We start from the raw sequence: 115343 nt of genomic DNA, 5'->3' as shown, positions 1-115343 counted from the left end.
GTCGACCAGGACGGGAATATTTACTGCAGCTGCGAAACGGGGATTTTGATTTTCTCCGCCGCAGGCGAATTACTGGACACCATTGCGGTCCCCGAGCGCGTCTCTAACTGCACCTTTGGTGGCCCCGACGGGAATGCGCTTTTTATTACGGCGACGACATCGCTGTACCGGGTGACCTTCACCCCGTCCCGCCTTCAGGGATAAACCAGAATCACACCGACACGCACCGGTCCTGCCGGCGTGTTTTTGCAACCCGACACTATTTAGTGGAATCACATTCCACTATGTGAAACATAAGATGTAATGGAGAAAACGTATGTTATTGAGTTTTTCTGACCTTAAAAATGAGTTTACCCGTGTCCTGCTGGCACGCGGCGTGGCGGCTGAAACTGCCGATGCCTGTGCAGAAATGTTCGCTCGCACCACCGAGTCAGGGGTCTATTCACACGGCGTAAACCGTTTCCCGCGCTTTATTCAGCAGCTGGAAAACGGCGATATCATCCCGGAGGCCCTGCCAAAACGTACCGCTTCATTGGGGGCAATTGAGCAGTGGGATGCCCAGCGTTCAATCGGTAACCTGACGGCGAAAAAAATGATGGATCGGGCTATTGAACTGGCTTCTGACCACGGTATTGGTCTGGTTGCGGTACGCAACGCCAACCACTGGATGCGCGGCGGCAGCTACGGCTGGCAGGCGGCGGAAAAAGGCTACATCGGTATCTGCTGGACCAACTCCATTGCCGTGATGCCGCCGTGGGGCGCCAAAGAGTGCCGCATCGGGACGAACCCACTGATCGTCGCTATTCCGTCGACGCCGATCACCATGGTGGACATGTCAATGTCGATGTTCTCCTACGGCATGCTGGAAGTGAACCGTCTGGCGGGCCGCCAGCTGCCGGTTGACGGCGGCTTCGATGACGAAGGCAACCTGACCAAAGACCCGGCACCCATCGAGAAAAACCGCCGTATTCTGCCGATGGGCTACTGGAAAGGTTCAGGCCTCTCCATTGTGCTGGACATGATCGCCACCCTGCTCTCCGATGGCGCTTCCGTTGCTGCAGTAACTGAAGACAACAGTGACGAATTCAACATTTCGCAAGTCTTTATCGCTATCGAAGTGGACAAGCTGATCGACGGAGCCACTCGCGACGCCAAGCTGCAACGCATCATGGATTACATCACCAGCGCCGAACGTGCCGACGAAAACGTGCCGGTCCGTCTGCCCGGTCATGAGTTTTCCCGTCTGCTGGAAGAGAACCGCCGCAACGGCATCACCGTTGATGACAGCGTGTGGGCAAAAATCAAAGCGCTGTAAGGAATATCATCATGATTTATGGACATATTTCCCAACCCAACGCCTGCCGGTACCCGGCGGCGATTGAAAAAGCACTGGATTTTTTGCGCACCACGGACTTCAGCAAGCTGGAGACCGGGGTGGTCGAAATCGAGGGGCGCACGATCTTCGCGCAGATCCTCGACCTGACCACCCGCCCGCACGATGAATTGCGCCCGGAAGTACACCGCCGCTACCTGGATATCCAGTTTTTATATTCCGGTGAAGAGCAGATCGGTGTTGCTATCGATACCGGCAATAATGTCGTCAGTGAAGAATTACTTGAGCAGCGGGATATTATTTTCTATCACCACAGCGAAAATGAATCGTTAATAGAAATGAGGCCGGGGAACTACGCCATATTTTTCCCGCAGGATGTTCACCGACCAGCCTGTAATAAACACCGGGCAACGGCAATCAGGAAAATAGTGGTTAAAGTTGCTATTTCCGCTTTAGATTAATCCGTAATTTATTTGTCGCACGACGATAAATAAAAGGAGTGAAAAATGGAAAGAAATGACGCCGGTTATATCATCGGCGCATATCCTTGTGCGCCCTCATTTCACCAAAAGAGCGAACAAGAAGAGACGGAATTCTGGCGCTTACTCGCGGACACGCCCCACATCCGTGGGCTCGAGCAGCCATGCCATGAGAATTTTCACCCCTATGGCGATGAGTGGTTGCTCCAGCATACGCCGCAGGAGTGGCAGATGGTGGTGACTGCCATCCCGGAAACCATGCGTCGCCGTGGCGGCGGCAACACGGCTTTCGGCCTGGCCTCCAGCGATGAAGAACAGCGCCTGGCATGCATCGAATTCCATCGTCATTTACACAACAAAATCAATGCGCTAAACAAACGTTTTGCTGGCAAGGTGATCGCCCTGGAACTGCAGGCGGCACCGCTTGCAGGCAATGCGAACGTAGAACAGGCAACCGATGCTTTCGCCCGCTCAATCAAAGAGATTGCGGCCTGGGACTGGTCATGCTCACTCGTACTGGAACATTGTGATGCCATGAACCAGCCGGCGCCACGCAAAGGCTTTTTGCCGCTGGAAAACGTGCTGGAGGTCCTGGCAGGTTACCGCATTGATATCTGTATCAACTGGGCGCGGTCGGCGATTGAAGGGCGTAACGCCGCCCTGCCGCTGACGCACGCTCAGGCGGTACATGCCGCAGGAAAACTGGGGGCGCTGATGTTCTCTGGCACCGCGACCGAAGGGCCGTATGGCGAATGGACTGACCTGCACACACCGTTCGCCCCGTTCTGCCCGCACAGCCTGTTAACGGCGGCGCACGCCAAAGAATTATTTAATGTGGCTGATTCAGCAAAATTACAGTTTGCCGGTATTAAGTTACTGGAAATTGATGAGAATGCTGATGCGAATCATCGCATAGCCATATTACGCGATGGCATTAACGCGTTAAACATAGCCCAACAATAAATATAAAGCGTCAATTTAATCGCAACGTCAGTTACTTTAAACACGAGATTAATATGAACACTTCCTCTTACGCTACAACCGCGGATATTCCGCGCCAACGCTGGTTAAGAATTATTCCCCCTATTCTTATCGCGTGTATTATTTCTTATATGGACCGGGTCAACATTGCCTTTGCTATGCCCGGCGGGATGGATGCCGAACTCGGTATTTCCGCCACCATGGCAGGGCTTGCGGGCGGGATATTCTTTATCGGCTATCTGTTTTTACAGGTGCCGGGCGGGAAAATCGCGGTCCACGGCAGCGGCAAGAAGTTTATTGGTTGGTCGCTGGTCGCCTGGGCGGTCATTTCGGTCCTGACCGGGTTAATCACCAACCAGTATCAGCTGCTGGTCCTGCGTTTCTTACTGGGTGTCGCCGAAGGGGGCATGCTGCCCGTGGTGCTGACGATGATCAGCAACTGGTTCCCGGATGCTGAACGTGGCCGCGCCAACGCGATTGTGATTATGTTTGTCCCGATTGCCGGCATTATCACCGCCCCGCTCTCCGGATGGATCATTACCATCCTCGACTGGCGCTGGCTGTTCATTATTGAAGGCTTGCTCTCAGTGGTGGTATTAGCCCTGTGGGCCTATACCGTCTACGACCGTCCGCAGGAAGCCCGGTGGATTTCTGAAGCCGAAAAGCGCTACCTGGTCGATACCCTCGCCGCCGAACAACGCGCCATCGCCGGAACCACCGTCAAAAATGCGTCTCTCAGCGCTGTACTGGCCGACAGAACCATGTGGCAACTGATCGCCCTGAATTTCTTCTATCAGACCGGTATTTACGGCTACACCCTGTGGCTCCCCACCATTCTCAAAGAGCTGACGCACAGCAGCATGGGGCAGGTTGGGATGCTCGCTATCCTGCCGTACGTCGGGGCGATTGCCGGGATGTTCCTGTTCTCTTCCCTCTCTGACCGTACCGGAAAACGCAAACTGTTCGTCTGCCTGCCGCTGGTTGGCTTTGCCCTGTGCATGTTCCTGTCGGTGGCGTTGAAAAACAACGTCTGGCTGGCCTATGCCGCGCTGGTGGGTTGTGGCTTCTTCCTGCAGTCCGCGGCGGGGGTGTTCTGGACCATTCCGGCCCGCTTGTTCAGCGCTGAAATGGCCGGCGGCGCCCGTGGCGTCATCAACGCCCTCGGCAACCTCGGTGGCTTCTGCGGTCCCTACGCGGTGGGCGTACTGATCACCCTTTACAGCAAAGACGCCGGCGTTTACTGCCTAGCGATCTCCCTGGCGCTGGCTGCGCTGATGGCCCTTCTGCTGCCGTCGAAATGCGATACCGGCGCAGCCCCGGTAAAGACGATGAGCCCACGTAAACACGCGGCGTAACCCCTGCCGGGGGGTCTGCGCCTCCCGGCAACAAAGAGAATGCAAAGATGAGTGAGAAAAAGACCTTCTGGCTCGGTATCGACTGCGGTGGTACCTATCTGAAAGCCGGTTTATATGACGCCAAAGGTCATGAGCATGGCATTCATCGGCAATCGCTGCAGACGGCGTCGCCCCTGCCGGGCTATGCCGAACGCGACATGCACCAGCTCTGGCAACAGTGCGTGGCGACCATTGCCGGGCTACTACAACGCACCGGCGTCGTGGGCGAACAGATTACCGGGATCGGTATTTCGGCGCAGGGCAAGGGGCTGTTTCTCCTGGATAAACAGGATCGGCCACTGGGCAATGCCATGCTCTCCTCCGATCGCCGGGCGCTGGATATCGTCCAGCGCTGGCAGCAGGACGGCATCCCTGAGCAGCTGTATCCGGTCACCCGCCAGACGTTGTGGACCGGGCATCCGGCCTCGCTGCTGCGCTGGGTAAAAGAGCATGAACCTCAGCGTTACGCGCAAATCGGCAGCGTCATGATGGGCCACGACTACCTGCGCTGGTGCTTAACCGGCGTTAAAGGCTGCGAGGAGAGCAACATCTCCGAGTCCAACCTCTACAACATGGCAACCGGCCAGTACGACCCACAGCTGACCCGCTGGCTGGGCATCAGTGAAATCGATAACGCCTTACCGCCCATCGTCGGTTCAGCAGAAATATGCGGGGAAATCACCGCTCAGGCAGCCGCTATCACCGGTCTGGCGGCGGGAACTCCCGTCGTCGGCGGTCTGTTTGATGTGGTTTCCACCGCACTCTGCGCGGGTATCGAAGATGAGTTTACCCTCAATGCGGTAATGGGGACCTGGGCGGTGACCAGTGGAATAACCCACGGCCTGCGCAATCACGAGGCCCACCCTTACGTCTACGGTCGCTACGTCAATGACGGGCAGTACATCGTTCATGAAGCCAGCCCAACCTCTTCCGGCAATCTTGAATGGTTCACGGCCCAATGGGGCGACCTCTCTTTCGATGAGATCAACCGGGCCGTCGCCGGGCTGCCGAAAGCCGACGGCCAGCTCTTTTTCCTGCCGTTTCTCTATGGCAGCAACGCCGGGCTGGAGATGACCTGCGGGTTTTACGGCCTGCAGGCGCTGCACACCCGCGCCCATCTGCTGCAGGCGGTCTACGAAGGAGTGGTCTTCAGCCATATGACCCACCTGAACCGCATGCGTGAACGCTTTACCGATGTTCACGCCCTGCGCGTCACCGGCGGCCCGGCGCACTCTGACGTCTGGATGCAGATGCTGGCCGACGTCAGCGGTCTGTGCATCGAATTGCCGCAGGTCGAGGAGACCGGGTGCTTCGGCGCGGCGCTTGCCGCCCGCGTCGGGACCGGCGTCTACCGCACCTTCCAAGACGCCCAGCACGATTTACAACATCCGGTACGCACGCTGCAGCCCGATATGGCCGCGCACGCGCGTTACCAGCACAAATACCAGCAATACCAACATTTGATTCAGGCACTGCAGGGCTATCACGCCCGCATTAAGGAGCACGCACTATGAGCCGTCCATTACTGCAACTGGCGCTCGACCATACCCATCTTCAGGCGGCACAGCACGATGTCGCCCTGTTACAGGACCACGTCGATATCGTCGAAGCCGGCACGATCCTGTGCCTTGCCGAAGGGCTGCGCGCGGTGACCGCCCTGCGCGCCCAGTGTCCGGACAAAATTATTGTCGCCGACTGGAAGGTGGCCGATGCCGGCGAAACCCTCGCACAGCACGCGTTTAACGCCGGCGCCAACTGGATGACTATCATCTGCGCCGCCCCGCTCGCCACGGTAGAGAAAGGCCACGCCGTGGCGCAGGCCTGCGGCGGAGAAATTCAGATGGAGCTGTTCGGCAACTGGACGCTGGAGGATGCCCGTGGCTGGTATCGCACCGGGGTTCGTCAGGCGATCTACCACCGCGGACGCGACGCCCAGGCCAGCGGGCAACAGTGGGGTGACGCCGATCTGACGCGCATGAAGGCGCTGTCGGATATTGGCCTCGAACTGTCGATTACCGGCGGGATCACCCCCGCTGACCTGGCGCTGTTCCGTGATATTAACGTTAAAGCGTTTATTGCCGGACGTGCATTATCAGGCGCCGCCCACCCGGCACAGGTTGCCGCCGAATTCCACGCACAGATTGACGCCATCTGGGGAGAACAGCATGCGTAATCATCCGTTAGGTATCTATGAGAAAGCGCTGGCCAAAGATCTCAGCTGGCCGGAGCGGCTGGTGCTGGCAAAAAGCTGCGGGTTTGATTTTGTCGAAATGTCGGTAGATGAGACTGACGAACGCCTGTCACGCCTCGACTGGAGCCCCGCTCAGCGCGCCTCGCTGGTGACCGCCATGCTGGAGACCGGAGTAGCCATTCCGTCGATGTGCCTCTCCGCCCACCGCCGCTTCCCCTTTGGCAGCCGCGATGAGTCCATCCGCCAGCGGGCGCGGGAGATCATGACCAAAGCCATCCGTCTGGCGCGCGATCTGGGCATCCGCACCATTCAACTGGCGGGCTATGACGTCTACTACGAGGAGCACGATGAAGGCACCCGCCAGCGCTTTGCCGAAGGGCTGGCGTGGGCGGTGGAACAGGCCGCAGCTGCGCAGGTGATGCTGGCGGTGGAGATCATGGATACCGCCTTTATGAACTCCATCAGCAAGTGGAAAGCGTGGGATGAGATGCTCTCTTCCCCATGGTTCACCGTTTATCCGGACGTCGGCAACCTCAGCGCCTGGGGCAACGACGTGGCCGCCGAACTCAAACTGGGTATCGATCGCATCGCCGCCATCCACCTGAAAGATACCCAGCCGGTCACCGCGCACAGTCCCGGACAGTTTCGTGACGTGCCGTTTGGCGAAGGTTGTGTCGATTTTGTTGGCATTTTCAAAACCCTGCACGAACTGAACTATCGCGGATCGTTTCTGATTGAAATGTGGACGGAGAAAGCCAGCGAACCGGTGCTGGAAATTATCCAGGCACGTCGCTGGATTGAATCACGGATGCAGGAAGGAGGATTTACATGTTAGAACAACTCAAAGCCGAGGTCCTGGCTGCCAACCTGGCGCTGCCGGCCCACCAGCTGGTGACGTTTACCTGGGGCAACGTCAGCGCGGTCGATGACACGCGCACGCTGATGGTCATCAAACCTTCCGGTGTCGAATATACGGTAATGACCGCCGACGATATGGTGGTGGTGGAGTTAGCCAGCGGCAAGGTCGTTGAAGGCAGCAAAAAACCGTCGTCCGATACCCCGACCCATCTGGCGCTCTATCGCCGCTATCCGCAGATCGGCGGGATCGTGCACACCCATTCCCGCCACGCGACGATCTGGTCGCAGGCGGGCATTGACCTGCCGGCATGGGGCACCACCCATGCCGACTATTTCTACGGCGCCATTCCCTGTACCCGTCTGATGACCGTGGACGAAATTAACGGCGAATACGAATATCAGACCGGCGAAGTGATCATTAAAACCTTTGAAGAGCGCGGGCTGGATCCGGCGCAAATTCCGGCGGTCCTCGTCCACTCACACGGCCCGTTTGCCTGGGGCAAAGATGCCGCCGATGCCGTGCATAACGCGGTGGTGCTGGAGGAGTGCGCTTACATGGGGCTGTTCTCGCGCCAGCTGGCCCCGCAACTGCCTGATATGCAGTCTGAACTGCTCGATAAACACTATTTGCGTAAACACGGCGCCAATGCCTATTACGGGCAAAACTGACCACCCTACCACCGCGCCTTCTCCGCCCGGAGGAGGCCGTTCCTACGCCGAATTCACGTGCTCCTTACAGTAGCGACGCTTCCATGCCGCCGGGGTCAGACCGGTGTGCTTGCGGAAAATTTTGCGGAAATAGCCCACATCATTAAACCCGCATTTCGACGCCACGTCGGTCAATGACAGCGAATCGCTGATCAGCAGCTTTTCCGCCGCCCTCACCCGCTGGCGATGCAGCGCTTCGGTTAGCGTCAGCCTGAAAGCATGGCGATAGACGCGCCCGAGGTAGTCCGCGTTGCAGTGCAGCTCCTTCGCCAGCGTGGAGGCAGAAATGGGCAGATGAAACCGGGTGAGGATGATTTGCTGCGCTTTCCAGGCCAGCGCGGTGCCGGGACTATCGGCAGGCTGTTCGCTGGCCGCCGCCGCAATCTTCTGCAAAATCAGCAGCAGGATCAGCTCCAGCGCGACGCTACGATGAATATTTTCCTGTTCGTGCAAGAATTGCCTGAACAGGGAGATAATATATTGCGGCTCACTCACCCGCGTGTGCTGGGGCACCGCCAGCAGCGCTTCGGGCGGCGAGGCGGCCTCGTCTGCTACCACTTCGAAATGCAGCCAGTAGAATTTTAAATCCGCCGGAAATTGCCCTACCCCGACATGCAAGCGCTCTGGCCACAGCAGCAAACTTTCCCCGGCATTCACGCTAAATACCTCGTTATCTTCGCGAATCGTTAATGTCCCTTTTTCAACGAAGATAATTTCCCAGGAACGAAGCTGTCGTGCCGGATGGCTACCAATACCGCGAGAAATAAATAACCCGCCATTTTGGACTTTAATCGGTAAAGACATGGATAATTCAAGCATAGATATGAAAATCCCCGCTATTTGCATCACCAGATATTCGCTTTACCTTTGATTATTCACGATAAAACAGCATGATTCAGGATCGCAATCACACTTTTATCATGAAGTCGGAATCGTCACCTTTTTATACTTTTCCCTTCCCTTGTTAGCCCAGGTATTTAGTGCAGAATAAATAACGTACTTTGCAAATGACAAATAAAAGCCCGCACTTCAGCGGGATATTATTCCGCACATCATCTCCGGGAGTTATTTATGACTTCGGCTCCGATTACCACAAGTGATTTAGCACAACGCACTCAGGACGATTCCCTCACGCTCCGTGAAAAAATCGGTTACGGCCTGGGCGATGCGGGCGGGACGGTCATTACCTGCCTGATCATGAACTTTTTAACTTTCTTCTATACCGACGTGTTTGGACTGACGCCGGCGCTGGTCGGGACGCTATTCCTGGCGCTGCGCGTGTTTGACGCCATCTCCGACCCGATCATGGGCGTGCTGGCCGACCGCACCCAAAGCCGCTGGGGACGCTTTCGCCCGTGGCAGCTATGGATAGCGTTGCCCATCGGCATTATCGGCGTACTGACCTTTACCGTGCCGGATGCCGGTATGGGCGTAAAAATCGCCTGGGCTTTCGGCACGTATCTGCTGCTGTCGGTGAGCTATACCGCGATTAACGTGCCCTACTGCGCGCTGATTAACACTATGACCACGCGCCACAGCGAAGTGATCTCGTGCCAGGCGTGGCGTTTTGTCTTGTGCGGCGTGGCAGGATTCCTTGTATCCGTTGGGCTGCCGTGGCTGGTGAAGGCGCTCGGTCAGGGCAACACCGCACAGGGCTATCAGTATGGCGTCGGCGTACTCTGCGCCATTGCGGTGGTGATGTTCCTGTGCTGCTTCTTCTGGGTTCGCGAACGCGTCTCGTTGGACATGATGGGGAAATTCACCCTGCGCGAACATATCGCCGGACTGCGCCAGAATGACCAGCTGCTGCTGATGCTGGTGATGTCGTTCCTGCTGATCAACGTCTTTAATATCCGCGGCGGCGGCTACATGTACTTCATCACCTACGTGTTGGGCGGCTCGACCGGCTATACCTCGCTGTTCTTCACCATGGTGACCTTCGCCTCGATTGGCGGCTCGGTGATTATCAACCTGCTGTCGCGCCGCTTTGATACCGTCAAACTCTATTACTACACCAACCTGGTGTTAGCCGCGATCGCCTTCGCGATGTGGTTTTTACCGACCGGCCCGGCCTACCAGACCTTATGGCTGGTGGTGATCCTCAGTAACGGCATCATTCTCGGCTTCACCCTGCCGCTGCACTTCTCGCTGATGGCCTTCTCCGACGATTACGGTGAATGGAAAACCGGCGTGCGCTCTTCCGGCATGAACTTCGCCTTTAACCTGTTCTTCATCAAGCTGGCATGGGCCTCCAGCGCCGGCATTATCAGCCTGGTGTTTATCTATGTGGCCTATCAGCCGGGCGCGGAAAACCAAACCGCATCATCGCTGGCCGGCATCTCCAGCATGGAGACCCTGTTGCCGGCCCTGTTCCACCTGCTGCTGGCCTTCACCATTCGCGCCTGCAAGCTTAATAATCCTATGATGGCGCGCATTGCCAGCGACCTGCGCACGCGTCACGTCCAGTCTTAAGGAGTCCGTTATGTCTGTTATGGAAGTCGATCTGCACAAACTGAAAATCAACGACCCGTTCCTCGGCCAGTACCAGCAGCTGGTGCGCGATGTGGTGATCCCGTATCAATGGGATGCGCTAAACGACCGTATTGCCGAGGCGGATCCGAGCCATGCAATCGAAAACTTCCGGATTGCCGCAGGGCAGCAGGAAGGAGAATTTTACGGCATGGTCTTTCAGGACAGCGACGTGGCTAAATGGCTGGAAGCCGTTGCCTGGTCGCTATGTCAGAAGCCGGACGCCGAACTGGAAAAAACCGCTGACGAGGTGATTGAACTGGTGGCGGCCGCCCAGTGCGAAGATGGCTACCTGAACACCTACTTCACGGTCAAAGCCCCGGCGGAACGCTGGACTAACCTTGCAGAATGTCATGAGCTGTACTGCGCGGGCCACATGATTGAAGCGGGCGTCGCCTTCTTCCAGGCCACCGGCAAACGCCGCCTTCTGGAGGTCGTTTGCCGTCTTGCCGATCATATCGACAACGTGTTCGGCCCCGGCGACAACCAGCTGCACGGCTACCCTGGCCACCCGGAGATCGAGCTGGCGTTAATGCGCCTGTACGACATTACCCAGGAGCCGCGTTATCTGGCGCTGGTGAACTATTTCGTTGAAGAGCGCGGCACGCAGCCGCACTTTTACGATATCGAATATGAAAAGCGTGGCAAAACCTCCTACTGGAATACCTACGGCCCGGCCTGGATGGTGATGGATAAGCCCTACAGCCAGGCGCACCAGCCGATTTCCGAACAGCCTGTCGCCATCGGCCATGCGGTACGTTTTGTCTACCTGATGACCGGCGTCGCCCATCTCGCCCGCTTAAGTCAGGACGAGGGCAAACGTCAGGACTGCCTGCGCCTGTGGAACAATATGGCTCAGCGCCAGCTGTATATTACCGGCGGCATTGGTTCGCAGAGCAGCGGCGAAGCCTTCAGCAGCGACTATGACCTACCAAACGACACGGTCTACGCGGAAAGCTGCGCGTCTATCGGACTGATGATGTTTGCCCGTCGGATGCTGGAGATGGAAGCCGACAGCCAGTATGCCGATGTGATGGAGCGTGCGCTGTATAACACCGTGCTGGGCGGGATGGCGCTGGATGGTAAACACTTCTTTTACGTTAACCCGCTGGAAGTGCACCCGACATCGTTAAAATTCAACCATATCTATGACCACGTGAAGCCGGTGCGTCAACGCTGGTTTGGCTGCGCCTGCTGCCCGCCAAACATAGCCCGCGTACTGACCTCGCTGGGGCACTATATCTACACGCCGCATCAGGATGCGCTGTACATCAACCTGTACGTGGGTAACAGCGCGGAGATCCCGGTGGGTGATGAAACCCTGCGCCTGCGGATCAGCGGTAACTATCCGTGGCAGGAGCAGGTGAAGATAGCTGTCGACTCACCGACGCCGATCAATCACACCCTGGCGCTGCGCCTGCCGGACTGGTGCGATAACCCGCAGGTGACGCTCAACGGCAAGCCAGTGGCCCAGGATGTACGCAAGGGGTATCTGCATATTAGCCATCGCTGGCAGGAAGGCGACACGCTTCTGTTAACGCTGCCGATGCCGGTGCGCCGCCTTTACGGTAATCCGCTGGTGCGTCATCAGGCCGGCCAGGTCGCTGTCCAGCGCGGTCCGCTAGTGTACTGCCTGGAGCAGGCGGATAACGGCGAGCAATTGCATAACCTGCAGCTGCCGCGCAACGCCGGGTTCAGCGCCTTTGAAGGGAAAGGGATTTTTGCCCACAAGGTGATCCTGCAGGCGCCAGGTTATAAGCAGACAGCGGAAGACGCCGGCCAGCAGGCGCTATGGCATTATGATCGTGCGCCGACAACCCGCCAGCCGCAGACCCTGACCTTTATTCCGTGGTTTAGCTGGGCCAACCGTGGCGAAGGCGAGATGCGCATTTGGGTAAAAGAAGCAGAGGAATAAGCGCGAAGGTTGTCGCTGAACCACTGGCGGATTCAGATTTCCCGGTAGCGCTGCGCTGAGCGGGCTACCGGGTCGGTCTGGTAGCCCGGACAGGCGGGTCAAGCACCGCCTCCGGGATTTCCCTGGCTACAGGAACAGTGCCTTATCACGCAGGATATGGTCGTTGCCACGTCGGCGGGTAAAGCCAATCCGGTCGAAATATTCAAGAATCTGAATCGCCAGCTTGCGCCCGACGTTCAGGGTATCGCGGAAATCGGCCGCACAGGTGGATCCACGAGCCAGATCCAGTTCGCGGATCATTCTGGCAAAGGCCACGATCCGATCGTTGCGGTAATAACGATCTTTGACGATCGCGGTAATCATCCCCTGCTGCGCCGCCTGACGCAGCACCGCGCGCATCAGCGCCTCTTCAACGCCCGCCTCTTTCGCCAGGTCACGTACCCACCAGGGCTCGTCGGCAAACAGGTCGGCAACCCGCAGCCAGATGCTCTGCTGTTCTTCGGTAAAGCCCGCTTTGTGTTCCGGCAGATGTAACCATCCGTGATGGCTATCGATAGTCCCGCTGGCGCGCATCTGCTCAATCAGCAGCAGTACCAGCGCTTCGTCCTCCATCGGCAGCGCAATACGCCGCAGACGTTCGCGGCCCGGTCCAGGCTCGTCGCGATGCTGATCGTGGTAGCGCGCCAGGGCATCAAGCAGCTTGCGCTGCCAGCGCGCGGCCAGCGGGGCGCTGAGCAGACTGTTGCCCGCCTGCAGGTAATCCGGGCGGTTAATCAACACGTTCAGGCCTTCATCGCTGAGCTGGCGCGCCCAGGCAAAATCATCGAGACGGACGGCATCGCGTTGCAGATGAATATCCAGCGCCTGAGCATCATCCCCCTGCGACGCGGCTAACGTCGCCAGCCATTGTAAATATTCAGGCTTACGCTTGCCGCGCCGCGGCGGATTTAGCGTCACCACGCGGGCACCCGCCAGGGTAACGCGAGCGGAGATATCGCGCAGCACCAGGCGGTCGTTATCTGCCAGCCACAGCGGAGTATCGAGTACCAGTTCGGCGAGATCCCCCTCCAGCAGCGATACGCGTCCGGTAATATGGCTGGCGGCATGATGGATATGCAAAGATTGCCATTGCGTCAACGGCGTGTGGCACTGCAACTCAACGATCACCCGTTCAGAAGCCTCCGGCGGCCGCACCGAGAGCAGCCAGTCGCCGCGATTCAGCGCCTCTTTTTGCGCATCGCCAACAATATTCAGGGCGATACGCTGGCCTGCCCAGGCCTGCCCGACGGCCTGGTTCTGGGCGTGCAGACCGCGCACGCGCATCGGTTTATCGACCCCGGTCAGCCACAGCGTATCACCCACATTGACCTCGCCCGACAGCGCCGTTCCGGTCACCACCAGCCCGGCACCTTTAACCGTAAAGGCTCGGTCGATCGCCAGGCGAAAACGCTGGTGCTGCGGGTGCGCACGGGCGGACAGCTGCAGTAAATGCTCGCGCAGTTCGGCGATCCCCTGGTTTTCAGTAGCCGCGGTGGCAAACAACGTGGCGTCGGTAAAACCAAATTCTGCCAGCACCGCCGTCACGTCGCCACGCACCTCTTCAACGCGCTGCGCCTCGACGCGGTCCGCTTTGGTCAACGCCACCGTCAGCGACGGCTTTCCCGTCAGCTGCAGGATGGCCAGATGCTCGCGGGTCTGCGCCATCACGCCATCATCGCAGGCCACCACCAGCAGCGCGTGGTCAATGCCACCTACGCCCGCCAACATGTTAGACAAAAACTTTTCGTGGCCAGGCACATCGATAAACCCCAGCACGCGACCGTCGGGCTGTGGCCAGTAGGCGTACCCCAGATCGATCGTCATCCCGCGTGATTTCTCTTCCGGCAGGCGGTCAGCATTAACGCCGGTAATCGCCTGCAGCAGCGTTGTTTTACCGTGGTCAACATGTCCGGCGGTGGCAATAATCATTGTAATAGCATCTCCATAAACCGGGGTTCATCTTCAAGACAGCGCAAGTCCAGCCACAGACGCCCATCGTAAATCCGTCCGATAACCGGGATCGTCAGCCCGCGCCAACGGGCCGCCAGCGCCTCCAGCTGACTGCCACGACCATCGCGCGGCGCAAAGGTCAGCGCCGCCCCAGGCAGACGGTCTACCGGTAGCGAACCGCTGCCAATTTGCGACTGACATGGCTCCACCCGCACCTCAAACTGCGTGTAGTGCGCGGCCAGCAACGGCTGCAGGCGCAACGCCTGCGCCTGAATCGCCTCCGCCGTGCGGGTCAGCAGGCGCAGGGTGGGCAGCCGATCGGCCAGCGTTTCCGGATGCAGATAGAGCCGCAGAGTGGCTTCCAGCGCGGCAAGGGTCATTTTATCCGCTCGCAGCGCGCGCTTAAGCGGGTGCTGCTGCAGACGGGCAATCATCGCCTTCTCACCAACGATAATCCCCGCCTGCGGACCACCCAGCAGCTTATCGCCGGAGAAGCTCACCAGACTGACTCCCGCCGCGATCATCTCCTGCGGCATCGGCTCTTTCGGCAGACCATACTGGCTCAGGTCAACCAGCGAACCACTGCCCAAATCAGCCACCACCGGAATCCCCGTTTCGCGGCCAATCGCCGCCAGTCCGGCCTCATCGACGGCCGTCGTGAAGCCCTCGATGCTGTAATTGCTGGTATGGACCTTCATCAACAGCCCGGTATTCTCATTCACGGCCTGACGATAATCTTTCGCATGGGTGCGGTTGGTGGTGCCGACTTCATGCAGGATACAACCCGCCTGGCGCATCACATCGGGAATACGGAATGCACCGCCGATCTCCACCAGCTCGCCGCGCGAGAGCACCACTTCTTTACCGCCGGCGGTGGCCGCCAGCATCAGCAGCACCGCCGCAGCATTATTGTTGACGATGCAGGCATCTTCCGCGCCGGTTATGCGGCACAGCAGCTCCGCCAGCGCCCGATCGCGGTGGCCGCGCCCGGCATCATCCAGGCTGTACTCCAGCGTGACCGGCGCACGCATCGCCTGTGCAACTGCGTCAACCGCCGCTTCTGCCTGAATTGCGCGCCCCAGGTTGGTATGCAGCACCGTGCCGGTGAGATTGAACACCGGGCGCAGCGCGCTTTGCAGCGTTTGCGCCAGCCGTCGCCCGGTTTCCTGCGGCCAGTCATCGCACCAGGCCGGCAGCGCCTGCTGCTGACGAATGTATTCCCGCGCCTCCTCCAGCATCTGGCGCAACAGCGCCACCACCTGAGCATGGCCATAGCGGGCCAGCACAGCAGAAAAAGCGGGATCGCGAAGCAAACGGTCGGTGGCCGGCAGCCGGGTGTAAAGCGCACGAATATCGGTAGTCATGAATGGACCTGGCGGTAAGTTATTTACCCCCCTCCCGACGGGAGAGGGAGTCAACAAATCAGCGGTGATTGTAACGTCTCCGGGAGGAAACTGTTACCTGCCTGGGTCAAGTCCTTGGCGGTTCGGTACGGGCAAAACTGGCGCGCTGGAAAAGCGCATCGACCAGCTTAATCAGCTGAGGCCGCGTCGCGCACCAGCCGGGCGCAACCCGCCGAAAGTTGAGATAGGCAATCGCGCACGCCGCTGAAATCGTGGCCAGATTGACCTCGTCGATACGCAGACTGCCATCGGCGACATAGGCTTCCAGCGCATCGAGTCCCCGGGTCACTTTCTCCCGCTGGCGCAGCAGCTCGCTTTCTGACTGCTGCGCAGCCGGACGGCTCTTTTCGCGCACCAGCGCCTGCGCCGCCTCCATTACGCCGTCGGCCAGCGCCTCCAGCTGACGCATTTTCAACGCCGCTTTCGGGTCCGCTGGCACCATTGCCGGCGCAGCGCCGAGTTGATCAAGGTATTGCGCGATAATGGGGGAGTCATACCAGCATTCGCCGCCGTCCGTGACCAGCACCGGCACCTTACCCAAGGGATTGTATTTCCCGACGCCGTTCACGTCCTGGTAGGGAAATTCATTGACGAATTCGAAGGGGAGGTTTTTCTCCAGCAGAATGACGGAGATTTTACGCACAAAGGGACTGGTGTAGCTGCCGATCAGTTTCATTACCTGCTCCTTTCGCCAACAAAAAAGTAGAAGCCTGATGGGACAGGCTCTATAGCCAAAATAGTTCGAGTTGCAGGACCACAACGCTTTCGACGTTGTTGAACAGCGTTTACGCTGCCCCCACAGGGGCGAGGCCGAAGGCCGAGTAACGCGGCGACGCAGAGAATCCCCAGTCACTTACTCAAGTAAGTGACTGGGGTGAACGAGGACAAATTCGTCAGGAACGAATTTGAACGCTGTTCGCAACGCCCGTAGGGCAAGGCCCAGGGATGGGCCGAGTATTGCCAACGACCATGCAACTTGAAGTATGACGGGTATAAGTATGGTTCAGGCGCAGGCAAAAGGCAGGTCAGACTTAACGTCAGCCTGCCTTCATCGCAATTAATGATCCAGGTAGAGGTAGTGCATCCAGCTGGTCATGCGCAGCAGGACCTTTCTCATGACCGATACATGGCTGAAGTGGTCGGAATAGACCGCCACCTGAGCATAAATACCGTCCGGCAGCGAGTCGACATCCGCGTTGGGATCCAGCTCAATTGTCGCCAGTACGCCATCGGTTCCCGGTAAGACCGTCAGCGACTGTAATGCCCCTTGAGCCTGGTAAGATCCACCCGGGACCACCGGAAGAATATTGGTCAGCTTGCCATGGAATACCTGGCCCGGCAGCGCGTTAAAGACCACTTCGGCATCATCGCCTGGCTTCAGTCGCAGCAGCGAGTTTTGGCGGAACTGAGCAACAATCTGCCGTTTTTGTTCCGGGATAAAGACCATCACCGGGCGCAGCGGCAGCGCTGCCGCATAGGTGCCGGGACGGATCAGCACCTGGGTAACATAGCCGTTGCTTGGCGCGCGAATAACGGTCTGGTCGAGGTTATATTTCGCCTCCGCTAACTGCGCGCGCAGACTGACAACCTGCGACTGCTCACCGCCCACCATGCTGTCCAGTTGACTCTGAATCTGTGCCTGCTCGGCAACCGATGCTTTTACTAACGCATCCTGCGCCAGATAGTTTTGCCGGGCATTATCGATATCGCTTTCTGAGAACGGGTTGACCCGCGCCTGGCTGCCTTTCAGGTAGCGTTGGTAGTCTTTGTAGAGCCGATCGCGCTCGGCGGAAACACGCACCGTGTTTGCCTGCGCTTCTGAAAGCTGCGCCTTCAGAGTGTTGATGCTGTGCAGCGCGGTCACCAGATCGGCCTGCAGTCTATCTACCCGGGCCTGATAGCGCACGGGATCAATCGTAAACAGGACATCACCCTTATTAACACGTTGATTCGTTTTATCCGTCACGGTACTGACGATACCGGTCACCTGTGGCGTAATGGGAATCGAAATAACCGCCTTTTGTGCAGTAAATGTATAAGGATGGTTATAGTTCATTAATAAAATAAGGGCGCTGACGAGAAATATACCGCCTAATGCCGCCGTGGCGAGAGTCCACTGGTTAACCGGAATACGAAATATCTTAAAAACCGCCCATGCAATCGCCACATAGGTCAATACAATTAACAGATCCATGATTAGCGCTCCGGGGTCTCTTTATCTGCGGATGAGGGCACCGCACCCAGTCTTTTTTCCAGCTCGGCAACACGTTGTGAAAGCCGATCGATATCGGGATCGCGTTCAGATGGAGGAAGATGAGATTTCATTCCCCACCCGCGCTCAGGCTGGTAGAGAGTGGCCCAGATCCACAGGAATGGCCAGATAACATGCAGCGTAAACAGGCTCACCCACCCGGCGGTATGGATGGCATCAGCGTGGGGATGATTACGTTTTTTAGCCATTAAATAGGGAATATCATGAATCGCGATAATTCCATAAAAGAGAACCAGAAAAACGAAGATCAATACACCCAGCGCAAAATAGTTGAGAAACATATGTGCCTCACTAAACACGACGTCAGCTCATCAATGATATAAAATGGTAAGCAACCAAATTAATTAATGAAATTTAAGTAAAAGGAAAATGCACTTATAATTTAAGGCCGGGGAGTATTGTTTTTAGTTATTCTCCTTGCAAGTTTTTAAGCGTGACAAAATATATCCTGAAGAACTATAGACTTATCTTTACATGTTGAGCTTAAGCCACATTCTGACTTTTTTCCATACGGTACGCCGATGATGTTTTTTCATTCTGCAGCCTGTTTACCGACGCCGGCCACAGTGCGAGCGAGCAGAGTTTGCCGGCGATCACATCCGCAAAATTCAGCGAATTATTTTTTGTGAACAAAGTCACAATATCGAGACAAACTGAAAACAATATTATGTGATGTAATTCACATTAATTAGCCTAATCAGGCGAATTTTGACCCATTGTCTTTTTTTTGCACACCCATTTTGTGATGCACGTCACTACAAATACCTGCCAGATACCTATATTCATGTGATCAGAATCACACTAAAACCCACCGACTGGACAGTTTAACGATTCAGTGCCAGATTCGCTTTATCAATCAGGGTCCGGCGACCTCTGCCGCCATATTCACAACAAGCCTCGGGCTTTTAGCCTACGCGATAAGCAAAACAGAAGAAGGGGTGTTTTATGTCATCCGATATCAAGATCAAGGTGCAAAGCTTTGGTCGTTTCCTCAGCAATATGGTGATGCCAAACATCGGCGCGTTTATCGCGTGGGGTATCATCACCGCATTATTCATACCGACAGGGTGGTTACCGAATGAGACGCTGGCGAAGTTAGTCGGCCCGATGATCACCTACCTGCTGCCGCTGCTTATCGGCTATACCGGCGGTAAGTTAATTGGCGGTGAGCGTGGCGGCGTCGTCGGTGCCATTACCACCATGGGCGTCATCGTCGGCGCGGACATGCCGATGTTCCTCGGCGCCATGATCGCAGGTCCACTGGGCGGCTGGGCGATTAAACATTTTGATAGCTGGGTAGACGGTAAGATTAAGTCCGGTTTCGAGATGCTGGTGAACAACTTCTCCGCCGGTATTATCGGGATGATCCTCGCCATTCTGGCATTCCTCGGCATTGGCCCGGCGGTTGAAGTCCTGTCCAAAATTCTGGCGGCGGGCGTTAACTTCATGGTTGTCCATGACATGCTGCCGCTGGCATCTATCTTCGTTGAACCGGCGAAAATCCTGTTCCTGAACAATGCTATCAACCACGGTATCTTCTCGCCGCTGGGTATTCAGCAGTCTCATGAGCTGGGCAAATCAATCTTCTTCCTGATTGAAGCCAACCCGGGCCCGGGGATGGGCGTACTGCTGGCATACATGTTCTTTGGTCGCGGTAACGCGAAGCAGTCTGCAGGCGGTGCGGCAATCATCCACTTCCTGGGCGGTATCCACGAAATCTACTTCCCGTACGTACTGATGAACCCGCGTCTGATCCTTGCCGTTATTCTCGGCGGTATGACCGGCGTGTTCACCCTGACTATCCTCAACGGCGGTCTGGTTTCTCCTGCTTCCCCAGGTTCTATCCTTGCGGTGCTGGCGATGACGCCGAAAGGGGCGTACTTCGCTAACATCGCGGCCATTATTGCCGCAATGGCCGTCTCCTTTGTGGTCTCCGCCATTCTGCTGAAAACCAGCAAAGTGAAAGAAGAAGATGATATCGATGCTGCGACCCGTCGCATGCAGGATATGAAAGCTGAATCCAAAGGCGCGGCTACTCCGCTGTCTGCAGGTGCCGTGGCTAACGATCTGAGCCACGTGCGCAAAATCATCGTGGCCTGCGATGCCGGCATGGGTTCCAGCGCCATGGGTGCCGGGGTGCTGCGTAAAAAAGTGCAGGATGCGGGGCTGGGCAATATCTCCGTCACCAACTGCGCCATTAACAACCTGCCGCCGGATGTCGACCTGGTGATTACCCACCGCGATCTGACCGAGCGGGCGATGCGCCAGGTGCCGCAGGCCCAGCACATTTCGCTGACCAACTTCCTCGACAGCGGCCTGTACACCAGCCTGACCGAGCGTCTGGTTGCGGCGCAGCGCCATACTGACAACGAAGAGAAAGTCCGCGGCAGTCTGAAAGACAGCTTCGAGGCCGCCGATACAAATCTGTTTAAGCTTGGCGCAGAGAATATCTTCCTCGGTCGCAAAGCGGCGACCAAAGAAGAGGCGATCCGCTTTGCGGGCGAGCAGCTGGTGAAAGGCGGCTACGTTGAGCCTGAATATGTCCAGGCGATGCTGGATCGTGAAAAACTGACCTCCACCTATCTGGGCGAGTCCATCGCGGTACCACACGGCACGATTGAAGCTAAAGATCGCGTCCTGAAGACCGGCGTAGTGTTCTGCCAGTATCCGGAAGGGGTTCGCTTTGGCGAAGACGAAGATGACGTAGCCCGTCTGGTTATCGGTATCGCGGCACGCAATAACGAGCACATTCACGTGATTACCAGCCTGACTAACGCGCTGGATGATGAGTCGGTGATTGAGCGCCTGACCCGCACCACCAGCGTTGAAGAAGTGCTGGCGCTGCTGAAAGGCACCAAAGCGTAAACGGTCCCGGCCACGCCGGGAGACGAATCACCCTCTCTCTCTGACTGGAGAGAGAGGGTTCGGGTGAGGGGCAAGCCTCACCCGAACCCTCTCAGGTAAAAACATTAATGAAGGTTAATACTATGAATGCATTACATTTTGGCGCAGGTAATATCGGACGTGGCTTCATCGGCAAATTGCTGGCTGACGCGGGGATCGCGTTAACATTCGCCGATGTGAATCAGGTGGTACTTGACGCCCTGAATGCCCGTCATAGCTATCAGGTTCACGTCGTCGGTGAAAACGAGCAGGTCGATACCGTTTCCGGCGTCAATGCCGTCAGCAGCATCGGCGATGAAGTGATTGACCTGATTGCCCGCGTTGACCTGATCACCACCGCCGTCGGCCCGGTTGTGCTGGAGCGCATTGCGCCGGCTATAGCGCAGGGGCTGGCGAAGCGTAAAGCGCAGGGACTTACCGCCCCGCTAAACATCATTGCCTGTGAAAACATGGTGCGCGGAACCACACAGCTTAAAGGCCACGTGTTTAACGCTCTGGCGGAAGAAGACAAAGCCTGGGTAGAGGCCAACGTCGGCTTTGTCGATTCCGCCGTTGACCGTATTGTTCCCCCGTCCGCCTCTGCGACGCATGACCCGCTGGAAGTGACCGTGGAAACCTTCAGCGAGTGGATCGTCGATAAAACTCAGTTTAAAGGCACTTTGCCGGCGATCCCTGGCATGGAATTAACCGACAACCTGATGGCATTTGTCGAACGTAAGCTATTCACCTTAAACACCGGACATGCTATAACCGCCTACCTCGGAAAACTGGCCGGGCACCAGACGATCCGCGACGCGATTCTCGATGAGAACATTCGCGCCGTGGTGAAAGGGGCGATGGAAGAGAGCGGCGCGGTACTGATCAAGCGCTACGGCTTTGATGCACAGAAGCACGCCGCCTACATCCAGAAAATCCTCGGCCGTTTCGAGAATCCGTACCTGAAAGATGACGTTGAGCGCGTAGGTCGTCAGCCGCTGCGTAAACTGAGCGCGGGCGATCGTCTGATTAAGCCGCTGCTTGGTACGCTGGAATATGCTCTGCCGCACGTCAATCTGGTCAAAGGGATCGCTGCGGCAATGCACTTCCGCAGCGAAGAAGACCCGCAGGCGCAGGAGCTGGCAGCCTTGATTAACGAGAAGGGCCCCCAGGCTGCGCTGGCACAGATTTCTGGTCTGGATGCAGCAAGTGCCGTGGTGACCGAGGCCGTTAACGACTACAACGCCACCAAATGAGGCAAGACCTGGCGCGGTACGAACCGCGCCCATTACTACTCCTGTCAGATATGCAGGCAATAATGGAAGAAACACAGGCATTTGAAAACCGCGTGCTTGAGCGTCTGAATGCTGGCAAAACCGTACGAAGCTTCCTGATCGCCACCGTCGAGCTACTCACGGAAGCGGTCAATATTCTGGTGCTTCAGGTGTTCCGTAAAGACGACTACGCGGTGAAATACGCAGTGGAGCCATTGCTGGATGGCGATGGGCCGCTGGGGGACCTTTCTGTACGCCTGAAGCTGATTTACGGCCTTGGGGTGATTAGCCGCGCCGAATACGAAGACGCCGAGCTGCTGATGGCCCTGCGTGAAGAGTTGAATCACGACGGAAATGAGTACAGTTTTACCGATGATGAGATTCTTGGGCCTTTTGGCGAACTGCATTGTGTGACCGCCCTGCCGCCGACGCCGCTGTTTGATGACAGCGACGAAGAACTGCTGGCAATGCAGAAGCTGCGCTACCAGCAGGTTGTACGTTCAACAATGATGCTGTCTCTGACCGAGCTGATTTCCCGAATCAGCTTGAAAAAAGCCTTTCAGAAATCAACGCTCTGACCCGGATTCCACCTGGTCACAAGCCGGCCGGTAAAGCTGCCTGTAATACTCCAGACGACTCAGATACAGCGCCTCTTTGTTCTGCGGAATTTCCCGCGGCACGTTCTGCAAACGCGGGGATTTTTTCAGATACTCCATAAAAGCCTGGCTTGAAGCCATAAAATCAACTGTCTTGTCGATAATACGCGGTACGCCGTCACCGATTTTTGCCATCTCGCCCTCCAGTTTTCAGGGATCATCCTGTAAAGGATTAGCGAAAAGCGAGGTCAGGGTTGAGGAAAACGTGCGGTATAGACGACAGACTTCACAGAGATGAAAAACAGGCCACTCTTAGTCATAATATTATTAACATTCATATAATTAGAAATCATTACCTCTGAGACTTCCGCGGAAAAAACGCCGGATTGTGGATAAATGACTACCCACAACAGAAGTCACAGCACATACTATATGTTGTCGAAATCCCTTTATTAATAGATTAAGTCATCATGAAAGAAGTCGAAAAGAATGAAATCAAGCGTTTGAGCGACCGCCTCGACGCCATCCGCCACCAGCAGGCAGACCTGTCTCTGGTGGAAGCTGCGGACAAATACGCCGAGCTGGAAAAAGAAAAAATGACCCTCGAAGCCGAAATTATTCGCCTGCGCGAAGTTCAGGGCCAGAAACTGAGCAAAGAAGCGCAGAAGCTGATGAGCCTGCCGCATCGCCGCGCGATTACGAAAAAAGAGCAGGCCGATATGGGCAAGCTGAAGAAAAGCGTTCGCGGACTGGTGATTGTTCATCCGATGACCGCCCTCGGTCGCGAGATGAACCTCAAAGAAATGACCGGCTTCGCTAAAACCGAGTTCTAATCTTTTAGTCCCGAGGCCTCCCCGGTGGCGCTGCGCTGACCGGGGCTACGGAAACACATTCGCTGCCAGTCGCTGGCCGGACAGGCGTATCAGGCGCCGTGTCCGGGAATCCCCCTCCCTCCCGTGTAGTGCTACGCTAACCATGGCTACGGGAACACATACGCTGCCAGCCGCTGGCCGGACAGGCGTATCAGGCGCCGTGTCCGGGAATCCCCTTCCCTCCCGTGTAGTGCTACGCTCACCGGGGCTACGGGAATACATTCGCTGCCAGCCGCTGGCCGGACAGGCGTATCAGGCGCCGTGTCCGGGAATCCCCCTCCCTCCCGTGTAGTGCTACGCTCACCGGGGCTACGGAAACACATTCGCTGCCAGTCACTGGCCGGACAGGCGCTGATTCACCTGTCATTCACATCCATGATCTTTCTCTCTGCCCTATTGGCCCTACCAATTATTTCTTAAACCACTCAACGGTTCACATATCCATCATTTTTAGTCACAGATATATTGCCTGCCAATAACATTTGGTTAACCATTCGTTGTCGTTAACCCTACAACTCAATTTTGGCTGGGCCAGTTTTACAAAAGATGTGATCTGCAAGGAGCGCAGACTCAGCACCACATCTTTGCGGCCCGATGGAGACCTGCATGAACCTCTGGCAACAAAATTACGATCCGGCCGGTAATATCTGGCTCTCAAGTCTTATCGCCTCGTTACCGATTCTGTTTTTCTTTTTTGCCCTGATAAAGCTCAAGCTCAAAGGGTACCTGGCGGCGACATGGACCGTGGCCATTGCGCTGTCGGTCGCGCTGCTGTTCTATAAGATGCCCGTTGACCGCGCGCTGACTTCCGTGGTCTACGGCTTCTTTTACGGCCTGTGGCCCATCGCATGGATTATTATCGCCGCGGTTTTCGTCTATAAAATTTCGGTCAAGACCGGACAGTTCGACATTATTCGCTCGTCGATTCTCTCGATTACCCCTGACCAGCGCCTGCAGATGCTGATTGTCGGCTTCTCCTTCGGGGCTTTCCTCGAAGGTGCGGCCGGCTTTGGCGCTCCGGTGGCGATTACCGCCGCGCTGCTGGTCGGCCTGGGCTTTAACCCGCTGTATGCGGCGGGGCTGTGTCTGATTGTCAACACCGCGCCGGTGGCCTTTGGTGCGATGGGCATTCCGATTCTGGTCGCCGGCCAGGTCACCGGTATCGACAGCTTTGCCATCGGCCAGATGGTCGGTCGTCAACTGCCGTTCCTGACCATCATCGTCCTGTTCTGGATTATGGCGATTATGGACGGCTGGCGCGGTATCAAAGAGACCTGGCCGGCGGTCATGGTCGCCGGTGGCTCGTTCGCCATCGCGCAGTACCTCAGCTCTAACTTCCTTGGCCCGGAACTGCCGGATATCATCTCCTCTCTGGTGTCGCTGGTTTGCCTGACCCTGTTCCTCAAACGCTGGCAGCCGGTCCGTATCTTCCGCTTCGGCGATATGGGCGCCGCCCAGGTCGATCAAACGCTGGCGCGCACCCATTACAGCGCCGGGCAGGTCGTCCGCGCCTGGTCGCCGTTCCTGTTCCTGACCGCCACCGTGACTTTGTGGAGCATCCCGCCGTTTAAGGCCCTGTTTGCTCCCGGCGGGGCGATGTATGACTTCGTCATCAATATCTCCGTGCCATTCCTCGATAAAATGGTGGCCCGCATGCCGCCGGTTGTCAGCGCAGCCACCCCTTACGCTGCGGTGTATAAGTTCGACTGGCTGTCTGCCACCGGCACCGCCATCCTGTTTGCGGCTATACTTTCCATCGTCTGGCTGCGTATGAAGCCAAAAGATGCGCTGGTCACCTTTGGCAGCACGTTAAAAGAACTGGCTCTGCCGATTTACTCCATCGGCATGGTGCTGGCGTTCGCCTTTATCTCAAACTATTCCGGGCTATCGTCGACGCTGGCCCTCGCGCTGGCGCACACCGGCCACGCGTTTACCTTCTTCTCGCCGTTCCTCGGCTGGCTGGGGGTGTTCCTGACCGGTTCAGACACTTCGTCTAACGCGCTGTTCGCCGCGCTGCAGGCAACCGCGGCACAGCAGATCGGCGTCTCCGATATTCTGCTGGTCGCGGCCAACACCACCGGCGGCGTCACCGGCAAAATGATTTCGCCGCAGTCCATTGCCATCGCCTGTGCGGCGGTAGGCCTGGTGGGGAAAGAGTCGGACCTGTTCCGCTTTACCGTAAAACACAGCCTGATCTTTACCTGCATGGTTGGCGTTATTACCACGCTACAGGCCTATGTCTTAACCTGGATGATCCCATGATAGTGATGCCCCGGCGCCTTGCAGACGATGTAGCCCGTCGTGTGCGGGCGCTGATTGAAGAACAGAAGCTGGAGGCGGGCATGCGACTGCCCGCCGAGCGCCAGCTGGCCGCCCTGCTTGGCGTATCGCGCAACTCGCTGCGCGAAGCGCTGGCGATGCTGGTGAACGAAGGCCTGCTGGTCAGCCGCCGCGGCGGCGGGACTTTCGTGCGCTGGCAGCACGAAGCGTGGTCGGAACAGAATATCGTTCAGCCGCTAAAAACGCTGCTCGCCGACGATCCCGATTACAGCTTTGATATTCTGGAAGCCCGCCACGCCATCGAAGCCAGCACGGCCTGGCATGCGGCGATGCGCGCCACCGACGCCGAAAAAGAGCGCATTCGCCTGTGCTTTGAAGCGACCCAGAGCGAAGACCCGGACCTGGCCTCGCAGGCTGACGTTCGCTTTCATCTGGCGATTGCCGAAGCCTCGCATAATGTGGTGCTGCTACAAACCATGCGCGGCTTTTTCGATCTCCTGCAATCCTCGGTCAAACAGAGCCGCCAGCGGATGTACCTTGTCCCGCCGGTATTCGCCCGTCTGACTGAGCAGCACCAGGCCGTGATGGAGGCCATTTTCGCCGGTGACGCCGAAGGCGCGCGTCAGGCGATGATGGCGCATTTAGGCTTTGTCCACGCCACGATTAAACACTTTGATGAAGACCAGGCCCGCCAGGCGCGAATTACCCGCCTGCCCGGTGACCACAATGAAAATGCCAGGGAGAACCCGTGATGATTATTTCAGCCGCCAGCGACTATCGCGCAGCCGCACAGCGAATCCTGCCACCGTTCCTGTTCCACTATATCGACGGCGGCGCCTATGCCGAGCACACGCTGCGCCGCAACGTTGAAGACCTGTCTGATGTGGCGCTCCGCCAGCGGGTGCTGAAGAATATGTCGGACCTGAGCCTGGAGACGACGCTGTTCAAAGAAAAGCTCTCCATGCCGGTGGCGCTGGCACCGGTCGGGCTATGCGGGATGTACGCTCGCCGCGGTGAAGTACAGGCGGCAGGCGCCGCGGATGATAAAGGCATTCCGTTTACCCTCTCCACCGTTTCCGTGTGCCCGATTGAAGAGGTCGCTCCGACCATCAAGCGCCCGATGTGGTTCCAGCTGTATGTCCTGCGCGATCGCGGCTTTATGCGCAATGCGCTGGAGCGCGCCAAGGCTGCGGGCTGTTCAACTCTGGTCTTTACCGTTGATATGCCGACGCCGGGCGCCCGCTATCGCGATGCCCATTCCGGCATGAGCGGCCCGAATGCGGCGATGCGCCGCTACTGGCAGGCGATGACCCACCCGCAGTGGGCATGGGACGTTGGCTTAAACGGCCGCCCGCATGACCTCGGCAATATTTCCGCCTATCTGGGTAAGCCGACCGGACTTGAGGACTACATTGGCTGGCTGGCCAACAACTTCGATCCGTCCATTTCCTGGAAAGACCTTGAGTGGATCCGCGAATTCTGGGACGGCCCGATGGTGATCAAGGGGATCCTCGATCCGCAGGATGCGCGGGATGCGGTGCGCTTCGGCGCCGACGGGATCGTGGTCTCCAACCACGGCGGCCGCCAGCTCGACGGCGTTCTCTCCTCAGCCCGTGCGCTGCCGGCCATCGCCGATGCGGTAAAAGGCGATATCACCATCCTCGCCGACAGTGGTATTCGTAACGGTCTCGATGTGGTGCGCATGATCGCGCTGGGCGCCGATAGCGTGCTGCTGGGCCGCGCCTATCTGTACGCGCTGGCTACCCACGGTAAGCAGGGCGTAGCCAACCTGCTGAATCTGATCGAGAAAGAGATGAAGGTGGCGATGACCCTGACCGGAACCAAAACCATTGGTGAAATCAGCCGCGACTCTCTGGTTCAGAACGCCGACGCGCTGCAAACCTTCAATGCGATTAAGCAGGGTAACGCTGCGTAATCCCCCCGCCCGGCGCTCACCCACAGGGATGAGGGCCGGGCAAATATCTGCTATTCTGCCCGCGCGATTAAGAGCCTAATGAGACAGGGCAGCATGCTGAACATTGTACTATTCGAACCTGAGATCCCGCCAAATACCGGGAACATCATCCGCCTGTGCGCCAACACCGGCTTCAATCTGCATATTATTGAGCCGATGGGTTTCACCTGGGACGATAAACGCCTGCGTCGCGCCGGGCTGGATTACCATGAATTTACCGCCGTTCAGCGCCATCGTGATTATGCTGCCTTCGTGGAAAGCGCCAGGCCGCAGCGCCTGTTCGCCCTGACCACGAAAGGCACACCGGCTCACAGCGCGGTCAGCTATCAGGATGGCGATTTTTTGATGTTTGGCCCGGAAACGCGCGGCCTGCCGGCCAGCATTCTTGATGCCCTGCCGGCACAGCAGAAAATCCGTATTCCGATGATGCCGGACAGCCGCAGTATGAACCTGTCAAATGCGGTGTCGGTGGTGGTGTACGAGGCCTGGCGCCAGCTGGGGTATCCGGGCGCGCTATTGCGCAGTTAGCCTGAGTCATTCCCGGATTGCGGCGCGCTGCGCCTTATCCGGGCGACCCGATGTCACGGGTCCGTAGCCCGGCTAAGCGCCAGCCGGGGGAAAGCAGTAGGGCAGCGGATTCCGCGATAGCGGCGCAGGCGTCCGATCCTCGCTACGCAGGCAGCGCGTTATCGGGATAGCCCGCTTCTAGATACCATCGCCGTACTCAAAGGTATGGTGAATACCATTAAAGTGCTGATCCATATCCATCGCCGGCTTGTCGCTCTCTGGTTTACCGACGATACGCGCCGGTACGCCTGCAGCGGTGGTGTGCGGCGGTACGGGCTGTAGCACCACGGAACCGGCGCCAATTTTCGCCCCCCGACCCACTTCGATATTGCCGAGGATCTTCGCGCCGGCGCCAATCATCACGCCTTCACGGATTTTCGGGTGACGATCGCCGCTGGTTTTACCGGTACCGCCGAGGGTCACGGACTGCAGAATCGACACGTCGTCCTCAATCACCGCCGTTTCGCCAACCACAATACCGGTAGCGTGATCGAGCATAATCCCGCGGCCAATTTTCGCCGCCGGATGGATATCCACCTGGAAAGAAACGGAAACCTGATTTTGCAGGAAAATCGCCAGCGCCCGGCGCCCCTGATTCCACAGCCAGTGGCCAATGCGATAGGCCTGCAGCGCGTGGAAACCTTTCAGGTACAGCAGCGGCGTGGAGTACTTATCGACCGCCGGGTCGCGGGTGCGCACGGCCTGAATATCGCAGGCGGCGGAGGCGATCATCTCCGGATCGGCGGCATAGGCCTCTTCCACCACCTCACGAATGGCGATGGCGGGCATAATCGGCGACGCCAGCTTATTCGCCAGCATATAGCTCAGGGCGCTGCCCAGATTTTCGTGCTTGAGGAGCGTTGCGTGGTAAAAACTGGCGAGCATAGGCTCACAGTCGGCCAGAGCCCGGGCTTCGGCTTTAATATTGTTCCAGACGATATCCAGTTCTTCACACGGCATTGCTGACTCCAGGCGATAGCAGAATGACCGGCCAGTTCTACGCTGACCGGGTCATCGAGGTGACAAAGGTTCCTTTAAGCTTAATTGCTGCGCTCGTCCTTGCGTGCGCGGCCTAATAAAGTCAATGCTGCCTCGCGCGCAATTTTTCCGCAATACAATACCTGATAAATTTCCTCGGTTATTGGCATTTCGACACCTAAACGCTGTGCCAGAACGCGAACTTCCTTGGTATTGCGATAGCCTTCAACCACCTGTCCAATCTTATCCTGCGCGCTTTGCACATCCATACCCTGGCCGAGCATCATGCCAAAGCGGCGGTTACGCGATTGGTTATCGGTACAGGTCAGCACCAGATCGCCCAGCCCCGCCATCCCCATAAAGGTTTCCGGATCGGCGCCCAGCGCGGTACCGAGACGCGACATTTCAACCAGACCACGGGTTATCAGGGCCGTACGCGCATTGGCGCCAAAGCCGATGCCGTCAGACATCCCGGCGCCAATGGCGATGACGTTTTTCACCGCCCCGCCAAGCTGCACGCCGATAAAATCCGGGTTGATATAGACGCGGAAGCTTTTACCGCAGTGCAGCAAGCGCTGCAGGTCGTCGGCAAATTGCGGCTCCGTGGATGCCAGCGAAATGGCCGTCGGCAGCCCTGCCGCCAGCTCTTTGGCGAAGGTCGGGCCGGAAATAACCGCCAGCGGGATCGTGTCGCCCAGCGCTTCGCGCGCGACATCCTGCAGCAGGCGACCGGTTTCAGCCTCAAGGCCTTTCGTCGCCCAGACCAGGCGCGCATCCGGACGCATCAGCGGTTTAATCTGTCGCAGAACCTCACCAAAGACGTGGCTTGGCACCACAACCAGAATGTCGCGGCTGGCAGCCAGCGCGGCAGACAGATCGCTTTCAAGATGAAGCGTGTCAGGGAAAGGGACGTCAGGAAGGAAAGCGGCATTGCAGCGGTCATGTTGCAGCGTCGCGATATGTTTCGGGTCATGGCCCCAGAGCACAACATCGTGGCCATTTCTTGCCAGTGTGATGGCAAGAGCGGTGCCGTATGAGCCGGCACCGATCACAGTCATTGCAGCATTAAGTGCGTTCATCAGGCATCCTGATGTTGTTCGGCACCTTCGCCAGCTTGCTGCTGCAGATAGTTCATGAACAGCGCATCGAAGTTCACTGGCGCAAGGTTCAGTTGCGGGAAGGTACCGCGAGACACCAGGCTGGTAATGCACTCACGAGCATACGGGAACAGAATGTTCGGGCAGTATGCGCCGAGGCAATGCGCCATCTGGTTGCCGTCAATGCCGTCGATAGAGAAGATGCCGCCCTGCTGTACTTCACACAGGAACGCGGTTTCTTCGCCCAGCGCAGCGGTTACGGTTACGCGCAGCACCACTTCGTAGACGCCTTCAGCCAGCTGGCTGGAAGCGGTGTCCAGATCAAGTTTAACTTCCGGCTGCCAGTCTTTCTGGAAAACTTGCGGCGCATTTGGCGCTTCAAAGGAAATATCCTTGGTATAGATACGCTGGATCTGGAAAGTCATTTCGGTGCTGTTTTGTTCTGACATAGTAAAACCCTTTCGTGTTGTCCTTAAATACGCCTACCCGGCCTGGGTGGACGCAAAATTAGCGCAGCAGGGGATCAAGTCCACCACGTGAATCAAGCGCATACAAGTCGTCACAGCCGCCAATGTGCTGCTCATCAATAAAAATCTGCGGAACCGTCGTGCGACCGCTGCGTTGAATCATCTCTTCACGCTTCGCGGCATTGCCATCAATCGGCAGTTCATTGAACGTTACGCCTTTGCTGTTCAGCAGTGCTTTCGCACGGATACAGAACGGACAGGTCGCTTTGGTGTAGATATCAATATTGGCCATGACTTCACTCCTGTTTTTACCCGCAGGATGTTACGCCGCAGACAAGGCTGCCCCCAACGGATCGCCGCAGCGGGGGAAACCTGACTACGTCATAAAGACGTGGGTAAATTTATTTGCCGCGTACCAGCGGAAGGTTTTCGCCGCTCCAGCCAGCGATGCCTTCTTTCAGTACAAAGACCTTTTCGAATCCGGCTTTATTCAGCGCGCTGGCAGGCTCTTGCGCCTGCATACCGGAACCGTCTACCACTATAATGGGTTGTGCTTTGTGTTTTTCCAACTCACCAACGTTATTTGCCTTGATTTCGGTCGGCAGCAGGTTGATGGAGCCCGCGATATGGCCTTTACGGAAGTCGTCACGCTGACGCAGGTCGACAACCACGGCATCTTCTTTGTTGATCAGACGCGTCGCTTCACCACGGGTAATGACTTTAACTTTCGACATCAGCCCCTTAAAGGTGGTGAACAGCACCGCCACCAGCAGCGCGATCCACGCGATGCTCAGGACGGGGTGACGGCCGACGAATTGCATAATTTCTTGCATGGGGGGTTACAACTCCCGACTAAGTGATAAAAAAACCAGGGAAGGAGTATACCTGTGCATTGCGGCAAATACAGCCAGTGAGCGCGATGTAATGTATTTTCTGCGGCCCGTCACGAAAAAATCCCCTTCCGACGACTTTCGTGCGGGCCCGACGCTCTCTTTCTTTGATCTTTTACGGTGCTTTGAACGATTCAGCTGTAGTAAAATTACGCAAATTTTCTGTCTTTGAGCATGAGGTTGTCGCAATGTCGAATTCTAAAAAGCCGATGGTACTGGTCATTCTTGATGGCTATGGCTATCGTGAAGACCAGCAGGATAACGCGATTTATAGCGCGAAAACGCCAGTCATGGACGCATTGTGGGCGAAACGTCCCCATACGCTGATTGATGCTTCTGGCCTGGAGGTTGGTCTGCCGGATCGCCAGATGGGCAACTCTGAAGTGGGTCACGTTAACCTCGGCGCCGGTCGTATCGTTTACCAGGATCTGACCCGTCTTGATGTCGAAATCAAAGAACGCACGTTCTTTGCAAATCCGGTGCTGACCGCCGCGGTCGACAAAGCCGTTGCTGCGGGTAAAGCAGTGCACATTATGGGCCTGATGTCCCCTGGCGGCGTTCACAGCCACGAAGACCACATTATGGCGATGGTAGAGCTGGCCGCCGAGCGCGGAGCAGAAAAAATCTACCTGCACGCTTTCCTCGATGGCCGCGACACGCCGCCGCGCAGCGCTGAAAACTCCCTGGCGAAATTTGAAGAAAAATTTGCCGCTCTAGGTAAAGGCCGCGTGGCTTCCATTATTGGCCGCTACTACGCCATGGACCGCGACAATCGCTGGGACCGCGTTGAGCAGGCATATGATCTGATGACCCTGGCGAAGGGCGAGTTCCAGGCCGACACCGCCGTTGCCGGTCTGCAGGCCGCTTACGCTCGCGATGAAAACGATGAATTCGTGAAGGCGACCGTGATCCGTGCCGAAGGCCAGGCCGATGCCGCGATGGAAGACGGCGACGCGCTGATTTTCATGAACTTCCGTGCTGACCGCGCCCGTGAAATCACCCGCGCCTTCGTCAACGCCGATTTCGACGGTTTCGCCCGTAAGAAAGAGGTCAAACTCGACTTCGTGATGCTGACCGAATATGCCGCCGACATTAAAGTCGCCTGCGCATACCCGCCGGCGTCCCTGGCCAATACCTTCGGCGAGTGGATGGCAAAGAACGACAAGACTCAGCTGCGCATCTCCGAAACCGAGAAATACGCGCACGTGACCTTCTTCTTTAACGGCGGCGTTGAAGAGCCGTTCAAAGGCGAAGATCGTATTCTGATTAACTCGCCGAAAGTCGCAACCTACGACCTGCAGCCGGAAATGAGCTCCGCCGAGCTGACCGAAAAACTGGTTGCTGCTATCAAGGGCGGTCAGTACGACACCATCATCTGTAACTATCCGAACGGCGATATGGTCGGTCATACCGGCGTCATGGAAGCGGCAATTAAAGCCGTTGAAACGCTGGACAACTGCATCGATCAGGTTGCCAAAGCGGTAGAATCCGTCGGCGGCCAGCTGCTGATTACCGCCGATCACGGTAACGCTGAACAGATGCGCGATCCGGCAACCGGCCAGGCCCACACGGCCCATACCAACCTGCCGGTACCGCTGATCTACGTTGGCGATAAAGCCGTGAAAGTCGCCGAAGGTGGCAAGCTTTCCGATATCGCGCCAACCATGTTGTCGCTGATGGGAATGGAAATCCCGCAAGAGATGACTGGCAAGCCGCTGTTCATCGTGGAATAATCCTTCCCCATGAGGGGAAAGGCGACTTATTCAAATACATGGATCGCAACGGCTGTTCGATCCGTCCTTTACGCCAGCGCACTCAGCGCTGGCGTATTGCTGTGCGCCGCACCTGCTCAGGCGGATGACCGCGACCAGCTCAAATCTATTCAGGCCGATATCGCCGCAAAGCAGCGGGCGATCAAGCAACAGCAACAGCAACGCGCCTCCCTGCTTGCCCAGCTCAAAGCACAGGAAGAGGCCATCTCTGCCGCCGCCCGCAAACTGCGTGAAACCCAGGATACCCTGAACCAGCTGAATAAGCAGATTGACGAAATGAACGCTTCAATCGCAAAGCTGGAACGTCAGCGCGCCACTCAGGAGCGTAACCTGTCGGCGCAGCTTGATGCCGCGTTCCGTCAGGGGCCGCATACCGGGATGCAAATGATCCTCAGCGGTGAAGAGGGTCAGCGTAACCAGCGCATGCAGGTTTACTACGGTTATCTTAACCAGGCCCGCCAGGAGACCATCGCCCAGCTGAAACAGACGCGTGAAGAGGTCGCCGCGCAAAAGGCGGAGCTGGAAGAAAAGCAGAGCCAACAGCAGACGCTGGTTTACGAGCAGCGCGCACAGCAGGCAAAACTGGAACAGGCGCGGAACGAACGTAAGAAAACCCTTTCAGGCCTTGAATCGTCTATTCAGCAAGGTCAGCAGCAGCTGGGCGAAATGCGGGCCAACGAATCGCGCCTGCGCGGTCGGATCGCGCAAGCAGAAGCCGCAGCGAAGGCCCGCGCAGAGCGAGAAGCTCGCGAGGCTCAGGCCGTGCGCGATCGTCAGCAGGATGCATCCCGTAAAGGTACCACCTACAAACCGACCGAAAGCGAGCGTTCGCTGATGTCCCGCACCGGCGGTCTGGGCTCTCCGCGCGGTCAGGCCTACTGGCCGGTTCGCGGAACGTTGCTTCATCGTTATGGCGAACAGCTGCAAGGTGAACTACGTTGGAAAGGGATGGTTATCGCTGCGTCTGAAGGTACCGAGGTCAAGGCAATTGCCGATGGCCGGGTGATTCTCGCCGACTGGCTACAGGGCTACGGCCTGGTTGTGGTCGTTGAACACGGTAAAGGCGATATGAGCCTTTACGGCTATAACCAAAGCGCGCTGGTCAGCGTCGGCACTCAGGTCCGGGCGGGCCAGCCGATTGCTCTCGTAGGCAGCAGCGGCGGTCAGGGCCGTCCGTCGCTCTATTTCGAAATTCGTCGCCAGGGTCAGGCGGTCAATCCACAGCCGTGGTTGGGAAGATAAGTTTTGCTTCAATTTCGCAGAATTGCATTCGCGGTAGCCGGTACGCTGGCTATGGCATCGCCGGCATTTGCCGGTAAACTCTCCATTGTTATTGACGACTTTGGCTATCGTCCACAGACTGAAAATCAGGTACTGGCGCTGCCAGCAACCATCTCCGTCGCCGTCTTACCCAACGCGCCACACGCCCGTGAAATGGCGACTAAAGCGCACAATCTCGGCCACGAGGTGCTTATTCACCTGCCGATGGCGCCGCTCAGCAAGCAACCGCTGGAAAAAGATACGCTGCGCCCGGATATGAGCAGCGACGAGATCGAGCGCATCATCCGCGACGCCTATGGCAAAGTGCCGTACGCCGTGGGCCTGAACAATCATATGGGCAGCGCGATGACCTCCAGCCTGTTCGGAATGCAAAAGGTGATGCAGGCGCTGGAGCGCTACAATCTCTATTTCCTCGACAGCGTTACCATCGGCAACACCCAGGCCATGCGCGCGGCGCAGGGTACCGGTGTGAAGGTGATCAAGCGTAAGGTGTTCCTCGATGACACGCAGAATGAGGCCGATATTCGCGTGCAGTTCAACCGTGCCATCGCGCTGGCGCGCCGCAACGGTTCCGCCATTGCTATTGGTCATCCGCACCCCACCACGGTGCGCGTCCTGCAGCAAATGGTCTATAACCTGCCGCCGGATATCACCCTGGTGCGTCCGAGCAACCTGCTGAACGAGCCGCAGGTCGATACCTCAAGGCCCGACAGCGGGCTACCGCCGTCGAAAACGACGCCGCCAACATCGCCGCGTAACCCGTTCCGCGGCGTGAAGTTCTGTAAACCGAAGCATCCGCCGGAGCCGGTATACGCCAGCCGCTTCTTCAGCATCCTGAGCGAAAGTATCCGCCAGAGCCCTCTGGTGCAGTACTACCAGCTGAAATGGCAGGGCTGGGACAACCCAACGAACTAAGCGGATCGGGAATCTGTTCGTTTTTCAGCGGCAGATTCCCGTTTATCTTCAAAGGCATACCAGGCTTTAAAATACTTCATAAAACTGTACAGGGTTGCATATAGCCCGGTCACGGCCCCCACCTTCCCATTCCGCCATGCCCCGCTAAACAGATACCACTTAAAAAAGGCGCCAATCGCGCTGATGATCCCGCGGCCCAGAGAGGGCCTGATCTTCTGATGTTTCACCAGCCGGGTGGTATAACTATTGAGCTTACTAAAGACTTCGTGCAGCGAATAAAAGGTATCGTGACGCACCCGACCCGGGAGTTTGAGGGATCGGGCGTGACCAACCACCTGATCGTCAACCGCGCGGTTGTTAAAGGCCGCCGTAGTACGATTGAATAAGCGAACCGGATAATCCGGCGATGAGACGGGATAAATAGTCCTGACGGGTTCGCCAAGCACATACCAGTAGCGCGGCAGGCGCCAGGCACAGGCGGGGTCGAGATCCTCGCCGGCTTTAAGCCTCAGAATCTCAGCGACAACCTCATTATCGAGAATTTCATCGCTATCCATGCACAGCACCCAGTCATGGCTGGCCAGCGTCGTCGCGTAGTTCATCTGCGCCCCGTGAGCGGTATAGGGGTGATGATGTACCGTCAGCCCAAACTGGCGACAGATATCCAGCGTCGCATCGGTGCTGCCTGAATCCACAACAATGCACTCATCCGCCACCTTCAGGAGCGGAGGTAAAACCTGGCCTAGCAGGCGGGCAGAATTACAGGTCAGTAAGCATACAGAGAGTTTAAGCATGGTGTTTATAAAATTAAACGGTAGTTAAACGAACTGTATAAACGAATAGGCCAAAAATCGATTTAGAAAAAGTGCGTTCACGATGAAGGATCTGTGAAATGTTATCCAAATCTAAATAAAAAAAAGCGCCCGCAGGCGCTCAGCGTATCTCAGCATAAAACCCGGCCGCAGCCGGGCTGCCGTTTTATCAGATTTAATCCCAGCTCAGCACCACTTTTCCGGACTGGCCGGAGCGCATCGCATCAAAGCCCTGCTGGAACTCATCGATGCCAAAACGGTGGGTAATGATCGGTGACAAATCCAGCCCGGACTGGATCAGTGCGGCCATCTTGTACCAGGTCTCGAACATTTCCCGGCCATAAATCCCTTTGATAAACAGCCCCTTGAAAATAACTTTTGTCCAGTCGATGGACATATCCGACGGCGGAATACCGAGCATCGCAATACGACCGCCGTGGTTCATGGTATCCAGCATGGTGCGGAATGCCGGCGGCGCGCCGGACATTTCCAGGCCCACGTCGAACCCTTCGGTCATCCCCAGTTCGGCCATCACATCGGTCAGGCTCTCTTGCGCAACATTCACAGCACGCGTCACGCCCATTTTACGCGCCAGACCCAGTCGATATTCGTTCACGTCAGTAATAACCACATTACGTGCGCCGACGTGTTTCGCGACCGCAGCCGCCATGATCCCAATCGGGCCTGCGCCGGATACCAGTACATCTTCGCCAACCAGATCGAACGAGAGCGCCGTGTGGACCGCGTTGCCAAACGGGTCAAAAATCGACGCCAGATCGTCAGAAATATTGTCCGGGATTTTGAAGGCATTGAAAGCCGGAATGACCAGATATTCCGCGAAACAGCCCGGACGGTTCACGCCTACGCCGATCGTGTTACGACACAGATGTGTACGGCCAGCACGGCAGTTGCGGCAGTGGCCGCAGGTAATATGCCCTTCGCCGGAAACGCGATCGCCAATCTTAAAGCCGCGTACTTCCTGGCCGATACCCACGACTTCACCCACGTACTCATGCCCTACTACCATCGGCACCGGGATGGTTTTTTGCGACCATTCATCCCAGTTATAAATGTGTACGTCGGTACCGCAAATCGCGGTCTTGCGGATTTTGATCAGCAGATCGTTATGGCCGACTTCCGGTTCCGGTACGTCGGTCATCCAGATGCCTTCTTCCGCTTTCAGTTTGGATAACGCTTTCATCTCACGCCCTCAGGCAATCACGCCCAGTTGTTTACCGATGCGGGTAAAGGCTTCTACCGCACGTTCAATTTGTTCAGGGGTATGCGCCGCAGACATCTGGGTGCGAATACGCGCCTGGCCTTTTGGTACCACCGGATAGAAGAACCCGGTGACGTAAATCCCTTCTTTTTGCAGCTCGCGCGCAAAGTTTTGCGCAATCACGGCTTCGCCCAGCATAACCGGGATAATCGCGTGGTCGGCACCGGCCAACGTAAAGCCCGCGGCGGTCATTTTTTCGCGGAACAGGCGCGCGTTGGACCACAGGCGATCGCGCAGTTCAGCACCGGATTCCACCATCTCCAGCACTTTGATAGAGGCAGCAACAATCGCCGGGGCCAGCGAGTTGGAGAACAGATACGGACGCGAACGCTGACGCAGCCATTCAACGACCTCTTTACGTGCAGCGGTATAGCCGCCGGACGCGCCGCCCAGCGCTTTACCTAATGTCCCGGTGATGATATCGACACGGCCCATCACATCGCAGTATTCATGAGAGCCGCGACCGTTTTCACCGACAAAGCCGACGGCGTGGGAATCGTCGACCATCACCAGCGCATCGAACTGGTCCGCCAGATCGCAGACGCCTTTCAGGTTGGCGATCACGCCGTCCATGGAGAATACGCCGTCGGTGGCGATCAGCACGTGGCGTGCGCCGGCTTCACGGGCCTCTTTCAGACGTGCTTCCAGCTCCTGCATATCGTTGTTGGCATAACGGTAGCGTTTTGCTTTGCACAAACGCACGCCATCAATGATGGAAGCGTGGTTCAGGGCATCAGAAATAATGGCATCTTCCGGGCCCAACAAGGTTTCAAACAGGCCGCCGTTGGCATCGAAACAGGAGGAGTAAAGAATCGCATCTTCCATGCCGAGGAACTCAGCCAGCTTCTTCTCAAGCGCTTTGTGGCTATCCTGCGTACCGCAAATAAAGCGCACGGAAGCCATACCAAAACCGTGGCTGTCCATCCCCGCTTTCGCGGCGGCAATCAGCTCCGGATGGTTAGCCAGACCCAGATAGTTATTGGCGCAGAAGTTAATCACGTTGCTGCCGCCGACGGTAATATCCGCCTGCTGCGCCGACGTAATAATGCGTTCTTCTTTAAATAACCCTTCCGCGCGAGCGGTCTCGAGGCTATTGGTCAACTGTTCGTAAAAATCACCACGCATTGCAACTCTCCAGATTTGGCAAAATTTGGCACATATTACCCAAAGCTATACGCTGATACGAGATGATGCATGCCTGGATGAATTATTTGCAGCATAAATCACGCTCGCCAACCGCTTTTCGGCGAATGGCTGAAGCCTGCTCCATGTGGTGATATGATATGAGTATTCATGTCCGGATTGTCTCTGGACTCCATACTTCAAAGGTTACAGTTATGATCATCGTTACCGGCGGCGCAGGTTTTATCGGCAGCAACATCGTTAAAGCCCTGAATGACAAAGGCATTACCGACATTTTGGTCGTAGATAATCTGAAAGACGGCACCAAGTTTGCTAACCTGGTAGACCTGGATATCGCTGATTACATGGATAAAGAAGACTTCCTGATTCAGGTGATGGCCGGGGAAGAGTTCGGCGAAATTGAAGCCATATTCCACGAAGGCGCCTGCTCCTCCACCACGGAGTGGGACGGCAAGTACATGATGGATAACAACTATCAGTACTCCAAAGAGGTGCTGCATTACTGCCTGGAGCGTCAGATTCCGTTCCTGTACGCCTCGTCGGCGGCAACCTACGGCGGCCGCACCAGCGACTTTATCGAATCCCGTGAATATGAGCAGCCGCTGAACGTTTATGGCTACTCCAAATTCCTGTTCGACGAATACGTCCGCCAGATCCTGCCGGAAGCCGACTCGCAGATCGTTGGCTTCCGCTATTTCAACGTCTACGGGCCGCGCGAAGGGCACAAAGGCAGCATGGCGAGCGTGGCTTTCCACCTCAACACCCAGTTGAATAACGGCGAAAGCCCGAAACTGTTCGAAGGCAGCGATGGCTTCAAACGCGATTTCGTCTACGTAGGCGACGTGGCCGCGGTAAACCTGTGGTTCTGGGAAAACGGCGTATCCGGCATTTTCAACCTCGGCACCGGCCGTGCGGAATCTTTCCAGGCGGTAGCCGATGCCACGCTGGCATACCATAAGAAAGGCAGCATCGAATACATCCCGTTCCCGGAAAAGCTGAAAGGCCGCTACCAGGCATTTACCCAGGCGGATCTGACCAACCTGCGCGCTGCGGGCTACGACAAGCCGTTCAAGACCGTTGCCGAAGGCGTAACGGAATATATGGCCTGGCTCAATCGCGAAACTGACGCCGGTTCACAAAATCATTCAAGCGATAGCAAGGCGGCAACGAAGTAAATCTCCGGGGGCTTACTAAAGTCAGTGACCGGGATGAACGCAGGCAGCCAACGCAGAGATGGCTTGAAGGATGAAGTGAATGAAAATATTGGTGGTTGGCCCGTCATGGGTGGGCGACATGATGATGTCGCAAAGTCTCTATCGCACGCTCAGAGCGCGCTATCCCCAGGCAATCATCGACGTGATGGCACCCGCATGGTGCCGTCCGTTGCTGTCACGAATGCCGGAAGTCAACGAAGCCATCCCGATGCCGCTCGGCCATGGCGCGCTGGCGATAGGCGAGCGCCGTAAGCTCGGACACAGTCTGCGCGAACGACGCTACGACCGCGCCTACGTGCTGCCGAACTCATTTAAATCGGCGCTGGTTCCCTTCTTCGCCAACATCCCGCACCGCACCGGCTGGCGCGGTGAGATGCGCTACGGTCTGCTGAACGACGCGCGGGTGCTGGATAAAGACGCCTGGCCGCTGATGGTTGAACGCTATGTCGCGCTGGCCTATGACAAAGGGGTCATGCTCAGCGCCAAAGACCTGCCGCAGCCGCTGCTGTGGCCGCAGCTGCAGGTTTTTGACGGGGAAAAATCGCAGGTCTGCAATGCATTCAACATCTCTGCCGACCGTCCGATCATCGGCTTCTGCCCCGGAGCGGAGTTTGGCCCGGCAAAACGCTGGCCGCACTACCACTACGCCGAGCTGGCAAAGCAGCTTATCGACGAGGGGTATCAGGTGGTTCTGTTCGGTTCGGCCAAAGACCATGACGCCGGCAACGATATCTTGGCCGCGCTGAATACCCGGCAGCAGGCATGGTGTCGTAATCTGGCCGGAGAAACCCAGCTTGAACAGGCGGTCGTCCTGATTGCCGCCTGTACGGCCGTCGTCAGTAACGATTCCGGTCTGATGCATGTTGCCGCGGCATTGAACCGCCCGCTGGTGGCGCTGTATGGCCCAAGCAGCCCCGACTTCACCCCGCCGCTGTCCCACAAAGCGCGGGTGATTCGCCTGATTAGCGGCTACCACAAAGTCCGTAAGGGCGATGCCGCGGAAGGTTATCATCAGAGCCTGATCGATATTACGCCGCAGCGCGTACAGGAAGAGCTAAACGCGCTCCTGCAGGAAAAAACCGATAAAGAGGAAGCGTAGCGGATGCGGGTATTGATCGTAAAAACCTCGTCCATGGGCGACGTCCTGCATACGCTGCCCGCGCTGACCGATGCTGTGCAAGCTTTTCCCGGCATTCGCTTTGACTGGGTCGTCGAGGAGGGGTTCGCACAGATCCCGTCCTGGCATGAAGCGGTCGATCGGGTGATTCCCGTCGCCATTCGTCGCTGGCGTAAAGCCTGGTTTTCTGCCCCCATCAGGGGCGAACGCCAGGCCTTTCGCGATGCCGTACGGGCACAGAAATATGACGCGATTATCGATGCTCAGGGTCTGGTCAAAAGCGCCGCGCTGGTCACCCGGCTGGCGCACGGCGTGAAGCACGGTATGGACTGGCAAACCGCCCGCGAGCCGCTGGCCAGCTTGTTCTACAATCGCCGTCACCATATCGCGAAGCAGCAGCATGCCGTTGAGCGCACCCGCGAACTGTTCGCCAAAAGCCTGGGCTACACCCGGCCGGAGAGTCAGGGAGATTATGCCATCGCCCGCCACTTTACCCGCCAGGATGCCGCCTCTGCGGTGCCGTATCTCGTCTTCCTCCATGCCACGACCCGCGATGACAAACACTGGCCAGAAAGCCACTGGCAGGCGCTTATCGCTCTGCTGGCCGACAGCGGCCTGCAGATTAAGTTGCCGTGGGGCGCCCCGCATGAAGAAGCGCGGGCCAAACGGCTGGCGGATGGCCACGACTTTGTCGAAGTACTGCCGCGCATGAGTCTGGAGCAGGTCGCTCAGGTTCTGGCGGGCGCCAGAGGCGTGGTTTCCGTTGATACCGGCCTGAGCCATCTGACCGCCGCGCTCGATAAAGCCAATTTTACGTTATATGGTCCCACCGACCCGGGGTTGATTGGCGGTTACGGTAAAAATCAGTATGTCGTACGTCCGGAAAGCGGCAACAGTACCGGGGATATTTCCGCCGCCCGCATCGCGCAGCTGCTGCAATCTCAGGGGCTGATTTAATGGGTTCACTGTACAAGCAAATTTACCGCTACACGCGTCCGCGGGCTTTTCGCCATAACGAAAATCTCTGGCCGTATACCAAAATCACCCGTGCCGAAAGCGGTGAAATCCGCACGCTGCAGTACAAAGGTCAACACGTTCCGCTGGTCAGCCTGAGCGCGTTAAAAAACAGCGCGCATGGCGAGGTTTTGTTGACGGCGACCGGCCCCTCCACCCGCCGTATTGATTTTTCACGGCTGCCGGAGAGCGTGCCGGTGATGGGTGTCAACGGCGCCTGGTTTCTCTCTGATACGCTCAGGTTTTCGTTCTACACCATTGTCGATATGGAGTTTTACGACAAGCAACCCGACATTATTCGCTCGGTGATCGGCCAGCCCGATCTTGTGCTGTTTACCACCATGCACGGGATCGCCAAAATCTACGATCGCTATCCGGCCGATCTGCGCTGCCGCCTGGCGCTGATTGAAGACGGCTGCTATAAAATTTACCAGCCTAAAGTCGCCAGCAGCATGATGCGGCAAACCTATCAGCATATCGAAGCGCTGCGCTTCCACCCTGAGCGCCAGGATATCTGCTTTAGCACCGATATCCGCCACGGGGTCTTTGATGCCGGCACCGTGGTCTACTGGTCCTTACAGATCCTCGCCTGGCTGGGGTTCGACACTATTCTTATCAGCGGGCTGGACATGAATAATTTCCACGAACCGCGGTTCTACGAAACACAACAGAATAAACTGCCTTCCTACCTGGCAAACAAAGTGGATGACCTGGTCATGCCGTCCTTTTCGCACGCCGCTTGTGTGCTACAACAAAACCATATTCGGGTCATCAATTTCTCCCAGGAGAGCGCGGTGCCGGAATCGATTTTTGCAAAGGTTTCTTTTGATGCGTACTTTAAAAATAAGTAACTATGCCATTCAGGGTTACTCCATTTTCTTTCCCTTATTTTTATTTTTCAGCGCTATTTTTTGCATCTCCACCCGGACGAATAACCTGCTCCACCTGTCGATTCTGCTGTTCCTGCTGTCTTTACTGAACAAAGACCATCGCCAGGCGCTGGCGGAGAGCACCCGCCAGCAATGGCTGACCTATGCGCTGCTGGTGGTCTTCTTTGTCTACTATGCGCTCAGCAATCTCTGGGGGCATACGCCGCAACATATTGACTCGCCGCTGACTCACGGCACCTACCTCATCTTCTACCTGCTGCTGCTCACCACCCTGATGGGCCATCCCCTCACCCGGCATCTGGCGCTGCTCAGCGTGGTTGCCGGAGTCACCGTGCTGTCTGTCTGGACGCTGGCGATAGACCATACGCTGGTTCTGACCTTACGCGAAGTCTCAGCGGAAAACCCAGGCCCGACCAACGTTATCGACCTGGCAGGATACTGTGGCATCGCCATCTTAATTTGCTGCCTGCTGTTGCAAGAGAAAGCCAGCCATTATCTCTATGTGCCGATTGCTATCCTGCTGGTGATGATGGTCTTTACCCAGAGTCGCGGGCCGATTATCGCCCTGGCGCTGGCCTTCTGCTGCACGCTGCATCTGCAGGTGTTTACGCGCCGTAATTTAGCGATCGTCGCCACGCTGGCGGTGGTGCTCGGGCTGGTCTTCTTCCTGACGCCGGTTGGCGACCTGCTGTTAGCCCGCTTTGAGGAGATGGGGACACAGAGTGGTCTACGTTTCAGTATCTGGCGCCATACGCTGGCGGAAATCGCGGACCATCCCTGGCTGGGTCGGGGGTTCGATTATGGACTCGAATTCATTAACTACAGCGGTGAACACATCACCACCACCCACAGCGTCTATCTCGGCTCGCTGCTGAAAGGCGGCATCATTGGCCTGCTGCTGCTGCTGGCGGTCATCGCCAGCGGATTATGGCGGGCATGGTGCAAACGCCGCGGCGACAGCCGATACAGCCTGGCGATTTTCATGTATGCATTGATTTTTATGGCGTCGCAGGGGATGTTTATCGTCAGCAACCCGCGAGAAACCTGGGTGCTGTTCTGGCTACCGCTCGGGATTGCGTTGAGCAACAGCCTGACGGCGAAACGGCCGTAAGGCCGTCGTGAAAGCGTAACCGAAAAGGGCCCGTCCGGGCCCTTTTTTATTACCGCAAACGCGTGGCAACCAGACTATCAGCCTGCTCCTGGATCATCGGCCATATGGCGTCAATCGGGACATCCGCCACGTTCTCTTCCTCGCAGACAATCTGCCTGGCCTTAGCATAACCCGGAGCCCAAATGGTATAACCCGGCAAGCCAGTATCCTTGAGCTTGCGCTTGTTATAGACCGCCACCATCGGCTTATCAAACACCCTGGCAATATGCACAATGGAAGTGTCAGCGGTAATCACCAGATCGCAGCAGCGGATAACTTCTACCGCCGAGTTGATATTGCTGTCAGCCAGATACAGGGCCATATCCAGCCCAAGCTGACGGATTTTCTCGCTGCGACCGACCATCACCACGCTCACTTTATAGGGGAGCTGACGGAGCCGTTCAATGAGCACGGCGACCTGATGACGGCAGAAATCCTTATCTGTTGAGGCGGTAAAAGGATTGATGGCCACGCATAGCTGTCTGTCACTTTCTGTCGCCAGTAACTTTTCCACTCGCTGGCGCTCGCGTATATCGCCGGGAACGTGATAATGATAGTGCTCATCTCTCACGCCAAAAAGCTTAACCACCTGTTTATAGCGGGCGGAAATATGGCTTTTGCTATCATAAAAGGTGATTGACTGGTCATACAGCTTATATTTCTCTTTATTAAAACCAATGACGCAGGGCGCGCGTAAATCAGAGAGAAACTTAAACCGTTCATAGGTTTTCACGTCATCAAAATCTATAACCGCATCAAAATTAAGTGCGCGTAACGCCGCGAGTGACATGCGCGGTTTATACAAATATACATTCTCAAGAAATATTGAGCCTGCTAATATTTGCATGCATACAGGACCGGTGAGGACAGAAACTTTATAGCCGTGCTCGGCGAGAAGTCTGGCACAGCCGGTGGTTACCACCATGTCGCCGACTTTATCATCCAGACGCAGTAATAAAATGCGCTTCACCTGAGCGGGATTGAACGGCTGGCGCTCAGCTTTATTTCTATAACGAAAATTAATTAAATTAAATTTAATGTCGCGGAAAAAAGCATTTTTCTTCCGCGTCAGTTGTTTAAGGATACGCATACGGTACCTTAGGGTGCCTTTTATCGCTGTGTGTGTTTCCGCTGGTAATATTCTGCCAACGTCATCCCCTTCACCTGCGGCGCCAGCCAGTTAAAAAATGCTTCCAGGTCGACATATAACTGCTCGATATCCTGTTTATTTTTAAATGTTGGGCTGCCGCCAGGCATATACTCAGAAGAGTGCAGCATATATTCGACGTAATCATTACCCTGAGTCAATGTCTGCTGCACCACTTTCTTCATGGTGTCGACATTTCCCCCCATCGGGCGCAGCCAGTGAACGGAAGGCGAACGCACTTTGCCGCGCAAGCGATCGTAGCCCTGCTTCACGCTGTTCATCCAGCCGGAGTGCTTATATTGAATGCTCATCGGCACTTCCAGCAGCGAAGAGCCGCCTTCGCGACTGATATCGTTCTCGTCAAGGAAATAGGCATGCTGCGGGAAACGACGGTAATCGGTACCACCGTCCCCCTGCGGGGCGCCTTTCGCCGTCTTCCAGTTGACCCGCGGCGTGACCGAGCAGTCAACCAGATAGCCATGCTCCACCAGCAGGCGGGCGTAGCGCTCATCAAACGCCCAGCGTCCGGCGCGATGGCTGACCATTTTCGTCTGGAAAGTGTCTTCCAGCAGATGCGTCATGTAAGCGACTTTTTCGCGCATCGCCGCATCGGAATATTCAATCAGATAGGGTTTATGACGCCAGTCGTCATCGGTCAACGGGTCCGTCGGCGGGCTGTTCCAGGCATGGAGGTGCATGCCGATTTCCGCCGTCCCGCGGGCAATCACATCTTTGGCGAATTCGATATAAAAGGGATCGATCGCCATTTCATAGTTGGTCAAATAGACCGGTTTAAAACCATACTTTTCGCAAAGCTGCTGAAAACGCGGTAAATAGCGCGCATTCTCGGTGGTAATGCTGTCATGTTTTTGCCAGAGGTTATCGCCCTCTGTATCAATCGTGATGAGAAATGCGGGATTGTGCACGAAAACGTCCTCAGAGCATACGTATCGGGTCATGGTAGAGCAATACAACGCTTCTCTCAATCAGTCTGATCCCCTAGAATCGGAAACCTGATATTGAATGAAGAACAGAGAATGACGCCTGAAACCCGCTCTTCCGGCCCTGTGACCCCGACGCGAATCCTGGTTATTAAGCTGCGCCATCATGGCGATATGCTGCTGATCACGCCGCTCATTCACGCCCTCAAACAGCAATATCCCGCGGCCAGCGTTGATGTCCTGCTGTATGAAGAAACCCGGGATATGCTCGCCGCCAATCCTGATATCAATCAGATTTTCGCCATTGATCGGCGTTGGAAAAAACAGGGCACCGGCCACCAGCTCAAGATGGAGTGGCAGCTGATTCGTGCGCTGCGCCAGCAGCGCTACGATATGGTGCTCAATCTTGCCGATCAGTGGCCAAGCGCAATTATCACGAAACTGACCGGCGCGCCAATCCGCATCGGCTTTGACTTCCCGAAGCGTCGTCACCCGGCATGGCGTTTTTGTCATACCGCTCTCGCCTCAACACAGCAGCATAACCAGCAGCACACCGTGCAGCAGCATCTGTCGATTCTGGCGCCGCTTGGGCTGGAGATGAATGACGCGCCGGCGAAAATGGGCTACAGCGAGCAGGACTGGCACGTCAGCCGCGCGCTGCTGCCGGAAGGGTTTCAGGACAACTATATCGTCATTCAACCGACCTCCCGCTGGTTCTTTAAGTGCTGGCGCGAAGAGCGAATGAGCGCCCTGATTAACGCCCTCTCTGACGCAGGCTACCCGGTCGTGCTGACCTCCGGTCCCGATGCCAAAGAGAAGCAGATGATCGACACCATTATGGCGGGCTGCCCCAATGCTCGTTTGCACTCCCTCGCCGGTCAGCTGACTCTGCGCCAGCTGGCATCCGTCATCGATCATGGCCGCCTGTTTATCGGCGTCGACTCCGTACCGATGCATATGGCCGCCGCGCTGGGTACGCCGCTGGTGGCGCTGTTCGGCCCCTCCAAACTCACCTTCTGGCGTCCATGGCAGGCTAAAGGTGAGGTGATCTGGGCAGGTGATTTCGGCGCTATTCCCGACCCGGATGATATCGACACCGGCACAGACGAACGTTATCTCGATTTAATTCCCACCGACGCGGTTATCGCGGCGGCGAAAAAGGTACTGGCATGAGCAAATTCAGGCTGGCCCTGGTGCGACAGAAATATCGCCCGGACGGCGGCGCGGAGCGCTTTGTCTCCCGCGCGCTGGAAGCCCTTGATAGCAGCAATCTTGAACTGAACGTCATTACTCGCGAATGGCAAGGGCCGGTGAAACCCGACTGGAATATTCATATCTGCAACCCGCGTAAGTGGGGGCGGATCAGCCGCGAACGCGGTTTCGCCGACGCCGCCCGCCGGCTGTGGCAGAGCGAACATTTCGATCTGGTGCAGAGCCACGAACGCATTCCCGGCTGCGACCTGTACCGCGCCGGGGACGGCGTGCACCGCCGCTGGCTACAGCAGCGCTCGCGCATTTTGCCCGGCTGGAAAAGCCGCCTGCTGTTTGCCGACCGCTACCATCGCTATGTCATGCAGGCTGAGCGCGAAATGTACCAGGACTCGCACCTGCGCGGCGTCATCTGCAACGCGGAGATGATAAAACGCGAGATTATTGAAGACTTCGGCCTGCCGGCGGAGAAAATCCACGTTATCTATAACGCCATTGATAACCAGCGTTTTCTGCCGCCTACGGAAGCGGCCTTTGTTGCGCTACGTCACCAATGGAATCTGCCGCTGCAGGCGACCTGCCTGATCTACGTCGGCTCCGGCTTTGAGCGCAAGGGGCTGGATGCGGCGATCCGCGCCATCGCCCCCACCGATCGCTATCTGCTGGTCGTCGGTAAAGACAAAGATCAGAATCGCTATCAGTCGCTGGCGAAAACCCTCAACTGCGAGGAGCGGGTCCGCTTTTTCGGCATGCAGTCGGAAACCCTGCCGTTCTATCAGATGGCCGACGGCCTGCTGCTGCCGACGCTGTACGATCCGTTCCCCAACGTTATTCTCGAAGCGATGGCCTGCGGCCTGCCGGTCATTACCACCACCGGCTGCGGCGGCGCGGAGTTTATCGTTCAGGGCAGCAATGGCTACGTTTGCGATGCGCTGGATATCCCGGCCCTGCAGGAGTCGGTTAGCGCCCTGCCCGCCCGGGCGTTAGGCTCTGCGGAAGGGGAACGCGCCCGCGAGCGCATCATGTCCTGCACCAGCGAACGACTCTCGACGCAGCTGCTCTCCCTCTATCAGGATCTGGTGAAATAACGATGCGTATACTGTTTGTGATCGACGGCCTGCCCGGCGGCGGGGCGGAGAAGGTCGTGCTGACCCTGGCTGAGCATTTTCTGCGCCAGGGCGAACGGGTCTCACTGTTTTCTCTGCGCGATGTCTGCGATTATGCGCTGCCGGAAGGGCTGGATTATCAGGTTGTGAGTGACCGCAGCCGGACACCCTGGCGCAAAATCACCGAACTTTCGCGCCGCGCCCGCCAGCTGGATGCCGCCATCGTCACAGCCGAGCAGCAGGGTGAATTCGATCTGGTGCTCTCCAACCTGCATAAAACCGATCGCATTGTCGCCCGCAGCCGGTCGCTGAAAAACCGGAACGTCTGGTTCTGCCTGCATGGCGTCTTTTCCACATCATATCTGGGCCATCGCACCGGATTTGATCGCTGGATGAAACAGCAGAAGATTAAGCGTGTCTATCAGGGACGCAACGTCATTACCGTCTCCGATGCGGTAGGTCAGGATCTGGTCGAACAGTTCGCCATCCGCCCGGCACAGTTAAAAACCATTTATAACCCGTTCGATATTCCCGCTCTGCGCGCCGCCGCCGATGCGCCTGGCGAGCAGCCTGCGGGGGATTATATTATTCACGTCGGTCGGTTCCACCCGGGGAAACGTCACGATCGCCTGATCGAAGCCTATGCGCAAAGCGGAATCACCGCGCCGCTGGTGCTGCTGGGTCAGGGTAAACCGGAGCAGGAACAGCGCCTGCGCCAGCTGGCGCAGCAGCTACAGGTTGCCGATCGTGTTCTGTTTAAAGGCTTTCAGAAAAACCCGCTGCCGTGGATTAAGCATGCGCGGATGCTGGTGCTCAGCTCCGACAGCGAAGGCTTTGGTAACGTGGTGGTTGAGGCGCTGCTGCTAAATACCCCGGTCGCCAGCACCCGCTGTCCTGGCGGGGTGACGGAAATTCTCACCGGCGAATTAGCCCGCGGCCTGACCGATCTGAACAGCCCGGCGCTGGCCCGGACGATGCAAAGCATTTACCATAACCCACCAGCTATCGAACCTTCCGCACTGGAAAAATTCAGCGTGGATACGATTTGTCAGCAGTACCGTCAGCTGCGTCGCGGCTGACGCCGCTATTTAACCAGGATCGAATGATTTATGAGTCAAACGCCTTTACTGAGCATTGTGGCTGCCGTTTATAACGGCGAAAAATTCCTTGCGCAATTCTTTGAGTGCATTGAACAACAGCAGCTGGAAAGCTATGAGCTGATCCTGGTCAACGACGGTTCGACGGACGGTAGCCTGGCGGTTATCGACGAATGGAAAGCGCGCTTACCTCATATTATCGTGCTGGAACAGGAAAACCAGGGCGTCTCGGTCGCGCGTAATACCGGCCTGGCGGTGGCAACCGGCAAGTACCTGGCCTTCCCGGATATTGACGATAAGCTTTATCCCGGGATGTACCGTACGCTGCTGGAGATGGCCGAAAAGGGCCGCCTTGATGTCGCCACCTGTAACGGCCGCTACGTTTACGAAACCCGCAAAGATATCCACCCTATTCTTCCACCGGACCGTCTGCCGTCGACCGGCATCCTGCCAGGCCACGTCTGGCTTAAACAGGCGCTGGATTCGCGCAAGTTCCTGCACGTGACCTGGCTGAATATCTATCGCCGCGAATTTATCATGCAGCACAAGTTCCACTTCGAGCCCGGATTACGTCATCAGGACATTCCGTGGACCACCGAAGCGCTGCTGGCGGCTGAACGCGTGCAGTACACCAGCGAACAGTTCTACGATTACTATATTCACTCGGAATCGGTGTCGCACAAACCGGACAATGACGATACGTTGATGCGCTCGGCGCGCCACTACATGAAAATTCTGGAGATGCTGGAGGCCATCAACCAACGCTATCCTGATAAGGTGCGTCATATTTCCGCCTGCCGCTGGCAAATTGCCAAAGAGGGGCTGGGAATTATTCATACCTTTGATAGCATGAAAGATGAGTCAAAAAAGCATATTATCATTAAAGAATTCTTTGACCGCGGCATCTGGCGTCTGATCTGGAAAAATGCGCGTACCTTCCGTTTACGCTGGCGCCTTGGCCGACGCTATTTGCGCATTAAACGCTATCGCGACGCGACCTGACTCTGAATCCCGTTGTTTCCGCCAAAGAGATAGCTTTACGCGGGCTAAATGCTTAGAATTTGCCCGCTAAAACATAAATCGGATAAATCGCTTGGAATTGCTTTATACCACCCTACTCTATCTTATTCAGCCGCTGGTATGGCTGCGACTGCTGCTGCGCAGCCGTAAGGCCCCTGCCTACCGAAAGCGCTGGGCTGAACGTTATGGCTTCTGTCAGAACAAGGTAGCGCCGGATGGGATTCTGCTGCATTCCGTTTCCGTGGGTGAGACGCTTGCTGCTATCCCGCTCGTGCGCGCGCTGCGCCACCGCTACCCCTCGCTGCCTATCACCGTCACCACCATGACGCCGACCGGCTCAGAACGCGCCATGTCCGCCTTCGGCAAAGATGTTCATCATGTCTATCTGCCTTACGATTTGCCCTGCGCAATGAACCGCTTCCTCAACACGGTGCAACCGAAGCTGGTTATCGTGATGGAAACCGAGCTGTGGCCAAATATGGTCGCCGCGCTGCACAAACGTAAAATCCCGCTGGTCATCGCCAACGCCCGTCTGTCGGAGCGTTCCGCCAAAGGCTACGCGAAACTGGGGAAATTTATGCGTCGGCTGCTCAGTCGCATCACGCTGATTGCGGCGCAGAATGAAGAAGACGGCAATCGCTTTCTGGCTCTGGGCCTGAAGCGCAACCAGCTGGCGGTCACCGGCAGCCTCAAATTTGATATTTCCGTGACGCCAGAGCTGGCCGCGCGCGCAATTACCCTCCGCCGCCAGTGGGCGCCGCACCGCAAAGTCTGGATCGCCACCAGCACCCACGACGGTGAAGAACAAATTATCCTGCAGGCGCACAGGAAGCTGCTCGATACTTTCCCGGATCTGCTGTTGATTCTCGTCCCTCGTCACCCGGAGCGCTTCGCAGATGCACGAGAAATGGTGCAGAAAGCGGGGATGAGCTTCACGCTACGCAGCACCGGCGAAATCCCGTCGAACAGTACCCAGGTGGTGATCGGCGATACCATGGGCGAGCTGATGCTGCTGTACGGTATTGCCGACCTCGCCTTCGTCGGCGGCAGCCTGGTCGAACGCGGCGGTCACAACCCGCTGGAGCCGGCGGCACACGCCATCCCGGTACTGATGGGCCCGCACACGTTCAACTTCAAAGATATTTGCGCCAAGTTGCAGCAGGACGATGGCCTGATTACGGTCACCGACGTCAGTTCGCTGGTCACCCAGGTCTCCAATCTGCTCACCGATGAAGACTATCGTCTGTGGTACGGCCGCCACGCGGTAGAAGTGTTGCATCAAAACCAGGGCGCGCTCTCGCGTCTGCTACATTTACTGCAACCCTATCTGCCGCAGCGGAGCCACTAATGTCGACCCGACTGTCCGTCGTAATGATCGCCAAAAATGCGGCGGATCTGCTGGCTGATTGCCTGGCCTCGGTAGCGTGGGCCGATGAAATCGTGCTGCTGGACTCCGGCAGTAGCGATAACACCGTCGAACTGGCCCGTCGCCTCGGCGCAACGGTCTACATCAACAGCGACTGGCAAGGCTACGGTATTCAGCGTCAGCGCGCCCAGGACTACGCGACCGGCGACTATGTGTTGATGATTGATACCGATGAACGCGTGACGCCGGAGCTGGCCTGCTCACTTCGCCGTGTACTGGAGGCGCCCCAAAAAGGTGCCGTCTACAGCATCGCCCGGCGTAACTATTTCCTTGGCCGCTTTATGCGCCATAGCGGCTGGTATCCCGACCGCGTCATGCGTTTGTACGAACGCAGCCGTTTCCGCTATAACAATAATCTGGTGCACGAATCGCTCGATGCCAAAGGCGCGCAGGTTATCGAACTGTCGGGCGATTTACTGCATCTGACCTGCCGCGACTTCTCCGGCTTCCAGCAAAAGCAGCTGGCCTATGCCTCTGCCTGGGCACGGGAGCGCCACCAGAAGGGGAAGAAGACCTCTTTGGCGAGCATTTTCGGCCATACGCTGGGGGCTTTTGTGAAAACGCTGCTGCTACGCGGCGGCGTGCTGGATGGTAAACAGGGCTGGCTACTTGCCGTGGTCAACGCGCAGTATACGTTTAATAAATACACCGAGCTGTGGGCGCTGAGCCGCGGCTACTCAGAGAAAGTGTAATTATGAGCACAAAAGCGATCTATCCGGGCACCTTCGACCCCATTACCAACGGGCATATCGATATCGTCACGCGTGCCGCCAGCATGTTTGACAAGGTGCTGCTGGCCATTGCCGCCAGCCCGAGCAAAAAACCGATGTTCACCCTCGACGAGCGTATTGCGCTGGCGGAGCAGGCAACGGCGCATCTGGTCAACGTCGAGGTGGTTGGTTTCAGCGATCTGATGGCGAATTTTGCCCGCGCGCAGCAGGCGAATATCCTCATTCGCGGTTTACGTGCGGTGGCGGACTTCGAATATGAGATGCAGCTGGCACATATGAACCGCCACCTGATGCCAACCCTGGAAAGCGTCTTCCTGATGCCCTGCAAAGAGTGGTCGTTTATCTCTTCATCGCTGGTGAAGGAAGTGGCGCGCCACCAGGGCGATGTTTCCCACTTCCTGCCGGCCAACGTACACCAGGCGCTGCTGAAAAAGCTGTAATCTTGCGCCGTCCGGGCTACCCGCCAGCAATCGCGTGAACCCGTACCCGGCTGGCGAGGCGTCACCGGGATCGTGGCGACATCAGCACCTTACTTCTGACACTGGCGGCAATAAAATGTTGCCCGCTGAGCATGTTTGCTGGCTGTAATCGGCGTGCCGCAAACGCGACAAAGCTCGCCCTTGCGGCCATAAACCTGCAGCTCCTGGGCGAAGTAGCCCGGCTTGCCATCACTTTGCAGGAAATCCTTCAGCGTCGTGCCCCCCTGCTCAATCGAGCGTAGCAGCACCGCTTTAATCACTTTTACCAGCCGTTCACACTCTTCGCGTGAAAGCGAAGACGCCAGCCGATCGGGATGGATCCCGGCCGAAAACAGCGATTCGCTGGCGTAGATATTGCCGACCCCGACCACCAGTTTGTTATCCATCAGCCAGGGCTTAATAGCGGTTTTCTTTTTCGCGCACTTCTGCTGCAAATAGTCGGCATTAAAATCATCGCTCAAGGGCTCTGGGCCAAGATGTGCCAGCGCAGGATGCCCTTCCAGCGAGCGGGTCCACAGCCAGGCGCCAAAGCGGCGTGGGTCGGTGTAGCGCAGGACCTTGCCATTACTCATCACGAGGTCAACATGATCGTGCTTTTCTGCGGGCAGCTCTTCACTCAGAATTCGCAGACTTCCCGACATCCCAAGGTGGACGATAATCCAGCCGCCGGGCAGCTCGAGCAGCAGATATTTGGCACGGCGCTGCACGCTCAGCACCGGTATGTCGCTCAAACGATAGATTTCTTCACTGACCGGCCAGCGCAGACGCCCGTTGCGAATAACGGCGTGCAGAATGGTTGCGCCCACCAGGTATGGTTCGATGCCACGCCGGCTGGTTTCTACCTCAGGTAATTCAGGCATTCGTTTTCCTCCGTTAACCCAGAGTATTGTGCTGCAGCAACAGACGACAGGGAAGCAAATTCCCGGCAGGGTTTATCCGACGGGTTCTGCCGGACAAAAAACAAAAAACCCCGCCGGAGCGGGGTTTTCTTTACAAGGAAACTAAAATTATTTGATTTTAGCTTCTTTGTATAAAACGTGCTGACGGACAACTGGATCGAATTTTTTCAGTTCCAGTTTTTCCGGCTTAGTACGTTTGTTCTTCGTGGTGGTATAGAAGTGACCAGTACCAGCAGAAGAAACCAGCTTGATTTTCTCACGAATACCTTTAGCCATGATTTATTTCCTCTTAGTACTTAGTACTTTTCGCCACGGGCACGCAGTTCAGACAGAACTGTATCGATGCCTTTCTTATCAATAACACGCATACCTTTAGCAGATACACGCAGGGTGACAAAACGCTTTTCGCTCTCAACCCAGAAACGGTGAGAGTGCAGGTTCGGCAGGAAACGGCGTTTGGTCGCGTTCAGTGCGTGGGAACGGTTGTTACCGGTCACCGGACGCTTGCCAGTAACTTGGCAGACTCGGGACATGTCTATTCTCCAAAAATCAAATTAGCTCGAGCTTCGTATGGGGTATCGGCGCCTCGTCAGGCTTTACAGCCCGGTCATCGCAGTTCTAAGTGAACCATCGATTGCCAGGCCCAAATGCCAAACCCGAGATTCTCAAAGGTGGCGTAGTATACGCTGACTCGGCGATGTGCTCAAGTCCCGAACAGACAAAGATCCCGCTGGATCGCGTGATCGGGGCTAAATCCAGCCGCGTTCGGCAAAAGATACGTACGCACCGCGGCCGATTACAAGATGATCGAGTACTCGTATATCCATGAAACCACAACACTTTACCACACGTTCGGTCATCAGTCTGTCGGCCTTACTCGGCTCGGGACTACCGGACGGATGATTATGTGCAAGGATCACCGCAGCGGCGTTCACTTTGATGGCTTCGCGTACAATTTCTCGCGGATGCACCTCTACGTGGCTAAGAGTACCAGAAAAAAGCCGGCTATGTTTCAATACCCGGTTCTGATTATCTAAAAAGATCACGATGAAGATCTCCCGCTCTTCATCGGAGAGATGGCTTTGCAAAAACTCCAGCGTCATCATCGGCGTGACCAGAGAGGGCTCTTCAACCAGCCGCAGGCTAAAATAACGCCGCGCCAGCTCGGCCACTCCTTTTAGCTGGGCATATTTCGCCAGGCCAATCCCGTCGACCGTCTCAAACTGTGCTTTATTCGCTGACAGCAGGCCATACAGCGAACCAAAACGCTGTAACAGGTCATGCGAGTACGCCATGACATCTTTGTCCCGCGTCCCGGTGCGTAAAAACAGCGCCAGCAGCTCAACGTCCGACAACGTTTCAATGCCGTAAAGCCACATTTTTTCCCGTGGCATCAGGGGTTCCGGTGCATCCATAGGGCCTCTCCTTTCTCGTGCCCCTATCCTGGCACAGCCCGACGGTGCTGCCGACTGCCGTATCTACCTGTTGCGTAGCGCCTCGCAAAGTGAATGCCTGGCAGTCACGCGACGGCGACGGGATTGTGGTAATATGCGCGGATTCTGGTGTACTGCAACAGGAAAGAATCATGATGAGTCTGGCTGGTAAAAAGATCGTTCTTGGCGTGAGCGGCGGCATTGCTGCTTATAAAACGCCGGAACTGGTGCGCCGCCTGCGTGACCGTGGCGCGGATGTGCGTGTTGCCATGACGGAAGCCGCCAAAGCCTTCATTACGCCACTGAGCCTGCAGGCGGTGTCTGGCTATCCGGTCTCCGATAGTCTGCTCGATCCGGCAGCGGAAGCGGCGATGGGTCACATAGAGCTGGGCAAATGGGCGGACCTGGTTATCCTCGCCCCGGCAACCGCCGATCTGATTGCCCGCGTTGCGGCCGGTATGGCCAACGATCTGGTTTCTACTATCTGCCTCGCGACCCCCTCTCCGGTTGCCGTTGTCCCGGCGATGAATCAGCAAATGTACCGCGCAGCGGCCACGCAGCATAACCTCGAGGTACTCGCCTCACGCGGCCTGCTGCTCTGGGGGCCGGACAGCGGTAGCCAGGCCTGTGGCGACATTGGCCCTGGCCGCATGCTGGATCCGATGACGATTGTTGATTTAGCCGCTGCGCATTTTTCGCCTGTCAAAGATTTGCAACATCTCAACATCATGATTACCGCGGGCCCCACGCGTGAACCTCTGGATCCGGTGCGTTATATTACTAACCACAGCTCCGGCAAGATGGGGTTTGCCATTGCCGCCGCGGCCGCAAGCCGCGGGGCAAACGTCACGCTGGTGAGCGGGCCGGTTGCATTGCCGACGCCGCCGTTTGTACAGCGAATCGATGTAACGACCGCGCTGGAAATGGAAGCTGCGGTCCAGCAAAACGCCCAGCAGCAGCAGATTTTTATTGGTTGTGCCGCCGTAGCAGACTATCGTGCCGTCGCCATCGCTGAAGAAAAAATTAAAAAGCAAGGTGATGAACTCACCCTCAAAATGGTCAAAAATCCGGATATTGTTGCCGGGGTGGCGGCACTCGCGGCTAATCGGCCTTTTGTCGTAGGGTTTGCCGCCGAAACGAATAATGTGGAAGAATACGCGAAGCAAAAACGCGCGCGCAAAAATCTCGACCTGATTTGCGCTAACGATGTTTCGCAGCCTGATCAAGGCTTTAACAGCGACAGCAACGCATTACACCTTTTCTGGCAGGATGGAGATAAGCGCTTGCCACTTGAGCGTAAAGAACTCCTTGGCCAATTATTACTCGACGAGATCGTGACCCGTTATGATGAAAAAAATCGACGTTAAGATTCTGGACCCGCGCGTTGGCCAGCAATTTCCGCTGCCGACCTATGCCACCTCCGGCTCCGCCGGACTTGACCTGCGAGCCTGTCTCGACGACGCCGTAGAGCTGGCGCCGGGTGCAACCACGCTGTTGCCGACCGGTCTGGCTATTCATATCGCCGATCCCTCTCTGGCGGCGGTGATTTTGCCGCGCTCCGGGCTGGGCCATAAGCACGGCGTGGTTCTGGGCAACCTGGTTGGTCTTATCGACTCCGACTATCAGGGGCAGCTGATGGTTTCCGTCTGGAACCGCGGCCAGCAGAGCTTTACGATTGAACCTGGCGAGCGCATCGCTCAAATGGTCTTTGTACCCGTCGTACAGGCGGAATTTAACCTGGTGGAAGATTTTGACGCCACCGAACGTGGCGAAGGTGGCTTTGGTCACTCAGGGCGCGCATAAGCCCGACCACATCGAATCCGCATCCCAAAGTGCACTAATGCAATAACATCGCCGCAAACGACCGTTTGCGGTCACTTTGTGGATGTCTGCCTGACAAGTGCTTATTTTCAGGGGTATTTTAAAACATGGCAGAAAAACAAACTGCGAAAAGGAATCGTCGCGAAGAAATACTTCAGTCTCTGGCCCTGATGCTTGAATCCAGCGATGGAAGTCAGCGCATTACCACAGCGAAACTGGCGGCGTCTGTCGGGGTATCCGAAGCGGCGTTGTACCGCCATTTCCCCAGTAAAACCCGCATGTTCGATAGCCTGATCGAGTTTATCGAAGACAGTCTGATTACGCGCATCAATTTGATTTTAAAAGATGAAAAAGACACGTCGGCGCGCCTGCGTCTGATTGTGCTGCTGATTCTTGGGTTTGGTGAGCGTAATCCTGGGCTGACGCGAATTCTGACCGGCCATGCGCTGATGTTCGAACAGGATCGTCTCCAGGGGCGGATTAACCAGCTGTTTGAGCGTATCGAGGTTCAGCTGCGCCAGGTCATGCGTGAGAAGAAAATGCGGGAAGGTGAAGGTTACACCATCGATGAGGCGCTGCTGGCCAGCCAGCTGCTGGCATTTTGCGAAGGCATGCTGTCGCGTTTTGTTCGCAGCGAGTTTAAATATCGTCCGACGGATGATTTTGACGCCCGCTGGCCGCTGGTCGCCGCTCAGTTGCAGTAGCGGAAATCCCGGAGGCATATCGCCTCCGGGGCTTTCGACTTATACACCAAACTCTTCGCGGTAAGCACGTACCGTCGCCAGATGCTCAGCCATCTCCGGCTTCTCTTCCAGATAGGCAATCAGGTCTTTCAGCGTCACGATAGAAATCACTTTGCAGCCGTAGTCACGCTCGACCTCCTGAATCGCCGAGATTTCGCCGCGACCGCGCTCCTGACGGTCCAGAGAGATCAGCACGCCGGCCAGTTCCGCGCCGTGCGCCTGGATAATTTCCATCGACTCGCGAATCGCGGTACCTGCGGTAATGACATCATCAACCAGCATGACGCGCCCCTGCAGCGGGCTGCCGACCAGATTGCCCCCCTCACCGTGGGTTTTTGCTTCTTTGCGGTTAAAGCAGTAAGGCAAATCCAGGTCATGGTGCTCCGCCAGCGCAACCGCGGTAGTCGTCGCGATAGGAATCCCTTTATAAGCCGGCCCAAACAGCAGATCGAAATCAATTCCGGAATCGACCAGCGCTTCGGCGTAGAAACGGCCTAACAGTGCCAGATCGCGCCCGGTATTAAACAGGCCGGCGTTGAAGAAATAGGGGCTCTTACGCCCGGATTTCAGCGTAAATTCGCCAAACTTAAGTACCTGCTTGTTAAGCGCAAACTCAATAAACTGGCGCTGATACGGTTTCATGGATTCGCTCCTTATCTTACTTTTCATCATTTAGGTTTACGCCAAATTCTTCACGCGTCATCAGGCGGCACAGATACGTCGATAACGCTGTGAGCCGGTCGCGTGCGGCAGCCGAGAAAGGCCGCATGAAGAATAAAACGTAAAAAAAGGGCGACTCATCAGCCGCCCTTAAAATTAATTTTCTAATGCCGCTTTCTGCGTCGCGACAATGGATTCGATACCCCCGCGGGCCAGCGCCAGCAAGGTGAGTAGCTCTTCGTGGGTAAACGGCTCGCCTTCCGCGGTGCCCTGTACCTCAATGATGCGACCATCTTCGGTCATCACCACGTTCATATCGGTTTCCGCCGCTGAATCCTCGACATATTCCAGATCGCACAGCGCTTCGCCATTGACGATACCAACGGAAACCGCGGCGACCATCCCTTTCATTGGATTGCTTTTCAGCTTGCCGGCCGCCACCAGCTTATTCAGCGCATCGGCCAGCGCCACGCAGGCGCCGGTAATGGATGCGGTACGGGTGCCACCGTCAGCCTGCAAAACATCACAATCGAGAGTAATGGTGAATTCGCCCAACGCTTTCAGATCGACCGCCGCACGCAGCGCACGGGCAATCAGACGCTGGATTTCCATAGTACGGCCGCCCTGTTTCCCTTTCGCGGCTTCACGCGCGTTACGGGTATGCGTTGCACGCGGCAGCATGCCATATTCTGCCGTGATCCAACCCTGGCCCTGGCCTTTCAGGAAGCGCGGCACGCCTTCATCGATCGATGCGGTGCACAACACTTTAGTGTCACCAAATTCGACCAGCACGGAGCCTTCTGCGTGTATTGTATAGTTACGGGTCAGGGTGACGGGACGCACCTGATTAGCGCTACGACCTGCTGGACGCATAATGATCTCTCCGGCTTGAAACGAATGTGGCGCGCATTATACACAAAATCATGCGGGATGCATGAGGTGACGCGCCTCTGACGGCGTAGATAACTGGCGCTCAGGGCTGAGCGATGCCGCCAACAGAGGGGCTGCCAGAAGGATAACGTGTATATACGGATAATGCTCGCTTATTCCTATCCTGATAAGGCCCTGAAAGCTATAATCCACCTCACTCTCCTTTAAAAACAGGAACGTCTATGATCCGCAGTATGACCGCCTATGCCCGGCGTGAAATCAAGGGTGAATGGGGCAGCGCCGCATGGGAACTGCGCTCGGTAAACCAACGATATCTGGAAACTTATTTCCGTCTGCCGGAGCAGTTCCGTAGCCTGGAGCCTGTCGTGCGCGAGCGCATCCGTTCTCGCCTGACCCGTGGCAAAGTTGAATGTACCTTACGTTTTGATCAGGATCCCAGCGCCCAGGGCGAGCTGATTCTGAACGAAAGCCTTGCAAAACAGCTGGTCAATGCCGCCAACTGGGTCAAGATGCAGAGCGACGAAGGCGAAATCAACCCGGTTGATATTCTGCGCTGGCCTGGCGTAATGGCTGCTCAGGAACAGGATCTCGATGCGATTGCCGCCGATATTCTGTCGGCCCTGAACGGTGCGCTGGATGATTTTATCGTTGCCCGCGAGACCGAAGGTCAGGCGCTGAAAGCGCTTATTGAGCAGCGTCTGGAAGGCGTCACCGCCGAAGTCGCCAAAGTGCGCGCCCATATGCCGGAAATCTTACAGTGGCAGCGCGAGCGCCTGGTTTCCCGACTGGAAGATGCGGAAGTGCAGCTGGAAAACAACCGTCTCGAACAAGAGCTGGTGCTGATGGCGCAGCGTATCGACGTCGCCGAAGAGCTGGATCGTCTGGAAGCGCACGTAAAAGAGACCTGGAACATCCTGAAGAAGAAAGAAGCCGTTGGCCGCCGTCTTGACTTTATGATGCAGGAATTTAACCGCGAGTCGAACACGCTGGCATCGAAATCCATTAATGCCGAAGTGACCAATTCCGCCATCGAACTGAAAGTCCTGATCGAGCAAATGCGCGAGCAGATCCAGAACATCGAGTAATCTCTTTTGCTGGCTCCTCTTGTTGTGAGCCAGCATTACTTTTACTTATCTGTTTTTATCATCCGTCGATCAATACCTCCCTGCACCACTGCTCATAAAACACCTCTCACATTAGTTTTTCCTGGGGAAAGTGATTCACCTTAGAAAATCTCAATCGTGATCTTACGCACAAATCGCTAATCTGCCCGACATCATTGTGGGGGATTTATGCTGCTTCATATTCTGTATTTAATCGGTATTACTGCGGAAGCGATGACCGGCGCTCTGGCGGCCGGTCGCCGCCGGATGGACACTTTTGGAGTCATCATCATTGCTACCGCCACCGCGCTGGGCGGCGGCTCAGTCCGGGATATTCTGCTGGGCCACTACCCGCTGGGGTGGGTAAAACATCCGGAATACGTCATTATCGTCGCCGTCGCGGCAGTGTTAACGACTATTGCTGCGCCGGTCATGCCCCATCTACGCCGTCTGTTTCTGGTTCTGGATGCCCTGGGGCTGGTGGTGTTCTCAATTATCGGCGCGCAAATCGCGCTGGATATGGGAGAAGGACCGGTGATCGCCTCTATCGCCGCCGTGATTACCGGCGTATTTGGCGGCGTACTGCGGGACATGTTCTGCAAGCGCATTCCGCTGGTTTTCCAGAAGGAGCTGTATGCCGGCATCTCGTTTGCGGCCGCAATTCTCTATATTGCCCTGCAGCATTACGTCAGCAGCCACGACGTGGTGGTGATCTCCACCTTGCTGTTTGGCTTCACCGCTCGCATGCTGGCGCTGCGCTGGAAGCTGGGGCTGCCCGTCTTCCACTACAACCATAACGCCCACTGATCCTCTCAAAACCCGGGTATATGTTGCCCGCTGAGCCACTGCGCCAGCGCGGCAACATCCGGGTGCTGGAGAAAGGCAACCAGCTGCCTCGCTCTCCCTGCCCCCATGCCCGGCAGACGCTGCCACTGTTCTTCAGAACGTTCTCGTAGCTGCTGCCAGTTTTCCCTCGCCAGACCGGCAAGCGCCGCCCGGGGAATCGGTACGCCAATCGCCTGGACCCAGCGCAGAAAGGGCTGCTCGCGCGCCAGGTTAAACTGGTGCCAAAGCCGCTGCCCGCGCCCGGAGGTTATCCCCGGAATCCCCTGCAGCTGCGCTGGCGTCAATGCCAGCCACGAGAACAGATGCGCCAGCGGGCGCGCATGTTGCACCGTGCGCCATACTGATTCACCCACGCCATCAAGATTCAGAACCGGTTTTGACGATAACCAGATAAGCCTTGAGAGAAACTGCGCATCACACCCCGGCGTGGTGAAATAGCAGGTCAACGGGGTAAACCGTTCCGGGGGAGGCTGCGGTTTCGTACGCTGCGCCGATCGCCATACTACGCTGTCGAGGCGCGGAATGCCCTGGCCCGCCAGACTGATTTGCAGCTGATCGCCGAGGCCAATATCCAGGCGCTTCCAGCGAGAAAGCGAGCCAATACTGACTTGCTTAACCCGTTTGTCGTCAAGGCGCTGCGGCTCCAGCAGAGCGACGACGGAAATTTTGCCGCTGCGCCCGACCCGAAAGCGAATGCCGCGCACTTCCATTAACCGCGATGCCGGCGGATATTTCCACGCAACGACCCACTCACCCTGTCCTGGCGACCACAATCGCCCGCCGGGTTCGTGGCCGCGGCGCACGACCACGCCGTCGGTAGTAAAAGGCAGAGGCGAGGTTAACCAGCGCTCTCGCCACCGTGCCACCTGCCGCGCATCAGTAACGGGCTGCGTAAAAGAGGCGCTGTGGAGAAATCCACTCTTGCGCAACAGAGCCAGACGCTGGCGCATGTCCTGAGGGCCATCTGGCCATGCCCAGATAAAGATCCCCAGTTCCGCAAGCTGCGCCGGGGTATCGAGGCGCATCAGAGTACCGGCCACTTTCGCCCGGGCATTCATTCCCCCCATTTGCTTCTGCACATGCCCGTCGCGCTGCAGGAAAATCTCTCCCTGCAGCACGCTGTTCGCCAGCTCGCCCTCCGTCATCTTCGGCACGGCCGGAATCAGCCTCACCCTGGCGGTCCAATCCTCCCCGGCTCGACCATCGCCACGGCTAATGGCCTGTGCCAGCCGCCCGTGGCGATACACTAGCGTCACGGCGACACCGTCCACTTTCGGCTGCACCCAGAGATCCGTTTTATCGCGCATCCACCGCGCAACATCCGATTTATCGGCCAGTTTACGCACGCCGGTATGGGCAACCGGATGCCTGACCTCTCCGGTAGCGGGCGGCACATCATCGTTATCCGCAGGCGATAGCAGCGAAAAACAGCGCCGCCACTGCATAAGTCGCGCCGAAAGCTGGTCGTATACTTCATCACTGACCCCACTGCTCCCCTGTCGCCAGTACGCATTGTTCCAGGCCGTCACCTGTTGATTGAGACGATGTACCTCCTGCCGGGCCTGTGCCGGCGGCCATTCAGGACAGGTAGCCTGTCCGTATCCAGCCACCGCCCACGCGCCAATCATCCAGATCCATTTATGCATGACTCCACCTCCTGTTTACCCGCAAACATTCTGCAGGAGAGCGGTTTTATTCGGCGACGAGGGATTTATCACGCTGCGATCGGACATCCAGACTTTGTTTGCCTGCTGCGCAATACACGGCGAAATCAGGGAAACGGCTGGCAAAATGAAAGAAACAGAAGCAAAAAGTGTGACAGGGACTGCGTCACGGTGCGGCGCCGTGTATAATAGGCTCGTATGTAGTATCTCTTTCGACAATCACATACAAAAGACTCTCATGGCTCAAGGCACGCTTTATATTGTTTCCGCCCCAAGTGGCGCGGGTAAATCCAGCCTGATTCAGGCTTTATTGAAAACCCAACCGCTGTACGACACCCAGGTCTCTGTTTCACATACCACGCGCGCGCCGCGTCCGGGTGAAGTGCACGGCGAACACTATTTCTTCGTTAATCACGACGATTTCAGGGCGATGATTAGCAGAGACGCATTTCTTGAGCACGCGGAAGTTTTTGGCAACTATTACGGCACCTCGCGCGAAACCATCGAGCAGGTACTGGCAACCGGCGTCGACGTCTTCCTGGATATCGACTGGCAGGGCGCTCAGCAAATCCGTCAAAAAATGGCTGGCGCGCGCAGCATCTTTATTCTGCCGCCGTCAAAAGATGAGCTTGACCGTCGCCTGCGTGGCCGCGGCCAGGACAGCGAAGAGGTGATCGCAAAACGTATGGCTCAGGCTGTTGCAGAAATGAGTCATTACGCGGAATATGATTACCTTATTGTGAATGATGATTTTGATACCGCCCTGAGCGATCTGAAAAACATTATTCGCGCCGAACGTCTGCGCATGAGCCGCCAAAAGCAGCGACATGGCGCTTTAATCACCAAACTGTTGGCAGACTGAACCCACATTCAGTATCATGCCCAGTCATTTCTTCATCTGTGGAGCATTTTAAGTATGGCACGCGTAACTGTTCAGGACGCTGTAGAGAAAATTGGTAACCGTTTTGACCTGGTACTGGTCGCCGCGCGTCGCGCTCGTCAGATGCAGGTTGGCGGAAAAGATCCGCTGGTACCGGAAGAAAACGATAAAACTACCGTTATTGCACTGCGCGAAATCGAAGAAGGTCTGATCAACAATCAGATCCTCGACGTCCGCGATCGTCAAGAGCAGCAAGAGCAGGAAGCCGCTGAATTACAAGCCGTTACCGCTATTGCCGAAGGCCGTCGTTAATCACGCAGTGGGTAGCCCTTGTATCTGTTTGAAAGCCTGAATCAGCTGATTCAAAATTACCTGCCGGAAGAGCAAATCAAGCGTCTTCGGCAGGCATATCTCGTTGCACGTGACGCTCACGAGGGCCAGACACGTTCAAGCGGTGAACCTTATATCACGCACCCGGTAGCGGTAGCCTGCATTCTGGCCGAGATGAAACTCGACCATGAAACGCTGATGGCTGCGCTACTGCATGACGTGATTGAAGATACCCCTGCCACCTACCAGGATATGGAGCAGCTCTTTGGCAAAAGCGTTGCTGAGCTGGTAGAGGGGGTATCGAAACTTGATAAACTCAAGTTCCGCGATAAGAAAGAGGCGCAGGCCGAAAACTTTCGCAAAATGATTATGGCGATGGTGCAGGATATCCGCGTCATCCTGATCAAACTTGCCGACCGCACGCACAACATGCGCACCCTGGGCTCACTCCGCCCGGATAAACGCCGCCGCATTGCCCGCGAAACGCTGGAGATCTACAGCCCGCTGGCCCACCGTTTAGGTATCCACCACATCAAAACCGAGCTCGAAGAGCTGGGCTTTGAAGCGCTGTATCCCAACCGCTATCGCGTCATCAAAGAAGTCGTCAAAGCAGCGCGCGGCAACCGTAAAGAGATGATTCAAAAGATCCTCTCTGAAATCGAAGGGCGTTTACAGGAAGCGGGAATCCCCTGTCGCGTCAGCGGTCGCGAGAAGCATCTGTACTCCATCTACTGCAAAATGGTGCTGAAAGAGCAGCGTTTTCACTCGATTATGGATATCTACGCCTTCCGCGTGATTGTGCATGATGCTGACACCTGCTACCGCGTGCTTGGCCAGATGCATAGCCTTTACAAGCCTCGTCCTGGCAGGATGAAAGATTACATCGCCATTCCCAAGGCGAACGGCTATCAATCTTTGCACACCTCGATGATCGGCCCTCACGGCGTCCCGGTTGAAGTACAAATTCGTACCGAAGACATGGACCAGATGGCAGAAATGGGGGTTGCGGCGCACTGGGCCTATAAAGAGCACGGCGGCGAAAGCAGCACCACCGCACAAATCCGCGCCCAGCGCTGGATGCAGAGCCTGCTGGAGCTGCAGCAAAGCGCAGGCAGCTCGTTTGAATTTATCGAGAGCGTCAAATCCGATCTGTTCCCGGATGAGATTTACGTTTTCACCCCGGAAGGGCGCATTGTCGAACTCCCCGCTGGCGCCACGCCGGTGGACTTCGCCTACGCGGTACATACCGATATCGGCCATGCCTGCGTTGGCGCACGCGTCGACCGCCAGCCGTATCCATTGTCCCAGTCGCTTTCCAGCGGCCAGACGGTGGAAATCATCACCGCACCGGGCGCACGTCCGAATGCCGCGTGGCTGAACTTTGTCGTCAGCTCAAAAGCGCGCGCCAAAATTCGCCAGCTGTTGAAAAACCTTAAGCGCGATGACTCCGTCAGCCTGGGTCGCCGTCTGCTCAACCACGCCCTCGGCGGCAGCCGTAAACTGGCTGAAATCCCGCAGGAGAGCATTCAGCGTGAGCTGGAACGCATGAAGCTGGCCAGCCTTGACGATCTGCTGGCGGAAATTGGCCTCGGCAACGCAATGAGCGTGGTGGTAGCCAAAAACCTGCAACAGGGCGAAACCGTCACCGCACCGGCGCAAGGCGCCTCTTCAGGCCATGGTCATCTGCCGATTAAAGGCGCTGACGGCGTTCTGATTACCTTTGCGAAGTGCTGCCGTCCGATTCCCGGCGACCCGATTATCGCCCATGTCAGCCCTGGCAAAGGCCTGGTCATTCACCATGAGTCCTGCCGTAACATTCGTGGCTATCAGAAAGAGCCAGAGAAGTTTATGGCCGTCGAGTGGGATAAAGAGACCGCGCAGGAATTTATCACCGAAATTAAGGTGGATATGTTTAACCACCAGGGTGCACTGGCGAACCTCACCGCGGCCATTAATACCGCCTCTTCTAATATTCAGAGTCTGAATACCGAAGAAAAAGATGGTCGCGTGTACAGCGCGTTTATCCGCCTGACGGCGCGCGATCGCGTACATCTGGCGAATATTATGCGCAAAATTCGCGTTATGCCGGATGTAATAAAAGTCACCCGTAACCGAAACTAGCCTTGCGCACAAAATCATTCGCGTTTTGCACCGCACGGGCACCGGCCCCGAAGGGGCGGGCGGTCAGCCGGATCGCGCGGCGAGCGAATGAATTACCCGACCCGTACAGGAGTACGTAACCGGGGGTAATGAGTACGGCTAACGCCGAGGCAATTTGAAGGATGAAGTGTTTATGAATCCACAGCGTTATGCGCGTATCTGCGAGATGCTCGCCAGGCGCCAGCCTGACCTGACGGTCTGCATGGAGCAGGTCCATAAACCTCATAACGTCTCTGCGGTGATTCGTACCGCAGACGCCGTTGGCGTACATGAAGTCCACGCCATCTGGCCCAGCAGCCGCATGCGCACGATGGCCTCAGCCGCCGCCGGCAGCAATAGCTGGGTGCAGGTTAAAACCCACCGCTCAATTGACGATGCCGTCAGCCATTTAAAGGGCCAGGGCATGCAGATCCTGGCCACTCACCTCTCTGACAAAGCCGTCGATTTCCGTGAAATCGACTATACCCGTCCTACCTGCATCCTGATGGGGCAGGAAAAAACCGGCATTACCCGGCAAGCTCTGGCGCTGGCCGATCGGGACATCATCATTCCGATGACTGGCATGGTGCAGTCGCTGAATGTCTCCGTCGCCTCGGCTCTGATTCTGTATGAAGCCCAGCGCCAGCGGCAAAATGCGGGGATGTATAAGCGTGAGAACAGCATGCTGCCGGAAGAAGAACAGCAGCGCCTGCTATTTGAAGGCGGGTATCCGGTACTGGCCAGAGTGGCAAAACAAAAAGGTCTGCCTTACCCCTACGTGAATGCGCAGGGCGAAGTCGAAGCCGATGACGCGTGGTGGGCAACCATGCAGGCTTCCGGTACCGCTCACGGTAGCAGGCGCGACAATCGTGCCAAAGCAGGCCAGACAAGATGCAGTCTGAAGGATGAAGGGTAAATGGCCGGTCGCCTGTTAGATGCCGTCCCGCTCAATTCGCTCACCGGCGTTGGAGCGGCGCAAAGCAACAAACTGGCGAAAATCGGCCTGCATACCGTGCAGGATCTCCTTCTGCACCTGCCGCTACGCTATGAAGACCGCACCCATCTTTATCAGATAGGCGAGCTGCTACCGGGCGTTTACGCCACCGTTGAAGGTGAAGTTCTCAGCAGCAACATCACCTTCGGCGGCCGCCGAATGATGACCTGCCAGATCAGCGACGGTTCCGGTATTCTCACCATGCGCTTTTTCAACTTCAACGCCGCCATGAAAAACAGCCTGGCGACCGGCCGGCGCGTGCTGGCCTATGGAGAAGCCAAACGGGGGAAATACGGGGCGGAGATGATTCACCCGGAATACCGCGTGCAGGGTGACATGAGCACCCCCGATCTCCAGGAAACGCTGACGCCGGTTTATCCCACCACCGAAGGCATCAAGCAGGCGACGTTGCGCAAGCTCACCGATCAGGCGCTGGAATTACTGGATACCTGTGCCATCGCCGAGCTGTTGCCGCCCGAACTGGCGCAGGGAATGATGAGCCTGCCGGAGGCGCTACGCACATTACACCGTCCGCCGCCGTCGCTGCAGCTCAGTGACCTGGAAAGCGGTAAGCATCCGGCGCAACAGCGCTTAATTCTGGAAGAACTGCTGGCGCATAACCTGAGCATGCTGGCGCTACGCGCCGGCGCCCAGCGTTATCATGCCCTGGCACTCGGTGCGAACGACACATTCAAAAACCAGCTGCTGGCCTCCCTGCCCTTTAAGCCAACCGGCGCACAACAGCGAGTCACCGCCGAAATTGAACGCGATATGGCGCTTGATGTGCCGATGATGCGTCTGGTACAGGGCGACGTCGGCTCCGGTAAAACGCTGGTTGCCGCCCTCGCAGCGCTGCGGGCGATCGCTCACGGCAAACAGGTAGCGCTGATGGCGCCGACCGAACTGCTGGCGGAACAACACGCCAATAACTTCCGCCAGTGGTTCGCGCCTCTGGGCATCGAAGTAGGCTGGCTGGCCGGCAAACAGAAAGGGAAAGCCCGCCAGGCGCAGCAGGAGGCCATCGCCAGCGGCCAGGTACAGATGATCGTCGGCACTCACGCCATTTTTCAGGAACAGGTGCAGTTCAACGGTCTGGCGCTGGTCATTATTGATGAGCAGCACCGCTTCGGCGTTCACCAGCGTCTGGCGCTGTGGGAAAAAGGCCAGCAGCAGGGCTTCCATCCCCATCAGCTGATCATGACCGCTACCCCGATTCCACGAACCCTGGCGATGACGGCTTATGCCGATCTTGATACCTCGGTTATCGACGAACTGCCGCCGGGCCGGACGCCGGTCACCACGGTCGCCATCCCCGATACTCGTCGCCACGATATTATTGATAGGGTTCGCAACGCCTGTACTCAGGAAGGGCGTCAGGCCTACTGGGTCTGCACCCTGATTGAAGAGTCCGATCTGCTGGAAGCGCAGGCGGCAGAGGCGACATGGGAAGAGCTTAAGCTCGCGCTGCCGGAGCTGAATATCGGCCTCGTACATGGCCGGATGAAACCGGCAGATAAACAGGCGGTTATGCAGGCCTTCAAGCAGGGCGAACTGCACCTGCTGATCGCAACCACGGTTATTGAGGTTGGGGTCGACGTACCGAATGCCAGCCTGATGATTATCGAAAACCCGGAACGTCTGGGGCTGGCGCAGCTGCATCAGCTCAGAGGACGCGTCGGGCGCGGCGCGGTCGCCTCCCACTGCGTGCTACTCTATAAATCACCGCTGTCAAAAACGGCGCAGAAACGCCTGCAGGTTCTGCGCGACAGCAACGACGGTTTCGTTATTGCCCAGAAAGACCTGGAAATCCGCGGCCCCGGCGAGCTGCTCGGCACCCGACAAACCGGCACCGCCGAGTTTAAAGTCGCCGATCTGCTGCGCGATCAGGCCATGATCCCTGACGTTCAGCGCATTGCTCGCCATATTCACGAACGTTATTCTCAGCAGGCCCAGGCGCTTATTGAACGCTGGATGCCGGAAACCGAACGCTATTCCAACGCCTAGCGTCGACTCTGTCCCGCAGGGCCAGACCAGGACGCTTCGCGCAATTTATCTTCACAACGAGTGGATTATGAAACGAGAACTGGCCATCGAATTTTCGCGTGTCACCGAGGCTGCCGCGCTGGCGGGCTATAAATGGCTGGGCCGCGGCGATAAAAATACCGCCGACGGCGCCGCCGTCAATGCCATGCGCATTATGCTCAACCTGATTAATATCGACGGTACCATCGTCATTGGCGAAGGTGAAATCGATGAAGCGCCGATGCTGTATATCGGTGAGAAGGTCGGCACCGGCAACGGCGATGCGGTGGATATCGCCGTTGACCCTATCGAAGGGACGCGCATGACGGCCATGGGCCAGGCCAATGCGCTGGCGGTGATGGCGGTCGGCGATAAAGGCTGCTTCCTGAACGCGCCGGATATGTACATGGAAAAACTGATTGTCGGCCCAGGGGCAAAAGGGGCGATTGACCTCAATCTGCCGCTGGCGGAGAACCTGCGTAATGTCGCCGCGGCGCTGAATAAACCGCTGGCCGAGCTGACCGTCACCATTCTGGCCAAACCGCGTCACGACGCGGTGATTGCCGAACTCCAGCAGTCGGGCGTTCGCGTCTTCGCCATTCCGGATGGCGACGTAGCGGCGTCGATTCTGACCTGCATGCCGGACAGCGAAGTAGACGTCCTGTACGGCATCGGCGGCGCGCCGGAAGGGGTAGTTTCTGCCGCAGTGATCCGCGCTCTGGACGGCGACATGCAGGGTCGCCTGCTGGCTCGTCACGATGTAAAAGGCGATACCGCAGAAAACCGTCGTATCGGCGAGAACGAACTGGCGCGCTGCAAAGAGATGGGCATCGAAGCAGGCAAAGTGCTGCGCCTGGACGAAATGGCCCGCAGCGATAATGTGGTGTTCTCCGCAACCGGGATCACCAAAGGCGATCTGCTGGATGGCATTACCCGTAAGGGCAATATGGCCACCACCGAAACGCTGCTGATCCGCGGTAAATCCCGTACGATTCGCCGCATTCAGTCCATTCATTATCTCGACCGTAAAGACCCGGATATTCAGCTGCATATTCTGTAAGCCTCCGATCGCGCGTATGGATTGCACGCTGGCGCCAGGCCCAGGGACGGGCCGAAAACGGCTGCCGCCAACGCACAGGCAATTGAAGTATGACGAGAATATTTGATCAATAGAGCTTTTCGGCGCCGTCAGGCTGGAAATCTTTGCCGCGTGCAACGAAGATAAGGCAACGCTTTGCGCAACGGGAGAAGATGATGGCGGACTGGGTTAACGGTAAAGTAAAAAAAATAGAGTTCTGGACCGATACGCTGTTCAGTTTGTACGTCCACGCGCCGGTTCACCCGTTTACCGCCGGGCAATTTACCAAGCTCGGGCTGGAAATTGACGGGGAGCGCGTTCAGCGCGCCTATTCCTACGTTAACGCACCGGGCAATCCCGATCTGGAGTTCTATCTGGTCACCGTCCCGGACGGTAAGCTCAGCCCACGCCTTGCGGCGCTCAAACCGGGCGATGACGTTCAGCTGGTCAGCGAGGCCGCGGGATTCTTCGTTCTGGAAGAGGTGCCTGACTGCGAGACCTTATGGATGCTGGCGACCGGCACCGCGCTCGGCCCGTATCTGTCAATTCTGCAGGAAGGTAAAGACCTTGAGCGCTTCAAAAATCTGGTGCTGGTCCACGCCGTGCGCTATGAGGCCGATTTAAGCTACCTGCCGCTGATGCGCGAATTAGCACAGCGCTATGGCGGCAAGCTGCGGATTCAGACCGTCGTGAGCCGTGAAACCGCCGCCGGTTCGCTGACCGGACGGATTCCGTTTCTTATCGACACCGGCGCCCTGGAAGAGGCCGTTGGCCTGCCGATGAACGCCGATAATAGCCACGTGATGCTGTGTGGAAACCCGCAGATGGTGCGTGATACCCAGCAGCTGTTGAAAGAAACCCGACAGATGACGAAACATTTACGCCGCCGGCCGGGCCACATGACCGCCGAGCAATACTGGTAATCAGGGCTCCGCCTTCCAGCGAACATCCTGCGTATCTTTACCAAATTTATTCTCGCCCTGGGTACCGACAAACGCGCCCAGGTCGATGAACATCATGACGATAATCAGCGTCGGCACAAACCGCCCGACAACCCATTGCCAGACGCCAGGCAGCACCGACCAGTTCCCCGCCAGCAGCATCCACGCCAGAATCATCAGCAGCGCCCAGATCCCCGATTTACCGCGATCGTGCAGGCGTTTGATCGTCACCGCCGCCGTCGGCCACAGCAGGCACACCAGGATAAACGCAGCGGTCTGCACATTGAGCAAATTGGTGCCGGCCAGGGTAAAGAGCACGCTCATGGCAAGAACCCAGATGGCCATCCAGATCCAGAAGTCACGGCGCCCGATACGCCCCTTAATTGAGAACATCCACTGCTGTAGGGTCATGTTTTATTCCTTATCATCATCATTCGCGTAGTTTACCCTGAAGCCGTCACTTTTTGACAAGCGCGACGGTTCCCGTTTTAATCGTCTGCAGGCAAAAAAAGGAAAGACCGGCATGAAGACGTGGATGACTGTATGTTTTATTGGGCTGACGGCCTTATCCGTCGGCCCGAAGGCGTTGTCCGCGGTGCCCGAATCCTCCGCCACGGCCCCTTATCTGCTGGCGGGCGCCCCTACCTTTGATATGTCTATCAGCGACTTTCGGGAAAAATTCAACGCGGCGAATCCGAAGCTTCAGCTGAATGAATTTCGCGCCATTGCCTCCAGCCGCGACAGAGAAAATCTGACGCGTGCGGCGAGCAAAATTAATGAAAATCTTTACGCCTCCACGGCGCTGGAGCGCGGCACCCTGAAAATAAAATCGATGCAGGTGACCTGGCTCCCTATTCAGGGGCCCGAGCAGAAAGCGGCGAAGGCCAAAGCGCAGGAGTATATGAGCGCCGTGTTACGCATGTTCGCGCCCACCTTAAGCGTGGCTCAGAGCCAGCAAAAACTGCAGAAAATGCTCGCCGCCGGCAAGGGAAAACGTTACTTCTCTGAAACGGAAGGCGCGATACGTTATGTTGTCGCAGACAACGGTGAAAAAGGGCTGACCTTCGCTGTTGAACCGATTAAGCTGGCGCTATCTGAAACGCTGGAGAGCAATAATAAATGACAAAAAGCAAAGCCTTTCCAACGATGAATCTCTATACTGTTTGACAGACCATGCTGCCCTGACGGGTGGCTATATTCCTTAATTCGCTTAACGTAGCGTGGAGAATTAAAATGCGACATCCTTTAGTGATGGGTAACTGGAAACTGAACGGCAGCCGCCATATGGTAAACGAACTGGTTGCTAACCTGCGTACCGAACTGGCTGGCGTTTCTGGCTGTGCCGTTGCAATCGCTCCGCCAGAAATGTACATCGATCTGGCTAAGCATGCGGCAGAAGGTAGCCACATTCACCTGGGCGCGCAGAACGTTGACCTGAACCTGTCCGGCGCATTCACCGGTGAAACCTCTGCTCAAATGCTGAAAGATGTCGGTGCTGAATACATCATCATCGGTCACTCTGAGCGTCGTACTTACCACAACGAGTCTGACGAGTTCATCGCTAAGAAATTCGCGGTTCTGAAAGAACAGGGTCTGATTCCGGTTCTGTGCATCGGCGAAACTGAAGCAGAAAACGAAGCGGGCAAAACGGAAGAAGTGTGCGCACGTCAGATTGACGCCGTTCTGAAAACTCAGGGCGCTGCGGCATTCGAAGGCGTGGTTATCGCTTACGAACCGGTCTGGGCAATCGGCACCGGCAAATCAGCGACTCCGGCACAGGCTCAGGCGGTGCATAAATTCATTCGCGATCACATTGCGAAAGCAGACGCGAAAGTGGCTGAGCAGGTCATCATCCAGTACGGCGGTTCCGTTAACGCATCTAACGCAGCAGAACTGTTCACCCAGCCGGACATCGATGGCGCGCTGGTTGGCGGCGCCTCCCTGAAAGCAGACGCTTTCGCGGTGATCGTGAAAGCTGCTGAAGCAGCGAAAAAAGCGTAACCTGCGCTAAGCCCGGCGGCGTACCGCTTACCGGGGCGAAGGAATAACGCAATACGAGGAGCCCGGACAACGCGCGCAGGCGCCGCATCCGGGCTTTTTTATGCCGCTACAATTTCCCCAACGCTTGATACCACAGATAGTCCAGCGGCAGCAGAATCAAATAGCTCACCGCCGCCAGGGCGATACACAGCAGCATTCCCGCCCGTGCCGGCACTTTCCCTAGCCCCATCGCCACGACAATCGGCGACGCCTGATACGGCAGCAGCGGCGTGGAATAGCCCAATACCTGAATCATAATCACGCTGAGCAGCGGGAAACCGGTGGCATCGGAAAAGCTCTGGGCAAACGTGGTGTATAGCGCGGGTACGCCGTTGGCGGTCATAATAAAGTTCAGGGCGCTGGTCATGCCGGTTAACGCCAGGAAGCTGGTGAACGGACTCTCTTTGTCGAGCGGCATCACGTGCAGCAGCGCATTGCCGACCACCTCACCGATGCCGGTTTGGGTCACGGTAATCGCCAGTCCGAGGATCCCGGCGACGTAAATGCAGGTACGAATATTCACCCCGCTGGAAAACTCCTCGCCGCTGATAAAGCCAACCCGCGGCAGCAGCGTGACGACTGCCGCTGCCAGCCCCGTCCAGGCGGGCCCGATACCGTGCCAGCTCTCGCTCACCCACAGCACCAGCACCACGGCCAGCAGCCAGGCCAGGCGCTTCTCGTCCCGACTCATCGGCGGAAGCGGGATCAGTTCGCGCGGCGGATGCGGTTTGCCAGGAAACAGCCAGCAGATCAGGGCAATTAATACTCCCCCCTTTAGCCAGCCCAGCACCGGCGTGTGCAGCAGCAGATACGGCAGGTAGTTAAGGTGGATCCCGTAAGAACCTTCGGCCGCGCCGCTCATCACCAGGTTCGGGACGTTGGCGGGCAGAATGGTCGCCGACAGCTGAAAGGTCCCAAAACCCACCGCCAGCGCCAGGCCATACCAGGCCCGTGAACCGTCTGCGATACCGGCCCGTTTCGCCATCGCCGCCACGATGGGCATCAGCAGCGCGATGCGTCCCATATTCGACGGCATCACGAAGGCCAGCGCATAGCTGAGTAGCACGACGCTACCCACCATCAACGGCCAGGAGTCCGTCAGTCGCGCCGATAGCGCCTGTGCCGCTCTGTCCGCCAGCCCGGTTTTACGAATCGCAATCCCGAGAACGAAGCCGCTGAATACCAGCCAGAATGCCGACGAGGCAAACCCGCCAAAGATCGCTTCCGGCGGCGCAATTTTGGCGATCATCGCCGCCGCGAAAAACAGCAGCGCGGTCATAAACTCCGGCAACAGCGAGGTCGCCCACAGCACAATGGTTATCGCGATAATCAGCGAGGGAAGAAACAGAGGGTGAGAAAACCAGAGCGACATGCCTGTCTCCTGTCGTTTTTTCAGCAAGAATACGATCGGGGGCGAGGCAGGTAAACCTATCAAAAAATAGCCAGCCATGCAGGAACCTGCATGGCTCAGCAATAAAGGTTATTTCAGAATCAAGCAGCGATGGTCCTGGATCTCTTCAGCAGAGGCGCGATTCAGGGTCAGCAGGTTGCGCTCGGTTGCCAGCAGCACCAGCGAGCCATCGCTCTGCTTCGCCATCGCCAGCGCAAAGCGCCCCATATGTTCACGCGCCTCCGGTACCTCTTCCGCCAGCATCAGAAACGGGCTACGCTGCGCCAGCTCGGACTCAGTGACTCGCCGCGCGAGATATTCATGGCCGAGCAAACCACCGGGAAGCGGCAGCCATCGGCTGCTGATAGCGGCGGCATCGTTATCCAGCCGGGCGCGCACATCTTCGCGTAAGCAGGAGATATGAATATGGAAATGGTTTTGCGTGCGTCCGCTGCGGGAGTTAATGGCTAATGACACGGCGTTATCCGGTACCGCTGAACCGCGGCGTTCGCTCATGATGTCGCGCCCCTGCCATGCCTGCCAGAAGAAGTTCGGCGTTAACGGGTCGAGCAGCAGCGGGCTCTCGGTGCCGTTAATTCGATAGGTCGGCATCAGCAGATACTGCAAGGGCCCGTTGCGATCTTTAAACAGCACGTAGCCGCCCTGCAGATTGACGTCGGCACACGGCGAGGGAGTTTGGTGCTGCTGTTGATTAGGAACGCATTGCTGCAAAACAATCTGTCGCAGCGCGTCAGGGTTACCGGAATGCAGCCAGTACCAGCCGCCGGCCGCCGCTGCCAGTACAAGCACCAGCAGCAGCCATAAAAGGTATCGTACTCTTCTCATCATCTTTTCCTGTCCAGCCAGAAACGGAAGAGTAGCGTAGTTTGATGACTAAATAAAAACGCCCGGTTATTTAACCGGGCGTTCGGAACGATTAACGCTGACTGATTTGGTCGAAAGTACCGCCGTTTGAGAAGTGCTCTTTCTGTGCCTTCGTCCAGCCACCAAACTCCTGGTCGATGGTGAACAGCTTCAGTTTCGGGAACTCATCGGCATATTTCTTCGCGACTGCCGGGTCACGTGGGCGATAGAAGTTCTTCGCCGCAATCTCCTGGCCTTCCGGCGAGTAGAGATACTTCAGGTAAGCTTCAGCTACCTGGCGGGTGCCTTTTTTATCGACCACTTTATCAACCACGGAGACGGTCGGTTCAGCAAGAATCGATTCGCTCGGAGTCACAATTTCAAACTTATCTTTGCCCAGCTCGTTCGCCGCCAGCAGCGCTTCGTTCTCCCACGCAATCAACACATCGCCGATCCCGCGTTCAACAAAGGTATTGGTCGAACCGCGCGCGCCGGAGTCCAGCACTTCGACGTTTTTATACAGCGCCTTCACAAACTCCTGGGCTTTTGCCTGGTCGCCGTGATTCTGGTGCAGGGCATAGCCCCAGGCGGCCAGGTAGTTCCAGCGTGCGCCGCCGGAGCTTTTCGGGTTTGGCGTAATCACCGACACACCCGGTTTAATCAGGTCGTTCCAGTCATGAATCTGTTTTGGGTTGCCTTTACGTACAAGGAACACGATGGTGGAGGTATACGGCGCGGAGTTATCCGGCAGACGTTTCAGCCAGTTTTTATCGATACGGCCGCGTTCCGCGATCGCATCAACATCGTAGGCCAGCGCCAGCGTCACGACATCGGCTTCGATACCGTTGATCACCGACGTCGCCTGTTTGCCGGAGCCGCCATGCGACTGACGAATCACCACATTGTCGCCGGTTTCTTGTTTCCAGTGCGCGCTGAATGCCTTGTTGTACTGTTCGTACAGCTCGCGCGTTGGATCATAAGATACGTTTAATAACTGAATGTCTTTGGCCAGAACGCTGGCGGATGCCAGCAACAGAGTTAACCCAACGCCCCACTTGTTCATCGCACCGCTCTCTTTATGTCGTGTTGTGATGAGTTAAGCGTGCCAGAAAGCGAAACAATGATTAAAGAATAAAAAAAGATTGGCTATAACTTGCGAGTATATGTAAACCGGAGGGGAATGCTTACCCTCTCCAGGAGAGGAGAGGGTGAGGGCGAGAGGGTTACACTTCTTCCATGCGACCCAGCAGCGCCTGCAGACGATCCTGCCAGCCCTGCAGCTGTTCTCTCAGCTGACCGTTTTCACGCTCCAGCTCTTCACGACCGTGCTGTGCGCCCTGAACTTCCTGCGCCAGCGTGTTGTTCTTCTCTTTCAGCTCTTCGATTTCCATCTGCAACAGAGTGATGGTATCAATCGCCTGCTGTACTTTTGATTCTAATTTCTCAAACACTTCTAATGACATCGTCATACCTCTCCTGAACTTGCAAGGCGTTGATAGAGTACTATCCCGTACACGTCGTCCTTCAAGCTGCTTCTGCGTTAGCGGGTTCTTCCCGAACACTTACCGAAGTAAGCGGCGAGGATTCATTCGCTTGCCGTTTTGACACATCCCGAATGATGTTGTGTACCTACGCGGTGACGCCTTAACGAAAATAAGCGCACTACAGTGGTCATGCAGTCGATTGTATGAATCCCCGCCTTCCCTGTCCAGCGACAACCCGCGCAGATTGCGGTTTGCAACACTTTTCAGTCTTTACCTGGCGCATTCGGCGCGTTTCTGTGGAAGTTATCCGGCAATTGTTAATCAATGGGTTAACAAAATCCGCCGGAAATGCGGGGAAAATGTGTCACAACACGCGTTTATGGCGCGAAAACGCTCATTTTCTTGACGCAGCACACACATTTATATTTCGATATTTCTCGTTTTTGTTCGTTAACGATAAATTAACACTATGCCTACAAGGCAGCGTGGTCGTCTACGACCTTCATACATACAATAATCACCACTTCGCTTCAGGATTCGATATGAGCCAAACATCAACATTAAAAGGCCAGTGCATCGCAGAGTTCCTAGGTACCGGGTTGTTGATCTTTTTCGGCGTTGGGTGCGTCGCGGCGCTCAAAGTTGCGGGAGCCAGCTTCGGTCAGTGGGAAATCAGCATCATCTGGGGTCTGGGGGTGGCCATGGCTATCTACCTGACCGCGGGCGTATCCGGCGCACACCTTAACCCGGCTGTCACTATCGCATTGTGGCTGTTTGCCTGCTTCGACGGGCGTAAAGTTGTTCCTTTTATCATTTCTCAATTCGCAGGCGCCTTTTGCGCAGCGGCGTTAGTTTACGGGCTTTACTACAATCTTTTCTTCGATTTCGAACACAGCCACAATATGGTGCGCGGCAGCGTCGAAAGTCTTGAGCTGGCCGGTATTTTCTCCACTTACCCGAACCCACATATCAATTTTGTGCAGGCTTTCGCGGTAGAAATGGTGATTACCGCTATCCTGATGGGCGTTATCCTGGCACTGACTGATGACGGTAATGGGATTCCGCGTGGCCCGCTGGCGCCGCTCCTGATCGGCCTGTTAATTGCGGTTATCGGCGCATCTATGGGACCGCTGACCGGATTTGCCATGAACCCGGCTCGCGACCTTGGACCAAAAACGTTCGCCTGGCTTGCCGGCTGGGGTGACGTCGCCTTCACCGGCGGTAAAGATATTCCTTATTTCCTGGTGCCGCTGTGCGCACCGGTGGTGGGCGCCGCGCTGGGCGCGTTCAGCTATCGTAAGTTGATCGGCCGCCATCTGCCTTGCGACACCTGTGTCGAGGAAGAGAAAGAAAGCACCTCGACTACGCAACACAACGCTTCGCTGTAATCTGACTACGGGACTCATACTATGACCGACAAAAAATATATCGTTGCGCTCGACCAGGGCACCACCAGCTCCCGGGCCGTTGTGATGGATCACGATGCCAATATCGTCAGCGTTTCTCAGCGAGAATTTGAACAAATTTATCCGCATCCAGGCTGGGTTGAGCATGACCCGATGGAGATCTGGGCGTCGCAAAGCTCCACGCTGGTTGAAGTGCTGGCAAAAGCCGATATTAGCTCCGACGAGATCGCCGCAATCGGGATCACCAACCAACGTGAAACCGCCATTGTGTGGGAGCGGGAAACCGGTAAACCGATCTATAACGCTATCGTCTGGCAGTGCCGTCGTACCGCAGAGATCTGTGAACAGCTCAAACGTGACGGCATGGAAGAGTACATTCGCAAGGCCACCGGCCTGGTGGTTGACCCGTACTTCTCCGGTACCAAAGTAAAATGGATTCTCGATCACGTGGAAGGCGCCCGCGAGCGGGCAAAACGCGGCGAACTGCTGTTCGGAACCGTGGATACCTGGCTGGTATGGAAAATGACCCAGGGCCGCGTCCACGTGACCGACTACACCAACGCCTCGCGTACCATGTTGTTCAACATCCACGAGCTGGACTGGGACGACAAAATGCTGGAGGCGCTGGATATTCCGCGCGCGATGCTGCCGGAAGTGCGCAAGTCTTCCGAGGTATACGGTCAAACCAACATCGGTGGTAAAGGCGGCACGCGTATTCCTATCGCCGGTATCGCCGGTGACCAGCAGGCGGCGCTGTTTGGCCAGCTGTGCGTCAAAGAAGGGATGGCAAAAAACACCTACGGCACCGGCTGCTTTATGCTGATGAATACCGGGGAAAAAGCGGTAACCTCAACGCATGGCCTGCTGACCACTATCGGCTGCGGCCCACGTGGGGAAGTGAACTATGCGCTGGAAGGCGCAGTATTCATGGCCGGCGCCTCGATTCAGTGGCTGCGCGATGAAATGAAGCTGATCAACGACGCCTTCGATTCCGAATATTTTGCCACTAAAGTGAAAGATACCAACGGCGTGTATGTGGTTCCGGCCTTTACCGGTCTCGGTGCGCCTTACTGGGACCCGTATGCGCGCGGCGCCATCTTTGGCCTGACCCGCGGGGTGAACGCCAACCATATTATTCGCGCCACGCTGGAGTCTATTGCCTATCAGACACGCGATGTACTGGAAGCTATGCAGGCAGATTCAGGGATTCGTCTGCACGCCCTGCGCGTCGACGGCGGTGCCGTGGCCAACAACTTCCTGATGCAGTTCCAGTCCGATATTCTCGGCACCCGCGTAGAACGTCCGGAAGTACGTGAAGTGACGGCGCTGGGCGCCGCTTACCTCGCAGGTCTGGCCGTTGGCTTCTGGCAAAATCTGGATGAGCTGCAGGAGAAAGCGGTGATTGAGCGCGAGTTCCGCCCGGGTATCGAAACTACCGAGCGTAACTACCGCTACAACGGCTGGAAAAAAGCGGTGAAACGCGCGCTGGCGTGGGAAGAACACGAGTAACCGCGACCACAGGACTGCCCGGTGGCGCAACGTTGACCGGGCGACAGACCTTTATCCGGCAATCCCCAATGGATTTCGGGTCACTGGAAGGCGACAAGTGCATGCATCCCCGGTCACATAGATAACGATGTGACCGGGGCAAGCAAACGCAGTCAACGCACCTGTGGCCTGAAAGACGGCGGGGATTCAGCCGAATATCGGCAACAGCAGATACAGCTTAATCACCAGCGCATTCACGATATCAATAAAGAACGCGCCGACCATCGGCACCACCAGAAACGCCATATGAGACGGGCCAAAGCGGTCGGTAATGGCCTGCATATTGGCAATCGCCGTCGGCGTCGCCCCGAGACCAAAACCACAGTGCCCGGCAGCCAGTACCGCGGCATCATAGTTTTTCCCCATCATGCGATAGGTTACGAAGATGGCATACAGCGCCATCGCCACCGTCTGGACCGCGAGGATCGCCAGCATCGGCAGCGCCAGCGAAGCCAGCTCCCACAGCTTCAGGCTCATCAGAGCCATGGCGAGGAACAGCGACAGGCTAACGTTGCCCAGCACCGATACCGCACGCTCAAACACGCGATAGAAACCTAACAGCGCCAGACCGTTGCTGAGGATCACCCCGATAAACAGTACGCAGACAAAAGTGGGCAGTTCAAAGACGGTGCCCGTCAGCAGTTGCGCAACCACCCTCCCTACCGTCAGGCAGATGGCGATTAAGGCGATGCTCTCAATCAGCACCAGCGAGGTGATCATGCGGCCCATATCCGGTTTTTCGAAGGCGGTTGGCGCCAGCTGATCATCCGGCGTTCCGTCCGGTGAAGAAGAGTGTTTAACCAGATAGCGCGCCACCGGGCCGCCAATCAACCCACCCAGCACCAGACCAAAGGTGGCGCACGCCATTGCGACTTCGGTGGCGTTGGCAAAGCCGTAGCGTTCAACAAACAGCTTACTCCACGCGGCGCCGGTGCCATGGCCGCCAGACAGGGTAATGGAGCCAGCCAGCAGCCCCATCAGCGGGTCCAGTCCTAACAGCTTCGCCATCCCGATGCCGAGGGCGTTTTGCAGCAGCAGCAGTCCCACCACCACAATCAGGAAGGTACCCACCACTTTGCCGCCGGCCCGCAGGCTGGAGAGGTTTGCGTTCAGACCGATGGTCGCAAAGAACGCCATCATCAGCGGGTCTTTCAGACTCATATCAAAGTCGATTTCCCAACCCATGCTTTTTTTCAGCACCAGCAGCGCCAGCGCCACCAGCAGGCCGCCCGCAACGGGTTCAGGGATGGTGTATTTTTTCAGGAAGGGGACATTCTGCACGAGTTGTCTGCCCAACAGCAGCACCAATGTTGCGGCAACGAGCGTCGATAAGGTATCGAGATGAAACATAAAAAGAGCTCCTTAAAGGCGCATGATCCATTCACACGCGTCGGTATTCCCGGTGTCGATTACTTCTCATCTTGAGGAATCGGACGGGGATTTTAAGCAGAACCGCGCAAAAAATGACAGGAAAAGATATTTTGTTTTGATATTGATGCGATCAAGCATACAAAATGTTAATTAATGTCCCCCCCCGGTTAGTTGTATAAATATTTCTCAGCAAACGCTGGCAAACGTTTGCTTTTGTACTACAGTCCGATAAAATTCCCGCTTTGCCACCTTGGGATTGTTTGTGATGTCCGTTAACACCGCCGAGTCAGAAGCTGCGCAACCGGTTGCGCATAAAACAACCAGCGAATTAATCTACCGCCTCGAAGACCGCCCGCCGCTGCCGCAAACCCTGTTCGCCGCCTTTCAGCATCTGCTGGCGATGTTTGTCGCGGTCATCACGCCGGCGCTGTTAATCTGTCAGGCACTGGGCCTTCCGGCTCAGGACACTCAGCACATCATCAGTATGTCGCTGTTCGCCTCCGGTGTGGCATCCATCATTCAGATTAAAGCCTGGGGACCGGTCGGTTCCGGGCTGCTCTCGATTCAGGGCACCAGCTTTAACTTCGTCGCCCCGCTTATTATGGGCGGTACCGCGCTGAAAACCGGTGGCGCCGACGTGCCGACGATGATGGCCGCGCTGTTCGGCACCCTGATGCTGGCAAGCTGCACGGAAATGGTCATCTCGCGCGTCCTGCACCTGGCCCGACGGGTTATTACCCCGCTGGTCTCCGGGGTCGTGGTGATGATTATCGGCCTGTCGCTGATTCAGGTCGGGCTGACCTCCATTGGCGGTGGCTACTCGGCCATGGCCGACCATACCTTCGGCGCGCCGAAAAACCTGCTGCTGGCGGGTATCGTTCTGGCGCTAATCATTATTCTTAACCGCCAGCGCAACCCGTATCTGCGTATCGCGTCGCTGGTGATCGCCATGGCGGCAGGTTATCTGGCGGCCTGGCTGCTCGATATGCTGCCGGCCAACAGCGCACCGGCGAACGACAGTCTGATTACCGTGCCCACCCCGCTCTATTACGGTCTGGGCATCGACTGGAGCCTGCTGCTGCCGCTGATGCTGGTCTTTATGATCACCTCGCTGGAAACCATCGGCGATATCACCGCCACGTCTGACGTGTCGGAACAGCCGGTCTCCGGTCCGCTGTATATGAAGCGCCTGAAAGGCGGCGTGCTGGCTAACGGCCTGAACTCCTTTGTCTCCGCCGTCTTTAATACCTTCCCGAACTCCTGCTTCGGCCAGAATAACGGCGTGATTCAGTTGACCGGTGTCGCCAGCCGCTATGTCGGCTTCGTGGTGGCGCTGATGCTGATCGTGCTGGGCCTGTTCCCGGCGGTCAGCGGCTTTGTCCAGCATATTCCGGAACCGGTGCTCGGCGGCGCAACGCTGGTAATGTTCGGTACTATCGCCGCATCCGGGGTACGTATCGTCTCCCGCGAACCGCTGAACCGCCGTGCGATTCTGATTATCGCCCTGTCGCTGGCAGTGGGCCTCGGCGTCTCCCAGCAGCCGCTGATCCTGCAGTTTGCCCCCGACTGGCTGAAGAACCTGCTCTCCTCAGGGATTGCCGCCGGCGGTATTACGGCGATTGTGCTGAATCTGGTCTTCCCGCCAGAGAAAAGCTGATTCTCCCCCGCTCCCCGGTCGCGCGCGGCCGGGGCAGCCTGAAGTCTGACCCTCCTGGCCCCTCACATCATCTGATTACACAATTCCTGTCTTGAGGATTGCGCATAATTCGGGCATAACAGCCTTATGTGCCTCGCTCAGGATGTAAGACCATGAAATTTCCTGGAAAGTTGATTCTCTGGCTGCTGACCGCCCTGCTGGTCGTCATCGTTGCCGCCTGGTTCCTGCTACAGACCCACTGGGGCTCGCGTCAGGCCAGCGCCTGGCTGAGCGAGGGCACCGGCTGGCAGGTCTCCTTCGACGCGATGGATCACAGTTTCTCTTCACCTCTCCACCTGCAACTGCAAAATGTCACTTTCGGGCGCGACGGCAAACCGCCGACGCTGGTCGCTAAAACGGTGGATATTGGCTTCAGTACCCGCCAGTTCAGCGATCCGCTGCACGCCGACGAGATTGTGCTGAGCGACGGGACGTTAAATCTCTCGCCGTCCTCCGCTTCTTTACCCTTTGCCGCCGATCGTCTGCAGTTGCGCAATATGGCGTTTAACAGCCCGGAAACCGGCTGGGACCTGAGCGCGCAGCGGGTAACCGGCGGCGTCAGCCCGTGGGCGCCGGAAGCAGGCAACGTACTGGGGAAAAAAGCGCAGATTCAGATGAGCGCAGGCTCGCTGACCCTGAACGGCGTGGATGCCAGTAACGTGCTGATCCAGGGAAGCCTTGATAATGGTGAAGTGACGTTATCCACGCTGGGCGCCGATATTGCCCGCGGAACGCTCACCGGCAACGCCAAACGCAGCGCCGACGGCAGCTGGCGGGTTGATAATCTGCAGCTCAACGAAATTCGCCTGCAGAGCGATAAATCGCTGACAGAATTCTTTACCCCGCTGACCAGCGTCCCTTCACTGCAAATTGGCCGTCTCGACGTGACCGACGCCCGTTTGCAGGGGCCGGACTGGGCGGTGACGGATCTCGACCTTAATCTGCGCAACCTGACCCTGAGCCAGGGCGGATGGCAAAGCGATGACGGCACGCTGTCGATGAACGCCAGCGAATTTATTAACGGATCGCTGCATCTGCTTGATCCCATCGCCAATGCCGAATTTTCCCCACAGGGCATCGCGCTGCGCCAGTTCACCTCACGTTGGGAAGGCGGAATGGTACGGACTTCTGGCAACTGGCTGCGCGCGGGTAACGCGCTGGTGTTGGATGACACCGCCTTTGCCGGGCTGGAATATACCCTGCCGGAAAACTGGAAACAGCTGTGGATGGAGTCGCTGCCCACGTGGCTGGAAAGCCTGACGCTGAAGAAATTCAGCGCCAGCCGCAACCTGGTTATCGATATCGACCCCACGTTCCCGTGGCAGATCACCGCCCTTGACGGTTACGGCGGCGAGCTGCAGCTGGTGAAGGATCGACGCTGGGGCGTATGGAGCGGCAGCGCAACGCTGAACGCCGCCGCCGCCACGTTTAATCGCGTTGACGTCCGGCGCCCGTCGCTCAAGCTCAGCGCCAACGCCTCAACGGTCAACATTACCGAGCTTAGCGCCTTTACCGAGCGCGGTATTCTGCAGGCCACCGCCGCGGTGTCGCAGCTTCCCCAGCGCCAGGTCACGCTGAGCCTGAACGGCCGCGGCGTACCGCTGAACATTCTGCAGGCCTGGGGCTGGCCCGCCCTGCCGGTTTCCGGCGACGGTAATTTCCAGCTGACCGCCAGCGGCAGCGTGCAGGCCGATGCACCGCTGAAACCGACGGTTAACGGCCAGCTCAGCGCGGTGAATATGGAGAAACAGCAGGTTGCGCAAGTAATGCGCAACGGCCAGCTAAACAGCGAGCCGGCTCAGCCGATCGCTCCCCCGCCAGCACCGTAATCGCCCTCCGCCCTCTCTTCGCCGGAGAGAGGGCCTCGCTCTGCTCTTCGTCCATCGGCCCCTCAGGCACTCCTTTCTCTCTGCGAAACCTGTGTGCATTTTGCGGCTATCTGTACCTATTTCCCGCAACCTGTTTCTTTCAAAGATCGGAGTTGCTATAAACAAAATACTGGAAGTAGAGATAACAATTAAAAACCCTATGTAAATATAAAAATAAAGGAACGACTATGTCCGCAATACGTCAACGTATTCTGGAGAATATGCAAAAATTCTCCAGAGCAATGATCGGTGCAGTCTTGTTCTTGCCCGTCATTGGCCTGATTCTGGCACTCAGTTCTGTCTTAACCAACCCGACATTAATTTCTGAAACCAGTTTTTTACATCAGCTAGGACAATTACTCGGTGATACGTTCTGGCCGCTGTTTGGCAATCTTGGATTACTTTTTTGCGTCGGTATTAGTTATGGACTGGCGAAAGATAAAAAAACAGAAGTCGCACTGGTTTCAGTGATGTGTTTTATTATGTTTCTGGGCGCCAACCATTCGTGGCTGGAACATACCCACGGCATCGCCGAAAAAATTAATGGCGAATATTACGGCACCGGTCAGACGCAACTGCTCGGTTTTGTGGTCGTCGATATGGGGGTGTTCCTCGGCATTATCCTCGGCTGTACCATCGCCTGGGTGCATAACAAAGTTTCGAACATCGAACTACCCGGCGCGCTGTCAATGTACGGCGGCGCCAAGCTGACCCTGGTCGCCATGACTCCGGTGGTGATTTTCTATGCCATCGCCTTCACCTGGATCTGGCCGTTTATGACCCACGGTATTGGAGCGTTAACCGGATTTATGAAAAATGCCGGCGTGGCGGGGGTTTTCGTTTATGGCTTCTTTGAAAAATTCCTCATCCCCACCGGCCTGCACCATTTTGTCTGGTCACCGTTCCAGCTCACGCAAATCGGCGGTACGCTAAACGTTGACGGGCAGGTCGTTTCCGGTACCCAGGCGATTTTCCTCGCCTATATGCGCCACCCGGATCTGACCCCGGTCATGAACGATGCGCTACGTTTCTCGCAGCAGGGGATGACCACGATTTTCGGCCTCGCTGGCGCATCGCTGGCCTTTTATCACACGGCGAAACCGGAGAAAAAAATGATGGCTAAGGCGATTCTGCTGCCCGCCATTATTACCTCAATGCTCACCGGTATTACGGAGCCGATTGAGTTCACCTTCCTGTTCGTGTCGCCGCTGCTCTGGGTGATTCACGCCACCCTGACCGCCGCGTCACAAGCGGTTTGTGACATCTTTACCGTTCGGCCGTGGGGCGCATCCGGGCTTATCGAATTCCTGATTTACAACCTGCCGCTGCCGGTCTCATTAACGCGCTGGCCTGGGTATGTACTTATCGGTATCGGTCAGTTCGCCGTTTATTACGTTATTTTCCGCACCCTGGTGGTGAAGCTGAATTTAAAAACACCGGGCCGTGAAGACGACGATAACGTGAAGCTCTACAGCAAAGCAGATTATCGTAAAAAGGTCGGTAATCCGCAGTCGGTGACCGATGAGATTATTAGTGGCCTCGGCGGCAAAGAAAATATTATTTCGGTCGACAACTGTTTCACTCGCCTGCGCGTGGTAATTAAAAATATGGATTTGGTTGATGATCTCATATTGAAAAGCACCGGTGCTAATGGCGTCGTACGAAATCGTAATGAAGTTCAGGTTATTTATGGCGTCAAAGTGGGACAGGTTCGTTCCCGAGTTGATAGCTGGCTGGCAGAAAATTAATTGGGAGTGATGTATGAAATTAACCGTATTAGGCGGGGGCGGCGTTCGCTCTGCATTTCTGGCGAAATCTCTGGCTTATAATGCCCACCGCATAGGTTTAACGGAAGTCGTATTTCTGGACAGCTCGGAAGATAATCTGGCCCTGTTTGGTGAAATTGCCCGTTACGTGTTTAATACGATTCGTCCGGATATTGCGTTCAGTACGACCACCGATCCGGTCGCTGCGCTGAAAGGCACAAATTATGTGATTACCACCCTGCGGGTTGGCGGCGATGAGAGTCGTATTCGCGATGAGCGTATTGCGCTTGAGCATAATACCTTAGGCCAGGAGACTACCGGCGCGGGCGGCTTTGCCATGGCGATGCGTTCGATCCCGGCGATCCTCAACTACTGTCGCCTGATCGAAGAGCATGCCGCCGAGGATGCGATCCTGTTTAACTTTACCAACCCATCGGGGCTGGTCACCGAGGCGATCATCAAGTCCGGCTTTAAGCGCCGCGTGTACGGTATTTGCGATGCGCCGTCGGAGCTGATTCGCGAACTGCCCGAGATTCTCGGCTGCGACGAGCGCGATCTCAGCGTCGAGTGCTACGGGCTGAACCATTTTTCCTGGTTTACCCACATTACCGTGCGTGGGGAAGAGGTGACCGAACGCCTGATCGCCAATCCGGATTTATACCGTAAAACGGCGATGCAGTATTTCTCGCCGGAGCTGGTTCAGCTGTGTGATAAGCAATTACTCAACGAGTACCTCTATTATTACTATTATCGCGAGGTGGCGTTAAAAGCGATTCAGGACGCGGACGAAACACGCGGCGAGCAGATTGCCCGTATCAATCGCGATATGCGGGACGCGCTGCGCGGCATTGATGTGAAAGCCGATCCGCAGGCGGCGTTTTCTCTGTGGATGACGCACTACCTGCGCCGGGAAAATAGCTACATGCAGAACGAGTCACAGCAGGAGAAATTCCATACCCGCGAACCGTTAACCCTGCGCCAGTTTATCGAGGAGCCGGATACCGGCGGCTACGCCGGGGTAGCGCTGGATATTCTGGAGGCGGTCAACAGCCGCACCACCAAACGAATCGTGGTCTCTATGCCCAATAATGGCACTCTCGATTTCTTGCGTCCTGACGATGTGATTGAGATCAGCTGCGATCTGAGCAGAGACGGCTTAAAACCGGTGACGCCAGCGCACGTACCGACAGCGCAGAAGAACATGATTGCCAGCGTGAAAGAGTATGAGCGGCTGGCAGTGGCGGCCATTTTGCAGCGCGATAAATCCCTGGCGATACGCGCATTAATGGCGCACCCGCTGATCGGCTCTTTTTCGCTGGCCAAAGCCCTTGTCGAGGCCTATCTCGACGAGGCGCAGTTCGCCGACTGGCAATAGTCGGTAACGAAGAAAACCTGCACTTGCCCGGGAACATCGGCTCCCGGGCTTTCCCCGCTTTCTCTCAGCGGGGCGCCTGAATCAATAGCCAGTCATACCGGGGGAGTCAGCGTCTCTTTTCGCATTTCGATGAACCACATCTTCAGCAATCGTTCAAAACCTAATATGCAGTAGCCAAAAAACGGGTTGCTCCAGTAAATATCATCGTCGAACTTCTGCGGGTCATGAATAATAAATGCGGTATCCGCCGCCTGCGCCAACGGGCTTTGATAATCGCCGGTAAAGCAGACCAGATTAATCTCTTTCCCTTCCAGCGCCTTAACCCAGTTCAGAGCCGAGCTGCTGCGCCCGGATTTTGAGACGATCCAGATGGAGTCAAATTTGGCGGCGTTTTTTTGCTCGAGAATTTCATAATCCGGCCACAGCGCGAGGCTGGCGTTTACGCCGGTCACCAGAAACTTATTATAAATATATTGCGCGATCAGCTGCGAGAAGCCGCTGCCGTGAACCAGGATGCGGTGCTGCTGCAGGCTTTCCAGCAGCGGCGCCAGCCGCTCTGTCGGCTGAATACTCATGTAGTCGATGTCGTTGGTGACATCGAGTTTCGGCATGGTGATATTGAATTTAATAAAATAGACCAGCTCCAGCCAGCCGCTGAACTTCAGTTTCTTCGCCAGCCGCACCAGCGAGGAGGGGTTGCTATAGCAGCGCTCAGCGACGCTGCGGATACCTTCCCGCACACACTGCTCAGGGTCATTCTGGATAAAACGCAGCACGGTCATTTCCGTTTTGCTCAGCTTGACGTCACGAAAGATATTTTCTAAGTCCATGGCGGGCTCCTCTCAGCGGCAGATTACGCTACCACCAAACGGCAAGAGTGTCTGTGGGGGAACTCACTGGCAGGAAAGGGCGAATAGCGACATGGCATGCATGCGCCCTGCTGGCTGAGACGTAAGGTGGCGGCTGCGTATCTCTCCAGCGTCGTTTTTTCCTGCCAGATCGCCCTCGCAGAAAAAATATAAAAGTGTAACCCGCGGATTTTACGAGGGTTTGTGTCAGACTGTTCTGTAAAGTCCAGTTTTAACAGTAAAAAAGTGCGTTCAGGTATGTGGTAAATGCCTGAAAGTAGCTATAATGCGCCCCGCCTCCATGTAGCAATCGAGGCGCGGAAGATCGTCATCTCCGGTGAGGTGGCTGGACTTCAAATCCAGTTGGGGCCGCCAGCGGTCCCGGGCAGGTTCAACTCCTGTGATCTTCCGCCAAAATGCTCCCCCGTTCGTCACTTTCTCATTAAAAAATACGCGAAGAAAACTATCGTCCATAGGCGACCATCGATGGTTGCTGACATCCGCGCAAAAAGTACACCATCATCTGCAACGCTCGCCAAACCCAGAACAGGATGTCGCGCATTGCCTTCGTTCCTGGTGATGAATCGTATTATTTGATGCGTTCTTCCTTCATTGCCGGTTATAGGATTCGTCTAGAGATTGCGTTGTTTTTTGATCAAACCGACCTTATCCAAAAAATTTAAAAGCGTAAAATGTTGTAAAAATATATCCCAACCATATAAATGAAAAGAATAAAGAAACTTATTAGCTCTGCACTTCATAATAGTAGTGCCAATGAAGCAGCCACCGCCTTAAAAATGGCGGCAGCAAATATGCAAAAACTCGGGATTAATCCTGCTGATTTGCTGCGTCTGAAAGTCGATGAAGACGAGGATCGGCATGCGGATAACACAGCAGAAGTTAACGGGCTGAAGCGTAAAATTAACGCTCTTGAAGACGATCTCCACCAGACTAAACGTGTTGCGATACAGTGCAAAAGAGAAGCCGATCTGAATGCGTTAAAACTCTCAAACTTACGCGATCAATACGCCATCGCGACTAACAATCTGAAGGCAGCAAATAAGAGCATAGAGGCTTTAGCGACGGTCCAGGTAGAAAGCCGGGAATTAGCCAGAGAAGTTCTTAACCTGAATGCAAAGGTGAAAGAACAACAAGCTAAATTAGAGAAAGCGGGCAATAGATTTTGGCTACAATCCATCATTACGCTTGCTCTCTTTCTGGCCATTGGCTCCATCTGCTACGACAATGGTAAACATTCTGGCGCTGCGCTGGTCAGAAATCAGCAACTGAGCACCCAAACACCAACCCCGCCAAAACTCACTCCTGCAGACCCGACCAAAATAACACTGGATAATAAGGCGGTTTGCTATAGCGATTTCAGGACAGCTCAAGGCAAAGTATTGGCAAAAATTACCTATAACAATCATGAGTTGTCTTTCTATGCCAGAAAACTGAAAGATAAAGCATGGATAGATATTAGCCCGCAGGTGTTTAAAGACGAGCAAACAAGGCAAGTGCCATATGATGCGCAGGGCTTTATTGAAGTCAGCAAGAAAGATGCCGCGGAGATAAAATCAAAAGTTGAATGTACATTAGGTGCAATAAGCTGATATTGGAAAAGGGCATTCTCATACTGGTGAGAATCCCTGATTGCTGCGCATACTCATCGTCTTACCTTTCTCACATCGGTCTGCTCTTGATGTTAGCGTCTCACGGCTTCAAACATCAGGAGATGCCTGAGGTCGAATAAATTCTAATGAATGCATCAGGGCAGAGTGGTGCGATTTCCAAACGACTCAGTCATTCTGGCAGGAAGTTCAAAATCTATCCCCAAACCGATTTTCAGCTTTTCAATATAACTCTTATCGCCCAGGCCCCGTTTTTCCCTTCCCATCAGGGGTCTACCATTAATGGATTCCCACAGAAATCCCATTTAAAACCGGAGAGTATATGAAAGCGATTGCCATTACCCGCGCCGCTACCGCAGGCAGTAACGTCCCATTTTTAAGCGCCATCGAGCTGCCGGTTCCGGTTGCTGCAGGGCATGACCTGCTCATTGAAGTGAAGGCGATTTCCGTGAATCCGGTGGATACCAAAGTCCGCGCCGGATTTACCGGCGATACCCCGCGCGTGCTGGGCTGGGATGCGGTTGGCGTCGTAAAATCGGTTGGCGAGGCGGTCACGCTGTTCGCGCCGGGCGATGAAGTCTGGTATGCCGGTGCGCTGGGGCGCGCGGGAAGTAATAGCGAGTTTCAGCTCGTCGACGAACGGATCGTCGCCCTGAAGCCGCGCTCGCTGGATAACGCCTCTGCCGCCGCCCTGCCGCTGACCGCCATCACCGCATGGGAATTGTTGTTCGACCGTCTTGGCGTGCAGGAAGGCGGCAACGCCGGGAATGTGCTGCTGATTGTCGGCGCGGCGGGCGGCGTCGGCTCCATTCTCACGCAGCTGGCGCGCAAACTGACGCGTATGACGATCATCGGCACCGCTTCGCGCCCGGAAAGCCAAAAATGGGTACTTGATGCCGGAGCACACCATGTTATCGATCACAGCAAGCCGCTCTGCGAAGAACTGGCGCGGATTGGGGTAAACGCCGTGACGCACGTCGCCAGCCTCAACAGTACTGAACAACATTACGCGCAGCTGATTGCGGCCCTCGCCCCACAGGGCAAGCTGGCGTTGATTGACGATCCGGAAACCCTCGATGCCCGCCCGCTGAAGGCCAAAAGCATTTCGCTGCACTGGGAGTTTATGTTCACTCGTTCGATGTTTGAAACACCGGATATGCTGGCCCAGCATCAGCTGCTGACCCGGGTGGCGGCCCTGATTGACGATAAGACCATCAAAACGACCCTGGGCGAGCATTACGGTCCAATCAACGCCAGTAACCTGCAGAGAGCGCACACCCAGCTGGAAACCGGGCGCGCGGTCGGCAAAATCGTGCTGGAAGGGTTTTAAGATGACGAGCGACACGGTATCTGCCATTGCGGTTCTGAAAGCCAAACCGGGAAAAACGGCCGATCTGCGGCAGGCGCTGAAAGCGCTGTTACAGCCGACCCGTCAGGAAGCGGGTAATCTGGATTACGCCCTGTTTCAGCTGCGCGATGCGCCGGACACCTTCTACATGCGCGAGTCGTGGCGTGACCCGTCCGCGCTGGAGGCGCACATCGCCCTGCCGCACTTTCAGGCCTTTATCGCGCAAATGGACAGCCTGCTGGCTGAACCGCTGCGCCTGGATTATCTGACACCGGTTGAATAATCGCCTCAACGCTGCGGGTTCCCTGTCAGGCAGGGATCCCGCCTCTTTTACCCCCTTCCTTTTTTATCCCGTCTTTTTTACCCCGTCTCTTTTTCCCTTTTCTGTTTAACACTCTGAGCTAATCGCCCCACGCCCCGCGCTGGCCAGGCTACGCTTACCGTTGCCGCCAAAAAGCAGGTCATCCCCTCCGAATCATCCAGCACGTTCATTCAGAAAGAGGTTTCGCTATGCAGATCAATGCTATTGGTACGTACTCCGCCACCCAACCGCTGAAATCGATGGCTATCTCCCGCCGCGACCCGGGCCCCCACGATGTGCAGATCGCCATCGATTACTGCGGCGTCTGCCACTCCGACCTTCATCAGGCACGATCTGAATGGGCCGGTACGCTCTATCCTTGCGTGCCGGGGCATGAAATCGTCGGCCAGGTGACCGCCATCGGCAATCAGGTCTCGGGGTTCAACGTTGGCGACCTGGTCGGCGTCGGCTGTATGGTCGACAGCTGTAAACAGTGTGAAGAGTGCGAAGCAGGACTGGAAAACTACTGCGACCATATGATTCTCACCTACAACGGCCCCACGGCAGACGCGCCTGGACACACCCTCGGCGGCTATTCGCAGCAGATTGTGGTACACGAGCGCTATGTGCTGCATATTCGCCATCCGAAGGAACAACTCGCCGCCGTGGCGCCGCTGCTCTGCGCGGGGATTACCACCTACTCTCCGCTGCGTCACTGGAACGTCGGGCCGGGGAAAAAAGTCGGCATTGTGGGTATTGGCGGGTTGGGACATATGGGAATTAAGTTGGCCCACGCCATGGGCGCCCACGTGGTGGCCTTTACCACCTCAGAATCGAAGCGGGAAGCGGCAAAAGCGCTGGGCGCGGATGAGGTGGTTGTCTCACGCAACGAGGATGAAATGGCCGCCCACGTGAAAAGCTTCGATTTCATCCTCAACACCGTAGCGGCGCCGCACAATCTCGATGCCTTCACCACGTTACTCAAACGCGATGGCACTCTGACCCTGGTCGGCGCGCCGGCCAGCCCGCATCCTTCGCCGGAAGTGTTTAATCTGATATTTCGCCGTCGTGCGATTGCGGGCTCGATGATAGGCGGGATCCCGGAAACTCAGGAGATGCTCGATTTCTGCGCCGAACACAGCATCGTCGCCGATATTGAGCTGATTCGCGCCGATCAGATCAACGAAGCCTGGGAGCGTATGGTCAAAGGCGATGTCAAATATCGCTTCGTGATAGACAGCGCGACGCTCGCCGGTTAAGTCCCGCGGCGAAAGGTGCGCCGCCACTCCGCCGGGCTGACGCCAAAGCGGGATTTAAACTGCTGGCGCCAGGTCACGGCGGAGCGGAATCCAACGCTTTCCGCCACCTGCTCGACGGGCATATTCCCCGTTTCGAGCAAGAGCTGACTGCGCCGCAGACGTTCAATGGTCAGCCAGTCGGCAATGCTCATGCCGGTGGCCCTGGTGAAGTGACGAGTCAGCGTGCGCCGGCTCATTGCTACCACCTGCGCCAGCGAGTCGAGGTTGTGCGGTTCGGCGATATGCTGCTGGAGATACTCCAGCAGGCCGTTAATCCGCGCGTCGCGGGTATTTTTCGGTACCGGCTGGGCGATAAACTGCGCCTGGCCCCCTTCACGATGGGGCGGCACGATCATACGTCGGGCGATCTGATTCGCCGCGAGGCTGCCGAAACGCTGGCGAATGATATACAGGCAGCAGTCGAGCGCCGCCGCGGTGCCCGCTGAAGTGATGATCCGCTGGTCATCGACGTACAGCGCATTGATATCCAGCCGCACCTCGGGAAACTGCCGCTGAAACGCCTGCTCAAACTCCCAGTGGGTCGCCGCCCGTTTGCCATCCAGCAGCCCGGCATAGCCGAGAACAAAGGCGCCGAGGCATAGCCCGACGATTTCAGCGCCGTTCTCCCTTGCCCGCACCAGGCTATCCAGCAACGACTGGGGCGGACGCTGATGCACCGCTCCCCAGTAAGGCACCACCACGATATCAGCCTGCTCAAGGGCGGTGAAATCCGCGCTGGCGTTGAGCGCAAAGCCGTCGGGCGCGGTCAACAATCCCGGCCGTTCGGCGCAAATCTGCAGCTTAAAACGTTTCGTTTCCGAGACGCTATCGCCAAACAACATGCAGGGAACCGAGTAGTGAAAAGGGCTGAACCCGTCCACGGCAACAATTGCGACATCGGTTAATTTCATCATCCTCTCCGTTCCCCGCGGCGGGCTTAAAAGATCATACTTTCCCCATCCTGCGGGATGCTGACAGAATCGGCAATCTGATTGTCCGCCACGTATTCGCGCAGCTCCTCGCGGCTCAGCAGGCAGTGATTGACCGCTTCAAGATGGATAGCGACAATTTTCGCCTCTGGCAGGGTAAAATGGGCTTTCAGCACATCTTCTTTGCCCATGATAATCGGCCCGAATCCAATCACGTGCGCGTAGCCGGCATTCAGCACCACCACATCGGGACGCAGCCGTAGCATATCGGCCTCAATTTCAGGGCGCCAGATGGTATCGCCCACCAGCCACAGCGTCTTCTCCTGCGGATGGCGAAACACCACGCCGCAGGCTTCGCCCAGGCGCTCCGCCATAGCCGGCACGGCATAGGTGCGGTCGCTGCCATGCTGCCCGGAAGTAGTTTTCTGTAAGCGGATGCCGGCAAACTCACTCTCTTCCGACAGCAGGCGGACATCCTGAAATCCCTGTCCACGCAGCAGTCCGGCATCACCGTCATGCTGGACAAAAACCGGCAGCGTCTTCGGGATCGCGGCGATCGCCGCCTCATCCCAATGATCATCATGCGTATGGGTGACGATCGCCGCATCGACATCAATAATAGTTTCAAGGGAAAAAGGCAGCCCGACCAACGGGTTACGCAGCTCTGCGCGGGCGGTGCCCGGGAATCCCGGCCAGGCGCCACGATCCGCCAGCATCGGGTCAATCAGGAACTTTTTTCCTGCATATTCAATAATCTGAGTTGAGTTACGGATATGGGTCATTTTCATGATGTTCACTCCTCTTCGCGGTTATCTGGCGAACATCGTACGTCCCACCAGCCTGGCGCAATATGGGCATTTGGGCAATGATCGATGAGATTGGGCCAACTTTCTGCGGTTGCTATCCGCCTCTGGCTATGATGTCCTGAACGCTCGTTTTCTGAGGAAGTGGCTACGATGAAAAAGAGACTGACCGTCGCCGATATGCACGACGCCGAAGTGATTGCGCACACTCCGTGGTTCAGCATGCGTAAGGTGGCCATCGACGTCACCGACGCCGAGCGCCGCGATTTTTACTCTGTCCATTATCCGCGCCCGGCGGTAGGGATTGTCGCCATGCAGCAGGACAAAGTACTGCTGATCCGCCACTATCGGTATCTGATCGATAAGGTGGTATGGGCTATTCCGTCCGGCGGTATTGATGAAGGGGAAGAGCCGCGCGCGGCGGCCCTGCGCGAGCTACGGGAAGAGACCGGCTATCAGGCGAAACAGGCCGAAGAAATTATCCGCTACAACCCCTCCTATGGCAGCAGCGACCAGCTGTTTATCACCTGGCTTGCCCGCGATCTGACGTATGTCGGAATGGATGAGGATCAGGATGAGGTGATGGAAACAGGCTGGTTTACCTTCGCCGAAATTAGCCAGCTGATCGCCCGCGGCGAGATGCCTGACGGGCTGTCGCTGGTGCCGCTGCTGCATCTGATGGCGCAGCAGCATCACGGTTTAGCGTAACGGCCTGAGCATCCGCCAGCGAAACCACAGCTGGGCCACCAGGATTAACATACCGCCAATAATCTTTTGCAACGGCAGCTGTTCGCCGTACCACAGCGCGGCGGCAATAACCGTCAACAGCGGCTCCAGCACCATGATAATCGCCGCGCTTGCCACCGCCGCGTACTTCTGCCCCTTCATTTGCAGGCCGAAGCGCAGACTGGTGGCGATAACAATACTGGCCAGCAGCCAGCCGAAAGTGGGTAGCGTAAACGGCTGGTCCCAGGTTTCGACGGCGGCGGAGATCCCCAGCCCGACGAGCCCGGTAATCGCCAGCTGCACGGTGGTCAGCGGGATCAGGGGCACATCGCGGGCGCAGCGGCTGGTGTAGCAAAACCAGATCGACTGCACCAGCGCGGTCAGCAGAAACCAGCCCTGGCTGGGGTGGAAGGCAATCGGCATATGCAGACTCAGCAGCCCGAGGCCGACGATCGCGACCGGCAGGCACTCCCAGTATGCCCGGGCAGGGCGTGTTTTCATCATCACCCATGCGGTGAGCGGCACAAACAGCATCGACAGGCTCATGATGAACGCCCCCTCGCCCAGCGAGGCGGTGGTCGAGACCGAGTAGATCCACAGACACAGGTTCAGCGCAAACCACAGCCCGCCGATCGTCATCTGCCGCCAGTGTCGCCTCTCCACGTGGAAGCCGCGACAAAACGGCAGCAGCAGCAGCGCCGCAAAAAAGAAACGCAGCCCAAGGAAGGCGAAAACCGGCATCCCCGCGATGGCTTCGCGAGAAAATATCCACCCACATGCGGCGATAACCGTAGCGGCTACCAGCAGTAAATCCGCCTGACGCTGCCGGACCATATTCACCTCTCCTTGTGTTGACGATTACCAGCCGGGAACCGCACCACCGTTAAAGATAGTCTCTGCCGCCCTGGCGACTTCCGGCGACTGATAGGACTGCATAAATTCCTTCACGTTTTCCGCGTCTTTATTCTCTTCGCGGGCCACGATGATATTCACGTACGGCGAGTTTTTATCTTCAATAAAAATCCCGTCATGTACCGGCGAGAGACCGGTTTGCTGAAGATAGGTGGTGCTGATAATCGCCACATCCACTTTCGGGTCGTCCAGCACGCGCGGCAGCTGCGCCCCTTCCAGCTCCATAATGTTCAGGTGACGCGGGTTGGCGGTGATATCGACCGCCGTAGGCAGCAGGCCAGTCCCCGCCTTCAGGGTAATCAGCTGCTCTTTTTGCAACAGCAGCAACGCGCGGCCCAGGTTAGTGGGATCGTTCGGAATGGCGATAGTCGCCCCGTCTTGCAGATCGGCCACCGATTTTATTTTGCGTGAATAGCCCGCCATCGGGAACACGAAGGTGTTGCCGACCGCCACCAGATGGTAGCCGTGCGCTTTGTTATCCTGCTCCAGGAACGGCCGGTGCTGGAAGACGTTAGCATCCAGATCGCCGGCGTTCGTCGCTTCGTTAGGCAGAAGCGAACCGCTGAAGCCCACCAGCTCGACATCCAGGCCATATTTCTCTTTGGCGACCTTTTTAGCCACTTCCGCGACATCCTGTTCCGCGCCGTTGATGACGCCGACTTTAATGTGTTTCGCATCGCTACCTTGCTGGTCGCAGCCTGCCAGCAGCAGACCCGTCAGCACCACGGCGGCGGCTGTCCGTAAACGCAATTTCATCATTTTTACCCTGTCAGTCCATAGAAGTCGTTATTATTTTTCGTCCAAAACTATAACGACTTTATGGTCAGGTTTTAAACTGCAAAAACAGCAACCGGAAATAAAATCATCTACCGGTGGTTGGCTTCATGCGCCAGCAGCACAGGCGTCGCCTGTTGCTGTTGTTGTGCGAAATCCATCAGTCCTCCGGTTCGCTAGTGATACGGCGGATTCTGGCCCGCGCGTGCCGGGCGTCACAATCGAAAACCGGACGACTATTTTTTGTTTACGCCTCTGGCGGCACCGGCCGCCACGACGATCATCGGCGACAAGCCGCTTACCGACGCCGCCACTCGCCGGGCGTCACGCCATACAGTTTTTTAAACGCCTTCGAGAACGAGGCCTGCGACTGGAACCCACAGCGCCCGGCAATCACATCAAGGTTGGTCTGCCGCTCCACGCGCAGCAGACGCGCAGCCATTGCCATCCGCAGCTGTGAAAGCCAGGCCTGCGGCGTAAGGTGATACGCGCGGGCAAAATGCCGGGCGAAGGTGGCGCGCGACAAAAAAGCGCGGGCGGCCATACTCTCCAGCGTCCAGGGCTGCTCCGGCGTTTCCAGCACCGCGAAAACAGCGGGCATCAGCCGTTCATCGCTCATCAGTCGCAGTAGCCCTGCCGGCGGCGCTTCGCTACCCAGTAGCGTGCGCAGCAGCAAAACCAGCAGCGTGTCGCCGAGGCTACGCACGATAGCCCCGCCGCCGGGGCGCGCCATCAGGCTCTCCCGTACCAGCACGTTAAGCAGCAGCTCCAGTTCCGGGCACTCCGCCCGCTCGTCGGTGTGCAGATGAATCAAGTCCGCCGGTTCTGCAAACAACCAGCTGACGTGCGGGCCGAAGTAAAATTCGCCGCACAGCATCTCCAGCGCATCCTGGTCGGTACCGGTTCGGACCTCGGTCAGGGTCCCGTTAAAGCGGTGGGCGACAGGCAGGATCTGCCCCCACTCCACCAGGCTTTCCATCAGGTGCGGCGAGCCGTGCGGGAGCAAGATGACATCGCCCGCCCGCATCTGCCGGGTCTGTTTGCCGACCGTCAGTCGCCCCTCGCCACGCAACACAAAATGCCAGGGTACCACGCCGCTGCGCATCTGCTCATGCCCGGCCTGCCAGCGACCGCCAAACCGGCAGTGCAGATTCACTTCGCAGCGCGGCGCCAGCAGCGCCAGCAGATGACTGAGACTGTCCATGCCACTCCTGAGACGATAAGACTAAAAAATGAGACGAAGAGCCTCAGTCTAGCACGCCGCATATCCCTAAGATGTCGCCATTGCCACATCACATCCTCACAGACACAGGAGCACACCATGAGCCGTTTAGCTGATATTCGTGAACAAGACGTCACCGGTAAAGCCGCAGAAATTTTCGGGGCGATCAAAAAAGCGATGGGTAAAGTGCCCAATGCCTATTTGACCATCGGCGGTCATTCACCGGCAGCATTGCAGCAAGCGCTGGCGCATAACGCGATGTTGAGTAAAAGCAGCCTGAATGCCAAAGAGCTGGAAGCGATTAACCTCGCCGTGAGCGAAGCCACCGGCTGTGATTACTGCCTGGCGGCGCATACGTTAATGGCCAAAAAAGCGGGTTACAGCGGTGAGCAAATCCATGCCCTGCGCCGCGGCGAGTTTGCTGAAGATGCCCGTCTCGACGCGCTGGTCAAGTTTGTCCAGACCCTGGTGCGCACTCGCGGCACGCTCCCGGAAGCCGACGTCAGCGCACTGCGTAACACCGGCTTCGGCGACCAGCAGGTGATTGAGATTATCAGCGCGGTGAGCGCCATTCTGTTCACCAATATGGTGAACCGGGTGAATGATACGGTCGTCGACTTCCCGAAAGCCGATTAACCCGTAACATCGCCTGTTTATAGCCCCAGCTCGCTCAGTCCCGGATGGTCATCGGGGCGGCGCCCCTGGGGCCAATGGAACAGGCGATCCTGCGCTTCAATCGGCAGATCGTTAATGCAGGCGTAGCGGGTATGCATCAGGCCATGCTCATCAAACTCCCAGTTTTCATTGCCATATGAGCGGAACCAGCTGCCGCTGTCGTCACACCATTCATAGGCGAAACGCACCGCAATACGGTTATTGTTCCATGCCCACAGCTCCTTAATCAGCCGGTACTGCTGCTCCTTTTGCCATTTTCGCGTCAGGAAGCCGATGATTTCCGCGCGTCCATGGACAAACTCACTGCGATTGCGCCACTGGCTGTCGGCCGTATAGGCCAGCGCCACTTTTTGTGGGTCGCGGCTGTTCCAGCCATCTTCGGCGGCGCGAACTTTTTGCAGCGCGCTTTCCCGTGTAAACGGCGGTAGCGGCGGGCGAACTTCGGTCATGGTCACTCTCCTTTTAGCGTTAACTGTTGTTGTAGCTGTAGGTTTTCCTGCTCCAGCGCCTGGATACGCTGCTGCAGCGTCTGGCTATACTCCGCCACCTGCCGGGCGCTGTAGCGCGGCGTAATGTGCTGCGGACAGTTCCAGTCAAACGCCTGCAGATGAAAGCGAAACAGGCGTTCCACCCTGGCGCGGTAATTGTCTGGCGTGACCCGAGCCAGCAGCCCCGGATCATCGTCCTTCGCCAGCACCTCGACGGTGGCATAGATTTTCAGCCTGGCGCGGCGCGGGTAATCCATCAAAAACAGGCAGGCACGGTCGCTGCCGCGTAGGTTGCCGGTGGTGATGTACTGCCGGTTACCGCCAAAATCCGCCATCGCCAGCGTGGCGTCATCCAGCAGATGGAGAAAACCCGGCGGCCCGCCGCGATGCTGAATATAGGGCCAGCCGGTTTGCGATAGCGTTGCCAGATAAACACTGTCGCGGGTGGCGATCATCTCCTCTTCACTGGCGCCGAAACGTTCTCCCCTGCGCTGGCGATACGGCGACTGCCACAGACCATCGCTCCCCATTTCATGTTGAACGTCCATCACATCAGGCGTGATGGCAATATCGAGAAAGTCCCCCGGCATAGATCCTCCGAACGCGCGGTTACTGCGCTCATCATGGACTCTGCCGCCATAAATGATAATACTGCGATACTGACAATCATCTTTCCGGAAAACGGGATAATTATGGATCGCTTGAGCGCCATGGCGCTGCTGGTAAAAGTCACTGAACTGGGCAGCATGTCGGCGGCAGCACGGGCGCTGAATATGCCGTTGACCACCGTCAGCCGCCATATTGCCGAGCTGGAGAGCACGCTCGGCGTGCGCCTGCTGCTCCGCACCACCCGCAAGCTGACGCTGACCGACGCCGGCATCGATTATGTCGCCGCCGCACGGCGGATTCTCGAAGAGGTTGACCTGGCCGAACGCCAGGCGGCGGGGGAATATCAGCAGCCGAAGGGCGAGCTGACGATCGCGGCACCGACGATGTTTGGCCGACAGCATGTTTTGCCAGTTGTCACCGCGTTTCTCGCACGTTACCCGCAAATTCGCGTCCGTTTACTGCTCAGCGATCGTAATGCCGATCTGCTCGACGAGCATATCGATCTCGCGGTGCGCATTGGTCCGCTGCCGGATAGCGGAATGGTTGCCACCCGCCTGGGCGAGATGCGTATCGTCACCTGCGCCCACCCGACGCTGCTGGAAAAACACGGACACCCGCAGCGCCCGCGTGAGCTGAGCACGCTGCCGGCCATTCGTATTGAATCACCGATGCCCTATCGCGGCTGGCGGTTTAAGGCGGCCATGGCGGAAGACCGACACGTGGTGCTTCAGCCGGTGCTCTGCGTGACCACTCCGGAAAGCGCCGCCGATGCCGCGCGACTGGGGGCCGGCGTAGCGCGCCTGCTGCACTACCAGGCCATCGCTGGTCTGGCGTGCGGTGAACTGACGCTGATACTGGAGGCGATGGAACCGGAGCCTGCGCCGGTACACCTGCTGTATACCGCCCGCGGGCTGGCACCTCTTAAGTTGCGGAAATTTCTCGATTTCGCCACGCCGATGCTGCGCCAGGCGCTGACGCGCATCGCGGCAACCGGCTAGTTCGCCACCTTTTTCAGCGGCGCCTCTTTCAGCAGCCATGAGAGCAGAAAGGCCACCGCCATGATGCAGGCCGCCATCAGGAAGGCGGCATGAATCGCCGAGCCAAAGGCATCGAGATAATCAAGGCGGATCTCCGACGGCAGGTTATGCACCGCGGCCGGATTCAGCGCCCGCGGCAGCTCCGTCCCTGCCGGCAGCAGACGCTGCAGGTTGTTTTGCAGAACATGGGTGAACACCGCGCCGAACAGCGCGACTCCGATGGAACCGCCGATCGAACGGAACAGCGTCACGCCGGAGGTCGCCACGCCGTACATCTGCGCCGGCATGGCGTTCTGTACCGCCAGCACCAGCACCTGCATCACCAGTCCCAGACCCATTCCCAGCACGGAGGTAAACAGATACAGCTGCCACATCGGCGAGTAAATGGTAATGCGCGTCAGCAGCACCATCCCTACCATCCCTGACAGCGTGCCAAGAATCGGGAACATGCGATACCGGCCGGTGCGGCTGATAATGCGCCCGCTAACGATCGACGTCAGCAACAGCCCGCCCATCAACGGAATGAGCTGCATCCCGGCTTCGGTCGGCGTCGCCGCCTTCACCACCTGCAGATAGAGCGGCAGGAAGGTGACCGAACCAAACAACGACATCCCGATGACAAAGCCAATCAGGCTGCACAGCAGAAAGCTGCGATTGCGAAAGAGGGAGAGCGGGATAATCGGCTCCGCGGCGATCCGTTCTTCATAAATAAATCCGATAACCCCCACCACGCCGAAGGCGAGAATGCACCAGAGCTGCGGGTCGTTCCACGCACGCACGCTGCCGCCTTCAGAGGTGAAGAGAATGATACACAGCAGCGCCATACTCAGGTAAATCGCGCCCAGCCAGTCGACCTGGTGCTGGCTACGTTTATTGCTGCTGTGGAAAACCGCGCCGATCACCAGCAGCGCAAACAGCCCCAGCGGCAGGTTGATATAGAAAATCCAGCGCCATGAGGCGTGCTGCACCAGGAAGCCGCCGATGAGCGGCCCGATCACCGTCGCCAGGCCGAATACCCCGCCGAACAGCCCCTGATAGCGGCCGCGGTTGGCCGGGGGGATCACATCGGCCACCGCCGCCATACTGATCACCATCAGACCGCCGCCGCCCAGCCCTTGTAACCCGCGCATCAGCACCAGCTGAGTCATATTCTGCGCGACGCCGCACAGCGCGGAACCGACCAGGAACAGCACGATTGCCACCTGGAGCACAATCTTGCGACCGAAGAGATCGCCAAATTTACCGTACAGCGGTACGACAATCGTCGAGCTGAGAATATAGGCGGTGACCACCCAGGAGAGCTTATCCAGCCCGCCGAGCTCACCAACAATCGTGGGTAGCGCCGTCGACACAATGGTCTGATCCAGGGCCGACAACAGCATAACCAGCATCAGCGCGCTAAACAGCAGACGGATCGACGGTGCCGGTTGGGTCGCGACTTGAGATGTCATCACATCACTCGCTTGAAATTAATTAAATGTATAATTAATATTTAGGGAAATGATGAATCCCGTCAAGAGAGGATGAAGAAATGGCCGCACAAAAAGACAATGATGTCCCTCGTCGTCCGGGCCGCCCGCGGGGTAAAAAGCCCGGCACGGCCAGTCGCGAGCAGCTTATGGATATTGCGCTGATGCTGTTTGCCCGCCAGGGGATCGCCCATACTTCGCTCAATGCGATTGCGAAAGAAGCAGGCGTGACGCCGGCGATGCTGCACTACTATTTCAGCTCGCGGGAAGCGTTAGTGGACCAGTTGCTGGAAGAGCGCTTCATGCCTTTGCGCAGTGAGATAGGCCAGATTTTTATCGACCATCCGCAAGATCCGGTGACCGCTTTCACCTTGCTGATCGAGGCGCTGGGGACGCTGGCGGAGAAGCACACCTGGTTTGCGCCGCTGTGGATGCAGGAGGTGATTGGCGAAATGCCGATACTGCGCCAGCATATGCACGCGCGCTTTGGCGAAGATAAATATCACCGGATGCTGACAACGGTGAAGCGCTGGCAGGAAGAGGGCAAACTCAACCCGGCCCTGTCGCCGGAGCTGCTGTTCACCACCCTGATTAGCCTGGTTCTGGTGCCATTCTCCCGCCTGCGTAGCGACACACGCTTAACCTCCGTCACCCGACAGACCATTGTCAGCCACGCGCTGACGCTGATCCGCCGGGGAATTGCTGGTTAAGCCACGCGCTGTCGGCTGCCCGCCGGGGCTACAGCGCTTTTGACAGGTAGTGGCGCGCCATCCCGACGTGCGGAAAATCAGGGAGCGACATCTGCAGCTGATAGCCCTGCTTTTGATAAAACGGCAGGGCCTGGAAGCTGAAGGTATCGACCAGAACATGGCGACAGCCCTCCTCGCGCGCCTGCTTTTCCGCCGCGCGCATCAGTTCTCCGCCCAGCCCGCTGCCGCGCGAAGCCTCGCTGACCCACAAATACTTAATACAGAGCCAGTTGGCCTTTCTGTTGGCAATCAAACCGCCCAGCATGACCCCGGCGTCATCACGGAGGTACACGCCCAAGTCAGCAAACTGCGTCGCATCCAGATAGCGCAGGTTGTATTCACGTAATCCTGCCAGCAACTCTTCCTGATCCGCGGGATTAATACTTTTAGTTATAATCAATGCCATCTGTATTCTCCTTAATTCAATATTATGAAGATATCTCTGCGCTTACTTTCACAAAAAATACTTATTTTCTCCATTATTTCCTGTCTAAATTTTCCGTGCTTATTTTTAATTAAAAAAACCTTTCCATCATCCGCTGGAAACGTATAATGAAGGAAAAATGAGAATGATCATTCTCACTTTATGACACCACGGAGAAAACCATGAGCAACGCACTGGCCGCCCGGCAAAAGATCCGGCAGGATGAAATCATCGCTGCCGCACGTCACTGCTTTCGTCGTCATGGTTTTCACGGAGCCAGCATGGCCCAGGTCGCCAGCGAAGCGAAGCTGAGCGTCGGGCAAATCTACCGCTACTTCGCCAATAAAGACGCCATCATCGCGGAAATGATCCGCCGCATCATCGATTATCGTATTGCCGAGATGGACGGAAAAACGCAGACCGACCAAATTCCGCGGCTGCTCGCCTGGCGACAGACCCTGGATGAAGATGATGACGCGCTGATGCTGGAAATGGCCGCCGAAGCGACCCGCAACCCGCAAATCGCCGCCATGATGGTGGAAGCCGACAAGCGCATGTTTGCCAACGCCTGTGCGCATATACGCAAAGCGCATCCGCATCTGAGCGACGAACGCATCCGTTGCTGCGTTGAGATCACCGCGGTGATGATGGAAGGGACGATTTACCGGCGTCTTGTTCCACAGACGGTGGCACCAGAAGTCCTCGAGAAACTTTATCGGGAAATAACCGCTATGTTGCTAATGGATAAATAATTAACTGCAATTAATAAACAGGGAATTTTAAATTCCCTTTTTGTCGTTTCCGTTTATCGGAAATGCGTCATCAGCTAGCCTGAACCCTGCTATTTAATTAGCAGGGAGGACGTCGTTCATCCTGAGAAAAATATAATGAAATATACCATGCTCCCCATCGCAGCGGCCTTATTCATCCTGAGCGGATGCGATAATGCCCAAACATCAGCCCCACCACAGGTGACGCCGGAAGTGGGCGTTGTCACGCTGAAAAGCCAGCCCGTGTCGGTGATCAGTGAACTGACCGGTCGTACCACGGCTTCACTCAGCGCCGAAGTGCGCCCGCAGGTGGGCGGCATCATTCAAAAACGCCTGTTCACCGAGGGCGATATGGTGAAAGCCGGCCAGGCGCTGTATCAAATCGACCCGTCCAGCTATCGCGCGGCCTATAACGAAGCCGCCGCCGCCCTGAAGCAGGCGCAATCTCTGGTGGTATCCGACTGTCAGAAAGCTCAGCGCTACGCGGCGCTGGTCAAAGACAACGGCGTATCTCGTCAGGATGCCGACGATGCGCTGTCGACCTGTAATCAGGACAAAGCCAGCGTGGAGTCGAAAAAGGCGGCGCTGGAGAGCGCGCGTATTAACCTGAACTGGACCACCGTTACCGCGCCAATTGCCGGACGTATCGGGATCTCTTCCGTCACCCCCGGCGCACTGGTTTCCGCCGACCAGGATACCGCCCTGGCGACGATCCGCGGGCTGGACACCATGTATGTCGATCTCACTCGCTCCAGCGTCGATCTGCTGCGCCTGCGCAAACAAGCGCTGGCGACCAACGACAATACGCTTAGCGTGTCCCTGACCCTGGAAGATGGCAGCACCTACAGCGAAAAAGGGCATCTGGCGTTGACCGAAGTGGCGGTGGACGAATCCACCGGCTCGGTCACGCTACGCGCAGTCTTCCCGAACCCGCAGCATGTCTTGTTACCGGGAATGTTCGTGCGCGCCCACGTCGATGAAGGGGTGATGGACGACGCGATCCTGGCGCCGCAGCAGGGCATCACCCGTGATGCCAAAGGCAATGCCACCGCGCTCGTCGTCGATGGCAACAGCAAAGTAGAACAACGGGAAGTCGAAACCGGTGACGCATACGGCGACAAATGGCTGGTAGTGAACGGCCTGAAAAGCGGCGATAAGCTGATCGTTGAAGGCACCAGCAAAGTCGCTGCGGGTCAGCAGGTCAAAGCCGTCGAAGTCAACAATGACGGAGGCAACGCCTGATGTTTTCCCGCTTCTTTGTGCGCCGCCCGGTTTTCGCCTGGGTTATCGCCATTCTGATCATGCTCGCCGGGGTGCTCGCCATCCAGACGCTGCCGGTGGCGCAATATCCTGACGTCGCCCCTCCGGCGGTAAAAATCTCGGCCACCTATACCGGGGCCTCTGCGGAAACCCTGGAAAACAGCGTCACTCAGGTCATTGAACAACAGCTGACCGGGCTGGATAACCTGCTCTATTTCACCTCCACCAGCAGCTCTGACGGCTCGGTAGATATTACCGTCACCTTCGAGCAGGGGACCGACCCGGATACCGCCCAGGTGCAGGTACAGAACAAGGTCCAGCAGGCGGAATCGCGTCTGCCGAGCGAGGTGCAACAGTCCGGCGTCACGGTAGTGAAATCGCAAAGTAACTTCCTGCTGATCCTCGCGGTGTACGATAAAAATAACAAAGCCACCAGCTCCGATATCTCCGACTGGCTGGTCAGTAACATGCAGGACCCGCTGGCGCGCGTTGAGGGCGTCGGCAGCCTGCGCGTTTTCGGCGCAGAATACGCGATGCGTATCTGGATGGATCCAACGAAACTGGCCTCCTACGCGCTGATGCCTTCCGATGTACAAACGGCGATTGAAGCGCAGAACGTGCAAATTTCCGCGGGTAAAATCGGCGCGCTGCCATCATCCAGCGCGCAGCAGCTAACCGCCACCGTCCGCGCCCAGTCGCGGCTGCAAACGGTCGATCAGTTCAAAAATATTATCGTCAAGAGCAAGTCAGACGGCTCGGTGGTGCGGCTGGGCGACGTCGCTCGTGTTGAGATGGGCAGCGAAGATTACACCGCCACGTCAAACCTCAACGGCCACCCGGCCGCCGGTATCGCGGTGATGATGGCCCCGGGCGCCAACGCGCTGGATACCGCCACGCGCGTGAAAAGTAAAATTGCTGAATATCAGCGTCAGATGCCGCAGGGCTACGATATCGCCTATCCGAAAGACAGCACCGAGTTCATTAAAATCTCGGTTGAAGATGTTATTCAAACGCTGTTTGAAGCCATCATTCTGGTGGTTTGTGTGATGTACCTGTTCCTGCAAAATTTCCGCGCCACGCTGATTCCGGCGGTGGCGGTGCCGGTGGTACTACTGGGGACCTTTGGCGTGCTGGCCCTGTTCGGCTACTCCATCAACACCCTGACCCTGTTTGCGATGGTACTGGCCATCGGCCTGCTGGTGGATGATGCCATCGTGGTGGTGGAAAACGTCGAGCGTATTATGCGCGACGAGGGCCTGCCCGCCCGCGAAGCCACCGAAAAATCGATGGGAGAAATATCCGGGGCGCTGATCGCGATTGCGCTGGTGCTGTCGGCAGTCTTCTTACCGATGGCCTTCTTTGGCGGCTCGACCGGCGTGATTTATCGCCAGTTCTCGGTGACGATTATCTCGGCGATGATGCTGTCGGTGGTGGTGGCTCTCACCTTAACGCCGGCGCTGTGCGGCGCACTGCTCTCCCACTCTAAACCGCATACCACAGGATTCTTCGGGGCGTTTAACCGTCTGTGGGGTCGTACCGAACAGGGCTACCAGCATCGCGTGCTCGGCGGGCTACGCCGCTCTGCCATGATGATGGGCGCCTTTGTGCTGATTTGCGGCGCCATGGCGCTGGCGATGTGGAAGCTGCCGGGGAGCTTCCTGCCGGTAGAGGATCAGGGCGAAATCATGGTCCAGTACACCCTCCCGGCGGGCGCCACCGCCGTGCGTACCGCCGAAGTACGTCGCCAGGTGACCGACTGGTTCCTCAGCAAAGAAAAAGCCAATACCAACGTTATTTTCACCGTCGATGGCTTTAACTTCAGCGGCAGCGGACAAAACGCCGGGATGGCCTTCGTATCGCTGAAAAACTGGTCCGAACGTAAAGGCGCCGAGAACACCGCCCAGGCGATTGCCCTGCGCGCCACCCAGGATCTAAGCAGCATTCGCGACGCCTCGCTGTTTGCCATGACCCCACCGTCGGTGGACGGCCTGGGGCAGAGCAACGGCTTTACCTTTGAGCTGATGGCCAGCGGCGGTACCGATCGCGATAGCCTGATGAAAATGCGCAGCCAGCTGCTGGCTGCCGCCAGTCAAAGTCCGGAACTCCAGTCGGTCCGCGCCAACGACCTGCCGCAAATGCCGCAGCTGCAGGTCGATATCGACAATGACAAAGCCGTTTCCCTGGGACTGTCGCTGAGCGATGTCACCGACACGCTCTCCAGCGCCTGGGGCGGCACCTACGTGAACGACTTTATCGATCGCGGACGCGTGAAGAAGGTTTACATTCAGGGAGAAAGCGACGCCCGCGCCGTACCGTCCGATCTCGGTAAATGGTTCGTACGCAGCAGCAATGACAGCATGACGCCGTTCTCCGCCTTTGCCACCACCCATTGGCAATATGGCCCGGAAAGCCTGGTGCGCTACAACGGCTCCGCCGCCTTCGAAATCCAGGGTGAAAATGCCTCCGGCTTCAGCTCCGGCGTGGCTATGGAAAAAATGGAAGCGCTGGCCAACAGCCTGCCGGCAGGCACCACCTGGGCGTGGAGCGGCATGTCGCTTCAGGAAAAGCTGGCCAGCGGGCAGGCCATGAGCCTGTATGCCATCTCGATTCTGGTGGTGTTCCTGTGTCTCGCCGCGCTGTATGAAAGCTGGTCGGTCCCCTTCTCGGTGATCATGGTAATCCCGCTGGGCCTGCTCGGCGCCGCGCTGGCGGCGTGGATGCGCGATCTGAGCAACGATGTCTACTTCCAGGTCGCACTATTGACCACCATCGGCCTGTCGTCGAAGAACGCCATCCTGATCGTTGAATTTGCCGAAGCGGCGGTGGATGAGGGCTACTCGCTGTCACGTGCCGCACTGCGCGCTGCGCAAACCCGTCTGCGCCCCATCGTGATGACCTCGCTGGCGTTTGTCGCCGGGGTCCTGCCGCTGGCGGTAGCGACCGGCGCCGGCGCCAACAGCCGTGTGGCGATCGGGACCGGTATTATCGGCGGCACCCTGACCGCCACGCTGCTGGCGGTGTTCTTCGTTCCCCTGTTCTTTGTGCTGGTGAAGCGTCTGTTCACCCGCCAACGCCCTACTCAGGAGTAAGTTATGTTTCGTTTGACCCTGGTTTTTGTTGCGCTCCTGACCGCAGGCTGTGTTTCCCTCGATCCGGACTATAGCCGCCCGGCGGCGCCGGTTCCCGCGACGCTCCCTGGCGCTCACGGCGAAGCCACTGCGGTGGTCGGCAGCTGGCAGCAGGTTGTCAACGATGCGCGGCTGAAAAAAGTGGTCAGCATGGCGCTGACCAGCAACCGCGATCTGCAGAAAGCGATTGCCGACATTGAGGCCGCTCGGGCGCAGTATGGCGAAACTCGCGCATCGCTGTTCCCCACCGTTGATGCTGAACTTAGCCATACCCGCAGTAAAACCGTCGCCAGCGGCCTCACCTCATCCGCAGAGGCCGACGGTGCGGTTTCCAGCTTCGAGCTGGATCTGTTTGGTAAGAATCAGAGTTTATCGCGGGCGGCACGGGAGACCTGGCTTGCCAGCGAATACACCGCGCAGAATACGCGCCTGACGATGATTGCCGATCTGACCACCGCGTGGGTCACGCTCGCAGCGGATAACAGCAATCTGGCGCTGGCCCAGCAGACCCTGGCCAGCGCTGAGAACTCGCGCAAAATTGTCGCCCGCCAGATGGCGGTAGGCACCGCTTCCGCGGGCGACCTCAGCGATGCCGAAAGCGTTTACCAGCAGGCGCGTGCCAGCGTCGCCAGCTATCGCACCCAGGTGGCGCAGGACAAAAATGCGCTCAATTTACTGGCCGGTGAAACCGTCCCCGACAGTCTGCTGCCCGGCACCCTGGAAAGCCTCGGCGACCACAGCATTCGCCTGGTACCGGCCGGCGTATCCTCGTCGGTGCTGCTCCGCCGCCCGGATATTCAGGAGGCAGAGCATAATCTGAAGAGCGCCAATGCGGATATCGGCGCGGCGCGGGCCAACTTCTTCCCGACTATCTCTCTGACCGCCAGCGCTGGCGTAGGCAGCGATGCGCTCTCTTCCCTGTTCAGCCACGGAATGCAGGTGTGGTCGTTCGCCCCATCGATCAGTCTGCCGCTGTTTACCGGCGGCAGCAATCTGGCCCAGCTACGCTATGCGGAAGCGGAGAAAAAAGGACTGATCGCCACCTATGAGAAAAGCATTCAGAGCGCCTTCAAAGACGTGGCCGATGCGCTGGCGCGCCGGGAAACGCTGAGCGAACAGCTGGATGCCCAGCGGCAATATGTCGCCGCCGAGCAGACGTCGCTGGACATTGCGCTGAAGCGATATCAGACCGGCGTTGGCGATTATCTGTCGGTCCTGACCGCCCAGCGCACGCTGTGGTCGGCGCAGGCCACGTTAATTTCTCTGCAACAAACCGATTTGGAAAACCGCATCACGCTCTGGCAGTCGCTGGGAGGCGGCGCCAGCTAAATCAATATCAACCGGGCGGCAACGCCCGGTATGCTAAAGGAGTTTTTATGCCGCGCATCTCCCTCTCCTGGGCGTTAATTCTCGGTCTGTTAACCGCCATCGGCCCGCTGTGCACCGATTTCTATCTGCCCGCGCTGCCGGATATAACCCAGCAGCTGAACGCCAGCGGCACGCAAACCCAGCTCTCGCTGACCGCAGCGCTGATTGGCCTTGGTCTCGGTCAGCTGTTTTTTGGTCCACTGAGCGACCGCATCGGGCGCAAAAAACCGCTGGCGCTCTCGCTGCTGCTGTTTATTTTTTCGTCGGCGATGTGCGCCGCGACCTACGATATTCATATGCTGATCGGCTGGCGTTTTCTGCAGGGCTTTGCAGGGGCTGGCGGTTCAGTGCTCTCCCGATCGATTGCTCGCGATAAATATCAGGGCACTCAGCTGACCCAGTTTTTCGCTCTGTTGATGACCGTCAACGGCATCGCCCCGGTGGTGTCGCCGGTGATTGGCGGCTACATCATTACCGCGTTCGACTGGCGAATTTTGTTCTGGACGATGGCCGCTATCGGCGGCGTACTGCTGCTCCTGAGCCTGACGGTACTGCGCGAAACGCTGCCGGGTAAAAGTCCGGCCGCGACACAGCAGCAAAGCGACGGCCCGGTGCTGAAAAACCGTCCCTTTATGCGCTACTGCCTGATTCAGGCCTTTATGATGGCCGGGCTGTTCTCATACATCGGCTCGTCGTCGTTCGTGATTCAGAGCGAGTACGGCATGACGGCCCTGCAGTTCAGTCTGCTGTTCGGCGTAAACGGCATTGGACTGATTATCGCCGCGCAGATCTTCTCCCGCCTCTCGCGCCGCTATAGCGCCGATACGCTGCTGCGCGGGGGACTGAGTCTGGCGGTGCTCTGCGCAGTCATCACCCTGCTTCTCGCCTGGCAACACCTGCCGCTGCCGGCGCTAATCGGCCTGTTCTTCACCATGTCGTTCATGAGCGGGATCAGCACCGTTGCCGGATCAAAAGCGATGAGCGAGGTCAGCCGTGCGCAGTCGGGTACCGCCTCGGCACTGATGGGGACCCTGATGTTTGTCTGCGGCGGCATCGCCGCGCCGCTGGCCGGGCTCGGTGGTGAAACGATGTTGAAAATGAGCCTCGCGATGACCATCAGCTATCTGATCGCCCTGTTCTTCGGCCTGCAAAAAAACCACCCGACCCGTTAAGAACGAATGCAGTAATAAAATATTCCAAATTTATTACTGCATCGCTTCCCGACCTGCCTGCAAATCTCTTATTATCCGTTGAGTGTTAATCGTGATAACCTTCACATGATTGGAATAATTAATTCCTTAGAATCTGGCTTAACTGTGATTGAAGAGGTTTGTGTATGAGTATCGACCTGAGCGCGCTGCTGACCGAGCGCCGCAATGCCAATAGCGCCAATATAGACACCCTGTCCACCGTCGAGATGCTGACGGTCATTAACCAGGAAGACCAGCAGGTGGCCCACGCGATCGCCCCCTATTTACCGCAAATCGCTCAGGTCGTAGATAAAGTGGCCGCGGCGATACAAGCCGGCGGACGCCTGATTTACATTGGCGCCGGGACCTCCGGTCGCCTGGGGATCCTCGATGCCAGCGAATGTCCACCGACTTTCGGTACCCGTCCGGAGCAGGTGGTCGGGGTGATTGCCGGTGGCCAAAAAGCGATTCTGAGCGCCGTCGAAAACGTCGAAGACAACAAAGCGCAGGGCGCCCTGGACCTGCAAAATCTTAACTTCAGCAACCGCGATGTGCTGGTTGGCCTGGCCGCCAGCGGACGTACGCCGTACGTCATTGGCGCCATGGAGTATGCCCACAGCCAGAACGCCTTTGTCGCCATCGTCAGCTGTAACCCACATGGTGAAATGGCCCGTCTGGCCGATGTGGCCATCACCCCGGTCGTGGGTCCGGAAGTGGTCACCGGGTCTACCCGTCTGAAGGCGGGAACCGCGCAGAAGCTGGTGCTGAACATGATCTCCACCGGCGCCATGATCCGGGTTGGTAAGGTTTACAGCAACCTGATGGTTGACGTTGAAGCGACCAACGCGAAGCTGATTGAGCGTCAGGTATCGATCGTTATGGAAGCAACCGACTGCGATCGCGCCACCGCGCAGGCCGCGCTGGACGCCTGCGGTCGCCACTGTAAAACCGCCATTGTTATGGTGCTGGCGAATCTGAGCGCTGCAGAAGCAAAATCCCTGCTGGCGCAAAATAACGGTTTTATCCGCAAAGCGCTGAGCAACACCTAAGCGCCGACAACCAGGTAACGTGCAATGGCAAAAATAAATAAAGAGATGATAGCGCGGATCCTTACGCATGTTGGCGGGGCCGGAAACGTCGCCCAGGCGGGGAACTGTATGACCCGCCTGCGTTTAACCCTACGTGACGAGCAGCTCGCCGATAGCGCAGCCATCCGCCAGATTGAAGGGGTGATGGGGGTTATCGTCAGCGATGAGCAGTTTCAGGTGGTGCTCGGCCCCGGTAAAGCGCAAACCGCCGCGGAAATGATGAACCTACTACTGGAAGAGGCGCCGGCCGACGCGCCGTCTCTGGCGGCGGTGGCGGCAGAGAAAAAACAGGCGCTGAAAAGCAAGCAAACCAGCGGCGTGCAGAAGTTTCTTGCCAAATTCGCCACTATTTTTACCCCGCTGATTCCCGGTTTTATCGCCGTCGGCCTGCTGCTCGGCTTCGCGACGCTGGCAGAACAGATGTTCGTGCTGGAGAACACCCATCCCAGCGCCTCGCTGGTAGCGCTAATCGGCTACATGAAAGTCTTCAGCAAGGGGATGTTCACCTTCCTGAGCATCTTGATTGGCTATAACGCGCAGAAAGCGTTTGGCGGTTCCGGAGTCAACGGCGCCATTATCGCGTCGCTGTTCGTCCTCGGCTATAACCCCGAAGCCACCAGCGGGTTCTTCTCCGGCATCACCACCTTCTTCGGTCACGGCATCGACCCGCGCGGCAACATTATCGGCGTGCTGATTGCCTCGATTCTCGGCGCGTGGGTGGAAAAGCAGGTACGCCGCGTGATGCCGGCCAACCTCGATATGATCCTGACCTCGGCAGTCACTCTGCTGATTATGGGCGCGGTGACCTTTACGGTGATTATGCCCATCGGCGGCTGGCTGTTTACCGGGATGTCGTGGCTGTTCCTCCATCTCAACGGCAACCCGTTTGGCTCCGCGGTGCTCGCCGGTCTGTTCCTGCTGGCGGTGATGTTCGGCGTCCATCAGGGCTTCGTGCCAGTCTATTTTGCGCTGGTCGATGCGCAAGGATTTAACTCGCTGTTCCCGATTCTGGCGATGGCAGGGGCCGGGCAGGTCGGTGCCGCGCTGGCGCTGTACTGGCGGGCGAAGCACGGCTCGATGCTGCGGACCCAGATTAAAGGGGCGATCATTCCCGGCTTTCTCGGTATCGGCGAACCGCTGATTTATGGCGTAACCCTGCCACGCATGAAGCCGTTTATCACCGCCTGTATCGGCGGTGCCTGCGGCGGCTTTTTCCTCGGTCTGATCGCGTGGCTGGGCCTGCCGGTGGGGCTGAATACGGTCTTTGGCCCTTCTGGCCTCGTGGCGCTACCGCTGATGACCTCCGCGAGCGGGATCTACGCCGGCATGGCGGTTTACGCCGCAGGTCTGGCGGTGGCCTATCTGTGCGGCTTCAT

At 57.0% G+C, this 115343-nt stretch carries 109 protein-coding genes and 1 tRNA gene (1 of these 110 running past the window's edge); 70 read left to right on the top strand and 40 right to left on the bottom strand.

The window, feature by feature from the left end; genetic code table 11:
• The 9 genes from ROR01S_RS16560 to araD form a co-directional block, all read left to right on the top strand.
• On the top strand, window positions 1-204 hold the final stretch of the coding sequence (locus tag ROR01S_RS16560; RefSeq protein ID WP_004868844.1) for an SMP-30/gluconolactonase/LRE family protein. 660 nt of this gene lie to the left of the window's left edge; 204 of the gene's 864 nt are visible here — the last part of the coding sequence; its start codon lies off the left edge, out of view; its stop codon occupies window positions 202-204.
• A 112-nt stretch (window positions 205-316) separates the two neighbouring features.
• Entirely contained in the window at window positions 317-1315 is a 999-nt protein-coding gene (yiaK, locus tag ROR01S_RS16555; RefSeq protein ID WP_004868847.1) for a 3-dehydro-L-gulonate 2-dehydrogenase, read from the top strand.
• Between the two features lie 11 nt (window positions 1316-1326).
• Window positions 1327-1794 carry a NanQ anomerase/TabA/YiaL family protein gene (locus ROR01S_RS16550; RefSeq protein WP_004868849.1) on the top strand — a complete coding sequence of 156 codons (468 nt, stop codon included), beginning with the start codon at window positions 1327-1329 and terminating at the stop codon, window positions 1792-1794.
• 45 nt (window positions 1795-1839) lie between these two features.
• Window positions 1840-2775, top strand: a complete 936-nt coding sequence (locus ROR01S_RS16545) for a DUF4862 family protein (protein ID WP_044350498.1) — start codon at window positions 1840-1842, stop codon at window positions 2773-2775.
• A 53-nt stretch (window positions 2776-2828) separates the two neighbouring features.
• Window positions 2829-4148: an MFS transporter gene (locus ROR01S_RS16540; protein WP_044350496.1), complete on the top strand. Its 1320-nt coding sequence runs from the start codon at window positions 2829-2831 to the stop codon at window positions 4146-4148.
• Window positions 4149-4195: 47 nt separating this feature from the next.
• Window positions 4196-5701, top strand: coding sequence for an FGGY-family carbohydrate kinase (locus ROR01S_RS16535; protein WP_004868856.1), 1506 nt, complete (start codon window positions 4196-4198; stop codon window positions 5699-5701).
• Window positions 5698-6360, top strand: coding sequence for a 3-keto-L-gulonate-6-phosphate decarboxylase UlaD (gene ulaD, locus ROR01S_RS16530; RefSeq protein WP_004868859.1), 663 nt, complete (start codon window positions 5698-5700; stop codon window positions 6358-6360). The genes ROR01S_RS16535 and ulaD overlap by 4 nt, the downstream gene beginning before the upstream one ends.
• The gene (locus ROR01S_RS16525) at window positions 6353-7213 is read left to right on the top strand and encodes an L-ribulose-5-phosphate 3-epimerase (RefSeq protein ID WP_004868862.1); all 861 of its coding nucleotides are present in this window, start codon (window positions 6353-6355) and stop codon (window positions 7211-7213) included. The genes ulaD and ROR01S_RS16525 overlap by 8 nt, the downstream gene beginning before the upstream one ends.
• A complete protein-coding gene (gene araD, locus ROR01S_RS16520) occupies window positions 7207-7905 on the top strand; it encodes an L-ribulose-5-phosphate 4-epimerase (RefSeq protein ID WP_004868864.1) in 699 nt (232 codons plus the stop codon). Before ROR01S_RS16525 ends, araD begins: the two co-directional genes overlap by 7 nt.
• 42 nt (window positions 7906-7947) lie before the next feature.
• Here the strand turns inward: araD and ROR01S_RS16515 are convergent, their stop codons facing one another.
• The gene (locus ROR01S_RS16515) at window positions 7948-8763 is read right to left on the bottom strand and encodes a helix-turn-helix domain-containing protein (RefSeq protein WP_004868865.1); all 816 of its coding nucleotides are present in this window, start codon (window positions 8761-8763) and stop codon (window positions 7948-7950) included.
• A gap of 252 nt (window positions 8764-9015) precedes the next feature.
• Between ROR01S_RS16515 and ROR01S_RS16510 the strand changes: the two genes are divergently transcribed.
• Window positions 9016-10416, top strand: coding sequence for an MFS transporter (locus ROR01S_RS16510; RefSeq protein WP_004868866.1), 1401 nt, complete (start codon window positions 9016-9018; stop codon window positions 10414-10416).
• Window positions 10417-10426: 10 nt separating this feature from the next.
• Window positions 10427-12388: a glycoside hydrolase family 127 protein gene (locus ROR01S_RS16505; RefSeq protein ID WP_004868869.1), complete on the top strand. Its 1962-nt coding sequence runs from the start codon at window positions 10427-10429 to the stop codon at window positions 12386-12388.
• Window positions 12389-12514: 126 nt separating this feature from the next.
• On the opposite strand, the gene selB is transcribed toward ROR01S_RS16505, so the two are convergent.
• The 5 genes from selB to ROR01S_RS16480 all read right to left on the bottom strand — a co-directional run bounded on the left by selB (window position 12515) and on the right by ROR01S_RS16480 (window position 18333).
• Window positions 12515-14356 (bottom strand): selenocysteine-specific translation elongation factor, encoded by a 1842-nt coding sequence (gene selB, locus ROR01S_RS16500; protein WP_064359695.1) that lies wholly within the window; start codon window positions 14354-14356, stop codon window positions 12515-12517.
• A complete protein-coding gene (selA, locus tag ROR01S_RS16495; protein WP_064359694.1) occupies window positions 14353-15741 on the bottom strand; it encodes an L-seryl-tRNA(Sec) selenium transferase in 1389 nt (462 codons plus the stop codon). Before selA ends, selB begins: the two co-directional genes overlap by 4 nt.
• Window positions 15742-15847: 106 nt before the next feature.
• Window positions 15848-16456, bottom strand: coding sequence for a glutathione S-transferase (locus ROR01S_RS16490; RefSeq protein WP_015585527.1), 609 nt, complete (start codon window positions 16454-16456; stop codon window positions 15848-15850).
• Window positions 16457-16837: 381 nt separating this feature from the next.
• The gene (locus tag ROR01S_RS16485; protein WP_004868880.1) at window positions 16838-17974 is read right to left on the bottom strand and encodes an HlyD family secretion protein; all 1137 of its coding nucleotides are present in this window, start codon (window positions 17972-17974) and stop codon (window positions 16838-16840) included.
• A gap of 2 nt (window positions 17975-17976) precedes the next feature.
• Entirely contained in the window at window positions 17977-18333 is a 357-nt protein-coding gene (locus ROR01S_RS16480; RefSeq protein ID WP_004868882.1) for a DUF3302 domain-containing protein, read from the bottom strand.
• Between the two features lie 664 nt (window positions 18334-18997).
• Here ROR01S_RS16480 and ROR01S_RS16475 point away from each other — a divergent pair.
• The 3 genes from ROR01S_RS16475 to mtlR all read left to right on the top strand — a co-directional run bounded on the left by ROR01S_RS16475 (window position 18998) and on the right by mtlR (window position 22784).
• Window positions 18998-20917 carry a PTS mannitol transporter subunit IICBA gene (locus ROR01S_RS16475; protein WP_004868884.1) on the top strand — a complete coding sequence of 640 codons (1920 nt, stop codon included), beginning with the start codon at window positions 18998-19000 and terminating at the stop codon, window positions 20915-20917.
• Window positions 20918-21039: 122 nt separating this feature from the next.
• Complete coding sequence (gene mtlD, locus ROR01S_RS16470) at window positions 21040-22188, top strand: mannitol-1-phosphate 5-dehydrogenase (RefSeq protein ID WP_048022810.1); 1149 nt, start codon at window positions 21040-21042, stop codon at window positions 22186-22188.
• Complete coding sequence (gene mtlR, locus ROR01S_RS16465) at window positions 22185-22784, top strand: mannitol operon repressor MtlR (RefSeq protein ID WP_015585526.1); 600 nt, start codon at window positions 22185-22187, stop codon at window positions 22782-22784. Before mtlD ends, mtlR begins: the two co-directional genes overlap by 4 nt.
• Here mtlR and ROR01S_RS16460 read toward each other — a convergent pair.
• Window positions 22773-22997, bottom strand: coding sequence for a hypothetical protein (locus ROR01S_RS16460; protein WP_004868890.1), 225 nt, complete (start codon window positions 22995-22997; stop codon window positions 22773-22775). The genes mtlR and ROR01S_RS16460 overlap by 12 nt on opposite strands.
• Before the next feature lie 275 nt (window positions 22998-23272).
• Between ROR01S_RS16460 and ROR01S_RS16455 the strand changes: the two genes are divergently transcribed.
• From ROR01S_RS16455 to trmL, 5 genes are all read left to right on the top strand, one after another.
• Window positions 23273-23635: a YibL family ribosome-associated protein gene (locus ROR01S_RS16455; RefSeq protein WP_064359693.1), complete on the top strand. Its 363-nt coding sequence runs from the start codon at window positions 23273-23275 to the stop codon at window positions 23633-23635.
• A gap of 645 nt (window positions 23636-24280) precedes the next feature.
• Entirely contained in the window at window positions 24281-25936 is a 1656-nt protein-coding gene (lldP, locus tag ROR01S_RS16450) for an L-lactate permease (protein ID WP_004868894.1), read from the top strand.
• The gene (lldR, locus tag ROR01S_RS16445) at window positions 25933-26706 is read left to right on the top strand and encodes a transcriptional regulator LldR (protein ID WP_004868896.1); all 774 of its coding nucleotides are present in this window, start codon (window positions 25933-25935) and stop codon (window positions 26704-26706) included. The genes lldP and lldR overlap by 4 nt, the downstream gene beginning before the upstream one ends.
• Window positions 26706-27890 (top strand): FMN-dependent L-lactate dehydrogenase LldD, encoded by a 1185-nt coding sequence (lldD, locus tag ROR01S_RS16440; protein WP_004868899.1) that lies wholly within the window; start codon window positions 26706-26708, stop codon window positions 27888-27890. The genes lldR and lldD overlap by 1 nt, the downstream gene beginning before the upstream one ends.
• Window positions 27891-27983: 93 nt before the next feature.
• Window positions 27984-28457, top strand: coding sequence for a tRNA (uridine(34)/cytosine(34)/5-carboxymethylaminomethyluridine(34)-2'-O)-methyltransferase TrmL (gene trmL / locus ROR01S_RS16435; RefSeq protein WP_004868901.1), 474 nt, complete (start codon window positions 27984-27986; stop codon window positions 28455-28457).
• Window positions 28458-28634: 177 nt separating this feature from the next.
• On the opposite strand, the gene cysE is transcribed toward trmL, so the two are convergent.
• The 5 genes from cysE to ROR01S_RS16410 all read right to left on the bottom strand — a co-directional run bounded on the left by cysE (window position 28635) and on the right by ROR01S_RS16410 (window position 31871).
• On the bottom strand, window positions 28635-29456 hold the full coding sequence (cysE, locus tag ROR01S_RS16430; RefSeq protein WP_004106845.1) for a serine O-acetyltransferase: 822 nt from the start codon (window positions 29454-29456) through the stop codon (window positions 28635-28637).
• 80 nt (window positions 29457-29536) lie between these two features.
• A complete protein-coding gene (gpsA, locus tag ROR01S_RS16425; protein WP_004868903.1) occupies window positions 29537-30553 on the bottom strand; it encodes an NAD(P)H-dependent glycerol-3-phosphate dehydrogenase in 1017 nt (338 codons plus the stop codon).
• Window positions 30553-31020 (bottom strand): protein-export chaperone SecB, encoded by a 468-nt coding sequence (gene secB / locus ROR01S_RS16420; RefSeq protein ID WP_004868904.1) that lies wholly within the window; start codon window positions 31018-31020, stop codon window positions 30553-30555. The genes gpsA and secB overlap by 1 nt, the downstream gene beginning before the upstream one ends.
• A gap of 58 nt (window positions 31021-31078) precedes the next feature.
• Complete coding sequence (grxC, locus tag ROR01S_RS16415; protein WP_004868906.1) at window positions 31079-31330, bottom strand: glutaredoxin 3; 252 nt, start codon at window positions 31328-31330, stop codon at window positions 31079-31081.
• Window positions 31331-31439: 109 nt separating this feature from the next.
• Window positions 31440-31871, bottom strand: a complete 432-nt coding sequence (locus tag ROR01S_RS16410; RefSeq protein WP_004868909.1) for a rhodanese-like domain-containing protein — start codon at window positions 31869-31871, stop codon at window positions 31440-31442.
• A 245-nt stretch (window positions 31872-32116) separates the two neighbouring features.
• On the opposite strand from ROR01S_RS16410, the gene gpmM reads away from it, so the two are divergent.
• From gpmM to ROR01S_RS16395, 3 genes are read left to right on the top strand one after another with little or no spacing between them, the layout of a single operon-like run.
• Entirely contained in the window at window positions 32117-33661 is a 1545-nt protein-coding gene (gene gpmM, locus ROR01S_RS16405) for a 2,3-bisphosphoglycerate-independent phosphoglycerate mutase (RefSeq protein WP_032718389.1), read from the top strand.
• Between the two features lie 9 nt (window positions 33662-33670).
• Window positions 33671-34942 carry a murein hydrolase activator EnvC gene (gene envC, locus ROR01S_RS16400; RefSeq protein ID WP_015585524.1) on the top strand — a complete coding sequence of 424 codons (1272 nt, stop codon included), beginning with the start codon at window positions 33671-33673 and terminating at the stop codon, window positions 34940-34942.
• Window positions 34943-34945: 3 nt separating this feature from the next.
• Window positions 34946-35896, top strand: coding sequence for a divergent polysaccharide deacetylase family protein (locus ROR01S_RS16395; protein WP_015585523.1), 951 nt, complete (start codon window positions 34946-34948; stop codon window positions 35894-35896).
• On the opposite strand, the gene ROR01S_RS16390 is transcribed toward ROR01S_RS16395, so the two are convergent.
• The 3 genes from ROR01S_RS16390 to kbl form a co-directional block, all read right to left on the bottom strand.
• Window positions 35893-36690, bottom strand: coding sequence for a glycosyltransferase family 2 protein (locus tag ROR01S_RS16390; protein ID WP_004868916.1), 798 nt, complete (start codon window positions 36688-36690; stop codon window positions 35893-35895). The two genes, ROR01S_RS16395 and ROR01S_RS16390, sit on opposite strands and share 4 nt — an antisense overlap.
• Before the next feature lie 193 nt (window positions 36691-36883).
• Window positions 36884-37909, bottom strand: coding sequence for an L-threonine 3-dehydrogenase (tdh, locus tag ROR01S_RS16385; protein ID WP_004868917.1), 1026 nt, complete (start codon window positions 37907-37909; stop codon window positions 36884-36886).
• A gap of 9 nt (window positions 37910-37918) precedes the next feature.
• Window positions 37919-39112: a glycine C-acetyltransferase gene (gene kbl, locus ROR01S_RS16380; protein ID WP_004868920.1), complete on the bottom strand. Its 1194-nt coding sequence runs from the start codon at window positions 39110-39112 to the stop codon at window positions 37919-37921.
• A 212-nt stretch (window positions 39113-39324) separates the two neighbouring features.
• Between kbl and rfaD the strand changes: the two genes are divergently transcribed.
• The 5 genes from rfaD to ROR01S_RS16355 all read left to right on the top strand — a co-directional run bounded on the left by rfaD (window position 39325) and on the right by ROR01S_RS16355 (window position 44476).
• Window positions 39325-40305 (top strand): ADP-glyceromanno-heptose 6-epimerase, encoded by a 981-nt coding sequence (gene rfaD, locus ROR01S_RS16375; protein ID WP_004868921.1) that lies wholly within the window; start codon window positions 39325-39327, stop codon window positions 40303-40305.
• A gap of 79 nt (window positions 40306-40384) precedes the next feature.
• Complete coding sequence (gene rfaF / locus ROR01S_RS16370) at window positions 40385-41443, top strand: ADP-heptose--LPS heptosyltransferase RfaF (RefSeq protein ID WP_004868923.1); 1059 nt, start codon at window positions 40385-40387, stop codon at window positions 41441-41443.
• A gap of 3 nt (window positions 41444-41446) precedes the next feature.
• On the top strand, window positions 41447-42418 hold the full coding sequence (rfaC, locus tag ROR01S_RS16365; protein WP_004868925.1) for a lipopolysaccharide heptosyltransferase RfaC: 972 nt from the start codon (window positions 41447-41449) through the stop codon (window positions 42416-42418).
• Entirely contained in the window at window positions 42418-43326 is a 909-nt protein-coding gene (locus ROR01S_RS16360) for a WaaZ-like lipopolysaccharide core biosynthesis protein (RefSeq protein ID WP_004868927.1), read from the top strand. The genes rfaC and ROR01S_RS16360 overlap by 1 nt, the downstream gene beginning before the upstream one ends.
• On the top strand, window positions 43304-44476 hold the full coding sequence (locus tag ROR01S_RS16355; RefSeq protein WP_064359692.1) for an O-antigen ligase family protein: 1173 nt from the start codon (window positions 43304-43306) through the stop codon (window positions 44474-44476). Before ROR01S_RS16360 ends, ROR01S_RS16355 begins: the two co-directional genes overlap by 23 nt.
• Before the next feature lie 49 nt (window positions 44477-44525).
• Here the strand turns inward: ROR01S_RS16355 and ROR01S_RS16350 are convergent, their stop codons facing one another.
• Both ROR01S_RS16350 and ROR01S_RS16345 read right to left on the bottom strand, forming a co-directional pair.
• Entirely contained in the window at window positions 44526-45605 is a 1080-nt protein-coding gene (locus ROR01S_RS16350) for a glycosyltransferase family 9 protein (protein WP_064356576.1), read from the bottom strand.
• A 20-nt stretch (window positions 45606-45625) separates the two neighbouring features.
• Window positions 45626-46588, bottom strand: a complete 963-nt coding sequence (locus ROR01S_RS16345) for a polysaccharide deacetylase family protein (protein WP_004868934.1) — start codon at window positions 46586-46588, stop codon at window positions 45626-45628.
• A 111-nt stretch (window positions 46589-46699) separates the two neighbouring features.
• Here ROR01S_RS16345 and rfaQ point away from each other — a divergent pair, with 111 nt between their 5' ends.
• The 7 genes from rfaQ (at window position 46700) to coaD (ending at window position 53632) form a co-directional block, all read left to right on the top strand.
• Entirely contained in the window at window positions 46700-47776 is a 1077-nt protein-coding gene (rfaQ, locus tag ROR01S_RS16340; protein WP_064359691.1) for a putative lipopolysaccharide heptosyltransferase III, read from the top strand.
• The gene (locus tag ROR01S_RS16335; RefSeq protein ID WP_048022800.1) at window positions 47773-48900 is read left to right on the top strand and encodes a glycosyltransferase family 4 protein; all 1128 of its coding nucleotides are present in this window, start codon (window positions 47773-47775) and stop codon (window positions 48898-48900) included. Before rfaQ ends, ROR01S_RS16335 begins: the two co-directional genes overlap by 4 nt.
• Before the next feature lie 2 nt (window positions 48901-48902).
• Complete coding sequence (locus ROR01S_RS16330) at window positions 48903-49997, top strand: glycosyltransferase (protein ID WP_048022798.1); 1095 nt, start codon at window positions 48903-48905, stop codon at window positions 49995-49997.
• A gap of 30 nt (window positions 49998-50027) precedes the next feature.
• Complete coding sequence (locus ROR01S_RS16325) at window positions 50028-51017, top strand: glycosyltransferase (RefSeq protein ID WP_004868941.1); 990 nt, start codon at window positions 50028-50030, stop codon at window positions 51015-51017.
• Between the two features lie 91 nt (window positions 51018-51108).
• A complete protein-coding gene (waaA, locus tag ROR01S_RS16320) occupies window positions 51109-52383 on the top strand; it encodes a lipid IV(A) 3-deoxy-D-manno-octulosonic acid transferase (protein ID WP_004868944.1) in 1275 nt (424 codons plus the stop codon).
• Window positions 52383-53153 carry a glycosyltransferase family 2 protein gene (locus ROR01S_RS16315; RefSeq protein ID WP_004868946.1) on the top strand — a complete coding sequence of 257 codons (771 nt, stop codon included), beginning with the start codon at window positions 52383-52385 and terminating at the stop codon, window positions 53151-53153. Before waaA ends, ROR01S_RS16315 begins: the two co-directional genes overlap by 1 nt.
• Window positions 53154-53155: 2 nt before the next feature.
• Window positions 53156-53632, top strand: a complete 477-nt coding sequence (gene coaD, locus ROR01S_RS16310; protein ID WP_004868947.1) for a pantetheine-phosphate adenylyltransferase — start codon at window positions 53156-53158, stop codon at window positions 53630-53632.
• A gap of 89 nt (window positions 53633-53721) precedes the next feature.
• Here coaD and mutM read toward each other — a convergent pair whose 3' ends face one another.
• The 4 genes from mutM to radC all read right to left on the bottom strand — a co-directional run bounded on the left by mutM (window position 53722) and on the right by radC (window position 55985).
• Window positions 53722-54531 carry a bifunctional DNA-formamidopyrimidine glycosylase/DNA-(apurinic or apyrimidinic site) lyase gene (mutM, locus tag ROR01S_RS16305; protein ID WP_004868948.1) on the bottom strand — a complete coding sequence of 270 codons (810 nt, stop codon included), beginning with the start codon at window positions 54529-54531 and terminating at the stop codon, window positions 53722-53724.
• 147 nt (window positions 54532-54678) lie between these two features.
• Window positions 54679-54846: a 50S ribosomal protein L33 gene (gene rpmG, locus ROR01S_RS16300; protein WP_003024094.1), complete on the bottom strand. Its 168-nt coding sequence runs from the start codon at window positions 54844-54846 to the stop codon at window positions 54679-54681.
• Window positions 54847-54866: 20 nt separating this feature from the next.
• Complete coding sequence (gene rpmB, locus ROR01S_RS16295) at window positions 54867-55103, bottom strand: 50S ribosomal protein L28 (RefSeq protein ID WP_002436699.1); 237 nt, start codon at window positions 55101-55103, stop codon at window positions 54867-54869.
• 216 nt (window positions 55104-55319) lie between these two features.
• Window positions 55320-55985, bottom strand: a complete 666-nt coding sequence (radC, locus tag ROR01S_RS16290; protein ID WP_004868949.1) for a RadC family protein — start codon at window positions 55983-55985, stop codon at window positions 55320-55322.
• 173 nt (window positions 55986-56158) lie between these two features.
• On the opposite strand from radC, the gene coaBC reads away from it, so the two are divergent.
• The 3 genes from coaBC (at window position 56159) to slmA (ending at window position 58528) form a co-directional block, all read left to right on the top strand.
• Complete coding sequence (coaBC, locus tag ROR01S_RS16285) at window positions 56159-57370, top strand: bifunctional phosphopantothenoylcysteine decarboxylase/phosphopantothenate--cysteine ligase CoaBC (protein ID WP_032718458.1); 1212 nt, start codon at window positions 56159-56161, stop codon at window positions 57368-57370.
• On the top strand, window positions 57348-57806 hold the full coding sequence (gene dut, locus ROR01S_RS16280) for a dUTP diphosphatase (protein WP_004868951.1): 459 nt from the start codon (window positions 57348-57350) through the stop codon (window positions 57804-57806). Before coaBC ends, dut begins: the two co-directional genes overlap by 23 nt.
• Window positions 57807-57931: 125 nt before the next feature.
• Entirely contained in the window at window positions 57932-58528 is a 597-nt protein-coding gene (gene slmA, locus ROR01S_RS16275) for a nucleoid occlusion factor SlmA (protein WP_004868952.1), read from the top strand.
• A 39-nt stretch (window positions 58529-58567) separates the two neighbouring features.
• Here slmA and pyrE read toward each other — a convergent pair whose 3' ends face one another.
• Both pyrE and rph read right to left on the bottom strand, forming a co-directional pair.
• A complete protein-coding gene (gene pyrE, locus ROR01S_RS16270) occupies window positions 58568-59209 on the bottom strand; it encodes an orotate phosphoribosyltransferase (protein WP_004868953.1) in 642 nt (213 codons plus the stop codon).
• Window positions 59210-59383: 174 nt separating this feature from the next.
• Window positions 59384-60100, bottom strand: coding sequence for a ribonuclease PH (rph, locus tag ROR01S_RS16265; RefSeq protein ID WP_004868954.1), 717 nt, complete (start codon window positions 60098-60100; stop codon window positions 59384-59386).
• Between the two features lie 239 nt (window positions 60101-60339).
• Between rph and ROR01S_RS16260 the strand changes: the two genes are divergently transcribed.
• Entirely contained in the window at window positions 60340-61203 is an 864-nt protein-coding gene (locus ROR01S_RS16260; RefSeq protein ID WP_004868955.1) for a YicC/YloC family endoribonuclease, read from the top strand.
• A 207-nt stretch (window positions 61204-61410) separates the two neighbouring features.
• A complete protein-coding gene (locus ROR01S_RS16255; RefSeq protein ID WP_004868959.1) occupies window positions 61411-62028 on the top strand; it encodes a trimeric intracellular cation channel family protein in 618 nt (205 codons plus the stop codon).
• Window positions 62029-62033: 5 nt separating this feature from the next.
• On the opposite strand, the gene ligB is transcribed toward ROR01S_RS16255, so the two are convergent.
• Entirely contained in the window at window positions 62034-63713 is a 1680-nt protein-coding gene (ligB, locus tag ROR01S_RS16250) for an NAD-dependent DNA ligase LigB (RefSeq protein WP_032718403.1), read from the bottom strand.
• A gap of 256 nt (window positions 63714-63969) precedes the next feature.
• Between ligB and gmk the strand changes: the two genes are divergently transcribed.
• The 7 genes from gmk (at window position 63970) to fpr (ending at window position 72097) form a co-directional block, all read left to right on the top strand.
• Complete coding sequence (gene gmk, locus ROR01S_RS16245; protein ID WP_004868963.1) at window positions 63970-64593, top strand: guanylate kinase; 624 nt, start codon at window positions 63970-63972, stop codon at window positions 64591-64593.
• Between the two features lie 54 nt (window positions 64594-64647).
• Window positions 64648-64923, top strand: coding sequence for a DNA-directed RNA polymerase subunit omega (gene rpoZ / locus ROR01S_RS16240; RefSeq protein WP_004868966.1), 276 nt, complete (start codon window positions 64648-64650; stop codon window positions 64921-64923).
• Window positions 64924-64941: 18 nt separating this feature from the next.
• Window positions 64942-67062 (top strand): bifunctional GTP diphosphokinase/guanosine-3',5'-bis pyrophosphate 3'-pyrophosphohydrolase, encoded by a 2121-nt coding sequence (gene spoT / locus ROR01S_RS16235; RefSeq protein ID WP_004868967.1) that lies wholly within the window; start codon window positions 64942-64944, stop codon window positions 67060-67062.
• Window positions 67063-67234: 172 nt separating this feature from the next.
• Window positions 67235-67996 carry a tRNA (guanosine(18)-2'-O)-methyltransferase TrmH gene (gene trmH / locus ROR01S_RS16230; protein WP_004868970.1) on the top strand — a complete coding sequence of 254 codons (762 nt, stop codon included), beginning with the start codon at window positions 67235-67237 and terminating at the stop codon, window positions 67994-67996.
• Window positions 67997-70078, top strand: coding sequence for an ATP-dependent DNA helicase RecG (gene recG / locus ROR01S_RS16225; RefSeq protein ID WP_004868972.1), 2082 nt, complete (start codon window positions 67997-67999; stop codon window positions 70076-70078).
• A gap of 67 nt (window positions 70079-70145) precedes the next feature.
• Window positions 70146-71156, top strand: a complete 1011-nt coding sequence (glpX, locus tag ROR01S_RS16220) for a class II fructose-bisphosphatase (RefSeq protein ID WP_004868975.1) — start codon at window positions 70146-70148, stop codon at window positions 71154-71156.
• Window positions 71157-71350: 194 nt separating this feature from the next.
• On the top strand, window positions 71351-72097 hold the full coding sequence (gene fpr, locus ROR01S_RS16215; RefSeq protein ID WP_004868977.1) for a ferredoxin--NADP(+) reductase: 747 nt from the start codon (window positions 71351-71353) through the stop codon (window positions 72095-72097).
• Here the strand turns inward: fpr and ROR01S_RS16210 are convergent, their stop codons facing one another.
• A complete protein-coding gene (locus ROR01S_RS16210; protein WP_004868978.1) occupies window positions 72098-72526 on the bottom strand; it encodes a DUF805 domain-containing protein in 429 nt (142 codons plus the stop codon). It abuts the gene before it with no gap.
• Between the two features lie 112 nt (window positions 72527-72638).
• On the opposite strand from ROR01S_RS16210, the gene ROR01S_RS16205 reads away from it, so the two are divergent.
• Window positions 72639-73238, top strand: coding sequence for a DUF1454 family protein (locus tag ROR01S_RS16205; RefSeq protein WP_004868981.1), 600 nt, complete (start codon window positions 72639-72641; stop codon window positions 73236-73238).
• A gap of 110 nt (window positions 73239-73348) precedes the next feature.
• Window positions 73349-74116, top strand: a complete 768-nt coding sequence (tpiA, locus tag ROR01S_RS16200) for a triose-phosphate isomerase (protein WP_015585511.1) — start codon at window positions 73349-73351, stop codon at window positions 74114-74116.
• 106 nt (window positions 74117-74222) lie between these two features.
• Here tpiA and ROR01S_RS16195 read toward each other — a convergent pair whose 3' ends face one another.
• The 4 genes from ROR01S_RS16195 to zapB all read right to left on the bottom strand — a co-directional run bounded on the left by ROR01S_RS16195 (window position 74223) and on the right by zapB (window position 77878).
• The gene (locus tag ROR01S_RS16195) at window positions 74223-75527 is read right to left on the bottom strand and encodes an SLC13 family permease (protein ID WP_004868985.1); all 1305 of its coding nucleotides are present in this window, start codon (window positions 75525-75527) and stop codon (window positions 74223-74225) included.
• A 108-nt stretch (window positions 75528-75635) separates the two neighbouring features.
• Window positions 75636-76391, bottom strand: a complete 756-nt coding sequence (locus tag ROR01S_RS16190; protein ID WP_004868986.1) for a CDP-diacylglycerol diphosphatase — start codon at window positions 76389-76391, stop codon at window positions 75636-75638.
• Between the two features lie 91 nt (window positions 76392-76482).
• Entirely contained in the window at window positions 76483-77472 is a 990-nt protein-coding gene (locus ROR01S_RS16185) for a sulfate ABC transporter substrate-binding protein (protein WP_004868989.1), read from the bottom strand.
• A gap of 160 nt (window positions 77473-77632) precedes the next feature.
• Window positions 77633-77878 (bottom strand): septal ring assembly protein ZapB, encoded by a 246-nt coding sequence (zapB, locus tag ROR01S_RS16180; RefSeq protein ID WP_086815662.1) that lies wholly within the window; start codon window positions 77876-77878, stop codon window positions 77633-77635.
• A 557-nt stretch (window positions 77879-78435) separates the two neighbouring features.
• Here zapB and ROR01S_RS16175 point away from each other — a divergent pair.
• Both ROR01S_RS16175 and glpK read left to right on the top strand, forming a co-directional pair.
• Window positions 78436-79281 (top strand): MIP/aquaporin family protein, encoded by an 846-nt coding sequence (locus tag ROR01S_RS16175; RefSeq protein WP_004868993.1) that lies wholly within the window; start codon window positions 78436-78438, stop codon window positions 79279-79281.
• Window positions 79282-79302: 21 nt separating this feature from the next.
• Complete coding sequence (glpK, locus tag ROR01S_RS16170; protein WP_004868997.1) at window positions 79303-80808, top strand: glycerol kinase GlpK; 1506 nt, start codon at window positions 79303-79305, stop codon at window positions 80806-80808.
• Window positions 80809-80994: 186 nt separating this feature from the next.
• Here glpK and gltS read toward each other — a convergent pair whose 3' ends face one another.
• Window positions 80995-82197 carry a sodium/glutamate symporter gene (gltS, locus tag ROR01S_RS16165; protein ID WP_004868999.1) on the bottom strand — a complete coding sequence of 401 codons (1203 nt, stop codon included), beginning with the start codon at window positions 82195-82197 and terminating at the stop codon, window positions 80995-80997.
• 286 nt (window positions 82198-82483) lie between these two features.
• On the opposite strand from gltS, the gene ROR01S_RS16160 reads away from it, so the two are divergent.
• The 4 genes from ROR01S_RS16160 to ROR01S_RS16145 all read left to right on the top strand — a co-directional run bounded on the left by ROR01S_RS16160 (window position 82484) and on the right by ROR01S_RS16145 (window position 88923).
• The gene (locus ROR01S_RS16160; RefSeq protein ID WP_004869002.1) at window positions 82484-83875 is read left to right on the top strand and encodes a nucleobase:cation symporter-2 family protein; all 1392 of its coding nucleotides are present in this window, start codon (window positions 82484-82486) and stop codon (window positions 83873-83875) included.
• 152 nt (window positions 83876-84027) lie between these two features.
• Complete coding sequence (locus ROR01S_RS16155) at window positions 84028-85743, top strand: AsmA family protein (RefSeq protein WP_064356574.1); 1716 nt, start codon at window positions 84028-84030, stop codon at window positions 85741-85743.
• A 227-nt stretch (window positions 85744-85970) separates the two neighbouring features.
• Window positions 85971-87530 (top strand): PTS transporter subunit EIIC, encoded by a 1560-nt coding sequence (locus ROR01S_RS16150; protein WP_015585509.1) that lies wholly within the window; start codon window positions 85971-85973, stop codon window positions 87528-87530.
• 13 nt (window positions 87531-87543) lie between these two features.
• Window positions 87544-88923 carry a family 4 glycosyl hydrolase gene (locus ROR01S_RS16145; RefSeq protein ID WP_004869008.1) on the top strand — a complete coding sequence of 460 codons (1380 nt, stop codon included), beginning with the start codon at window positions 87544-87546 and terminating at the stop codon, window positions 88921-88923.
• Between the two features lie 92 nt (window positions 88924-89015).
• On the opposite strand, the gene ROR01S_RS16140 is transcribed toward ROR01S_RS16145, so the two are convergent.
• On the bottom strand, window positions 89016-89753 hold the full coding sequence (locus ROR01S_RS16140) for a MurR/RpiR family transcriptional regulator (protein WP_004869009.1): 738 nt from the start codon (window positions 89751-89753) through the stop codon (window positions 89016-89018).
• 337 nt (window positions 89754-90090) lie between these two features.
• Between ROR01S_RS16140 and ROR01S_RS16135 the strand changes: the two genes are divergently transcribed.
• The 5 genes from ROR01S_RS16135 to ROR01S_RS16110 all read left to right on the top strand — a co-directional run bounded on the left by ROR01S_RS16135 (window position 90091) and on the right by ROR01S_RS16110 (window position 94307).
• Window positions 90091-90185: transfer RNA gene (locus ROR01S_RS16135), tRNA-Sec, on the top strand.
• A gap of 308 nt (window positions 90186-90493) precedes the next feature.
• The gene (locus tag ROR01S_RS16130; protein WP_227520596.1) at window positions 90494-91381 is read left to right on the top strand and encodes a hypothetical protein; all 888 of its coding nucleotides are present in this window, start codon (window positions 90494-90496) and stop codon (window positions 91379-91381) included.
• 340 nt (window positions 91382-91721) lie between these two features.
• Complete coding sequence (locus ROR01S_RS16120; RefSeq protein WP_064359689.1) at window positions 91722-92729, top strand: zinc-binding alcohol dehydrogenase family protein; 1008 nt, start codon at window positions 91722-91724, stop codon at window positions 92727-92729.
• Window position 92730: 1 nt separating this feature from the next.
• A complete protein-coding gene (locus ROR01S_RS16115) occupies window positions 92731-93030 on the top strand; it encodes a putative quinol monooxygenase (protein ID WP_004869015.1) in 300 nt (99 codons plus the stop codon).
• A 227-nt stretch (window positions 93031-93257) separates the two neighbouring features.
• Window positions 93258-94307, top strand: coding sequence for an NAD(P)-dependent alcohol dehydrogenase (locus ROR01S_RS16110; protein ID WP_004869018.1), 1050 nt, complete (start codon window positions 93258-93260; stop codon window positions 94305-94307).
• Here ROR01S_RS16110 and ROR01S_RS16105 read toward each other — a convergent pair.
• Both ROR01S_RS16105 and ROR01S_RS16100 read right to left on the bottom strand, forming a co-directional pair.
• Window positions 94304-95257 carry a GlxA family transcriptional regulator gene (locus ROR01S_RS16105; protein ID WP_004869020.1) on the bottom strand — a complete coding sequence of 318 codons (954 nt, stop codon included), beginning with the start codon at window positions 95255-95257 and terminating at the stop codon, window positions 94304-94306. The genes ROR01S_RS16110 and ROR01S_RS16105 overlap by 4 nt on opposite strands.
• A 26-nt stretch (window positions 95258-95283) precedes the next feature.
• On the bottom strand, window positions 95284-96063 hold the full coding sequence (locus ROR01S_RS16100) for an MBL fold metallo-hydrolase (RefSeq protein WP_004869022.1): 780 nt from the start codon (window positions 96061-96063) through the stop codon (window positions 95284-95286).
• A gap of 168 nt (window positions 96064-96231) precedes the next feature.
• Between ROR01S_RS16100 and ROR01S_RS16095 the strand changes: the two genes are divergently transcribed.
• Entirely contained in the window at window positions 96232-96786 is a 555-nt protein-coding gene (locus tag ROR01S_RS16095; RefSeq protein ID WP_004869023.1) for an NUDIX domain-containing protein, read from the top strand.
• Here ROR01S_RS16095 and ROR01S_RS16090 read toward each other — a convergent pair.
• From ROR01S_RS16090 to ROR01S_RS16080, 3 genes are all read right to left on the bottom strand, one after another.
• Complete coding sequence (locus ROR01S_RS16090) at window positions 96778-97638, bottom strand: DMT family transporter (protein WP_004869025.1); 861 nt, start codon at window positions 97636-97638, stop codon at window positions 96778-96780. The two genes, ROR01S_RS16095 and ROR01S_RS16090, sit on opposite strands and share 9 nt — an antisense overlap.
• A 24-nt stretch (window positions 97639-97662) precedes the next feature.
• Window positions 97663-98472 carry a lipoprotein NlpA gene (gene nlpA, locus ROR01S_RS16085; RefSeq protein WP_064359688.1) on the bottom strand — a complete coding sequence of 270 codons (810 nt, stop codon included), beginning with the start codon at window positions 98470-98472 and terminating at the stop codon, window positions 97663-97665.
• Window positions 98473-98788: 316 nt separating this feature from the next.
• Entirely contained in the window at window positions 98789-99694 is a 906-nt protein-coding gene (locus tag ROR01S_RS16080; RefSeq protein ID WP_064359687.1) for an AraC family transcriptional regulator, read from the bottom strand.
• Between the two features lie 117 nt (window positions 99695-99811).
• On the opposite strand from ROR01S_RS16080, the gene ROR01S_RS16075 reads away from it, so the two are divergent.
• Window positions 99812-100348: a carboxymuconolactone decarboxylase family protein gene (locus tag ROR01S_RS16075; protein WP_004869032.1), complete on the top strand. Its 537-nt coding sequence runs from the start codon at window positions 99812-99814 to the stop codon at window positions 100346-100348.
• Window positions 100349-100365: 17 nt separating this feature from the next.
• Here the strand turns inward: ROR01S_RS16075 and ROR01S_RS16070 are convergent, their stop codons facing one another.
• Both ROR01S_RS16070 and ROR01S_RS16065 read right to left on the bottom strand, forming a co-directional pair.
• Window positions 100366-100836, bottom strand: coding sequence for a nuclear transport factor 2 family protein (locus ROR01S_RS16070; protein WP_064359686.1), 471 nt, complete (start codon window positions 100834-100836; stop codon window positions 100366-100368).
• Between the two features lie 2 nt (window positions 100837-100838).
• Window positions 100839-101465, bottom strand: a complete 627-nt coding sequence (locus ROR01S_RS16065; RefSeq protein ID WP_004869035.1) for a pyridoxamine 5'-phosphate oxidase family protein — start codon at window positions 101463-101465, stop codon at window positions 100839-100841.
• Between the two features lie 102 nt (window positions 101466-101567).
• Between ROR01S_RS16065 and ROR01S_RS16060 the strand changes: the two genes are divergently transcribed.
• Window positions 101568-102482 (top strand): LysR family transcriptional regulator, encoded by a 915-nt coding sequence (locus ROR01S_RS16060; protein ID WP_004869036.1) that lies wholly within the window; start codon window positions 101568-101570, stop codon window positions 102480-102482.
• Here ROR01S_RS16060 and ROR01S_RS16055 read toward each other — a convergent pair.
• A complete protein-coding gene (locus ROR01S_RS16055; RefSeq protein WP_004869040.1) occupies window positions 102479-103972 on the bottom strand; it encodes an MDR family MFS transporter in 1494 nt (497 codons plus the stop codon). The genes ROR01S_RS16060 and ROR01S_RS16055 overlap by 4 nt on opposite strands.
• Before the next feature lie 80 nt (window positions 103973-104052).
• On the opposite strand from ROR01S_RS16055, the gene ROR01S_RS16050 reads away from it, so the two are divergent.
• Window positions 104053-104700 (top strand): TetR/AcrR family transcriptional regulator, encoded by a 648-nt coding sequence (locus ROR01S_RS16050; protein ID WP_004869043.1) that lies wholly within the window; start codon window positions 104053-104055, stop codon window positions 104698-104700.
• Window positions 104701-104728: 28 nt separating this feature from the next.
• Here the strand turns inward: ROR01S_RS16050 and ROR01S_RS16045 are convergent, their stop codons facing one another.
• Entirely contained in the window at window positions 104729-105145 is a 417-nt protein-coding gene (locus tag ROR01S_RS16045) for a GNAT family N-acetyltransferase (protein WP_004869045.1), read from the bottom strand.
• Window positions 105146-105345: 200 nt separating this feature from the next.
• On the opposite strand from ROR01S_RS16045, the gene ROR01S_RS16040 reads away from it, so the two are divergent.
• From ROR01S_RS16040 to murP, 7 genes are all read left to right on the top strand, one after another.
• Window positions 105346-105915, top strand: a complete 570-nt coding sequence (locus tag ROR01S_RS16040; RefSeq protein WP_004869046.1) for a TetR/AcrR family transcriptional regulator — start codon at window positions 105346-105348, stop codon at window positions 105913-105915.
• Window positions 105916-106050: 135 nt separating this feature from the next.
• Window positions 106051-107175 carry an efflux RND transporter periplasmic adaptor subunit gene (locus ROR01S_RS16035; protein ID WP_004869049.1) on the top strand — a complete coding sequence of 375 codons (1125 nt, stop codon included), beginning with the start codon at window positions 106051-106053 and terminating at the stop codon, window positions 107173-107175.
• Window positions 107175-110282, top strand: a complete 3108-nt coding sequence (locus tag ROR01S_RS16030; RefSeq protein ID WP_004869050.1) for an efflux RND transporter permease subunit — start codon at window positions 107175-107177, stop codon at window positions 110280-110282. Before ROR01S_RS16035 ends, ROR01S_RS16030 begins: the two co-directional genes overlap by 1 nt.
• 3 nt (window positions 110283-110285) lie before the next feature.
• Window positions 110286-111650: an efflux transporter outer membrane subunit gene (locus ROR01S_RS16025; RefSeq protein ID WP_004869053.1), complete on the top strand. Its 1365-nt coding sequence runs from the start codon at window positions 110286-110288 to the stop codon at window positions 111648-111650.
• A 47-nt stretch (window positions 111651-111697) separates the two neighbouring features.
• A complete protein-coding gene (locus ROR01S_RS16020; RefSeq protein WP_064359685.1) occupies window positions 111698-112861 on the top strand; it encodes a multidrug effflux MFS transporter in 1164 nt (387 codons plus the stop codon).
• A 164-nt stretch (window positions 112862-113025) separates the two neighbouring features.
• The gene (murQ, locus tag ROR01S_RS16015; protein ID WP_064359684.1) at window positions 113026-113928 is read left to right on the top strand and encodes an N-acetylmuramic acid 6-phosphate etherase; all 903 of its coding nucleotides are present in this window, start codon (window positions 113026-113028) and stop codon (window positions 113926-113928) included.
• A 24-nt stretch (window positions 113929-113952) separates the two neighbouring features.
• Window positions 113953-115343, top strand: a 1391-nt coding sequence (gene murP, locus ROR01S_RS16010) for a PTS N-acetylmuramic acid transporter subunit IIBC (protein ID WP_064359683.1), incomplete at its 3' end; no start/stop codon positions are given.

The organism is Klebsiella ornithinolytica NBRC 105727 = ATCC 31898 (genome assembly GCF_001598295.1).
Taxonomy (GTDB): Bacteria; Pseudomonadota; Gammaproteobacteria; order Enterobacterales; family Enterobacteriaceae; genus Klebsiella; species Klebsiella ornithinolytica.
The sequence above is the reverse complement of the archived record's forward strand: the minus strand, read 5'-3'. Positions and strand labels throughout refer to the sequence as shown.

Coding starts and splice junctions, on each gene's coding strand:
- yiaK (WP_004868847.1), top strand. CDS start 317: ATGTTATTGAGTTTTTCTGACCTTAAAAATGAGTTTACCCGTGTCCTG.
- ROR01S_RS16550 (WP_004868849.1), top strand. CDS start 1,327: ATGATTTATGGACATATTTCCCAACCCAACGCCTGCCGGTACCCGGCG.
- ROR01S_RS16545 (WP_044350498.1), top strand. CDS start 1,840: ATGGAAAGAAATGACGCCGGTTATATCATCGGCGCATATCCTTGTGCG.
- ROR01S_RS16540 (WP_044350496.1), top strand. CDS start 2,829: ATGAACACTTCCTCTTACGCTACAACCGCGGATATTCCGCGCCAACGC.
- ROR01S_RS16535 (WP_004868856.1), top strand. CDS start 4,196: ATGAGTGAGAAAAAGACCTTCTGGCTCGGTATCGACTGCGGTGGTACC.
- ulaD (WP_004868859.1), top strand. CDS start 5,698: ATGAGCCGTCCATTACTGCAACTGGCGCTCGACCATACCCATCTTCAG.
- ROR01S_RS16525 (WP_004868862.1), top strand. CDS start 6,353: ATGCGTAATCATCCGTTAGGTATCTATGAGAAAGCGCTGGCCAAAGAT.
- araD (WP_004868864.1), top strand. CDS start 7,207: ATGTTAGAACAACTCAAAGCCGAGGTCCTGGCTGCCAACCTGGCGCTG.
- ROR01S_RS16515 (WP_004868865.1), bottom strand. CDS start 8,763: ATGCTTGAATTATCCATGTCTTTACCGATTAAAGTCCAAAATGGCGGG.
- ROR01S_RS16510 (WP_004868866.1), top strand. CDS start 9,016: ATGACTTCGGCTCCGATTACCACAAGTGATTTAGCACAACGCACTCAG.
- ROR01S_RS16505 (WP_004868869.1), top strand. CDS start 10,427: ATGTCTGTTATGGAAGTCGATCTGCACAAACTGAAAATCAACGACCCG.
- selB (WP_064359695.1), bottom strand. CDS start 14,356: ATGATTATTGCCACCGCCGGACATGTTGACCACGGTAAAACAACGCTG.
- selA (WP_064359694.1), bottom strand. CDS start 15,741: ATGACTACCGATATTCGTGCGCTTTACACCCGGCTGCCGGCCACCGAC.
- ROR01S_RS16490 (WP_015585527.1), bottom strand. CDS start 16,456: ATGAAACTGATCGGCAGCTACACCAGTCCCTTTGTGCGTAAAATCTCC.
- ROR01S_RS16485 (WP_004868880.1), bottom strand. CDS start 17,974: ATGGATCTGTTAATTGTATTGACCTATGTGGCGATTGCATGGGCGGTT.
- ROR01S_RS16480 (WP_004868882.1), bottom strand. CDS start 18,333: ATGTTTCTCAACTATTTTGCGCTGGGTGTATTGATCTTCGTTTTTCTG.
- ROR01S_RS16475 (WP_004868884.1), top strand. CDS start 18,998: ATGTCATCCGATATCAAGATCAAGGTGCAAAGCTTTGGTCGTTTCCTC.
- mtlD (WP_048022810.1), top strand. CDS start 21,040: ATGAATGCATTACATTTTGGCGCAGGTAATATCGGACGTGGCTTCATC.
- mtlR (WP_015585526.1), top strand. CDS start 22,185: ATGAGGCAAGACCTGGCGCGGTACGAACCGCGCCCATTACTACTCCTG.
- ROR01S_RS16460 (WP_004868890.1), bottom strand. CDS start 22,997: ATGGCAAAAATCGGTGACGGCGTACCGCGTATTATCGACAAGACAGTT.
- ROR01S_RS16455 (WP_064359693.1), top strand. CDS start 23,273: ATGAAAGAAGTCGAAAAGAATGAAATCAAGCGTTTGAGCGACCGCCTC.
- lldP (WP_004868894.1), top strand. CDS start 24,281: ATGAACCTCTGGCAACAAAATTACGATCCGGCCGGTAATATCTGGCTC.
- lldR (WP_004868896.1), top strand. CDS start 25,933: ATGATAGTGATGCCCCGGCGCCTTGCAGACGATGTAGCCCGTCGTGTG.
- lldD (WP_004868899.1), top strand. CDS start 26,706: ATGATTATTTCAGCCGCCAGCGACTATCGCGCAGCCGCACAGCGAATC.
- trmL (WP_004868901.1), top strand. CDS start 27,984: ATGCTGAACATTGTACTATTCGAACCTGAGATCCCGCCAAATACCGGG.
- cysE (WP_004106845.1), bottom strand. CDS start 29,456: ATGCCGTGTGAAGAACTGGATATCGTCTGGAACAATATTAAAGCCGAA.
- gpsA (WP_004868903.1), bottom strand. CDS start 30,553: ATGAACGCACTTAATGCTGCAATGACTGTGATCGGTGCCGGCTCATAC.
- secB (WP_004868904.1), bottom strand. CDS start 31,020: ATGTCAGAACAAAACAGCACCGAAATGACTTTCCAGATCCAGCGTATC.
- grxC (WP_004868906.1), bottom strand. CDS start 31,330: ATGGCCAATATTGATATCTACACCAAAGCGACCTGTCCGTTCTGTATC.
- ROR01S_RS16410 (WP_004868909.1), bottom strand. CDS start 31,871: ATGCAAGAAATTATGCAATTCGTCGGCCGTCACCCCGTCCTGAGCATC.
- gpmM (WP_032718389.1), top strand. CDS start 32,117: ATGTCGAATTCTAAAAAGCCGATGGTACTGGTCATTCTTGATGGCTAT.
- envC (WP_015585524.1), top strand. CDS start 33,671: ATGAGGGGAAAGGCGACTTATTCAAATACATGGATCGCAACGGCTGTT.
- ROR01S_RS16390 (WP_004868916.1), bottom strand. CDS start 36,690: ATGCTTAAACTCTCTGTATGCTTACTGACCTGTAATTCTGCCCGCCTG.
- tdh (WP_004868917.1), bottom strand. CDS start 37,909: ATGAAAGCGTTATCCAAACTGAAAGCGGAAGAAGGCATCTGGATGACC.
- kbl (WP_004868920.1), bottom strand. CDS start 39,112: ATGCGTGGTGATTTTTACGAACAGTTGACCAATAGCCTCGAGACCGCT.
- rfaD (WP_004868921.1), top strand. CDS start 39,325: ATGATCATCGTTACCGGCGGCGCAGGTTTTATCGGCAGCAACATCGTT.
- rfaF (WP_004868923.1), top strand. CDS start 40,385: ATGAAAATATTGGTGGTTGGCCCGTCATGGGTGGGCGACATGATGATG.
- rfaC (WP_004868925.1), top strand. CDS start 41,447: ATGCGGGTATTGATCGTAAAAACCTCGTCCATGGGCGACGTCCTGCAT.
- ROR01S_RS16360 (WP_004868927.1), top strand. CDS start 42,418: ATGGGTTCACTGTACAAGCAAATTTACCGCTACACGCGTCCGCGGGCT.
- ROR01S_RS16355 (WP_064359692.1), top strand. CDS start 43,304: ATGCGTACTTTAAAAATAAGTAACTATGCCATTCAGGGTTACTCCATT.
- ROR01S_RS16350 (WP_064356576.1), bottom strand. CDS start 45,605: ATGCGTATCCTTAAACAACTGACGCGGAAGAAAAATGCTTTTTTCCGC.
- rfaQ (WP_064359691.1), top strand. CDS start 46,700: ATGACGCCTGAAACCCGCTCTTCCGGCCCTGTGACCCCGACGCGAATC.
- ROR01S_RS16335 (WP_048022800.1), top strand. CDS start 47,773: ATGAGCAAATTCAGGCTGGCCCTGGTGCGACAGAAATATCGCCCGGAC.
- ROR01S_RS16330 (WP_048022798.1), top strand. CDS start 48,903: ATGCGTATACTGTTTGTGATCGACGGCCTGCCCGGCGGCGGGGCGGAG.
- ROR01S_RS16325 (WP_004868941.1), top strand. CDS start 50,028: ATGAGTCAAACGCCTTTACTGAGCATTGTGGCTGCCGTTTATAACGGC.
- ROR01S_RS16315 (WP_004868946.1), top strand. CDS start 52,383: ATGTCGACCCGACTGTCCGTCGTAATGATCGCCAAAAATGCGGCGGAT.
- coaD (WP_004868947.1), top strand. CDS start 53,156: ATGAGCACAAAAGCGATCTATCCGGGCACCTTCGACCCCATTACCAAC.
- mutM (WP_004868948.1), bottom strand. CDS start 54,531: ATGCCTGAATTACCTGAGGTAGAAACCAGCCGGCGTGGCATCGAACCA.
- rpmG (WP_003024094.1), bottom strand. CDS start 54,846: ATGGCTAAAGGTATTCGTGAGAAAATCAAGCTGGTTTCTTCTGCTGGT.
- rpmB (WP_002436699.1), bottom strand. CDS start 55,103: ATGTCCCGAGTCTGCCAAGTTACTGGCAAGCGTCCGGTGACCGGTAAC.
- radC (WP_004868949.1), bottom strand. CDS start 55,985: ATGGATGCACCGGAACCCCTGATGCCACGGGAAAAAATGTGGCTTTAC.
- coaBC (WP_032718458.1), top strand. CDS start 56,159: ATGAGTCTGGCTGGTAAAAAGATCGTTCTTGGCGTGAGCGGCGGCATT.
- dut (WP_004868951.1), top strand. CDS start 57,348: ATGATGAAAAAAATCGACGTTAAGATTCTGGACCCGCGCGTTGGCCAG.
- slmA (WP_004868952.1), top strand. CDS start 57,932: ATGGCAGAAAAACAAACTGCGAAAAGGAATCGTCGCGAAGAAATACTT.
- pyrE (WP_004868953.1), bottom strand. CDS start 59,209: ATGAAACCGTATCAGCGCCAGTTTATTGAGTTTGCGCTTAACAAGCAG.
- rph (WP_004868954.1), bottom strand. CDS start 60,100: ATGCGTCCAGCAGGTCGTAGCGCTAATCAGGTGCGTCCCGTCACCCTG.
- ROR01S_RS16260 (WP_004868955.1), top strand. CDS start 60,340: ATGATCCGCAGTATGACCGCCTATGCCCGGCGTGAAATCAAGGGTGAA.
- ROR01S_RS16255 (WP_004868959.1), top strand. CDS start 61,411: ATGCTGCTTCATATTCTGTATTTAATCGGTATTACTGCGGAAGCGATG.
- ligB (WP_032718403.1), bottom strand. CDS start 63,713: ATGCATAAATGGATCTGGATGATTGGCGCGTGGGCGGTGGCTGGATAC.
- gmk (WP_004868963.1), top strand. CDS start 63,970: ATGGCTCAAGGCACGCTTTATATTGTTTCCGCCCCAAGTGGCGCGGGT.
- rpoZ (WP_004868966.1), top strand. CDS start 64,648: ATGGCACGCGTAACTGTTCAGGACGCTGTAGAGAAAATTGGTAACCGT.
- trmH (WP_004868970.1), top strand. CDS start 67,235: ATGAATCCACAGCGTTATGCGCGTATCTGCGAGATGCTCGCCAGGCGC.
- recG (WP_004868972.1), top strand. CDS start 67,997: ATGGCCGGTCGCCTGTTAGATGCCGTCCCGCTCAATTCGCTCACCGGC.
- glpX (WP_004868975.1), top strand. CDS start 70,146: ATGAAACGAGAACTGGCCATCGAATTTTCGCGTGTCACCGAGGCTGCC.
- fpr (WP_004868977.1), top strand. CDS start 71,351: ATGGCGGACTGGGTTAACGGTAAAGTAAAAAAAATAGAGTTCTGGACC.
- ROR01S_RS16210 (WP_004868978.1), bottom strand. CDS start 72,526: ATGACCCTACAGCAGTGGATGTTCTCAATTAAGGGGCGTATCGGGCGC.
- ROR01S_RS16205 (WP_004868981.1), top strand. CDS start 72,639: ATGAAGACGTGGATGACTGTATGTTTTATTGGGCTGACGGCCTTATCC.
- tpiA (WP_015585511.1), top strand. CDS start 73,349: ATGCGACATCCTTTAGTGATGGGTAACTGGAAACTGAACGGCAGCCGC.
- ROR01S_RS16195 (WP_004868985.1), bottom strand. CDS start 75,527: ATGTCGCTCTGGTTTTCTCACCCTCTGTTTCTTCCCTCGCTGATTATC.
- ROR01S_RS16190 (WP_004868986.1), bottom strand. CDS start 76,391: ATGAGAAGAGTACGATACCTTTTATGGCTGCTGCTGGTGCTTGTACTG.
- ROR01S_RS16185 (WP_004868989.1), bottom strand. CDS start 77,472: ATGAACAAGTGGGGCGTTGGGTTAACTCTGTTGCTGGCATCCGCCAGC.
- zapB (WP_086815662.1), bottom strand. CDS start 77,878: ATGACGATGTCATTAGAAGTGTTTGAGAAATTAGAATCAAAAGTACAG.
- ROR01S_RS16175 (WP_004868993.1), top strand. CDS start 78,436: ATGAGCCAAACATCAACATTAAAAGGCCAGTGCATCGCAGAGTTCCTA.
- glpK (WP_004868997.1), top strand. CDS start 79,303: ATGACCGACAAAAAATATATCGTTGCGCTCGACCAGGGCACCACCAGC.
- gltS (WP_004868999.1), bottom strand. CDS start 82,197: ATGTTTCATCTCGATACCTTATCGACGCTCGTTGCCGCAACATTGGTG.
- ROR01S_RS16160 (WP_004869002.1), top strand. CDS start 82,484: ATGTCCGTTAACACCGCCGAGTCAGAAGCTGCGCAACCGGTTGCGCAT.
- ROR01S_RS16155 (WP_064356574.1), top strand. CDS start 84,028: ATGAAATTTCCTGGAAAGTTGATTCTCTGGCTGCTGACCGCCCTGCTG.
- ROR01S_RS16150 (WP_015585509.1), top strand. CDS start 85,971: ATGTCCGCAATACGTCAACGTATTCTGGAGAATATGCAAAAATTCTCC.
- ROR01S_RS16145 (WP_004869008.1), top strand. CDS start 87,544: ATGAAATTAACCGTATTAGGCGGGGGCGGCGTTCGCTCTGCATTTCTG.
- ROR01S_RS16140 (WP_004869009.1), bottom strand. CDS start 89,753: ATGGACTTAGAAAATATCTTTCGTGACGTCAAGCTGAGCAAAACGGAA.
- ROR01S_RS16130 (WP_227520596.1), top strand. CDS start 90,494: ATGAAAAGAATAAAGAAACTTATTAGCTCTGCACTTCATAATAGTAGT.
- ROR01S_RS16120 (WP_064359689.1), top strand. CDS start 91,722: ATGAAAGCGATTGCCATTACCCGCGCCGCTACCGCAGGCAGTAACGTC.
- ROR01S_RS16115 (WP_004869015.1), top strand. CDS start 92,731: ATGACGAGCGACACGGTATCTGCCATTGCGGTTCTGAAAGCCAAACCG.
- ROR01S_RS16110 (WP_004869018.1), top strand. CDS start 93,258: ATGCAGATCAATGCTATTGGTACGTACTCCGCCACCCAACCGCTGAAA.
- ROR01S_RS16105 (WP_004869020.1), bottom strand. CDS start 95,257: ATGAAATTAACCGATGTCGCAATTGTTGCCGTGGACGGGTTCAGCCCT.
- ROR01S_RS16100 (WP_004869022.1), bottom strand. CDS start 96,063: ATGAAAATGACCCATATCCGTAACTCAACTCAGATTATTGAATATGCA.
- ROR01S_RS16095 (WP_004869023.1), top strand. CDS start 96,232: ATGAAAAAGAGACTGACCGTCGCCGATATGCACGACGCCGAAGTGATT.
- ROR01S_RS16090 (WP_004869025.1), bottom strand. CDS start 97,638: ATGGTCCGGCAGCGTCAGGCGGATTTACTGCTGGTAGCCGCTACGGTT.
- nlpA (WP_064359688.1), bottom strand. CDS start 98,472: ATGAAATTGCGTTTACGGACAGCCGCCGCCGTGGTGCTGACGGGTCTG.
- ROR01S_RS16080 (WP_064359687.1), bottom strand. CDS start 99,694: ATGGACAGTCTCAGTCATCTGCTGGCGCTGCTGGCGCCGCGCTGCGAA.
- ROR01S_RS16075 (WP_004869032.1), top strand. CDS start 99,812: ATGAGCCGTTTAGCTGATATTCGTGAACAAGACGTCACCGGTAAAGCC.
- ROR01S_RS16070 (WP_064359686.1), bottom strand. CDS start 100,836: ATGACCGAAGTTCGCCCGCCGCTACCGCCGTTTACACGGGAAAGCGCG.
- ROR01S_RS16065 (WP_004869035.1), bottom strand. CDS start 101,465: ATGCCGGGGGACTTTCTCGATATTGCCATCACGCCTGATGTGATGGAC.
- ROR01S_RS16060 (WP_004869036.1), top strand. CDS start 101,568: ATGGATCGCTTGAGCGCCATGGCGCTGCTGGTAAAAGTCACTGAACTG.
- ROR01S_RS16055 (WP_004869040.1), bottom strand. CDS start 103,972: ATGACATCTCAAGTCGCGACCCAACCGGCACCGTCGATCCGTCTGCTG.
- ROR01S_RS16050 (WP_004869043.1), top strand. CDS start 104,053: ATGGCCGCACAAAAAGACAATGATGTCCCTCGTCGTCCGGGCCGCCCG.
- ROR01S_RS16045 (WP_004869045.1), bottom strand. CDS start 105,145: ATGGCATTGATTATAACTAAAAGTATTAATCCCGCGGATCAGGAAGAG.
- ROR01S_RS16040 (WP_004869046.1), top strand. CDS start 105,346: ATGAGCAACGCACTGGCCGCCCGGCAAAAGATCCGGCAGGATGAAATC.
- ROR01S_RS16035 (WP_004869049.1), top strand. CDS start 106,051: ATGAAATATACCATGCTCCCCATCGCAGCGGCCTTATTCATCCTGAGC.
- ROR01S_RS16030 (WP_004869050.1), top strand. CDS start 107,175: ATGTTTTCCCGCTTCTTTGTGCGCCGCCCGGTTTTCGCCTGGGTTATC.
- ROR01S_RS16025 (WP_004869053.1), top strand. CDS start 110,286: ATGTTTCGTTTGACCCTGGTTTTTGTTGCGCTCCTGACCGCAGGCTGT.
- ROR01S_RS16020 (WP_064359685.1), top strand. CDS start 111,698: ATGCCGCGCATCTCCCTCTCCTGGGCGTTAATTCTCGGTCTGTTAACC.
- murQ (WP_064359684.1), top strand. CDS start 113,026: ATGAGTATCGACCTGAGCGCGCTGCTGACCGAGCGCCGCAATGCCAAT.